This is a genomic window from Bradyrhizobium sp. USDA 4473 (genome assembly GCF_054063335.1).
The window spans coordinates 6,350,373-6,460,945 of record NZ_JBSSGE010000001.1 but is presented as its reverse complement, the minus strand read 5'-3'; the positions used below and the strand labels follow the sequence as shown (position 1 = coordinate 6,460,945).

Genomic DNA, 110,573 nt, shown 5'->3' with positions numbered 1-110,573 from the left:
TGGCGCATTCGCCGAGCTATTTCGAGCAGTACTGCCGGCTCGGCGGTGCGATCCGCCACAAGGGCGAGCTCGATCCGGTCGTGCGCGAGCTTGCGATCACGCGCACCGGCATCCTCTGCGAGGCGCCCTACGAGATCGTCGCGCACAAGCGCATCGGCAAGAATGTCGGCGTCACCGACGAGCAGAACGCCGCGCTGGAGAACTGGCAGCAGGCTGCCTGCTTCAACGAGGTGCAGCGCGCGGCGCTCACCTTCACCGACGAGATCGTCAAGCTGAAGAAGCCGACGGACGCGACCTTCAAGGCGATCGCGGCGCTGCTGACGCCCGCCGCGCTGATCGAGCTGCAACTCTCGGTCGGCTTCTACATCATGACCTCGAAGTTTCTCGAGACCTTCGAGATCGACATGCAGCCGGTGACGGAAGTGGTGAGCTGACGTCTTTGCCTCTCCCCGCGCGCGGGGAGAGGCCGGATCGCATGCAGCGAAGCGAAATGCGATCCGGGTGAGGGGGAGTCTCCCGCGAATTCGACTTGAGGTTTTTGCTGCGGAAGCCGCCCCTCACCCTTCCCCTCTCCCCGTAAGAACGGCGCAAGAACGGGGAGAGGGGAAACAGACACCTACCCCGACGTCAGCAGATCCACCTTGGCATTCGCCACGATCAGCCGCTCGGCGAGGATCTGCGCGAGGTTGCGCATGATGCGCTCGCCGGCGCGCGGGTGGTGCTCGCGGAAGCGCTCGAAGTCGGTGATCGCCACCTCATAGGCGGTCGCCGACATGTCGGCGAGCACGTCAGCCGAGCGGTTCGGCTCCAGCAGCGCCATCTCGCCGAACGCCATGCCGGCGGTCAGCGTCGCCAGCCGGATGCCGTCGGGCAGGGTGACGTGGACGACGCCGCTGCGCAGGAAGAACAGCGAGGTCGCCTCGCTGCCCGCGGCGATGATCTTCTCATTCGGCTGGTAGGTCCTGACCGTGCAGCGCGCGGCAAGATCGGCGATCTCGGCCTCGCTCAATCCGGCGAGCAGCGGCTGCTCGGACAGCTCGGTCGTCTCAAAGAAATCGATCGAGCCGCCATAGCGATAGACGATCTGGTCTTCCGCCCATTCGATCGCGGTGTCGAGCAGATAGAAATCCCTGATGTTGCCGAGCCGCTTGGTCCACTCGCTGATCGTGGCCCATTCGCGCGAGGTCCGCTTGATGCCGGACAGGATCACGGTGACGCCGAGCTCGGCCAGCTCCTGGAAAGCCTCGGAGACCAGCCGGGCGCCGGCGCGGGTCGTCGCGGTGACGCGGCGCAGGTCGAAGATCACGAACTCCGGTCGCGGGCTGCCGGCCAAGCGGCGCGACACATAGTCGACATTGGACAGCGACAGCGTGCCGACCAATTCGATGACGCGGACCTCCTGGAAATGCCTGGCCAGGATCTCCTGCTCCTGCGGCCGGCGCAGGCGGCGCGACGGATTCTTGCCGATATTGTAGTCGGCGATGATGCTGTGGCGGGCGTCGTCGCTGCGGTTGAGCATATGCAGGTCGTAATGCGCCGACAGCGTCTCGCACACCTTGATGCCGCGTACGCTGTTGCCGTGCTTGTCGAGCTTCGGCGAGTAGCTGCCGAGCCCGAGCCGGGCCGGCAGCGCCGCCAGGATGCCGCCGCCGACCCCGCTTTTGGCGGGGATGCCGACCCGGTAGATCCACTCGCCGGCAAAGTCGTACATGCCCGACGAGGTCATCACCGACAGTGTGCGCGCGATCGCGTAGGGCGTCACCACTTGCTCGCCCGTGAGCGGATTGATGCCGCGGTTGGCCAGCGTCGCCGCCATCACGGCGGTGTCGCGCGCGGTGACGAGGATGGCGCATTGCCGGAAATACACGTCGAGCACCGCAGGCACGTTCTCGGTGATCACGCTGTTGGTGCGCAGGAGATAGCCGATCGCCCGGTTGCGGTCGCCGGTCGCGCTCTCGGAGGCGTAGACCGCCTCGTCGACATCGAGCTCGCGGCCGGCGAAGCGGCCGAGCGCCTCGCGGATATAGTCGAATGCGCCATCGCGCTTGTCGGCATGGAGCAGGCCGGAGCAGGCGATCGCGCCGGCATTGACCATCGCGTTGAACGGGTGGTTGTCGGCATTGAGCCGGATCGAGTTGAAGGGATCGCCGGATGGTTCGACGCCGATCACGCTCTCCACCCGCTCGGCACCCAGCGTGTCCAGCGCCAAGGCGAACACGAATGGCTTTGACATCGACTGGATGGTGAAGGGCACCCTGGTGTCGCCGACCTCGTAGACATGGCCGTCGAGCGTCGCCAGGCTGATGCCGAAATGGGCAGGGTCGGCCTTGCCGAGTTCTGGGATGTAGTCGGCGACCGCGCCGGCGCCCTCCGGGAAGAAGTCTGCGTAACAAGTGTGCAGAAACCGGAGCAGCGGCGGCTGCGAGCGGGCCCAGTTGACGGTGCTGGCGGTGACGGGAGGAGGCGATTGTTTCATCGCCTCCTGTTGTGCAACGCAATCTGGGCGCGCGCAACTGAGCGCCCGTCGTCGTCAGCCGTGCATGGAGCCGAGCGGGCGCGAGCCGATAGCTGCCGGTTTTCGAACAGATGTTCACAAAACGAGCGATTGCTCGGCAAATGTATCGCCATGCGAAACTTTCTAACTGCGAATGTTTCGAGAGCGAAATAGCATGCGGAGCCGTGACGCTCCCAAAGGAGCCGCCGTCCATCACACGACATCTGGGAATTTGGTCCGCGCCGAGTGGCGTGCCGGTAGCGCTCAGGTCTCGACGATCGCGACAGCCTGGCCTTCGGCAATGACATCGTCGATCCTGACCAGAATAGACTTGATTTTGCCTGCTGCGGTCGATGTGACCGGTATCTCCATCTTCATCGCTTCGACGAACGCGATCTCGTCGCCATCGCCGATGCTGTTGCCGGCCTCGACGGGAAGCGCGCAAACACGCCCGGCTACTTCGGTCACGACCTTGATCTCTGGCATTCCAGTCTCCGATACCGTCTTGCGGAAATTTCATCCGGCGAACGGCTTTTTGTTGTGGCGGCAGATTGCCTGAGGTAGCTTGTTCTGCAAGTGGAATTTTATTCCGCATGACGGAATGGAGCCAAGCAAATGGGACGGCGCTCGGAACGGCTTAGCAGGCAGGGAATGCTCGCCAGCGAGACTGGCGATGACGATGTCATCCAGGTGGTGTCGCGCGCCTTCGATGTGTTGCGGTGCTTCGAAGGACACGAAGCCCGGCTCGGCAATCTCGAAATCTCGAACCGCTGCGGCCTGCCGCGTTCGACGGTGTCGCGATTGACGCACACGCTGACGCGGATGGGACAGCTGGTCTATCTGCCGCGCGACCAGAAATACCGGATCGGCCCGAGCGCGGTCGCGATGAGCACCACGATGATGAAGGGCTTGCAGCTGCGCAATCTGATCCGGCTGCGCCTGCAGGATGTCGCCGATCAATTGCCCGGCACCGTGGGCTTCGTGATCCCCGACCGCTTTCATCTGGTCTATCTGGAGTTCGCCCGCGCGGCGAACGCGCTCGGCCTGCATGAAGCCACCGGCAGCCGGATTTCGATGGCGACCACCGCCGCCGGCCATGCCTATACCGCAGCGCTCGATCCCGCGATCGGCGACGCGCTGATCGCGGAGATGGAAGGCGAATTGCCCGAGAGCGCCAAGATGCTGACGCCGCGCATCGCCGCCAACCGCCGTCATTTGCAGGAGCATGGCTACGTCGTCGCCTGCGGCCTGTGGAGCCCGCACATCAACGGCGTCGCAGTGCCGCTGTGGTCGCCGCAGTACCAGACCTATGTGGTCACCACGATCGGCCTGCTCTCGGCGATGTATGACGAGGCGCGGCTGCACCGCGAGGTCGCGCCGCAGATGGTCGAGCTCGCCGCCGCGCTCGGCAGCCTGCTCGAAGGCGCCGACGGCGACATCTTCAGCAACCGGATCGAGCGCAAGTCGCTTCCGGTGGCCAGCCATAACAACAATAAAATCATCAAGACGGGAGCAGTGAATGAACTGGAAGCCGGAACTCGACGACCTCGCCCGGCGCGAAGCGTTCGCGCGGGAGATGGGAGGCGTTGACAAGGTCAAGCGGCAACGCGACCAGGGCCGGCTCACGGTTCGTGAGCGCATCGACAAGCTGATCGACCGGAACAGCTTTCACGAGATCGGTGCCATCTCCGGCATCGCCGAATACGACGAGAACAACGAACTCAAGCAACTGACGCCGGCGAACTGCGTGTTCGGCCGCGCCAGGGTCGACGGCCGCACCGTGGTCGTGGTCGGCGACGATTTCACCGTGCGCGGCGGCTCGGCGGATGCATCGATCTCCGCCAAGCCGTTGATGGCGGAGGAGATGGCGCACGACTTCCGACTGCCGATCATCCGGGTGATCGAAGGCTCCGGCGGCGGCGGCTCGGTGAAGACGATCGAGACCAAGGGCGCGGCCAATCTGCCCGGCGGCGTCGGCGGCACGCGCTGGTACTGGTACACGACCGCCAACTTGGCGCGGGTGCCGGTGGTCGGGCTCGGGCTCGGCTCGGTCGCGGGCCTGGGCGCCGCGCGGCTCGCGGCCACGCACTACTCTGTCATGACCAAGAGCTCGGCGATGTTCGTCGCCGGTCCGCCGGTGGTGAAGCGGCTTGGTCAGGATCTGACCAAGCAGGAGCTCGGCGGCGCCGACATCCAGACCCGCGCCGGGGCGATCGACCAGGCCGTCGAGACGGAAGAAGAGGCGTTCGACTATGCGCGGCGTTTCCTGTCCTATCTGCCGTCGTCGGTCTACGATGTGCCGCCGACCATTCCCTGCACCGACGATCCCGAACGCGCCGAAGAATCGCTTCTGAAGGCGGTGCCGCGCAATCGCCGGCAGGTCTACAAGATGCGGCCGATCATCGAGGCCGTCGTCGACAAGGGCTCGTTCTTCGAGGTCGCCGCCAATTTCGGCCGGCCGGTCATCACGGGCCTTGCGCGGATCGAGGGCCGGGCGGTGCTGGTGCTCGCCAGCGATCCCTTCCATTATGGCGGCTCGTGGACCGCGGATGCCTGCCAGAAGGTGGTGCGCTGGGTCGACTTCGCCGAGACCTTCCATCTGCCGGTGGTCTACCTGATGGATTGCCCGGGCTTCATGATCGGGCTCGAGGCCGAGAAATCGGCGACCATCCGCCACGGCGTGCGGGCGATGGCGGCCGTCAACCAGAGCACGGTGCCATGGTGCACGATCATCATCCGCAACGCCTTCGGCGTCGCCGGCGTGGTGCATCAGCCGGCCAACCGCTTCTCGATGCGCTACGCCTGGCCGTCGGCCTATTGGGGCTCGCTGCCGCTCGAGGGCGGCATCGAGGCGGCCTATCGCGCCGAGATCGACGCGGCCGCCGATCCCGCCGCCAAGCTGCGCGAGATCGAGGACCGCCTCAACAAGCTGCGCTCGCCGTTCCGCTCGGCCGAGAAGTTCTGGGTCGAGGAGGTGATCGACCCGCGCAGGACGCGCTCGCTGCTCTGCGAGTTCGCGCGCCTCGCCGAGCCGATCCGCACCGCCGGGCCGCCGCGCAACATGTCGACGCGGCCGTAGGCCGATTTCCCAATCGTCATTGCGAGCGCAGCGAAGCAATCCATTCGTCCACACGCGTTGACGGATGGATTGCTTCGTCGCTTCGCTTCTCGCAATGACGGAGGATGGACGGCGCGCCGCTATTCCGCTTCCCGATGCACGTCGTGGATCACGATGCCCATGCCGTTCTCGGGCATCTTGATCCAGTCGCGGCGCTTCAGCGAGCGCTTGGTGTCCTCGTGGCCGCTCGCCCAGTGCTCGCGCATCGAGGTGCCGGAGAATTCGTGGTCCTTGGCGTCGCCCTCATAGGCCTTCTGCTGGTAGATCAGCTGCAGCAGCGTGATCCCCGGCAGCCGGCTGTTCGCCTTCTTGAGCTGGCGCTCCTCTTCCGACAGATGATCGTCGGGGATCTTCCCGAGCGCATTGTGCAGGGCGGTGCGCAGATTGTAGGTCTTGCGATAGACGTCGGTGTTGTAGCGGGTGCGCGACGAATACATGATGTCCTTGTGCCGGGCCATCACGTCCTGGATGTCGCGCGGCAGCGCGCCGCGCGCCGAGAACAGGTCGACCTGGAACACCAGCGAATTCATGTTGTCTTCCTGGTCGAGCAGATGCTGCAGCGGCGTGTTGGAAACGATGCCGCCGTCCCAGAAATGGTCGGTGCCGACCTTCACCATCGGCAGCGCCGGCGGCAGCGCGCCGCTCGCCATGATGTGCTCGGGGATGATCTCGTCATGGGCATTGTCGAAATAGATGAAGTTGCCGGAGAGCACGTTCACGGCGCCGACCGCGAAGCGCATCTTCTTGGAATTGATCCGGTCGAAATCGACCAGCTCCAACAGTGACTCACGCAGCGGCGTGGTGTCGTAATAGCTGGTGGCGGTGCGCGCGCCGGCCGGGCTGAGCCACGGATTGGTCTGATGCGGGGTGAAGAAGCCGGGCTGCCCCAGCGTCGTCGTCAGCCATGAGCTGGTGAAGTTGCGCGCCTTGCGGAAGATGTCGCCGTCCGGCGTGTAGTGCCAGATCTTGCGGCTGGTGATGCGATCCCAGAAGGTGTGCAGCCGCTCCAGCCGCCTCGAAGGCGGATTGCCGGCGATGATCGCCGAGTTGATCGCGCCGATCGAGACGCCGCAGACCCAGTCGGGCTCGATGTTGGATTCATGCAGCGCCTGGTAGACGCCGGCCTGATAGGCCCCGAGCGCGCCGCCGCCCTGCAGGACCAGGGCGACGCGATCGCATCCCTCGGGACGCCAGCCGGGCGTGGCGTGCTCGATATCGTCAGGATGAGGGGTGCGCGCGTCCATCTCAGACACTCCAAAATTTTCGGCGAGGATTCAGGGTGCCGATGACGCCGTGATGACAATTGCGGCGCCCGCGCGTGGCGCCTCCGGCATGGCTTGCCTGCATGGTTAGCATTGGCCTCCCGCAGCGTAACGCAGGTCACGCAGGCGTCACCGAGATTACGCAGCAGCCGTAACCGAGGTCACGCAGGCGTAACCGAGGTCATGCACCTGACGGAAATCCCTCACATCGCTGTCAATCTCGGCCGCTAGCGTCCGCGCAAACGTTGCCAACAGGGGTTATTGCGATGCGCAGGGAAGATCTGTTCAAGCTTCCGTCGATGCCGGCCGCCGGTCCGAGCTATCCCGCCGGTCCGTACCGCTTCATCGATCGCGAATTCCTGGTCATCACCTATGAAACCGAGCCGGAGCTGGTCCGCGCCGCACTGCCTGAGCCGCTGGACCCGGTCGAGCAGGCCATCGTGCACTACGAGTGGATCAAGATGCCCGACAGCTCCGGCTTCGGCAGCTACACCGAGTCCGGTCTCGTGATCCCCGCGCGACTGCACGGCGAGGACGTCAACTTCGTGTGCCAGATGTATCTCGACGATGATCCGCCGATCGCCGCCGGCCGCGAGATCTGGGGCTTTCCGAAGAAGTACGCCCACCCCAAGCTCGAGATCGTCAAGGACACGCTGACCGGCACGCTGGAATACGCCGGCCAGCTCGTCGCGATGGGCACGATGGGCTACAAGCACGAGAGCATGGCGGGCAATGGCGACGCCACCCGCGCCACGCTGTCGAAGACGCAAGTCAATCTGAAGATGATCCCCGGCGTCGACGGTCATCTCGAGATCTGCCAGCTGGTGGCGATCAACCTCACCGACATCAACGTCAAGGGCTCGTGGATCGGATCGGGCCGGCTGCATCTGGTGCCGCATGTCAATGCGCCGGTCGCGGACTTCCCGGTCAAGCGCGTCGTCGGTGCGCATCATTACATCGCCGACCTGACGCTGCCGTTCGGCCGCGTCGTGCACGATTACAACAAGGAAGCCGCCGAGGCGGCGACGCCGACCGGCCTTGCGGCGGAGTAGGGCTAGCACCGGCATGGACGCCGGCCTGGCCGTGGCGGGCGGCGGCCTCAGGCCGCTGCCGGCCTCGGCTCAGCCACCGGCTTCGGTTGCGGTCGCGCGATCGCGAGCGTGATCAGCGCAGCGAAGACGCACAGCGCGCCGGCGATGAAGAACGCCGGCAGGTAGCTCTGATAGATCGTGCGCGACAGGCCGGCGCCGAACGCGGCCGCGCCGGCGCCGAGCTGATGGCCGGCAAAGATCCAGCCGAACACCAGATTGGCGCGCTCGGCGCCGAAGCGCTGCGCGGTGAGGCGCACCGTCGGCGGCACGGTCGCGATCCAATCGAGGCCGTAGAACATCGCAAACAGCGACAGGCCGTAGAAAGTGAAGTCGGAGTACGGCAGATACAGCAGCGACAGGCCGCGCAGCCCGTAATACCAGAACAACAGATAGCGATTGTCGTAGCGATCCGACAGCCAGCCCGAGATGATGGTGCCGAAGAAATCGAAGATGCCCATCGCAGCGAGCAGGCTCGCGGCCTGCACTTGCGGGATGCCGAAGTCGAGGCACATCGGGATCAGATGGACCTGGACCAGGCCGTTGGTCGAGGCGCCGCAGACGAAAAAGGTCGCGAACAGGATCCAGAACACCGACGATTTCGATGAATCGCGCAGGGTGCCGAGCGCGGCCGCCATGATCGGCGCATTGGCGGGCGGCGGCGCAGGAACGGGCGCGGTGCCCGCATCGCCGAACGGGCGCAGGCCGACGTCGCTCGGGCGGTCGCGCATCAGCATCAGCACGGCAAAGGCGGCGATGCCGAGCATGACGCAGACGAATCCGAGTGCGACGCGCCAGCCATAACGCTCGGTGATCGCAGCGAGCAGCGGCAGGAAGGCGAGCTGGCCCGTCGCAACGCTCGCGGTGAGCATGCCGATCACGAGGCCGCGTCGTGCCACGAACCAGCGGGTGGCAATGGTCGCACCGAGCACCAGCGCAGTCATGCCGGTGCCGATCCCGATCACGACGCCCCACAGCGCGATCAGCTGCCAGACCTGCGTCATCGCGAGCGACGCGACAAGGCCTGACACCACGATCAGTTGCGCCGCCAGCGTCACGTTGCGCAGGCCGTAACGGTTCATCAGCGCCGCGGCGAACGGCGCCATCAGCCCGAACAGGATGAAGCGGATCGACAGCGCCGAGGAGATCTCGGCCGTGGACCAGCCGAATTCCTTCTGCAGGGGAACGATGAAGACGCCGGGCGCGCCGACCGTGCCGGCGGAGATCAGTGCGGCCAGGAAGGTGACGGCAACCATCACCCAGCCGTAATGGATGTTGCGGCGGACGAGGGCGGAAGCAAGCCAGTTCGAGATCATTGGGTTCCGGATCAATTGCGGTGAAAGCTTTGCATGACGCACAATATGGCACGGGCTAGCCATGTCTAAAACGACATAGTTCCCTCGTTTTCGGACTCAGGGCGCGGAGCTACCGTGTCATGAGCGCCTTGTCCCGAGTTTCGTCATTGCGAGGAGCGAAGCGACGAAGCAATCCATGCTTCAGCGTATGCTGAGCAATGGATTGCTTCGCTTTGCTCGCAATGACGAGAACGCTACCGCTCAGTGCGTCACCCGCTCGATCGCGATGGCGGTGGCTTCGCCGCCGCCGATGCACAACGCGGCGACGCCGCGCTTCAGATTCTGCGCTTCCAGCGCGTGCAGCAGCGTCACGATCAGCCGCGCGCCGGTGGCGCCGATGGGATGGCCGAGCGCGCAGGCGCCGCCGTTGATGTTGAGCCGGTCACGCGGAATTCCGAGGTCGCGCTGCGCCGCCATCGCGACCACCGCGAACGCCTCGTTGATCTCGAACAAATCGACATCGCCGACGTTCCAGCCGACCTTGTCGAGCAGTTTTCGGATCGCCGGGATCGGCGCGGTGGTGAACCATTGCGGCTCCTGGCTGTGGGTGGCATGGCCCTTGATCTCGGCCAGCACCGGCAGTCCGTCGCGATCGGCCAGTGAGCGCTTCGCCAGGATCAGCGCCGCGGCGCCGTCGGCGTTGGCCGAGGAGGCGGCCGGCGTGATGGTGCCGCTTGCGCGGAACGCCGGCTTCAGGCCGGGGATCTTGGCCGGATCGACCTTCAGCGGATGCTCGTCATTGGCGACGATGCGGGGACCCGCCTTCTCGGCGAGCGTGATCGGCGCGATCTCGGCCTTGAAGGCACCGCTCTCGACCGCCTTGCGGGCGCGGCTCAGCGTCTCCATCGCGAACGCATCCTGGTCGGCGCGGGTGAATTGATAGGCCTCCGCGGTGGCCTCGCCGAAATCGCCCATCGAGCGGCCGGTCTCGTAGGCGTCCTCGAGCCCGTCCATCATCATGTGATCGATGATGCGGTCGTGCCCGGCGCGATAGCCGCCGCGCGCCTTCTGCAACAGATACGGCGCGTTGCTCATGCTCTCCATGCCGCCGGACAGCACGATCTCGGCCGAGCCGGCCGTGATGATGTCGTGGGCCAGCATGGTCGCCTTCATGCCGGAGCCGCAGACCTTGTTCACGGTGGTGGCGCCGGTCGCATCCGGCAGCCCGGCGCCGCGCGCAGCCTGGCGGGCGGGGGCCTGGCCCTGGCCGGCGGGCAGCACATTGCCCATGAACACCTCGTCGATCCGCTCCGGCGCCAGTTTGGCGCGCTCCAGCGCCGCGCCGATCACATGCGCGCCGAGCTTGTGGGCCGCGAGCGGCGCGAGCTCGCCCATGAAGCGGCCGAGCGGGCTGCGGGCGGCGGAGAGGATGACGACGGGATCGGTGCTGGTTGCCATGGCGGGATTTCCTTCAATGCCGGCGATTTTTGATTGAATTACATACATCATATGATGCGATGCAAAAAATGCAACTGCGGCTCTCATGACAAAATGTCGTATTCGGATGAGTTGGGAGCGGTGCGCAGTCCACCTCAATCATGCTGTCGTCCCGGCGACCGGGCCCATAGCCACCGCATTTCATTGTGGACGAGATTGTGGCCCGGCGTCGCGCAGCAATTGCCATTTGGGGTAATGGTGGCGGCGTTGGGCGAAGTCGGAGGTGGGCAGTGCAGCACGCTGCTGCCGATCCCGCCGCGCATGGCCGCATGCGGCGGCTTCGATTGACACCGACTCCGTCGGCGCTAGGCTGCCGGAACAGCAATATTTCCCAATAGAATCAAGATCTGGAATCGAGACCCCAGAAGAACCAAGAAAAGGGCAGGACACGCCGTGACACGCGTCATCGCGTCGTGAGCGGGACCACGCGGACTTCCGCGCTCGCGCCATTCCGCATCCGCAGCTATCGCTTCCAATGGCCGTCCGACCTGCTCACCTCGTGGGCGTTCGAGGTCGAGACGCTGGTGCTCGGCTGGTACGTCATGGTCGAGACCGGCTCGGTGCTGCTCCTGACGGTGCTCGCCTCGTTGCAATATGTCGGCACGCTGGTGGCCCCGGTGGTCGGCATGATCGGCGACCGCATGGGGCATCGCGATCTGCTCGCCGTGATGCGCTTTGCCTATACCGTGCTGGCCGGGACCCTCATGACGCTGGCGCTGACAGGGCATCTGGCGCCTTTGAACGTCATGATCATCGTCGCGATCATGGGCCTGATCCGCCCGTCGGACCTCGGCGTGCGCGGCGCGCTGCTCGCCGATATCATGCCGCCGGAGCAATTGGTCGGCGCCATCAGCCTGGCGCGCACCACGCAGGACTCGGCGCGGATCGCGGGAGCGCTGACCGGCGCCGGATTGTTCGCGGCGCTCGGCATCGGCTATGTCTATGTCGGGATCGCCAGCTTCTATTTCATCGCTGCCATCCTGATGCTCTGCATGAGCCGTCCGAAGTCGCACGGCACCGTGGACCATGCGGCGATCGACCTGCCGGGATCGAAACTGCTGCGCGACCTCAAGGAGGGCATCGTCTATGCCTGGAGCGGCCCGGGCATGCGCGCCGCGCTCTGCGTCGCTTTCCTCGCCAATCTCACCGCGTTTCCGCTGACCAACGGTCTGCTGCCTTATGTGGCACGCGACATCTTCCACACCGACCAGACCGGGCTCGGCTATCTCTCGGCGAGCTTTGCGGTGGGATCGCTGATCGGCTCGATCACGCTCAGCATGGCCGGCGGCGTGCGCATCGCGCGGCTTCTGATCGGCGCGACGCTCGCCTGGTACGCGATGCTGCTGGTGTTCGTCGAGCTCCGGACCATGCCGGTGGCGATGGCCTGTCTGCTGCTGGCCGGCATCGCGCAGAGCATGTCGATGATCTCGGCCGCCGTGATGCTGATGCGCAATGCCAGCGCGCATCTGCGCGGCCGGGTGATGGGCGTGCGGATGATGGTGATCTACGGCCTGCCGCTCGGCCTGCTCGCGGCCGGCAGCCTGATCGACCTGATCGGCTACACCGCGACCGGCACGCTGCTCGCCGCCGCCGGCTTCATCGCGATGCTCGCGATCGCGCTGCACTGGCGGGCCGATTTGTGGCCGGTCCATGCGCCGGCGAACGCGCGGTGAGACCGTCGTAGCCCGGATGGAGCGCAGCGCAATCCGGGAAGCCGTATCCGCGGATGACGGCCCCCGGATTTCGCTTGCGCTCCATCCGGGCTACGAAGGCCGCTGCGCACTCTACGCCGCCCGAGCCGCTCGCCGAACATGCACCGGCACCGACTTGTACGACGGCGTGCCGCTTTCCTTGTCCTGATAGTCGAGCGGCACCAGGCCGTTGGCTTCGGGATAGTAGGCGGCGACCGAGCCGCGGGCGATGTCGTAGGCGATTGCGGTCAGGGTGAGGCGGCGCGGCTCACCCGAGGGCAGCGCGGTCTCGATCTCGACCAGGTCGCCATGGGCAAGTCCGCGTTCGGCGAGATCGGCCGCGTTGCTGAACAGCACGTCGCGCCGCCCGAACACGCCGCGATAGCGGTCGTTCAGCCCGTAGATCGTGGTGTTGTACTGATCGTGGCTGCGGATGGTGGCGAGCTTGAGCACGGTCTTGTCCGTCAGGACGGGGTCTTCCTCGAGGCCCTTGAAGATCAGGAATTCGGCCTTGCCCGACGGCGTGGTCCATTTGCGCTCGGTCGGCGGCAGCGGCAGGCGGAAGCCGCCGGGAATCCGGATCCGAGCGTTGTAATCCTTGAAGTCGGGGAAGACGCCCTCGATGGCGTCGCGGATGCGGTCATAATCGGCGATCAGCTCGGTCCACGGCACCTTGCTCGCCGGCAAGGTCGCCATCGCCATGCCGGCAACGATCGCCGATTCCGACAGCAGATTTTCCGAGGCCGGGGTGAGCTTGCCGCGCGAGGCGTGCACCATCGACATGGAATCCTCGACGGTGACGACCTGCGGCCCCGAGGCCTGGATGTCCTGCTCGGTGCGGCCCAGCACCGGCAGGATGATCGACTGCTTTCCGGTCAGAAGATGCGAGCGGTTCAGCTTGGTCCCGAGATGCACGGCAAGCTCGAGCTTGCGCATCGCGGCCGTGCAGCGTTCGGGGTCGGGCAGCGCAATGGCAAAATTGCCGCCGAGGCAGATCAGCACCTTCGAGCGTCCGTCGTCGATCGCCTCCATCGCGGCGACCGCATCGTGGCCGTGATGCCGCGGCGGCCTGAAGCCGAAGGTGCGCTCGATGCCCTCGAACATCTGGATGTTGGGCTTCTCGGTGATCCCCACGGTGCGGTTGCCCTGCACGTTGGAGTGGCCGCGCAGCGGGCAGATGCCGGCGCCGGGCTTGCCGTAATTGCCCTTCAACAGCAGCAGGTTTGCGATCTGCTGCACATTGTCGGTGCCGCGCATGTGCTGGGTGATGCCCATGCCGTAGGTGACGATGGTGGCGTTGGATTTTGCGTACGCGGCGGCGACCTCGCCGAGCTGGGCGCGGCTGAAACCGGAGACGGTCTCGATCTTGTCCCACGGCGTGGCGCGCAGGTCGGCGGCGAACGCGTCAAAGCCATTGGTGTGCTCGGCGATGAAGGCGTGGTCGAGCACGTCGTGGCTCGAATCGTCCTTCTCGATCAGCGCCTTCATGATGCCCTTCAGCACCGCAGCGTCGGCGCCGACCTTGGGCTGGTAATAGGTCGAGGCGATCCGCGTCGAGCCGAGCGTCGCCATCTCGATCGGGTCCTGCGGATCGGCGAAGCGCTCCAGCGCGCGTTCGCGCAAGGGATTGAACACGATGATCGGCACGCCGCGGCGCGACACCTCCCACAAGGTGCCCATCATGCGCGGATGGTTGGTGCCGGGATTGTGCCCCATCGCGATGATCAGCTCGCAATGGTCGAAATCGTCCAGCGACACCGTGCCCTTGCCGATGCCGATCGATTGCGGCAGCCCGACGCTGGTCGCCTCGTGGCACATGTTCGAGCAGTCGGGGAAATTGTTGCTGCCGTATTCGCGCGCGAAGATCTGGAACAGGAACGCGGCCTCGTTCGAGGCGCGGCCGGAGGTGTAGAACTCGGCCATGTTAGGATCGGGCAGGCTGCGCAGGCTCTCGCCGATCCGCGCGAAGGCGTTATCCCATGTGATCGGCTGGTAGGTGTCGCTTGCGGCATCGTAGGCGAGGGGCTCGGTCAGCCGGCCTTCGTTCTCCAGATGGAAGTCGCTCCAGCCGAGCAGCTCGGTAACGGTGTGGGCGGCAAAGAATTCCGGCGTGACGCGCTTGCTGGTCGCCTCCCAAGTCACGGCCTTCGCGCCGTTCTCGCAGAACTGGAACGTGGAGGTGTGCTCCTTGTCCGGCCAGGCGCAGCCGGGACAATCGAAGCCGTCGGGCTTGTTGGTGCGGAGCAGCGTGATCGGCGCCTCGACCAGATCCATCTGGTCGCGCACCGCGATCGCGGTGGCCTTGAGGGCGCCCCAGCCGCCGGCCGGAGCATCATAGGGTCGGATACCGGGAACGTCGCGCTTCTGGACCATATGTCCTCCTGCAACTCTTGAGTGGTGCCCCCGTGCGTCTGTCCCGAAAGTGATTGTCTTGTTGACAGCAAGCGCCGCGATCCGCGAGACCGGTGTGCTGCGATCGACGTTCTCGATCTGGAACACCTGGCTCATAATTGAGCCTAGACTAGTGGGCTAGGGTTCGCGGTCAACAGTCTGTTAGGTTGTCTGTGGCGGTTTACCAGGAATGGACGGGCAAACGATGCGGTCGGATTTGGCGGCGCTTCTACCAAGAGACAAAATGGACACCGGGAGAGCCAAGGCTATCACTGCTTTGAGCCACGCCGAGGTCGAGCCGATCCTTCCGGCTCTCCTTGAATGGATGCAGGACATCAACTGGCCGGTGGCTCAGGTGCTGCAACCGTTTCTGGCGGGCATCGGTGAGCCGCTTGCTCCTCACGTTCGCAGCGTCCTAAAGACGGATGACGACGTCTGGAAAAGGTGGGTCCTGCTCCACATCGTTGCGGCGTCTCCGGAATTGCTGGCAATGCTGGGGGACGATATCGAGCGCCTCGCCACCTATCCGACACCCGGTGAGCGAGCGGAAGAGCTCGATATTGTCGCCAAGGGATTGCTGGTTTGACGGAGAGCGCGAGGCCGGAGTTCGCCGCGCTTCGAACCGCAAAAAATCTACCGCTTCCGATTCAGAAACCCCTGCAACAGCCGCTGCGGCTCGCCGGTCTGGAAGGATTTTCCGAACACGCCGACGCTGAGGTTGACCGACTCGGTCAGCGGCAGCTCTTCCCATTGGCGCAAGAGGTCCTTCTGGATGCGTAGCGCTTCGGGGCCGCATTCGAGCAGCGCCTTCACCGTGTGCTCGACGGCATCGTCGAGGCCGCCGGGCTTTGCCACGGTGTCGACGAGACCCCAGGCGAGCGCGGTCGGGGCGTCGATGTTCTCCGCGGTCATCATCAGCCAGCGGGCGCGGCCCCAGCCGATCAGGCGTGGCAGCAGCGCCGCATGGATCACCGAGGGGATGCCGACGCGCACCTCGGGCATTCCGAACATTGCATCATGCGCGGCGACCCGGACGTCGCAGGCGGCCGCGACCTCGAGGCCGCCGCCGAGGCACCAGCCGGGCAGGCGGGCGATCACCGGCGCCGGGAATTTGCGCACGGCCTCGCAGAGATCGCGCAGGCGGCTGATGAAGGCTTCGGCGGATGTCTGGTCGAGTGTCGCCATTTCCTTGATGTCGGCGCCGCCGATCATGCTGCGCTCGCTTTCGCCGGCGAGGATCACCGCGCGGATGGTCGGATCGGCGGCGAGGTGCTCAAAGCCTTCGCGCACGCCGTTGGTGACGGCTGAACTGACGATGTTCAGCTTGCCGGCGTTGCAGATCGTGAGGCGGACGACGCCTCTGTCGTCGCGGGCGATGCCGCACTGGGGATTGAGCATGTCCATGGAAATTGTCCCGGCGCAGGAATTGACCGCGCCATGTCCCGGACAAAGCAGGCCTCTGTCAAGCATCGGCGCGGCGGTTGCGCCGGCGGACGTGGACATATAGAATTATCTTCATCATATAAATGGAGCCGTCATGACCGCCGCCGAGATCACTGATCTTCATTCGTCCGAACTGACGCGCACGCGCGTGGTGGAATGGCAGGCGCCCGGGCCGGTGGCGAAAGCGGCGCTGCCGATGTCCGGGATCGCGGCGATGCGGGCGATCCGCGACGGCGCGTTGCCGCCGCCGCCGATGGCCAAACTGATCGGCTTCAGGATGGCCGCGGTCGAGGAGGGGCGCATCGTGATGGAACTCGAGCCGCATGAGAGCCTGGAGAACACCATCGGCCTGCTGCACGGCGCGACCGCCGCCGCGTTGCTCGATACCGCGATGGGCTGTGCGATCTCGACCCTGCTGCCGGCGGGGCAGACCTCGGTGACCCTCGACCTCAAGCTGACTTATCTGCGCCCGCTCTCGGCGCGCTCCGGGACCATCGCGGCCGAGGGCAAGGTGATCAAGCTCGGCCGCCAGACCAGCTACGCCGAGGGCTTCGTCCGCGACGGCAGGGGCAATCTTGCAGTGCACGCGACCGCGACGTTTTCCATGCTCGGTGGGGAACCCCAGACACCGAATAAGACGAAATAGATGCAGCGTCGCGGCTGCAAATCTGCTATTATATGATTAGAAACATTCCATGAGAGCGGCATGCGCTATTCGAAAGAGCACAAGCAGGAGACCCACGCGCGGATCGTGAAACGGGCCGCGACGCGGCTGCGCGAGAAGGGCGCCCACGGCATCGGCGTCGCGGACCTGATGAAGGACGCCGGCCTGACCCATGGCGGCTTCTACGCTCATTTCGATTCGCGCGAGGCGCTGGTGATCGAGGCCTTCAACTACGCCATGGACCGCGCCAACGAGCGTTGGCGCAAGGTGACCGCAGAGGTGCCGCCGGAGAAGCGGCTGGCGACCATCGTCGACGGCTATCTGTCGACTGTTCATCGCGACGAGCCGGGCCAGGGCTGCGCGGTGCCGGCGCTCGGCGCCGAGATCGCCCGCGAGAGCCCGAAGACCCGCAAGGCCTTTGCCCTCAAGCTCGACCAGATGATCGACATGATCACCGACCAGATCCAGGACGTGCCGCGCAAGGCCGCGCGCAAGCAGGCGATGGGTGTGCTCGCGACCATGCTGGGCACCATCGTGATGTCGCGGATCGCGGGCAATGGCGAAATGTCCGACGAGATCCTGAGCGCAGGCCGCGAGGCCGTGCTGGGACGGGCCACGCCAGCGAAGGCGCCGACGAAGAAGGCCAAGGTGAACTGACGCTTCGAGCGGCGTGCGCCGGACGTTGTCCGTTGTCCTGAGAGGATGTGAAGCTTTGTCCATCCACCGTTGTCGTCGCCCGGCTCGCCGCCTCCGCTAAAGCTTCGGCGTGCCAGGCATCTGTGGCCTCGTCGAAGCTTTGGCGGTGACGGGACCGGGCGACCCAGTACGCCGCGGCCTATCGGCTCAAGCACGGCCGTCTCTGGAATACTGGATCACCCGCATGCGCGAGTGATGACACTGAGCAAGGGGAGTAAGCCAATTCCGTCATCCTGAGGAGCGCGCAGCGCGTCTCGAAGGATGCACGGCCCGGCTGGTGGCCGTCGACCCTTCGAGACGGCCGCTTCGCGGCCTCCTCAGGGTGACGGGTCTGACTTGCCGCCTCACGTCCCGCCAAACAGCGTGCGTTCGGCCTCCACGGTCTCGTAGATATAGTCGGCAACCGCGCGGATGCGGGCGAGGTCCTTGCTGTCGGCGTGCATCAAGAGCCAGAAGGTGCGCGAGATCCGCACCTCGTCCGGCAGCACCGCCTGCAATTCGGGGTGGGCTGATGCCATGAAGTGCGGCAGCACGGCGATGCCGAAGCCGGCGATGGTGGCGTTGAGCTGCGCGATCAGATTGGCGCTGCGGAATTTCGCCGAGATTTTTGGCGAGACCTGCGGCAGATAATCCAGCTCCGGCGTGAACAGCAACTCCTCGATGTAGCCGACGAAGCGGTGCTGCGGCAGGTCGGCGCGTGCAGCAATGGCCGGTGCCTGCGCGAGATAGGCGGGTGCGGCATAAAGCCCAAGCGCGTAGTCCAGGAGCTTGCGGCCGACGATGCGGCCTTCCTTCGGCATGGTCAGGCTGATCGCGATGTCGGCCTCGCGCTTGGAGAGCGAGAACAGCCGCGCGGTGGCGACGAGTTGCAGGTCGAGATCGGGATACCGCTCGGTGAACTTGACCAGCCGCGAGGCCAAAAAATGACTGCCGAAGCCGTCGGGCGCGCCGATCCGCACCGTGCCGGTGAGATGTGCGCGCGAGCCGCCGACCGCCTCCTGGTTGGCGACGATGGTGGATTCCATCGCCTCGGCGCTGTCGGCGACGCGCTGGCCGGCCTCGGTCAGCAGATAGCCGGTCTTGCGGCGATCAAACAGTTTTGCGGAGAGGTGGCCTTCCAGCCGGTCGACACGGCGGATCACTGTGGCATGATCGACGCCGAGCTGCTTGGCGGCAGCCGAAACTGACCCGCCGCGCACGATGGCAAGCACGAAACGGAAGTCGTCCCAGTCGATTGTGCCGCCGCCTTGATCCAGCATTTCCGCACATCTATGGTGCAATTTATCGGACTTGAATCCTATAAAATGCAGGGTCAATAGGGTTTGTAAAGCGATCTCGCCGCGCGGAGCGGCGATTCACGTCTCCAAGGGAGGATATTCATGCGCTCGATCGGACATTTCATCGGTGGCAAGGAGGTCAAGGGCACATCGGGCCGTACGGCCGACGTCTTCGAGCCGATGACCGGCGAGGTTCAGGCCAAGGTGGCGCTGGCCACCAAGGCCGAGGTCCGCGCCGCGGTCGAGAACGCCAAGGCGGCGCAACCGGAGTGGGCCGCGACCAATCCGCAGCGCCGCGCCCGCGTCATGATGAAGTTTGTCGAGCTGGTGCAGCGCGACTACGACAAGCTCGCCGAATTGCTGGCGCGCGAGCACGGCAAGACGGTTCCCGACGCCAAGGGCGACATCCAGCGCGGCCTCGAAGTCGCCGAGTTCGCCTGCGGCATCCCGCATCTGATGAAGGGCGAGTACACCGAGGGCGCCGGCCCCGGCATCGACATCTATTCGATGCGCCAACCCCTGGGGGTGGTCGCCGGCATCACGCCGTTCAACTTCCCGGCGATGATCCCGATGTGGAAGTTCGCGCCCGCGATCGCCTGCGGCAATGCCTTCATCCTCAAGCCCTCGGAGCGCGATCCCGGCGTGCCGATGAAGCTCGCCGAACTGATGATCGAGGCGGGCCTGCCGGCCGGCATCCTCAACGTCGTCAACGGCGACAAGGAAGCGGTCGACGCCATCCTCGACGATCCCGACATCAAGGCGATCGGCTTCGTCGGCTCGACGCCCATCGCACAGTATATCTATGAACGCGCCGCGCAGACCGGCAAGCGCTGCCAGTGCTTCGGCGGCGCCAAGAACCACGCCATCATCATGCCCGACGCGGACATGGATCAGACAGTCGACGCCCTGATCGGCGCCGGCTACGGCTCGGCCGGCGAGCGCTGCATGGCGGTGTCGGTTGCCGTCCCGGTCGGCAAGACCACCGCCGACCGCCTGATGGAAAAGCTGATCCCGCGCGTCGAGTCGCTCAAGATCGGCACCTCGGTCGATCCGTCGGCCGATTACGGCCCGCTGGTGACCCGCGAGGCGGTCGAGAAGGTCAAGAGCTACATCGACATCGGCATCAAGGAAGGCGCCAAGCTCGCGGTCGACGGCCGCGGCTTCAAGATGCAGGGCTACGAGAACGGCTTCTATCTCGGCGGTTCGCTGTTCGACAACGTCACCAAGGACATGCGGATCTACAAGGAAGAGATTTTTGGTCCGGTGCTGTCGGTGGTGCGCGCTCACGACTACCACGAAGCGCTGGCGTTGCCGTCGGAGCACGACTACGGCAACGGCGTCGCGATCTTCACCCGCGACGGGGATACCGCGCGCGACTTCGCGGCCAAGGTCAATGTCGGCATGGTCGGCGTCAACGTGCCGATCCCGGTGCCGATCGCCTATTACACCTTCGGCGGCTGGAAGAAGTCGGGCTTCGGCGACCTCAACCAGCACGGTCCCGACTCGATCCGCTTCTACACCAAGACCAAGACGGTGACCTCGCGTTGGCCGTCCGGCGTCAAGGACGGTGCGGAGTTCTCGATCCCGACGATGAAGTGATGGTGTAGCCCAGGCCATCATTGCGAGCGCAGCGAAGCAATCCATCCATCCCCGCGTGGAAGAATGGATTGCTTCGTCGCTTCGCTCCTCGCAATGACGACCGATAGCCTTCAAGGGTAGACCGCGCCATGCAGTTCGCTCTCAACGAGGACCAGATCGCGGTTCGCGACATGGCGCGGGCGTTTGCGGCGTCGAGGATCGCGCCGCACGCGCTCGAATGGGACGAGACAAAGCATTTTCCAGTCGACGTGATGCGCGAGGCCGCCGGCCTCGGCATCGGCGGCATCTACATCAGGGACGATGTCGGCGGCTCGGCGATGACGCGCTTCGACGCCGCGCTGATCTTCGAGGCCTTGGCGACGGGCTGCCCGACGACCTCGGCCTTCATTTCGATCCACAACATGGCGTCCTGGATGATCGATGCCTATGGCAACGACACCCAGCGCCAGCAATGGCTGCCGAAGCTCTGCACCATGGAGCTGATCGCCAGCTACTGCCTGACCGAGCCGGGCGCCGGCTCGGACGCCGCGGCGCTGCGCACCCGCGCGGTGCGCGACGGCGATCACTACGTGCTCAACGGCCAGAAGCAGTTCATCTCCGGCGCGGGGAGCACCGACCTTCTGGTGGCGATGGTGCGGACCGGTGGCGACGGTCCCGGCGGCGTCTCGACGATCGTGATCGACGGCAAGACGCCGGGCGTCTCGTTCGGCAATAACGAACGCAAGATGGGCTGGAACGCGCAGCCGACCCGCGCCGTGATATTCGAGAACGCGCGCGTGCCGGTCGCAAACCGGCTCGGCGAGGAAGGCATCGGCTTCAAGATCGCGATGGCCGGCCTCGACGGCGGCCGTCTCAATATCGCGGCGTGCTCCCTCGGCGGCGCGCAGGCGGCGCTCGACAAGGCGCTGGCCTACATGAAGGACCGCAAGGCATTTGGAAAGCGGCTCGACGAATTCCAGGCGCTGCAATTCAAGATTGCCGACATGGCGACCGAGCTGGAAGCCGCGCGTACCTTCCTGTGGCGCGCGGCAGCGGCGCTCGACCGCAAGGATCCCGACGCCTCGATGCTGTGCGCGATGGCCAAGCGCTTCGGCACCGATGTCGGCTTCGAGGTCGCCAACCAGGCGCTGCAACTGCACGGCGGTTACGGCTACCTCAGCGAATACGGCATCGAGAAGATCGTGCGCGACCTGCGCGTGCACCAGATCCTCGAAGGCACCAATGAAATCATGCGGCTGATCGTGTCGCGCAAATTGATCGAGGGTGCGCGATGAATGATGTGGTTGCGGAAGGCGATCTGATCGCGCGCAGGGAAGGGGCGGCCGGCATCATCCGGCTCAACCGGCCGAAGGCGATCAATGCCGTGACCCTGGAGATGTTCCACGACATCGACAAGGCGCTCGACGCGTTCGAGGCCGATCCCGATGTCGCCGTTATCGTGCTGGAAGGGGCCGGCGAGCGCGGCCTGTGTGCCGGCGGCGATATCCGCGCGCTCTGGGAGAGCTCAAAGGTCAAGGGCGACCTCGGCAAGATCCTGTGGCGCGACGAGTACATCCTCAACGCCCGGATCAAGACATTCCCGAAACCCTATGTTGCCTTCATGGACGGCATCGTGATGGGCGGCGGGGTGGGGCTGTCGGCGCACAGCCGCCACCGTGTCGTGACCGAACGGACAAAACTCGCGATGCCCGAAGTCGGCCTCGGCTTCTTCCCCGATGTCGGCGGCACCTATCTCTTGTCGCGTTCGCCGGGCGAGATCGGCACCTATTTCGGTCTCACCGGCACCACCATGAACGGTCCGGACGCAATTTACGCCAAATTCGCCGACGCCGTGGTGCCGAGCGCAAAGCTGCCCGCGCTGCGCGAGGCGCTGACCAAGGTCGCTCCGGGTACGAACTCGGATGCGATCGACCGGCTGATCGCCGGCTTTGCGACTAGCGAGAAGGCAGGTCCGGTGGCCGCGCTCCAGGAAAAGATCGACCGCTGGTTCGCGCATGGACGGATGGAGGACATCGTTGCGGCGCTGAACGCCAATGGCTCCGAACTGGCGCAGTCGACCTTGAAGACGCTCGGCGAAAAATCGCCGCGCGGCATGGTGGTGACGCTGAAGCTGCTGCGGCTGGCGCGGGCGACCGAGACGCTGGAGGAGTGCCTGGTGCGCGAATATCGCGCGGCGCTCGAAGTGTTCGCCAGCGACGATTTCCGCGAGGGCGTGCGCGCCGCCGTGATCGACAAGGACCGCAATCCGAAATGGCAGCCCAGCCGGATCGAGGACGTGACGCCGGGGATGCTGGCGCCGTACTTCGCCGAGATCGGCGCCGACGAACTGAAATTTCCAGACAGCAAATAGAAACGTCGCAAGCGGAGGACTTCCCATGGCAAACGTCGCATTCATCGGGCTCGGCAATATGGGCGGGCCGATGGCGGCCAATCTGGTCAAGGCCGGCCACAAGGTGACCGCGTTCGATCTGGTCGCCGCATCGCGCGATCAGGCCAAAAGCGATGGCGCCGCGATCGCCGAGAGCGGCGTGGCTGCAGTGAAGGGCGCCGACGTCGTCATCACCATGCTGCCGGCCGGCAAGCATGTGCTCGGCGTCTGGAGCGAAGTGCTGCCCGCGATGGCCAAGGGCGCGCTGATCATCGACTGCTCGACCATCGACGTCGAGAGCGCCAAGCAGGCGCATGCGCTCGCCGCCAAGTACGGCATGGCTTCAGTCGATGCGCCGGTCTCCGGCGGCACCGGCGGCGCCAAGGGCGCGACCTTGACCTTCATGTGCGGCGGCGAGGTGAAGGCGTTCGCGGCGGCGCAGCCGATGCTGGCCAATATGGGCAAGAAGATCGTGCATTGCGGTGCCGGCGGCGCGGGGCAGGCGGCCAAGATCTGCAACAACATGATCCTCGGCATTTCCATGATCGCGGTCGGCGAGGCCTTCGTGCTGGCCGAAAAGCTCGGCCTGTCGCACCAGGCATTGTTCGACGTCGCCTCGACCTCGTCAGGGCAATGCTGGTCGCTGACCACCTACTGCCCGGTTCCCGGTCCGGTGCCGACTTCGCCGGCCAACAACGACTACAGGCCGGGCTTCGCCTCCAATTTGATGGTGAAGGACCTGACGCTGGCCCAGGATGCCGCCAATGCTGCCGGCGCGGTGACGCCGCTCGGCAAGCATGCGCAGGAGCTCTACAAGACCTTCGACGCGTCGGGCCATGGCGGGGTCGACTTTTCCGGAATTATCCAGCACGTTCGCAGCCTCGCTGGGAAATAGCTGCTTCTCGCGTAGCCCGGATCGAGCGCAGCGAAATCCGGGAGCAGCTTTATCAACCGGCGCGACCGCCCCGGATTGCGCTCCGCTCCATCCGGGCTACGGTTGAAGGTGACGCTGGTTGCCAATCAACGGGCTCGGAAGAAGATGACCACATTTCAGGACGCACGCGCCTTTCTGCTCAAGCACCGCACCGACTACGACGCAGCGGTGAAGGGATTTCGCTGGCCGGATCCGGTGCCGTTCAACTGGGCGCTGGACTGGTTCGACGCCGAGCTGGCGCGCAATGTCGAGAGCCGCGACCGCGCGGCGCTGTGGATCGTCGATGCGGCCAGCGGCAGCGAGAGCAGGCTCTCCTTCGCTGAGCTGTCGCGCCGTTCCAACCAGGTGGCAAATTTCCTGCGCGCGCAGGGGCTGAAGCGCGGTGATCATCTGTTGCTGCTGCTCGGCAATGTGGTGCCGCTGTGGGAGACCATGCTGGCGGCGATGAAGCTCGGCGTCGTCGTGATCCCCGCGACCACGCTGCTCACCGCCGACGAATTGCGCGACCGGCTGGATCGCGGCAAGGCGAAGGCGGTGGTCGCGACGCAGGATCAGGTCGCGAAATTCGTGGGCCTTGGCAGCGACAAGCTGGTCCGCATCGTGGTCGGCGCGACGCAGGCCAATGAGGGCTGGCTGCCGTTCGAGGATGCAGCGAAGGCACCCGAAGCCTTCACGCCCGATGGCCCGACCAAGGCCGACGATCCGATGCTGCTCTATTTCACCTCGGGCACCACGGCAAAGCCAAAACTGGTGCGGCACAGCCAGCGCAGCTATCCGGTCGGCCATCTCTCGACCATGTACTGGATCGGGCTGCAGCCCGGCGACGTCCATCTCAACATTTCTTCGCCGGGCTGGGCCAAGCATGCCTGGAGTTGCTTCTTCGCGCCGTGGAATGCCGGCGCCACGATCTTCATCGCCAACCAGCCGCGCTTCGAGGCGAAAGGACTGCTCGCGATCATCGGCCGCTGCGGCGTCACCACGCTGTGCGCGCCTCCGACGGTGTGGCGGATGTTCATCCAGGAAGATTTGGCAAGCTTCAAGGTCTCGCTGCGCGAGGTCTGCGGCGCCGGCGAGCCGCTCAACCCCGAGATCATCGACCAGGTCAAATCGGCCTGGGGGCTGACGATCCGCGACGGCTATGGCCAGACCGAGACCACGGCGCTGGCCGGCAATTCGCCGGGACAGAAGGTGAAGGTCGGCTCGATGGGCCGGCCGCTGCCGGGCTATCGCGTGCAGGTGACCGACAATGACGGTCACCCCGCCAAGGAGGGCGAGGTGACCTTGCTGCTCGGCGCCGACCGGCCGGCGGGCCTGATGCAGGGCTATCAGGGCGACGACGGCAGGCTGCTCGGCACCGACGGCGAGATCTATCGCAGCGGTGACGTCGTGTTCACCGATGACGAGGGCTATCTCACCTTCGTCGGCCGCACCGACGACGTGTTCAAATCCTCCGACTACCGCATCTCGCCGTTCGAGCTGGAGAGCGTGCTGCTGGAGCATGACGCCGTGGCCGAAGCCGCCGTGGTGCCGAGCCCGGACCCGATCCGGCTCGCGGTCCCCAAGGCCTATGTGCTGCTGGTGTCCGGTGTGGAGCGCTCGCCGGAGACGGCGCTGTCGATCTTCAAGCATTTGCACACGCGGCTCGCACCGTTTAAACGCATCCGCAAGATCGAGCTGGTCGCCGAACTTCCCAAGACGATTTCCGGCAAAATCCGTCGCGTGCAGTTGCGCCGGCTCGAACATGACGATGTCAGAAGCGATGCGTTGCGCGGAATAGAGTTCCGCGAGGAAGAATTTCCGGAGCTGCAGAAGGTGCGGACCTCCGGTTAGCGGAGGTTAGCAATGAACGAAGTCTGGAAGAAGCCGCCAGTGTCGCTGGAAACCTACCAGGGCATGGTCGGCAAGGAGATCGGCGTCTCCTCGTGGCACCTGCTGGACCAGGGCCGCATCGATACCTATGCCGACGTGATCGAGGATCACCAGTTCATCCATGTCGATCCCGAGCGCGCCAAGAAGGAGACCGCGTTCGGCACCACGATCGCCCATGGCTTCCTGACGATGTCGCTGCTGTCGATCATGTCCTACGAGGTGATGCCGGTGCTCGAAGGCACCGCGATGGGCGTCAATTACGGTTTCGACAAGCTGCGCTTCATCTCGCCGGTGCGGTCGGGCAAGCGCGTGCGCGGCCGTTTCGTGCTGGCGGAAGCCACGCTGCGCAAGCCGAAGGAGCTGCTGTCGCGCACCAATGTCACGGTCGAGATCGAGGGCGAGGACAAGCCCGCCCTGGTCGCCGACTGGCTCGGCCTGATCTATTTCAGCTGATTGATTGCTGAGTAACTCCACCTTTCCTGCACGCGGGAGAGGTGGAGCGAGTTGATCTGATCCAAGTCGCGCATTGACGGCTGTGTTCCCCGATGTCCATGATGCTCGCTTGAGGCGGTGCGGCCCCGGGGAGTGGCAGCCATGGTGCAGAACTTCGTCGCCGGACTTGTCGTGGTCGGTTTGCTGGTGATTGGCTTGATCAGCCACGCCCAGGAACATCACGAGTGCTGGAACGGGCACCTGATCAAGAGCCTGAAACCCTGCGGGTCGATGACCCCTGACGTCTAGTGCGCCGCGCGGCCGTGCCGGCTTCTCCTAGCTGGGCTTGACCCGGCGATCCATCGCTGCTCAAAAGTCCCCAACCTTTTCATGCCGCTCGGGCAGGCTCCCTCTCTCCTCGTGGGAGAGGGTGGCGAAATCGAGCGGAGCGAGATGAAGCCGGGTGAGGGGTCTCCCTCCGCGCGCGCATCCCGTGGAGAGAACCCCTCATCCGGCGCGCTGCGCGCGCCACCTTCTCCCACAAGGGGAGAAGGGAAGTAAGCAGGACGGACAAGCATGGCAATCAGGTTTGACGGACGCGTCGCTATCGTCACCGGCGCGGGCAACGGTCTTGGGCGGGCGCATGCGCTGGGGCTTGCCAGCCGCGGCGCCAAGGTCGTGGTCAACGATTTCGGCGGCGCGCGCGACGGCACCGGCGGCTCGCTGTCGCCGGCCGAGGCCGTGGTCGAGGAGATCCGCAAGGCCGGCGGCACCGCGATGGCCGATGGCGCCGACGTCTCGAACTTCGAGCAGGTCACCGCGATGGTCGAGCGCGCCACCAATGAATGGGGCAGCGTCGATCTGCTCTGTGCCAATGCCGGCATCCTGCGCGACAAGTCGTTTGCCAAGATGGAGGTCGCCGACTGGGCCAAGGTGCTCGACGTGCATCTCACCGGCACCTTCTACTGCTGCAAGGCGGTGTGGGCCGGCATGCGCGAGCGCAACTACGGCCGCATCGTGCTGACCACCTCGTCGTCCGGCCTGTTCGGCAATTTCGGCCAGGGCAACTACGGCGCGGCGAAGGCCGGCATGGTCGGCCTGATGAACGTGCTCGCCGAAGAGGGCCGCAAGAACAACATCAAGGTCAACACCATCTCGCCGACCGCGGCGACCCGCATGACCGAGGAGCTGCTGCCGCCGCAGGCGCTGCAACTGATGAAGCCGGAGGCGATCACGCCGGCGGTCGAATTCCTGCTCTCGGAGGACGCGCCGACCCGCACCATCATGGGCGCCGGTGCCGGCTCGTTCGCGGTCATCCGGGTGCTGGAGACCGAAGGCGTCAACCTGCCGCAGTCGGAATGGACGCCCGACGGCGTTGCCGCGCACTTCGCTGACATCAGCGACATGTCGACCGCGAAAGCGTTGCAGGGCGCCTTCGAGCAGACGCAGAAATACGTCGCCCAGGCCGCCGCGCGGGCTGGGATCAAGCTGTAGGTCGAGTCGTTCCGGGGCGATACGAAGCATCGAACCCTCAGGTGCGCAATTGCGCACCGAGAACTTCGAGATTCCCCGGTGCACAATTGTGCACCTGAGGTCTGGTGCTAACGCACCATCCCGGAATGACACCTTTTGTTGTGGCGCCGAGCTGGGCCTACACTCACAGCATGCCATCACCCCCCGCCAGTCATGTCGCCGTCATCGGAGCCGGACCTGCCGGCCTGATGGCGGCGGAAACTCTTGCGGCCGGCGGTGCAAAGGTGACCGTCTACGACGCGATGCCGTCGGCCGGCCGCAAGTTGCTGATGGCCGGCCGCGGCGGGCTCAATCTCACCCATAGCGAGCCGCTACCGGATTTCCTCAATCGCTATCGCGAGGCGATGCCGCGCCTGAAGGCTGCGGTCGAGGCGTTTCCGCCGGATGCGTTGCGCGACTGGAGCGAGGCGTTGGGCCAGCCGACGTTTGTCGGCAGCAGCGGCCGCGTGTTTCCCGAGGCGTTCAAGGCATCGCCTTTGCTGCGCGCCTGGTTGCGGCGGCTCGATGCCGCGGGGGTGGCATTCGCATTCCGGCATCGCTGGATCGGATGGGATGCGAAGGGCGCACCGCTGTTTAAGGCGCCGGATGGCCCGCATGCGATCAAGGCCGATGCGACCGTCCTCGCGCTCGGCGGCGCGAGCTGGCCGCGGCTCGGTTCGGACGGTGCGTGGGCGGAGTTCGTTGCGGCGAAGGGCGTTGCCGTGGCGCCGATGCGACCGGCCAATTCCGGCTTCACCGTCGCGTGGTCGAACATCTTCCGCGACCGGTTTGAGGGGCAGCCGCTCAAGGGTGTCGCTCTCACGATCGGTCCGCATACGGTCCGCGGCGAGGCGATCATCACCCAGACCGGCATCGAGGGCGGCGCGATCTATGCACTGTCGGCCGAGTTGCGCGAGGCGGTGCTGGGTATCGGGCAGGCGACGCTGACGATCGCGCTGCGGCCGGACCTCGACGCCGCCGCGCTGACCACCCGCCTGTGCGGGACGCGCGGCAAGCAATCGCTCGCGAATTTCCTGCGCAAGGCGGCGCAAGTCTCGCCTGTTGGCATCGGCCTGATGCAGGAGGCGGCGATTGCGTCCGGCCGGCCGCTGACATCGTTCTCGCCGGCAGAGCTCGCGCAGCTGATCAACGCGCTTCCGGTGCAACTCACCGGCATCGCGCCGATCGATCGCGCGATCTCGAGCGCGGGCGGGATCGCGTTCAGCGAGCTCGACGCGCATTTCATGCTGCGGCGGTTGCCCGGTGTCTTCGCCGCCGGCGAGATGCTTGACTGGGAGGCACCGACCGGCGGCTACCTGTTGCAGGCGTCGTTCGCGACCGGCGTGGCCGCCGGGAAGGGCGCGTTGAATTGGTTGAAGTTGATGGGTGGAGCGTAGCGATACCCATCGACTTGGTCCGCGTAACGAAATGATGGGTATCGCTCCGCTCCACCCATCCTTGGGATCGGACAATTCATTCTGACCCCACCTTCGTCGCGATGTCGGTGACGAACCCGAGCACGCCGAACGCCGCGGCGACCGCGCAGACCGCTGTCCAGCCGCCAAAGCTCCACGCCGCCGATGCCGCGGCGGCGCCGACCGCGCCGCCGATGAAGAACAGTGCCACGAACAGGCCGTTGATCCGGCCGCGCGCCTCGGGCCGCAGCAAATTGACGGCGCGCCGGCCAAGCGTCTGGTCGGTCGTGATGCCGAAATCGAGCAGGATGGCGCCGACGCCCAGCAACGAGAGAGCCGCGATCCGCGACTCGATCATGCCCGCCCAGGCGCACAGGATGACCGCACCGACGATGAGAAGGTGCGAGACGATCAGCAGCGGCCGTGCAAAGCCCCGGTCGCCCCATCGCCCGGCGATCGGGGTCGCGGCCGCCCCGGCGACGCCGATCAGGGCGAACAGCGCGATCCCCCTGGCGTCGAGCTTGAACGGCGCCTCCGGCAGCCGCAGCGCGATCGCGGCCCAGAACGCGGTGAAGGACGCCATCACCAGCGCCGCGGTCCAAGACCGCACGCGCAGCACCGGCTCTTCGCGCAGCAGCCTTGGAAACGAACGCAGCAGCGCGCCGTAGCTGACCTTCGCCGCCGGCTGCAGCGTCGGCAGCGTACGCGCCAGCGCGCAGGCGAGCGCCGTCATCAGCACGGCCGATGTGAAATAGTAGCCGCGCCAGTTCCAGCTGTCCGCGATCAGGCTCGCCGCCGGCCGCGACAGCAGGATGCCGATCATCAGGCCGCTCATGACGTCGCCGATCGCTTGTCCTCGCCGTTCCGGCGGCACCATCGAGGCCACCAGCGGCACCACCATCTGGATCGCGGCGCAGGAGGCGCCGAGAATGAAGGTGGCGGCCAGCAGCATCAGCGGCGTCGGCGCCAGCGCGGTGCCGATCGCGGCGACGATGGCGCAGGCCAGCGTGCGCAGGATCAGCCGCCTGTTCTCGACCAGATCGACCAGCGGCACCAGCAACAGCAGCCCGAGCGCGTAGCCGAGCAGGGTCAGCGTCGAGATCAGGCCGGCCTCCAGCGGGGTCATGCCGAGCGAGCGGCCGATCAGGCCAACCAGGATCTGCGGCGCAAACAGGTTGGTGACGACGGTGCCGGTGGTGATGGCGCCGATCCAGATCAGCGGACGCACGGAGGTCGTGCGCGCCGGGGAGAGTTTGGAGGCTTCGGAAATGGTCATGGGACCTCGCAGGGACGTGGCGAGGCCCCCTTTAGGGGATCGGCCTAATATGCTACAATTCAAATAAGCTAATGAAGAATATGCGAGATTGTTATGAACACGCATGACCTCGTGGCGTTCGTCGCCGTGGTGGAGACCGGATCGATCGTCGCGGCGTCGTCACGGTTGAACCTCACCCAGCCCGGCGTGACGCGGCGGATCCAGAATCTCGAGGAGATGCTGGGCGCGCAGCTGCTCGACCGGTTGTCGAAGCCGCTGAAGCCGACGGCCGCCGGCATCGAGGCCTACGAGCAGGGTCGCCGCCTGCTGCGGATGCTCGACGATCTCAAGTCAGGCGTCGCCAATGACGGCGTGGTGCGCGGCGAGTTCAGGCTTGGGCTGACGCCGTATTTGTCGGAGGCGGGACTGGCCGGCCCGCTCGACGCGGTGCGCGCGGAATTTCCCGCGCTCGCGGTGCGCGTCGTGGCGGGCCTGTCGCCGCACCAGATCGACGCGGTGTCGCGCAACGAGCTGGATGCCGCGGCGATCTGCATTCCCGATGGTGCCGTGCCGCCGTCGGACCTCGCCGCTGACGATCTCGGCGCGCAGCCGGTCATCTTCGTCGTCGCGCGCGACATCAAGCTGCCGAAATCCGCCGACCTCGAATGGCTGTCGCGCATGGGATGGGTGATGAACCAGGACGGCTGCGGCTTCCGTCAGACGCTGAAGCGTCAGTTCGAAGCCGCGCATCTGCCGTTCAACGTCGCGGTCGAGGCGCTCGACAGCGAGCTCCGGCTGTCGCTGGTCGCGCGCGGGCTCGGCATCGGCGTCGTGACGCCGGTCGCGCTGAAGCGGAGCGCGCTGCGCAGCCGGCTTAAGGTGGTCAGGATCGAGGGGTTCAAGGCCGCGGTCCGGGCCTGGGTCGTGCATCGTCCGCCCGCCGGCCGCCTGGCGCGGCCGATCGAGGTGTTTCGCGCGGCGCTGGACCAGGAGCTGCAAGCGCTGATCCGGGGGTAGATTCGGATGGGTGGAGCGCAGCCCGCCGTCGCACTTCGAGGCCTCCGCTGCGCTACGGCACCTCCAGCGACAACGGCTTCGCCGTTGCGCGGGTGTGACGGCTTCGAGAGAGCGTCATCCTGAGGTGCGAGCGGAGCGAGCCTCGAAGGATGCGCGGGCGATCAGTCAGCGCAGCTTGCCCCTTGCGGTCACCGGCAACGCGCCGATGATCTGGTCGCCGCGCACCATCACGACCTCGTCCATCATGTTGACGACGACGCAGACGTGATTGGGCACGATGCGCACGACGTCGCCGACGTCAGGCCGGGTGTTGCTGCGGGAGAGGTCGAGGAAGCCGTGCTCCTCGGCGAAGCGCGCGATCTTGGCCTCGGGATGTTCCAGGATCAGGCCGTGGCCCTCGAGCCCGCCGGTGTCCGAGGTCAGCGTCTTGGAGCCGGCATCGAGGATGCCGCGCTCGGGGCCGGCGCGGCTGACCACGGTGGAATAGATATGCAGCGCGCAATCGTCCCAGCTCGCGACGCCGGCCGCGACCTGCATGCGGTCGTTGTAAATGTAAGTGCCGAAGCGATGCTCGGTGCCGCCTTTCAGCCTGCCGAGATTCTTCAGGTTCGGCGTGCCGCCGGTGGACACGATTGTTGCATCGAGGCCGTGGGCGCGCACGCCGGCCAGCGCCTCGTCGTAGAATGTCTGCGCATCGGCCCAGCCGGTCTCGGTCGGGTACAGCATGAAGCCCGCGAAAGTCAGACCCTTGGAGGCCGCGATCTCGCGCGCCAGCGAGATCGCCTCACGCGGGGTCTCGACGCCGGCGCGCTTGCGGCCGGTGTCGCATTCGACCACGACCGAGAGCGGACGCCCCGAGGCGGCTGCGGCCTTCGGCAGGTCGGCGACCACGACGGAATTATCCGCCGCGACGGTGACGTTGGCCTTGGCTTGCAGCGCGCCGAGCCGCGCCATCTTCTCGTCGCCGAGCAGATTGTAGCTGATCAGGATGTTATCGATGCCGCTATCCGCCATGATCTCGGCTTCGCCGAGCTTCTGGCAGGTGATCCCCTTGGCGCCGGCCTTGATCTGGAGCTGCGCCAGCATCGGGTTCTTGTGGGTCTTGATATGCGGCCGGTTGGCGACACCGGCCTCGTCGCAGGCTTTCTGGATGCGCGCGATGTTGCGCTCGACCCGGTCCATGTCGATCACGGCGCAGGGCGTGCCGTAGTCCTTGGCGATCTTGGCGGCGAGGGGCGTGGTCATGGGCTACTCCATTCAGTTTTCGTCATTGCGAGCGAAGCGAAGCAATCCATCGGGCCGCATATGCGGAAGGATGGATTGCTTCGTCGCTCCGCTCCTCGCAATGACGACTGGGGACATTGCGCTTACGCCTGTTCGATCTCTTCGCGCAGCACTTCGAGCTCGAGCCAGCGGTCTTCGGCGGCGGCGAGCTCTTGCTGCGCCTTGGCGATCGCGGCCGACGCGGTGTCGAATGTCTTGCGATCCTTCGCATAAAGATCGGGATCGTCGAGCAGCTTCTGCTGCTTGGCAATCTCGGCATGCAGCCTGTCGATCGTCTTCGGCAGCGTCTCCAGCGCGTGCTTCTCGTTGAAGCTCAGCCGGCGCCGTGGCGCGGCTTCAGGGGCCGCGGCCCTCGCTTCCTTCTTCTCGTCTGTCGGGGCGTCCGCCTTTACTGTCTCGCGCTTCACGTCGGCGCCGCGCTGCGCCAGCATGTCGGAATAGCCGCCGGCATATTCGATCCAGCGTCCCTGGCCTTCGGGCACCACCACCGACGTCACCACGCGGTCGAGGAAGTCGCGGTCGTGGCTGATCAGGATCACCGTGCCTTCGTAGTCGCCGAGCATGTCCTCGAGCACATCGAGGGTTTCGAGATCGAGGTCGTTGGTCGGCTCGTCCAGGATCAGGAGGTTCGACGGCTTGGCCAATGCGCGGGCCAGCATCAGCCGGCCGCGCTCGCCGCCGGACAGCGCCTCCAGCGGCGTGCCGCGCTGCTCCTGCGCGAACAGGAAGTCTTTCATGTAGCCGATCACGTGCTTCGACTTGTCACCGACCATCACATGATCGCCGCGGCCGCCCGGTCAGCGCCTCGGCCAAGGTCAGCTTCGGATCGAGGCTCTCGCGATGCTGATCGAGCGTCGCCATCTCGATATTGGCGCCCAGCCGCACCGAGCCGGAATCCGGCGGATCGTTGCCGATCAGAAGATGCACCAGCGTGGTCTTGCCGGCGCCGTTCGGACCGACGATGCCGACGCGGTCGCCGCGCTGGATCCTGGTCGAGAAGCCGTCGACGATCTTGCGCTCGCCGAAGGCCTTGGCGATGTTCTTGGCCTCGATCACCAGGCGGCCGGATTTGTCGGCCTCGGCGGCGGCGAGCGTGGCGTTGCCGGTGGCGCCGCGATAATTGCGGCGCTGGTCGCGCAGCGCATGCAGGTTGCCGAGCCGCTTGACGTTGCGCTTGCGGCGGCCGGAGACGCCGTAGCGCAGCCAGTGTTCTTCATTGACGATTTTGCGGTCGAGCTTGTGCTGCTCGCGCTCTTCCTCCGCCAGCACCTCGTCGCGCCATTCCTCGAAGGCGCCGAAGCCGCGCTCGATCTGCCGGATCCGGCCGCGGTCGAGCCAGGCGGTCGAGCGCGACAGATTGGTGAGGAAGCGGCGGTCGTGGCTGATCAGCACCAGCGCACAGCGCCGGCTCTCCAATTCGCCCTCGAGCCATTCGATGGTCGGCAGGTCGAGATGGTTGGTCGGCTCGTCCAGCAGCAAAATATCGGGCGAGGGCGCCAGCACCCGTGCCAGCGCGGCGCGGCGCGCCTCGCCGCCGGAGACATGCGCCGGGTCTTCCTCGCCGCTGAGACCAAGCTGTTCGAGCAGGTAGCGCGCCTGGTAGTGGTCGTCGCCGGGACCAAGCCCGGCCTCGACATAGGCCAGCGTCGTCTTGTGCTCCCCGAAATCAGGCTCCTGCGGCAGATAGCGGATGGTGGCGCCGGGCTGCACGAAGCGGCTGCCGGCATCGGGCTCGACCAGCCCGGCCGCGATCCGCAGCAGCGTCGATTTGCCGGAGCCGTTGCGGCCGATCAGGCAGACGCGCTCGCCCGCGGAGACCGACAGCTCGACGCCCGACAGCAGCGGCGTGCCGCCGAAGGTCAGGCTGATGTCCTTGAGCTGGATGAGAGGAGGCGGAGCCATCGCTAACCCCCGTTCGCCGACGCCTGCTCGGCGCGGCGGCGCTGGATGCGGCGGATGGTCTGGTCGAGCGCCGACAGGAATGTCGAGCGGTCGCGCGGCGAGTAGGATTTCGGCCCGCCGGTGATCTCGCCCGACGAACGCAGATCGGTCATCAGATTGCGCATCGCCAAGGTCATGCCGATCGACTGTTCCGTGAACGGTTTTCCATTTGGCGCGATCACATCGGCGCCGGCCTTGACGCAGCGGCTCGCCAGCGGAATGTCCGCGGTGATCACGACATCGCCCGCATGCGCGCGTTCCGCGATCCAGTCGTCGGCAGCGTCCATGCCCGAACCGGCGGCGATGCGCTCGATCAGCGGATCCTGCGGCACGCGGACGAAATTGCCGGCGACCACGCTGACCGGCACGCCGAGCCGGATCGCGACGCGATAGATCTCGTCCTTCACCGGACAGGCGTCGGCATCGACATAAATGCGGGTGGGAGCAGGGGTTTCAGTCATCGATTCAAGAGTTGGAGAGCGCGGCCTGCGTGTACTCCATCGGGCGGAAAATTGCGAGCAGAACGAGAGACTTGTCTCGGTGCCCGGTTCGACTACGATTGCCCGAGAAAAACCACCGAAATAAGGGGAAACCCGATGGATTCGAAGGCTTCGCTGACCTACCGCGTCGAGGCGCACAACACGTCAAAGCTCTCGGAGAATAAGATCCACGACGACACGGTTGCGAAAAAATTCGGCTTTTCCGGCGGGCTGGTGCCCGGCGTCGACGTGATGGCCTACATGATGCACCTGCCGGTCGAGAGATGGGGCCGCGATTTCCTCGAACGCGGCCTGATCGAGGCGCGCTTCGTCAAGCCGGTCTATGACGGCGAGATCGCCGAATTGACCGGCCGGGAGACCGGCAACGGGCTCACGATCGAGCTCCATAGCCGCGCCGAGCTCTGCGCCACCGGCACCGCATCGCTGCCGGCGTCAGCGCCGAAATTTGCGCTCGACGATTATAAGCAGGTCGCCGCGGTCGCCGAACGCAAGCCGGTCAGCGCGTCGTCCTATGAAGAGGGCAAATGGCTCGGCACCATCCCACGCGACTGGTCCGGCGATGCCGCGAAGGACTATCTTGCCGATATCAGGGAGACCGACCCGATCTATCTGCGCGAAGGCCTCGGCCATCCCGGCCTGTTGCCGCGGGTGATGAACAAGGTACTGGTCGACAATGCGATCCTCGGGCCGTGGATCCATGTCGGCACAAGGATGCAGCTGCTCTCAGCCGGCAAGATCGGCGACGAGCTGACGGCGCGCGCCAAGGTGATCGGCAATTACGACAAGAAGGGCCATCGCTTCGTCGAGCTCGACGCGCTGGTGCTCGGCAACGGCGTGCCGCTGGCGCATTGCTGGCACATCGCGATCACCCAGCCGCGCGAGCAGGCCGCGGCGTAGCAGGAAGGGGCAAGGCCCCTCCGCACCAACGGTGTCATACCCCGCGCAGGCGGGGGTTCCAGTACGCCGCGGCCTCTCGGCTCAACAGCTGCTGTCTCCGGAATACTGGACCACCCGCCTTCGCGGGTGGTGACAGCGGAGGATAGTGGCGACAGCAACGCGCCCTTACGCCGCCTTCGCCTTGGCGTCCTGGATCGCGCGCCAGACCCGCTCCGGCGTCAGCGGCATGTTGATGTGCTTGATGCCGTACTCCGACAGCGCGTCGACCACCGCGTTGACGATGCAGACCAGGCTGCCGGCGCAGCCGGCTTCGCCGCAGCCCTTGGTGCCGAGCGGATTGGATTTCGCCGGCGAGGGGTGATCGCCGACCTGCATCGACGGCACGTCGCCGGCGCGCGGCAGCGCGTAGTCCATGAACGAGCCGGTGATCGGCTGGCCGGAGGCGTCGTAGCTGACTTCCTCCATCAGCGCCTGGCCGATGCCTTGCGCGACGCCGCCATGCAATTGGCCGGCGACGATCATCGGATTGACCACGACGCCGAAATCGTTGACCGCGGAGTAGCGCACGATCCGCGTCACCCCAGTCTCGGGATCGATCTCGACCTCCGCGACATGGCAGCCGTTCGGGAAGGTCGACGCGGTCTCTTTGGTGGCGTGATCGACGTCGAGCGTGTCCGGCGTGCCCTCGGGCATGTTGCCGGCGCGCATCCGCTCGGCGAGCTCCATGATGCCGATCGAGCGGTCGGTGCCGGCGATGGTGAAGCGGCCGGCGCCGAATTCGATGTCGGCCTCGGAGGCCTCCAGGATGTGCGCGGCGGCCTTCTTGCCCTTCTCGACCACGAGTGCCGCGGCCTCGACGATCGCCTGTCCGGTCGCGGTGATCGAGCGCGAGCCGCCGGTGCCGTTGCCGAACCGCACGAGATCGCTGTCGCCCTGTTCGAGCGTGATCTTCTCGAAGGGCACGCCGAGCTGGTCGGACAGCACCTGCGCGAACGGCGTGGCGTGGCCCTGGCCGTAATCGAGCGTGCCGGTGGTGAGCTTCACCGAACCGTCGGGCTCGAAGGTGATCTTGCCGAGCTCGCCGGACGGCGGCGCGGTGACCTCGAGATACGAGCCCACCGCGATGCCGCGCAGTCTGCCGCTCTTCCTGCTCTCCTTCTTGCGCTTGGCGAAATTCTCGTAATCGGAGATCTCCAGCGCCTTCTGGAACACGCCGGCGAAGTCGCCGCTGTCATAGGTGACGCCGGAGGCGGCTGGGAACGGCAGTTGCGAGGGCTTGATGAAATTGCGCTTGCGCAAGGTGAAGCGGTTGATGCCCATCTCGTCGGCAGCGGCGTCGATCAGCCGCTCCATGTAGTAATTGGCCTCGGGCCGGCCGGCGCCGCGATAGGCGCCCATCAGCGTGGTGTTGGTCAAGACCGTCTTGATGTCGACGCCGAGCAGCGGCGTGCGGTAGACGCTGGCGAGGTTCTTGCCGGTGTTGAGCGACAGCGGGCCCGGCGCGACGCCGGTGATGTAGGCGCCGAGATTGCCGTAGCCGGAGAGCCGCACCGCGAGGAACTTGCCGTCGGCGTCGAGCGCGAGCTCGGCATGGATCAGCTGCGCGCGGCCCTGGCTGTCGGACAGGAAGCTGGTGGAGCGCTCGTCGAGCCACTTCACCGGGCGACCCAGCTCGCGCGCGGCATGCGCGATGCAGGTGTATTCGGGATAGTTGAGGTTCTTCATCCCGAACGAGCCGCCGACATTGCCGGTGAGGATGCGGACCTTGTCGGCGGGCACGTTGAGCAGGCGGGCCAGGATCGCCTTGTTGCCGGAGACGCCCTGGGTCGGCACCTGCAACGTGAAGCGTTCGGTCTTCTTGTCGTAATGCGCGAGTGCGACGCGCGGCTCCATCGAGACCACGGCGACGCGGGTGTTGACGATGTCGAGTTTTGTGACGTGCGCGGCGGCGGCGAACGCGGCTTCGATCTTGGCCGTGTCGCCATAGTGGTAGTCGAGCGCGACGTTGTTGGGGATGTCGTCATAGAGCTGCGGCGCGCCGGATTTAGCGGCTTCGGCCGCATCGGTCACCGCCGGCAGCGGCTCGATATCGACCTCGACAGCCTCGGCCGCGTCACGCGCCTGCGCGGCGGTCTCGGCCACCACGAAGGCCACGGGATCGCCGACGAAGCGCACCTTGTCGGTCGCCAGCGCCGGGCGGTTGGTTTGCTTGAGCGGAGAGCCGTCGCGGTTCTTCAGCGGCAGGCCGCAGGTGAAGGGGTTGTAGCCGGCGGCCGCGAGGTCGGCGCCGGTCCACACCCCGAGCACGCCCGGCATCGCCCTGGCGGCCTCGGTGGCGATCCCCTTGATGATCCCATGGGCATGGGAGGAGCGGACCATCCAGCAAATGGCCTGGCCGGGCAGGGAGAAATCGTCGGTGTATTTGCCCTTGCCGCGCACCAGGGTGTCGTCCTCCTTTCGTCGAACAGGCTGTCCGACACCGTATTTTTGCAGTGCGATAGCGTTTTCGAGGGAGGCTGGCGGCGTATGATCTTGCATCGAAAATGACCTGAAATGCCCGGATTTGGTGGCGTTTGGGGGCGCAGACGGGATAACGCACACCCCCCTTAACGACAACGCCCGATTGGGCATGGAGCCAATGTGAACGGAGTTTGCGCAGGGCTTTGACGCTGCTAAAGTTTCCGTGAACGACAATTATTCGGCGGGCCCACGGATTGCTCCCGGTGGATTGCTCCGGGGGTCCTGCGGAAAGACAGTTTTGATGAACGACCATGTGCGGCTTTGCGACGGCCCCCCGGCCGGCGAAGCCCCGTCAGGGTTGGTTGCGGCCGCCGCGGATAATGGCGTCTACGCCGCGCTCGATCTTGGCACCAACAATTGCCGGCTCCTGATTGCCTGTCCCACTGGCGACGGGTTCCGCGTGGTCGACTCGTTCTCGCGGATCATCCGGCTTGGCGAGGGTATCGCTGCGACCGGCTCGATCAGCGAGGCGGCGATCGAGCGGGCGATTGCCGCGCTCGCCATCTGCAGCGACAAGATCCGCTACCGCAAGGCGCGCCGGCTGCGGCTGATCGCCACCGAGGCCTGCCGCGCCGCCGGCAATGCCGAGAGTTTTCGCGCGCGCGTCGCGGCCGCGACGGGCATCGAGCTCGAGGTGATCGATCGCGAGACCGAGGCGACGCTGGCCGTGATCGGATGCTCGCCGCTGCTCGACCCGAAGGGGCGGGGCGCTATCCTGTTCGACATCGGCGGCGGCTCGACCGAGCTGGTGCGGATCGAGCGCGATCCCAACGCGCCCGATGCGCCGCCGCGCATCAAGGCGTGGATGTCGATCCCGCTCGGGGTCGTCACGCTGGCCGAACATTTCGGCGGCAGGAACGTGACCCGCGATCTCTACGCGCAGATGATCGACGAGGTCGCCCGCCACGTCGCGCCGTTCGCGGCCGAGCACGGCCGGGACCTGCGCGACATGCACATGCTCGGCACCTCGGGCACCGTGACCACGCTCGCCGGCGTCTTCCTCAATCTGTCGCGCTACGATCGCCGCCGCATCGACGGCATCTGGATGGAGGATGCCGACGTCACCGCCACGATCCAGAAATTGCTCGGCATGAGCTATGAGGCGCGCGTCAGCAACAGCTGCATCAGCGTCGAGCGGGCCGACCTGGTGCTCGCCGGCTGCGCGATCCTCGATGCGATCCGCAACGCGTTCCCGATGCCGCGGCTCCGCGTCGCCGATCGCGGCCTGCGCGAGGGCATGCTGGTCGAGATGATGCGCGAGGACGGCGCGCTGCGGGCGTGCTAGGGCTTCTCTTGCCTCGCCCCGCTTGCGGGGAGAGGCCTAGGCCGCCTACGGCGGCCGTCCCCTAAGTGGACGCCGAAGCGAAGCTTCGGCTACGTTGCATGTCAATGCAATCCGGGTGAGGGGGACTCTCCACGAGCGCATCTCTCACCTTCATTGCGGAAGCAGCCCCTCACCCCAACCCTCTCCCCGCAAGAGCGGGGCGAGGGAGAAGAGAAAATGAAATGGCGAAAGACACCACCGGGCGGCTGCACGTCACGGTCAAGAGCGGCGGCAAGCGCAAATTGTCGTCAAAACTCTGGCTGGAGCGCCAGCTTAACGATCCCTATGTCGCCAAGGCCAAGGCGATGGGCTATCGCTCGCGCGCGGCCTTCAAGCTGCTCGAGATCGACGACAAATATCGCCTGCTCAAGCCCGGCATGACGGTGGTCGACCTCGGCGCCGCGCCCGGCGGCTGGAGCCAGATCGCGGCGAAACGCACCGGCGCCGCCGACGGCAAGGGCAAGGTGGTCGCGATCGATCTGCTGGAGATGGGCGAGATCCCCGGCGTCACCTTCGCGCAGCTCGATTTCCTCGACCATGACGCGCCCGAGAAGCTGATCGCGATGATGGGCGGCCGCGCCGATTTCGTGATGTCCGACATGGCGGCCAACACCACCGGCCATCGCAAGACCGATCAGCTCCGCATCATCGGCCTGGTCGAGACCGCGGCGCATTTCGCCGGCGAGGTGCTCAACCCCGGCGGCACGTTCCTGGCAAAAGTGTTTCAGAGCGGCGCCGACGCCGAGCTGGTGGCGCAGCTGAAGCGCGATTTCGCCACCGTCCGCCACGTCAAGCCGGCGGCCAGCCGTCAGGATTCGTCCGAGCGCTACGTGCTGGCGACCGGGTTTCGCGCCGCGAGACGTTGACCTGTCCCCTGGTCACGCCGCCGTGCTGGCCGGCGCCGGGTGCGATCCGGCGCGCTGCGGCAGCACCAGCACACAGACGATGATGAAGATCGCGAGAACCGCGGAGGCGATCGGGCGGCTCAGCGCGAGGCCGCCGTCGCTGACCGGCTTGTCGAGGAAGTCGCCGACCGTGGCGCCGAGCGGCCGCGACAGGATGAAGGCCAGCCAGAACAGCGTCACCCGCGAGATCGCGGTCCAGTAATAGGCTGCCGCGATCGCGGCCAGCGCGACGCCGAACACCAGTGCGCCGCCCTCGTAGCCGAGCCCGGTGGAATCGGCGATCCAGTCGCCGAGCGCGGTGCCGAGCGTCTGCGAGAACGTGATCGCGGTCCAGTACAGCGCCTCGACCCGCGGCGTGCTCACGGTGTTGACCGAGATCGAGCCGAGCGACCAGTACCAGAGGCCGAGCGTGAGCAGCAGCAGGCAGAGCAGCAGCGTCGATCCGCCGGCATAGCCGATGCCGAGCGAGCGATCGGCGAAATCGGCCATGGTGGTGCCGAACGTCGTCGACGCGACGATCGTGGCCCAGTACAGCATCGGCTGAAACGCCTTTGCGGCGATCTGCGCCGCGACCAGCGCCACGAGTACGAACAGGAACAGCATCGTCCCCGCCAGGTAACCCCAGTTCAGCGTCATCGTGACGGTATCGCCGCCGGTCTCGCCGAGCGTGGTCGCGGCGATCTTGATGATCCAGAACACCAGCGTGACTTCGGGAACCTTGCTCTTGGTGTATTCGATTGAGTTCATCGGGCGCGCTCCTGAGGGACCACGCGGCACTACCCCGCAAAGCCGGCATGGTTTCGACGGCCCGTTCAACAATGCTTGAGCGAGGCCGGCTGGAGTCTTGCGAATGCGAAGTGGTGGCGACCGGGTTTCGCAGGCAACAGCCGTCATCGATAGGAACGTCGTGACCGTCACCCTGGGGAGCGCGAAGCGCATCTCGAAGGGTGCGCGGCCCGGCTGTTGGCCGTGCATCCTTCGAGACGGCGCTACGCGGCTCCTCAGGATGACGGTGATAGATCGAGCGCGCACCTCGTCATTGCAATGACGGAGCTAACCGTCCTCACCCCAGCCGCTGATCCCTGGCGTTCTGGGTGTCCTCGGTCGCGGCCTTGACTGCGTCGGCGGCGGCGCGCTTCTCGGCGCCCTTGCGGCTCGAGATATCGATCGCCTTGCGGCCGGCGATCTCGTTGCCGGCGTCGGCCGGCATCTGCCAGAAGAACCAGGCCGAGGCCGCCGAGATCAGCGACACCACGATGAAGGCCGGCGCGAACACGTCGGCGGACAGCTCGGTCGCGTGGTGCAGCGCCAGCGTGGTCTCGACCGAGAACGCGCCGACCGCGACGCCGGCGGACACCGCGAGCTGCTGGTTGACACTGACCAGCGTCGTGGCCCGGCTCATCTGCGGCGCCTCGACTTCTGCATAAGCGACGGTGTTGATCGCGGTGAATTGCAGCGAGCGGAAGAAGCCGCCGACCACCAGGATGGTGAAGATCAGCATCAGCGGCGTCGAGATCGTGAACAGGGCGCAGGCGGCGAGGAAGGCCGAACTCACCACCGCGTTGACCGTCATCATGTTGCGGAAGCCGAAGGCCTTGATGATGCGCGCCGCCAGCGTCTTCATGCCCATGGCGCCGACCGCCGACGCAAAGGTGACGAGGCCGGACTGGAACGGCGACAGGCCGAAGCCGACCTGCATCAACAGCGGCAGCAGGAACGGCAGCGCGCCGATGCCGAGCCGGAACATGAAGCCGCCGACGATCGACGCACGCATGGTCGGCAGCCGCAGCAGCCCGAAATCGAGCACCGGCGAGCCGGTGCGCCGCGCGTGCAGGACATAGAGCGTCATCGAGATCGTGCCGACCCCGACCAGCGCGGCGACGATCGGCCACGGCAGCAGGTTGAGCCCCGCGACCGACAGTCCGAAGGCGATGCCGGCAAGGCCGATGCCGGCCAGCACCAGTCCCATCAGATCGAAGCGCTCGGGGTCCTCGCTTTTGATCGGGTCGATGTATTTCAGCGCCAGGAAGATGCCGAGCAGCCCGATCGGGATGTTGATCAGGAAGATCCAGTGCCAGGAGAAATAGGTGGTGATGAAGCCGCCGAGCGGCGGCCCGATCACCGGGCCGATCAGCGCCGGCACCGTCACCCAGGCCATCGCGTTGACCAGCGCGCTCTTGTCGACCGAGCGCAGCAGCACCAGCCGCCCGACCGGCGTCATCATCGCTCCGCCGAGGCCCTGCAGGATGCGGGCGAACACGAAATCGGTCACCGAGCCCGACAGCGCGCAGCCGATCGAGCCCAGCATGAAGACGGCGACCGCGCCGGCAAACACGATGCGGGCGCCGAAGCGGTCGGCGGTCCAGCCGCTTGCCGGGATGAACACCGCAAGCGACAGCAGATAGGAGGTGATCGCAAGCTTCAGCGTCAGGGGGCTGGTGCCGATATCGGCGGCGATCGCCGGCAGCGAGGTCGCAATCACCGTGGAGTCCATGTTTTCCATGAACAGGGCGGTGGCCACGATGAGCGGGATCAGGCGTTGCTTGTTCATCAAAATAGGACAGCCGTGCTGAAAAAGGCGGGCGAGGGGGCCATATCATCCTGTCCGCGGGCACGCTATTGCGGAACCGGCCAAACGCCCTAAATCCTGCGTGACGCTGGTATGCATCCGCCCGCGTTGGAGGTGTCCGCCGTGATTTACGTCCTAGCCGCTCTCTTGCCGCCGATCGGGCTGCTCCTGAACGGACAGCCGTTTTCGGCCATCTTCAATCTGGTCCTGATCGTGTTTTGCGCGATTTTCGGGCTGTTTTTCCACGTCTTGCTGCTGGTGCCGTCGGTCCATGCGGTGATCGCGGTCCACATGAAGCGAGAGGACCGGCGCCACCGCGAGATGGTCGAGGCGATCCGCCGCCACGGGCCGCCGCCCGGTTACAGGGTCCCCTGAATCGGCCTGCAAAAAGGCCTGTGCATGGCTGGCAAACGCTTTGATTCGTCATGCCGCCATGCTATCGACCAGCGTCAACCCCACCGATGGGCGCCGATTCGACGGTGACGCAGTGAGCGTCGCCGCAGGCGGCGTTCATCCGTAAGACCATCGCGGCTGGGCCGCAGATAAGGAGTTGGCAATGGCCACGGGATTTCCGGCTATCCGAGAAGCCTTCACGTTCGACGATGTGCTTCTGAAGCCCGGTCTGTCCGACGTCCTTCCCTCGGAAGTCGATATCCGCTCGCGCGTCACCCGCGCGATCCAGCTCAACATCCCGATCATGGCGTCCGCGATGGACACCGTCACCGAAGCGCGTATGGCGATCGCGATGGCGCAGGCCGGCGGCCTCGGCGTCATCCATCGCAACTTCGATCCCGAGGGCCAGGCCGCGCAGGTCCGGCAGGTCAAGAAGTTCGAATCCGGCATGGTGGTCAACCCGCTGACCATCGGCCCCGACGCCACCTTGGCCGACGCGCTGGCGCTGATGAAGGAGAACGGCATCTCCGGCATTCCGGTCGTCACCGGCGCCGCCAAGAATGTGCCCGGCAAGCTGGTCGGCATCCTGACCAACCGCGACGTGCGTTTCGCCAGCGACCCCAGGCAGAAGGTCTCGGAGCTGATGACGCATGAGAACCTCGTCACGGTGCGCGAGGGCGTCGGTCAGGACGAGGCGAAGCGGATGCTGCACAAGCATCGCATCGAGAAGCTCCTGGTCGTCGACGACCAATATCGCTGCGTCGGCCTGATCACGGTGAAGGACATCGAGAAGGCGGTGGCGCATCCGCTCGCCTGCAAGGATGAGCACGGCCGGCTGCGCGTCGCTGCCGCCACCACGGTCGGCGAGACCGGCTATGAACGCACCGAACGGCTGATCGATGCCGGCGTCGACGTTGTCGTGGTCGACACCGCGCACGGCCACTCGCGGCATGTGCTTAATGCCGTCAACCGCATCAAGCGGCTCTCCAATGCCGTGCAGGTCGTGGCCGGCAATGTCGCGACCGAAGGCGGCGCGCAAGCCTTGATCGATGCCGGCGCCGACTGCATCAAGGTCGGCATCGGCCCGGGCTCGATCTGCACCACGCGGATCGTCGCCGGCGTCGGCGTGCCGCAGCTCACCGCGATCATGGATGCGGTCGCGGCCGCGAAGAAGGCCGACGTGCCTGTCATCGCCGACGGCGGCATCAAATATTCCGGCGACCTCGCCAAGGCGCTCGCCGCCGGCGCCGACATCGCGATGGTCGGCTCGCTGCTCGCCGGCACCGACGAGACGCCGGGCGAGGTCTTCCTTTGGCAGGGTCGTTCCTACAAGGCCTATCGCGGCATGGGCTCGGTCGGCGCGATGGCGCGCGGCTCGGCCGACCGCTACTTCCAGCAGGACATCAAGGACACGCTGAAGCTCGTCCCCGAAGGCATCGAGGGCCAGGTGCCGTACAAGGGCCCGGTCGGCAACGTGATGCACCAGCTCGCCGGCGGCCTCCGCGCGGCGATGGGCTATGTCGGTGCCAAGGACATCACGGATTTCCACGGCAAGGCCGAGTTCGTCCGCATCACCGGCGCCGGCCTGCGCGAAAGCCACGTCCACGACGTGACCATCACGCGCGAAGCCCCGAACTATCCGGGCGGGGTGTAAGTCTATCACCGTCATTCCGGGGCGGTCCGTAGGACCGAGCCCGGAATCCATCGGCACGCAGCGTTGGTGGATAAATGGATTCCGGGCTCGTGCTTCGCACGCCCCGGAATGACGGCCGTCATTTCAAACAGAATTTCAAACACCGCGCGCATCAGAACAAAATCCATCTCCCTTGCGGGGAGGCGGATTGCATGCCTACGTGTGCGCCACGAACCAATCATCTCAAGAGGAAATCATGTCCCAAGGTAAGCGCATCGTTCTGGCTTCGCGCCCGCATGGCGAGCCCACGCCGGCCAATTTCAGGCTCGAGGACTACACGCCGCCGACACCAGGCGCGGGCGAGGTGCTGCTGCGCACCATCTGGCTATCGCTCGATCCCTATATGCGCGGCCGCATGGCCGACGGTCCGTCCTATGCCGCACCGGTGCCGGTCGGCGGCGTGATGGAAGGCGGCACGGTGAGCGAAGTGATCGCGTCGAACAATCCCGGCTTTGCCAAGGGCGACATCGTGCTGTCGCGCGCCGGCTGGCAGACCCATGCGATCTCGGACGGCAAGGGCCTTGCCAAGATCGATCCCAAGCTCGCGCCGATCTCGACCGCGGTCGGTGTGCTCGGGATGCCCGGCATGACCGCCTATACCGGCCTGCTCGAGATCGGCAAGCCGCAGGCCGGCGAGACGGTGGTGGTCGCGGCCGCGTCCGGCGCGGTCGGCTCGGCGGTCGGCCAGATCGCCAAGATCAAGGGCGCGCGGGCGATCGGCATTGCCGGCGGCAAGGACAAGTGCGCCTACGTTAAGAACGAGCTCGGCTTCGACGAGTGCCTCGACCATCGCGATCCCAATCTGGCGGCCAAGCTCAAGGAAGCCTGCCCGAAGGGCATCGACGTCTATTTCGAGAATGTCGGCGGCGCGGTGTTCGATGCGGTGTTTCCGCTGCTCAATGCGTTCGCGCGCATCCCGGTCTGCGGCCTGATCGCGCATTACAACGACACCGAAGCGCATGCGCCGAAATGGGCCGGCGCGATGATGCGCAACATCCTGACCAAGCGGCTGACCTTCCGCGGCTTCATCGTCAGCGACTTCGCCGCGATGCATGGCGACTTCCTGCGCGACATGTCGCAGTGGGTGCGCGAGGGCAAGGTCAAGTACAAGGAGTTCGTGACCGAGGGGCTGGACAGCGCGCCGGAGGCCTTCATGGGCCTGCTCAAGGGCGCCAATTTCGGCAAGCAGCTGGTGCGGGTCGGGCCGGACAAGGCGTGAGCCGGGCGCGTTTGGGCTCCCATTCCGCGCAACAAAGTATCAAAAACGCCACATTGGCGGGGTTTTGGGGGCCTTTTGGCCCCCATTTGCTTGACGGAGACCCGCAGCAGTTGATTCAATATGGCTATATTTCAGGTGTAGCCATGGTTTTTGAAGTCATTGTTTCCGGGGTCATTGTCCTCGCCGTCGGCTATTGGGCGACGATGTTCGTCATGGGCCGCCGCGACGACGTCCTGCATGGAAAATTCGTCGAGGAGGAGGAGCCGGCCGTTGAGCCGGTTCGCTTCACGCGACAGATGCCGCGCGCGCGGCCCGCGCCGGCGGCGCCGCAACCGAACAAGGACTCGCTGCAGGCGCTGCTCACCGTCATCAAGCGGGACCTGAACGACGCGGCGCGGAGCTGACGCCCTCAATCGGAACTGGTGCGCTCCGCTCTCTCCACGTCATTGCGAGGAGCGATAGCGACGAAGCAATTCATCTTTCCGCTTGCCGAGCGATGGATTGCGTCGCAGAGCCTGTCATCCGGCGGCGCTTCGCGCCGACCGGGTGGCTCGCAATGACGGTGGTGCCTGCCGTCACCGCTTACGCCGGCTCTTTGCCGAGCAGCGTATCCAGATCGACATCGACCTGGCCTTTCGCCCTGACGTGACGGACCTCGAAACTGTCGGGCTGGAAGCGGTACTCGACGAGGCCGACTTCCTTGACGCCGATCGGTTCCTGCCGTGCGTCGGAGATGACGAAGCCGGTCGAGGGCGCCCAGACGTGCCTGACATGCTCGAACGTGTAGTCGCGGCGCTGGTGCACATGGCCGCTGCCGACCAGCCGCCAATCGACCTTGCCGAACATCTCGATCAGGCGCCGCCGCGCCGGCTGCGGCACGTAGCGGAACGAGGTCTCGACGCGTTCGGCATCGTAGGGCAGGTCGAGATAGAGCGGCTTGTGCACGAACAGCGCCACCGGCCTGCCGACCGCCTTGTCGAGCGCGCTCGCCAGCCAGTCGAACTGCTCGGCCTCGCTGTCGAGGCCGGTGTTCATGATCAGCGAATTGAGCCCGATGAAGCACCAGCCGGCGGCGTCGAAATGCCAGCGGTCCTCGCCGAGCACCGAGGTGAAGGCGCCGCAGGTCGCTTCGGTCGGCAGCTGTGCCGGCGCGGGGCCGACCGCGGTCGGGTTGTCGCCGATGTCGTGATTGCCCGGCAGATACAGGCAATCGACCGGCAGCGCGTTGTGCAATTGCTTGGCGAACGCCAGATCGTCGCGGCTGGTCGGCCCGTCGAACGAGACGTCGCCGGAGTTGAGCACGAGATCGGGCCGCGTCGCGTCGATGTGTTCGCCGACGCGATGAAAATTGTCGATCAGCGGCGTGAAGCGGCGCGCAAGGTGGGTGTCGGAGATTTGCGTTAGGCGGAACTGGGCCATGGATCGATCCTTTCGCCCGGAGCATAGGTCGGCGCGAAGTCGGAACGATGACGTTTTCGACGACTTGTTCGCTGCTCTGTTTGATGCGTTGTTTGATGTCTTGTTTGAACGAGGTTCGGGCGTGGCGCTAGATCGCGAACGTCTTGATCGCGCGCGTGGGGGCGGCCGGCGGGCTCCTGCGGCTTCCGAACAGGCCGGTGTTGGGCAGATTGGTTCGCGCGTCCGAGGGCGCCGCGCTCGGTCCGAAATAATCGCGCATGTCGTGCCGCATATCGTAGACGGCAAAGCCGAGCAGGCCGAGCACCAGCGCCGTGGCGAAGGAGTGCCTGACGATGTCGCGCGTCGAGCGATAGCCGGTGCGGAAATAGACCGAGAGCAGGATCGCGACCAGGAGCGCCGCGGCGATGCCGGCCAGCCCCGACATCACCATGCCGAGCCCGCCATCCGCCGCGTCGTCGAACCAGCCGGCTGCGGGATCGACCGTCTGGAGCAGGGAGCCGGCGAGATCGCCGAGAGTTGCGGCCGCCAGCGCCGCGCCGTCGAAGATCGGGGTGACGATGCTCATTGCGTCATCCGTCAAGTACTGAAACCGCCATTGGTCCTGGGAGTTGGTCACCTGGGCTCGGGTGATGGTTCAATGGGTTACCGCGTACGCTTCATTGTATTGGGCCGCTCCGGCGGCTAAGAGGGCTGAGGAGATTCTGATGTCTGTTCAAATGGTTCTGTTGCCGGTCTTGATCCAGATTGGGCTCACCTTCGCGCTCTTGTTCGGGATGGCGACGTTGCGCACGCGGACGCTGGCGAGCGGCGAGACCAAAATGGCCGATATCGCGCTGCGCGAGCCGAACTGGCCGGTGCGGGCGACCCAGCTCGGCAACTGCTTTGCCAACCAGTTCGAGCTGCCGGTGCTGTTCTACGTCCTGATCGCCATTGCGCTGCCGCTGCGCCGCGCCGATCTGTTCATCGTGCTGATGTCCTGGGTGTTCGTGGTGACGCGGTTCGCCCATGCCGGCGTGTTCGTCACCTCCAACGACGTGCGGCCGCGCTCGCTCGCCTGGTTCGCCGGCGTGCTGGTGCTGGCGGCGATGTGGCTGTATTTCGCGCTCAGGCTGCTGCTGCTGATCTGATGCGCCCAACCGGAAGAGTTCTATGACCCCCGCTGCCCGGCTTTCCGCCGCGATCGAGCTGATCGCCACCATCGATGCACAGCGCATTCCTGCGGCGAAAGCGCTGAAGGAATGGGGCACCGCGCACCGCTATGCCGGCTCCGGCGATCGCGCCGCGATTTCCGGCCTGATCTGGGACGTGCTGCGCCGGCAATCCTCCGCGGCCTGGCTGATGGACGACGACAGCGCCCGCTCGCGCGTGCTCGGCATGCTCAAGCTCGAGCGCGGCATGGATGTCCCGACCATTTCCGCGCTGTGCGACGGCGGCCGGTTCGCGCCGGAGCCGCTGACTGCGACGGAGGAGGCCGCGCTGACCTCGCGCTCGCTGGCCGATGCGCCGGCGCATGTCGCGGGCGACTATCCCGATTGGCTCGATCCGCATCTGGCAAACGTGTTCGGCGACGACCGCGCGGCGGAGGCGACCGCGATGGCGAGCCGCGCGCCGCTCGACCTGCGCGTCAACACGCTGCGCGGCAAGCGCGAGAAGGTGCTGCCGCGGCTGGCGCATCTCGGTGCCCGGGAGACGCCCTGGTCGCCGCTCGGCCTGCGCATCGCGCTCGGCGCCGATGCGCGCAATCCCGGCATCCATGCCGAGGAGGATTTCATCAAGGGCGCCATCGAGGTGCAGGACGAGGGCTCGCAGCTCGCCGCGCTGTTCTCGGCGGCAAAGCCCGGCGAGCAGGTGATCGATCTCTGTGCCGGTGCCGGCGGCAAGACGCTGGCGATCGCGGCGATGATGCAAGGCAAGGGAAGGCTGATCGCGACCGACAGCGACAAGCGCCAGCTCGCGCCGATCCACGAGCGGCTGTCGCGCGCCGGCGTGCACAATTGCGACGTCCGCACGCCGCGCGGCGAGGAGGAGGTGCTGTCTGACATCAAGGCCTCCGCCGATCTCGTGCTGATCGACGCGCCCTGCACCGGCACCGGCACCTGGCGTCGCAATCCCGACGCCAAATGGCGGATGCGCCCCGGTGCGCTCGAGGTGCGGCTGAAGGACCAGGCCGAGGTGCTGGCGCGCGCCGCGCCGCTGGTGAAGGCCGGCGGCCGGATCGCCTACATCACCTGTTCGGTGCTGTCGGAGGAGAACGGCAAGCAGGTCAGGGCGTTCGTCGCAGGGCATCCGGAGTTTTCGGTGCAGCCGCCGGAGCAGACCGCATCGGTGCTGTGGGACAAGGCCGAGGCGTTTGCCGAGGCTGTGCTGCCGTCGCCGGAGGGCCTGCTGATGACGCCGCGCCGCACCGGCACCGACGGATTCTTCGTCTCGGTGTTGAAGAAGGCGTGAGCCTTTCTCCGCCGTCATTGCGAGAAGCGCAGCGACGAAGCAATCCATCGTCCTGCACATGCGGGCAGGTGGATTGCTTCGCGGAGCCTGTCATCCGGCGGCGCTATGCGCCGACCGGGTGGCTCGCAATGACGGATGAACTCGCTACGCCTTGGAGCACACCCCCGCGGGCACCTTCGTCCTGCTCACCACGATCACCCAGAACAGCAGCGCAATCGCGCTGATCGAAGCCCCCAGCATGCAGACGCCGAGCCAGCCGGCGGCCGCGTACGCCAGCGTCGAAGAGATCGCGCCGAATCCCGTTCCGATCGAATAGAACACCATGTAGCCGCCGACCAGGCGGCTTGCGGCGTCGGGCCGGGCGGCGACGATCAGGCTCTGGTTGGTGACGTGGATCGCCTGCACCGCGAAGTCGATCATCACGACGCCGGCCAGCACCAGCCATAGCGAGGTGTCGAGGCAGGCGATCGGCACCCAGCCGGCCAGCATCAGCAGCAGCGACAGTCCGGTGGTGCGCTGGCCCCAGCCGCGATCGGCGAGGCGGCCGGAATTGCGCGCCGCCAGCGCGCCGGCAAGGCCGGCGATCCCGAGCAGGCCGATCGCGGTGTGCGACAGGGACAGCGGAGGGGCTGCGAGCGGCAGCACGACCGAGCTCCAGAACACGCTGAAGCTTGCGAAGATCAACAGCGCGAACACCGCGCGCTCGCGCAAGACCGGCTCCTCGACGAACAGCGCAGCCGTCGAGCGCAGCAGTTTCGCGTAGGACGATCCGGCCATCGGCTGCGGTGCGTGCCGCGGCAGCGCGCGGGCCAGCAGCGCCGCCAGCACCAGCGTCAGCGCGGCCGAGGTCAGATAGACGACGCGCCAGCCGGCGAGATCGGCCAGCGCGCCGGCGGCAAAGCGCGCCAGCAGAATGCCCGACACCACACCGCTGGTGACGGTGCCGATGGTGCGGCCGCGATCGGCGGGCGCGGCCAACGTTGCGGCGTAGGCGACCAGCACCTGGATCACGACGGCAAGCAGCCCGACCAGCACCATGCCGATGAGCAGCACAACGGCATTCGGCGCGGTGCCGACGATGGCAAGCGCCATCGCCGACAGCACGGTCTGGCCGACGATCAGCCTGCGGCGGTCCCAGAGATCGCCGAGCGGCACGATGAGCATCAGCCCGAAGGCGTAGCCGATCTGGGTCAGCGTCACGACGCCGCCGATCACCGCGGGCGTGATGGCCAGATCCCGCGCCATGGTGTCGAGCAGCGGCTGGGCGAAATAGATGTTGGCGACGCTGAGCCCGCAGGCGACGGCGAACAGCAGCACGACGGCCGGCGAGAGGGCGCTCGCGTTGCCGCGCTGGTCGTCGGCGGCGGTGTCTTCGTGCCTGGCCGGCCGGGCCTCTGCCATCGATCGGTTCGTCATCTTGCCTCCGCTGCAATTCGCAATCTGGACTTATCATGAGACCAGTTGCATCGCGCGCTGTCTAGTCCTATTTTAAGACCAGTTCGGAATCGTGATCGAGGGAGGCGGAGCGCGATGAAACGGACCGGCTTTGCAAAAGCGGACTGCCCGGTGGCGCGCGCGCTGGATGCGATCGGCGACTGGTGGTCGCTGCTGATCGTGCGCGACGCGTTCGACGGCCTGCGCCGGTTCGGCGACTTCCAGAAGAATCTCGGCATCGCCAGGGGCATGCTGACGGCGCGGCTGCGAACGCTGGTCGAACTGGGCGTGCTCGAGCAGGTGGCGGCGTCGGACGGCAGCGCCTATCAGGAATATGTGCTCACCAGGCGCGGCCGCGACCTGTTCCCGATCGTCGTTGCCTTGCGGCAGTGGGGCGAGGCGCATCTCTATGCCCGCGGCGAGCCGCATTCGGTGCTGCTGGACCAGGCCGGCCAGGCGGTCGGCCAACTCGTGCTGCCGTCGAAGAGCGGCAAGCCGCTGGTCTGGTCGGACACCAAGGTAAAGAAGGTTGCGGCGCGGAGAAGGTGAGTGCGCGAACCAGGCTCAACCCGCCGTCATTGCGAGGAGCGAAGCGACGAAGCAATCCATTCTTGCTCTCCGCGTGCGTGGAGAGGTGGATTGCTTCGCGGAGCCTGTCATCCGGCGGCGCTTCGCGCCGACCGGGTGGCTCGCAATGACGAAGGCGTCAGCTCAATCCACGATAAACAACGTCGCGCCCGTCTTCGTCGACGAGCGATGCGCGGCGTCGCCGAAATCGGAGACCTGGTAGCTCATGCCGGGCTTCAGCGTGAATTGGCGGCCGTCGCGCAGCTCGGTGTCGAGCTCGCCGGTGACGACATAGAGCACATGGCCGCGATCGCACCAGTGATCGGCGAGGTAGCCGGGCGAATATTCGACCATCCGCACCCGCAGCTCGCCGATATTGAGCGTGCGCCACAGCGCTTGCCCGGTTTCGCCGGGATGCACTGAAGGTTCGACGTTACTCCAGTCGGTGACGGTGAACGGCAGGGGCGGGATTTTCATGGCAGGGTCCTGGTTATTCGTTCGTCATATGTTTTTGCATCCCCATACGCCGACGTCATCCTGAGGTGCGCGTCGAGTGCTGCGCAAGCAGCGCTCGGCGGGCCTCGAAGGATGGGGATGGAGCCGGGCTGTCGCCCTTCGAGGGCCGCTGAAGAAGCGGCCACCTCAGGGTGACGGGAGAGAAGGAGTGGCGCAGCAGCTCAATGCACCAGATGGTTCGCCGAGCCCTGCCGGATCTTGCCCTCGGCATCGAGCCGCAGATATTCGCAGATCCTGTTGCCGCGTTCGTTCCGGTAGAACACGACGACGCTGTCGGGCGAGACGTAGAGGTCGATCAGCTCGAAATGCAGCTCGGGCAGTTTGGCGAGCGCAGCGCTCCAATAGGCCCGCAGTTGCGCCTTGCCGCGCACCGTGCCGGAGGAGCCGAAGCCGAATGCCGGGATCCGGTCCGAGGTCATCTCGGTATCCTCGGCATACAGTGCGAGCACCCGCTCGAGGTCGCGCGCGTTCCAGGCGGCGATCCAGGCGTGGCCGAGCGCGGTGAGGCGCGAGGGCTCATGAAAATCCGCCATTGGTTTCCTCCTTTTGTTATGGCCAAATTAGGTCAATAATACTGACCTATATCGATTTGTCCATGCCCAAAGAAGAATGTGGGCGCCCCGTCGAGCGCGGTTGCGGGGGCGGGCCGTGTCGCGTATCTGCTTGCCATGACAGCCCAGCACACAGCCCGCGACTCGTCGACGCCTTCCGTGGCCTCGGCGCATGACAAGATTCTGATTGTCGATTTCGGCAGCCAGGTGACGCAACTGATCGCCCGCCGCGTCCGCGAGATGGGCGTCTATTCCGAGATCGTGCCGTTCCAGAAGGCGGAGGCCGCCTTCAAGGAGATGAAGCCGAAGGCGGTGATCCTCTCCGGCGGGCCTGAATCGGTGCACGAGACCGGCTCGCCGCGCGCCCCGCAGCTGATCTTCGAGTCAGGCGTTCCCGTGCTCGGCATCTGCTACGGCCAGATGACCTTGGCGGCCCAGCTCGGGGGCGAGGTCGAGGGCGGGCATCACCGCGAATTCGGCCGCGCCGATGTCGAGGTCAAGACCGACAGCCAGCTGTTCGACGGCATCTGGAACCACGGCGAGAAGCACCAGGTGTGGATGAGCCACGGCGATCGCATCACCAAGATGCCGCCCGGCTTCTCGGTGGCCGGCACCTCGCCGAACGCGCCGTTCGCTATCATCCAGGACGAGAAACGCAAATATTACGGCCTGATGTTCCACCCCGAGGTGGTGCACACGCCCGACGGCGCAAAACTCTTGCGCAACTTCGTGCGCAAGGTCGCAGGGCTGACCGGCGACTGGACCATGCGCGCCTTCCGCGAGGAGGCGATCGAGAAGATCCGCGCCCAGGTAGACCGAGGCAAGGTGATCTGCGGCCTCTCGGGCGGCGTCGATTCCGCGGTCGCGGCGGTCCTGATCCATGAGGCGATCGGCGACCAGCTCACCTGCGTGTTCGTCGATCACGGCCTGCTGCGGCTCGACGAGGCCAAGACCGTCGTCGACCTGTTCCGCAACCACTACAACATCCCGCTGGTCCATGTGGACGCGTCGAAAGAGTTTCTGGGCGAGCTCCACGGCGTCACCGATCCGGAAGTGAAGCGCAAGACCATCGGGCGGCTCTTCATCGACGTGTTCGAGGCCGAGGCCAAAAAGATCGGCGGCGCCGAATTCCTGGCGCAGGGCACGCTCTATCCTGATGTGATCGAGAGCGTCTCCTTCACCGGCGGCCCGTCGGTGACCATCAAGTCGCACCACAATGTCGGCGGCCTTCCGGCGCGCATGAACATGAAGCTGGTCGAGCCGCTGCGCGAGCTGTTCAAGGACGAGGTGCGCGTGCTCGGCCGCGAGCTCGGCCTGCCCGAAGTGTTCGTCGGCCGCCACCCGTTCCCGGGCCCCGGCCTTGCGATCCGCTGTCCCGGCGACATCACCAAGGACAAGCTCGACATCCTGCGCAACGCCGATGCCGTCTATATCGACCAGATCCGCAAGCACGGCCTCTACGATGCGATCTGGCAGGCCTTCGCCGTGCTGCTGCCGGTGAAGACCGTCGGCGTGATGGGCGACGGCAGAACCTACGAATACGTCGTCGGCCTCCGCGCCGTCACCTCGACCGACGGCATGACCGCCGACTTCTACCAGTTCGACATGAAGTTTCTGGCCGAGACCGCGACGCGCATCATCAACGAGGTGAAGGGTGTCAACCGCGTGGTGTACGACGTGACGAGCAAGCCGCCGGGGACGATTGAGTGGGAGTAGGGGGCTGAATTTGCACGGCTGTCAGTGCTAGAAGTTAAGATCTTTTCCACGTAAATATTGTAACAGCGAGGGAAGTGCGCCTTCTGACGCGTAAGAAGTTCCTACTGGCGGGGATGACATCTTGAGAGGATCCCAGCGGCCGACCATCAGGACGGGGCCGACCGAGCCCCGCGCTATTCTGGCTGAACGCCGGAAGATTGGCGCCTACTATACACCACAAACTGTCACCGACATTCTATCAGAGTGGGCTATCCGTAGCGCCGATGAGATCGTGCTTGAGCCTGGCTTTGGCGGATGCGGCTTCTTGGAGAGCGCGGCCAACCGTCTCTCGGATCTAGGTTGCGTTACGCCGAGCGCAAATCTGCACGGCTGCGATATCGATGATCACGCCTTTCACGTCCTCTACACTCGCCTTGGTTTGACCCAACTAAGCGGGCACTTCGTACTCGGCGACTTCTTGTCGCTTGGACGTGAGGCTTTTGGTAATAAGGCGTTCGACGTTGCCATCGGCAAGCCGTAAGCCATCGCGCAGGGAAGGCCGGGTTGTTTCCGGTTACACCTGTGGTCCTACCCCCGTGCTTTCTACCCATTGCACGGGGCCCATGGGTGCGATCGGCACCCGGTCTTCCCTGCGCCCTCTGCTTTCAGAGCGGCGAAACGACACGCAAGGCTCGGACGTTTCAGTCGCGAGAATGCCGCTGCATGCCCTTGCGCCGGTTGAAGTGCGAGGGGCGGAGAGGGTGGATCGGCCGGAGGCGCGATGCACCATATCAGCTGGATTGAACCATGGACGACCTACTTCGGCAGCAGACCCGCGGCGCGATAATTGTCGATCGCCGCGTCGTACAGCGAGACATCGGAGCGGCTTCTGGCGACGAGCTGCGCGCCGGCGATGGCCGCGAAGACGGCGCGGGCGCGCTGTTCGCTCTTTCTCGCACTGACCAGGCCCGCCGCCACCAGCAGCTTGCTCAGCCACGCCACGTTGACGTCGGCAAAGGTCTGGACCTCCGTCTTCACAGCGTCGGGCAGGTCGTCGACCTCAGCGGACATGAAGCTGCACAGGCACATGCGATTGTCGTTCTCGAGCGCCTTGCGAAACATTTCGGGATAGCGGCGCAGGCAGCGGACCGGATCGGCGGTTTCCGCCAGCATCGCCTCGAGCTGGGCGGCGGTGTCCTCCCAGTAACGACGCGCCACGGCGGCGCCGAGCTCGGCCTTGCTCGGGAAATGGTGGTAGATGCTGGCGGCCTTGATCCCGACATCGTCCGCGAGATCGCGGAAATTCAGGCCGCCATAGCCGCGCGCCTGCGCGGTCCGCTTTGCTGCCGCCAAGATGGCCTCCCGCGCGCTTGAACTCACGTGGTCCTCTCACTGCTTCGTTATCTACCAAGTGACAGGTAGGGCTTGACCAGCCAAATTGAAAGACTTCATATCGGGCCTACCAAGTGACAGGTAGACAAAAAAGGAGTCATGATGAAGATTTACGATTTTCCGACCGGTCCATATCCGGCCCGCGTTCGCATCGCCTTGGCCGAAAAGAACCTGCGGCCGCGCGTGCAGTTCGTCCTGGTCGATCTCTACAAGGGCGAGCACAAGCAGCCCGAATTCCTCGCCAAGAACTACTCCGGCACCCTGCCGGTGCTCGAACTCGACGACGGCACCTACATTGGCGAGTGCACGGCGATCACCGAGTACCTCGACGCGCTCGACGGCGCGCCGACGCTGACCGGCAGGACGCCGCGCGAAAAGGGCGTGATCCACATGATGAGCAAGCGTGCCGAACTGGAGGTGCTCGACGCCATCAGCGTCTATTTCCACCACGCCACGCCGGGGCTGGGGCCGCATGTCGAGATCTATCAGAACCCCGAATGGGGATTCCGTCAGCGCGACAAGGCGCTCAGGGGGATGCACTACTTCGACGGCATTTTGCAACGACAGCCCTTCGTCGCCGGCGAGGCGTTCACGATGGCCGACATCACGCTGATCGGCGGCTTGATCTTCGCAGGACTCGTGAAGGTGCCGGTGCCGGCAGAGTGCGAGGCGCTTTCGGCATGGTATGCACGGATGCAGGAGCGTCCGAGCGTCAAGAACCGGATCACGATGTCCGAGCCGGCCAAGGCATCTTGATTGAGCAGGCGTGATCCGCAGTGAGCGAAGCGATATCCGGGGACTTCGTGCGCGTCCCGCATGTCGCTACGCTCACGCGGGCTACTCGCTGCTCATGCGGGCCACTCGCACCCGGAGTCAATTACACCATCGTGGGTCACTGCTCCCTCTTGAACAGATCCTGGAAGATCAGCGGGCCCCAGACCCGGCCGCGTGCGTGCACCAGCGCGCCACCCTCGTTGAGCTTTCCGAGCTTCACCGGTGCGAACCCGAGTTGCTTGGCCAGGGCCGCAACCGGAGCGATCGCGTCATCGTCGTCACCGGACAGGAAGACCACCCGGTGGCCGCCCTCGACGACCGGATCGGCAGCCAGTTTGGCCGCAACCAGATGATTGAAGCCTTTGACATACCGGGCGCCGGTGAACGCCTTCGCGGCGAAGGCGGAGGACGGAAGATCGTCGATCTCCTCGGGCGGAAGCAACGCGTTCATCGCGTCGATCACGGTCTTGCCTTGCCAGTTCGGCAGCGCCTTTGCGACGTCGCGATGCTCCCCGAACGGGACCGCCAGGATGATGGTGTCGGCCGCGAGTGCATCTCGCAGCGATTTGGCGACGACCGTGGGCCCGATCGCCCGGGCCTGCGGCGCCAGCTCCGCGGGCGGCCGGCGGCTCGCGACGGCCACCTCGATGGTCCTGCGGGCGAAGGCCGTGGCAAGCGCCTGACCGACCTTGCCGAAGCCGATAATTGCGTAACTCATATGCTTCTCCTCTGGTTTGCCGCGCCGTGCGGGTTGCGAAGATCGAATGGAGTGACCGGCCGGCGTTGCCCGTCAGATTTGCGCCAGGCCGCCGTCGACGGCGACTTCGCTGGCGGTCATGAAGCTGCTGTCCGGCGAGGCGAGGAAGGCGGCCACCGCACCGATCTCCGCCGGATCGGCCATGCGCTTGAGCGGATTGAGCGAGGCGAACACCTTCATGCCTTCCTCGCCCAGCGCTTCCACCGCGAGTTCAGTCGCCGTCGGCCCGGGCGACAGCACGTTGACGCGGATGCCGGTGCCCTTCAGGTCCTCCGCCCAGGTCCGCGCCAGGTTGCGCACGGCGGCCTTGCTCGCGCCGTAGGCGCTGAATGCCGGAGCGCCGGTGGTGCCGGCGCTCGATCCCGTCAGGATGATCGAACCGCCCTCGGACATCAGCGGCAGCGCCTTCTGGACCGTGAAGATCGAACCCTTCACGTTGGTATCGAAGATTTCGTCGATGTGCTCGGCGGTGATCTTGCCGAGCGGAAGCTGGCTTCCTGCACCGGCATTGGCGAAGACGACGTCGAGGGTTCCGCGCTCGGCTTTGATCGCCGCGTAGAGCCGGTCGAGGTCGGCCTGATCGGAGACCGAGCCCTGCACCGCGCGAGCCTTGAGCCCGAGCTCGGCGATGGCGGCGTCGAGCGCCTGCTGCCGGCGGCCGAAGATGAAGACGAAGGCGCCTTCCTCGATGAAGCGCTTTGCTGCCGCGCGGCCGATGCCGGTCGCGCCACCCGTGATCACTGCAACCTTACCCTCAAGCTTTCCCATGATTGTCCTTCAGGCTCCATCTTCGACGCGTTTGGGGGAGGGCCCCCGAGAGCCTCGACATAGGCCCGCCGGCCTCACGCGTAGAGTGCGCAAGCGCGCACATCGGTGGTGCGAAATCGATCCGCCTGGACGGCTGACGCCAGCGGCGGGGCATCGGTGTCCGCCGTTCGCGAATTGAGCTGCGCGCTTACCGGCATAGGCTTTGATCACCGCCAATGTCTCCCCACATACGAGCTTCTGATGTGTCGGATACGAGCTTCGGAAGGGGCGCCGCGGTGGTGCCGGATTGCACCATGATCGACTGGGATGACGTTCGCTACTTTCTGGCGGTTGCGCGCGGAGGCTCGGTGCGGGCCGCCGCCGAGCGCCTCGGGGTCAATCACTCAACCGTGCTCCGGCGCATCGCCCAGCTCGAGGAACGCCTCGGGGCGCAGATGTTCGAACGGCTGCCTTCGGGCTACCGCCTGACGGCTGCGGGGGAGGAGGTGCTCGAATTCGCCGACCAGATGGAAGCGTCGTCGCACCAGCTGGAGACGCGCGTGTTCGGGCGCGACCAGAGCGTGCGCGGGCGTCTGCGGGTCACGCTGGCGCCGACCCTTGCGACACACCTGCTGATGCCGGACTTCGCCGAGTTCGCGCGTCTGTATCCGGACATCGAGATGGACATCCTGTCGTCCGGCGAACTGGCAAACCTGACCAACCGGGAGGCCGACGTCGCGATCCGCGTCGTCTACGACCGCAAGACCCTGCCGCTCAATCTGCACGGCCAGAAGGGACCGGAGCTGTTCGGCGGCATCTACATGTCGCGCGATCGACTGGCCGCGTGGCGCGCCGGCGCGCCTGAGCCGATGCGCTGGATCGTCATCAGCCTTCACGGAATCCCGGACTGGGCCCACGAGGGCGAGGTGCGCGCCGCGGGGGTTCCGTTCAGGATCACGGACGCCGAGGCGCAGCTCGTTGCCGTCCGGCAAGGGCTCGGGATGACGACCCTGCCGTGCTTCGTTGGCGATGCCGACCCACTCCTGGTGAGGGTGCCTGGCACCCACCTGCACATGTACGGAACGCTCTGGCTTCTCACCCAGGGGGAGACGCGCAAGACCAAGCGCGTGCGGTTCTTCACCGAGTTCGTCTCCCGCCGGCTCGCCGCCTACGCGCCGCTGCTCGCGGGGCTGTCCGTGTCGCGCGACTGATGCGCGGACGTAGCGAGCGTAGCGGTGACATAGCGCGCCGATCAAGCGGCCAGCGGCCGCTCGATGCGTCCGGCGCGATCAATACGGACCGGGTTCGCAGGGGACATTGTCGCCGGTCCAGGGCGCGGTGGCGAACGATCCGACGCGCGGGGCCGGAATGCAGGCGCGGCCGTTGACGTAGACCGGCTCGGCCGGCACGGCGGCGCTGGCCTCTGCGACGTGGCGGGACACTGCATGGCTTTCACGCGCCATTGCCGGCGACGCGATCATGGCAACCGCGATCAAAGCAGCCGACAGCAGTTTGACGTTCGTCATTGCGTTTCTCCGTTTGTTGATGAGGCCAAGCAGTCTGGCCTCGTCGGATAAGTGCGCGCAGCAACGGCGGAGTTAAATGCAATCCTCGCTCACGCCGGCTCAACGCTGCGTGAGTCATGCGGCCGTCGCGGTTGGGTTACAGCGATGTGTATCGTCGCTGAAAGACCGGATGAATGAAACGTGATCCATCGCGTCTTCGCGTGATGAACGTGAGGCGGGCTGCGTCCGCCGCTAGCGCGTGTTGACCGCAAGCTGCGCCGCGAACGCCCGCCGGTAAGCCGGCCGCGCTTCGCCGCGCGCGACATAGGCGGCGACGTTCGGGTATTCGTCGAGGAGGCCCGATGCTCTCAGTCTGAGCAGCACCGAGACCATCATCAGGTCGCCCGCGCTGAATCGGCCGTCGAGCCAGTCGGCCTCGCCGAGACGCGCGGAGAGCTGTTTCAGCCGCTCGCGGATGCGATCCATCACCAGCGGCAGACGCGCTTTGCTCCAGGGCTTGTCGCCCTCCAGGATCCTCGTGGTGACGAGTTCGAGGATCGCCGGTTCCACGGTGTTGACCGCGGCAAACATCCAGCTGATTGCGCGGGCGCGGGCGTTGGCATTGTCGGGTAGCAGGCCCGCATGGCGCTCGGCGATGTGGAGCACGATCGACCCCGTCTCGAACAGCGCGAGATCGCCGTCCTCATAGGTCGGAATCTGACCGAACGGATGCAGCGTGAGATGTGCGGGCTGCTTCATCGCCTCGAATGAAACCAGGCGGACTTCGTAAGGCTGCCCCACTTCCTCCAGCGCCCAGCGGACGCGCGTGTCGCGCGCCAACCCCTTGCCGCCGTCGGGGGATCGCTCGAAGGCGGTGATGATAGGTGGCATCGTGTCTCTCCGTGTCCTTGCCAGGCGTCCCGAGGACGAATGCGCGGCGCGTGCCCCGACAGCCGATGTTGGGTTTCTTTTGACCGCAATCGTAGCCCGGATGGAGCGAAGCGTAATCCGGGTCCTTGCGAATGGCAGACCCGGTCCCGGGATTGCGCTGCGCTCCATCCGGGCTACGGACTACAGTGGAGACGTCGCGCGGCTGAGTTGCCTCGATGCAAATCAAATTGCTTCGCGCGACCTGCAACATATCACCCCGACGGGCAACTCAGCAAACCCTGTCAATCACCTCGCGTGAAAATATTTCGCTTTATCAGAAGGAAAATTCAGTATACAAATGCGCCGTCTCGCCCGACACGAGGGCGCTTCGCGGTCGTCACGAACGCGGGTCGAGATGCGGTGGACGCCGAATGCGCAGTTGACGAACGTGCATGAGGCGGACGGCGAAGTCGTGCAGGCCTGACGCCCTAGTAGTGGCAGGTGTCTTTTCGGATTGCGCAAATGCGCGTTGCGAAGACGGTGACAACAAAGCCAAGTCTCGCCGGGGAGAGCACGTATAAGCCGCACAACCATCGCGCAGGGAAGGCCGGGTTGTTTCCGGTTACACCTGTGGTCCTACCCCCGAGCTTTCTACCCATTGCTCGGGGCCCATGGGTGCGATCGGCACCCGGTCTTCCCTGCGCCCTCTGTTTCGAAAGCGGGCGAAACCAGACGCAAAGGCCCGGGCGGTTCCCGTCGCGGCAATGCGGACGTATGGCTCGCGGTATCGCAACAGGTTCGACGTGGTCCTGGCTTTTCGCCAGGGCGACAGTGGTGTGTTTGGAGGCGGTGGTGTTCCGCGAATTATTTTCATCAGCCTGTCGGCCGGCGTCGTCGTCAACCGTCCTTTGCCCACACAAGGAGGACTGCACATGACCGATCTCGTCACATGCCTTTGGTTCGATCAGGGCCAGGCGCGCGCAGCGGCGGAGTTCTACGCCGCGACGTTTCCCGACAGCCATGTCGATGCGGGGCATATATCGCCGATACCGGGCATCGGGCAGGGCGAGGAACTGACGGTCGAATTCACCGTGCTCGGCCGCCGCTTCGTCGGGCTGAACGGCGGCTCCAACTTCACGCCGAACGAGGCGGTCAGCTTCATGGTGTTGACCGACAGCCAGGAGGAGACCGATCGCTACTGGAATGCCGTCACGTCGCACGGTGGCAAGGAATTGCCGTGCGGGTGGTGCCGGGATCGCTGGGGCTTTACCTGGCAGATCACGCCGCGGCGGCTGCTCGAACTCGTCAACGGCGCCGATCGCGCCGCCGGCAAGCGCGCGATGGAAGCGATGATGACGATGAAGAACATCGACATTGCCACGATCGAGCGGGCGGCGGCAAACGCGTAGGGCGGATCTGCGGCAAGCAGCAATCCGCGATGTCGTTGGTATGTGGATCGCGGACCTCGCCGGGATCAGAGCCGGAACTCGTTTGCCTCGGCAATCGGCATGATCGGCACGTCCAGAAGCTCATTGAGCAATTCCTGCCGGAAACTTTGCGACGTGTCCGTGGTCGGGGCGTGGAATGCATATCGCGTCTTCAGATAGAGCGGCGTTCCCTCGGCGATGTCGTTCGTTCGCACGATGATCTGGTATTTGGTGCTCTCCGGCGGAAGACTGGCGATGTCTCCCTGAATGATCATTGTCTCCCAGCCGACGCCGCCAAGGCGCCCATCCGCCTTCTGCTTGTAGGCTTCATCGCATACGACAATCACCTTTTTGGCCATCGCGAGTTCGTTGCACATCCACTGCGGCAGATCCATGCCACGCCGCAGATGAAACTTGTCAAGCCTTGCCTGGATGCCGTGCTCGATCAGGTAAAGCGCGAGGCTTTTCACCCACGCGACGGCTTCGTCCGATTTTGACGTGTGGCTGATGAAGACACGCGGCGACTCCGTTGATGGGGTTGTCGCCGTCTCGGTGGGGCGATCGTTTCTCAGACGCTCATAAACGTCGCGGTGAAGCACATGGATGGTCAGCGATGCATGAGACGCCGCCGTTGCGCAAAAGCCGGCCTTCAGGGCGGCCACGACCTTCTCGCTCCGCAGGCCGCCGGCGCCGGCTCCCAGGAGCGGAGCCGAGACGGCCCTCACCGAGGGGTGATCGCGGGTGAACTGGCCCAGCTTTTGGCCGATCGACTCGATGGCGGGGACGGTTGAATACCTGCCGCGAACCGACGCAGCAAAACCGACGTATTGCGCAATGTTGTCCGCACCTTCAAACGGCACGATCTCGACGGTGCCGAGCTCCATTCGCTCGCTCGGATGTGGAATTGAGTGATGAACCAGCGAACGAGCGACAAATCCGGTGATGGTGCCCGCCGTCGAGCACGGCAGCGCGATGAGATCGGAAGGCCCATCGAACAGGTCACCAAGACGCAGTCTTACGGTCGGTTCCATACCGAGCTCCAACGGAAAATGTCTTGCGAACGCGAAAAGGTCTGCGGCGGAAAGGTTGCAAGCTACATGATTTCGCCTGTGCCTAGAAGTCCTCCTTTGGCCGGCACACATGCCGGGTGTGCCGGGTGTCTGACTATGTTACGAATCCCGTATCGTCCCTCCCGGAGCCGTCATTGATGTCCGTCGCAGCCGCCGCCAATCAACAACAAAATCTCACCGCCGCCGAGAGCGATCCGCAAGTGCTCGGCTGGATGCAGGGCTTTCCGCCGCCGCAGGACAAGACCATCACGTTCCAGGACGGCTCGTTCCGCAGCTTCCCCGAGCTGCGCTGGGCCTGGAGCAACATCCGCCAGCTGGTGCCGACGGTGAATGTCTGGCGCGGGGCAGGGCCGGCATCGGAGCTGCCGCGCGAGGATCACGATATCGGCGCATCCGCGTCGGTGACGATGGACGGCCGGCCGCAGACTTTTGCGCGCATGCTCGAGGACAGCTACGCCGACGGCATCGCCGTGCTGCATCGGGGCAAACTGATCTACGAGCGCTATTTCGGCGCGTTGAAACCGCACAAGCCGCATATCGCGATGTCTGTGACGAAATCGTTCACCGGCACGCTCGCCGGCATCCTGATCGCCGAGGGCAAGATCGATCCGCGGGCGCCGATCACGGACTACGTGCCGGAGCTGAAGGCCAGCGCATTCGGCGACGCGCGCGTGCACGAGGCAATGGATATGACCACGGGGCTGAAATACACCGAGGTCTATACCGACCGGAATTCCGACGTGTGGGGGCTGCGGCGCGCCAACGGCATGGCGCCGATCCCGCCCGGCTACGACGGCGCGACCAACATCTTCGATTTCCTCTGCGGACAGCAGAAGCAGGGTGAGCACGGCAAGGCCTTCGCCTACAAGACCGTCAATTCCGACGTGCTGGCCTTCATCATCAGGCGGGCCAGCGGCATGACCTTGTCCGACCTGCTGTCCGAGCGGATCTGGGCGCCGATGGGCGCGGAGGAGGATGCGCATTACCACGTCGATCGGATCGGCACCGAGAGCGGTGGCGGCGGTCTCTCGACCACGCTGCGCGATCTCGCCCGCTTCGGCGAGACCATCCGCAACCACGGCCGCTTCAATGGCCGCCAGATCGTGCCGTCCACGGTGGTCGAGGACATCGCGCGCGGCGGCGATCCCGAGAAATTCAAGCCGGCCGGCTACGCCACGCTGCCCGGCGCATCCTACCGCAATCAATGGTGGGTGACGCACAATGCGCATGGCGCCTACATGGCGCGCGGCGTGCATGGCCAGGGCATCTATATCGATCCCAAGGCCGAGATGGTGATCGCGCGCTACGCCTCGCACCCGATGGCGGGCAACGCTGCCAACGACCCGGTGACGCTTCCGGCCTACATGACGCTGGCGAAGGATTTGATGGCGGGAGGCTAGCAACGCAGGCGGACTCGCACGGTGCCGTAGGGTGGATTAGCCGGAGGCCTAATCCACCGACCAATCTCACCAGTGATGCTGGTTTCGGCGGGTTGCGTTTCGCAAACCCGCCTTACGAATCTCGCTTAACCGCGCGACAGCTTCTCATACCGCTTGATCAATCGCTCCCGCTTCAGGCGGGACAAACGCCTGATCCAGAACACGCCGTCGAGCTGATCGATCTCGTGCTGATGGCACACCGCACGCAGCCCATCGGACTCCTCGGTCTGCATGTTGCCATCGAGATCCTGATAACGGATGCGGACCCGCGCATGGCGCTCGACCTCGTCGGTGACGCCGGGCATCGAGACGCTGCCTTCCTTGTGCAGGATCATCTCGGGCGAGGTCCGGATGATCTCCGGATTGACGTAGGTGCGCGGGCCTTCACTGGCGTCGAGCTCGAGCACCACGACGCGCAGCGGCACGCCGATATGCGGTGCGGTGATGCCGATGCCGGGCGCGGCGCGCATGGTCTCGAGCAGGTCGGCCGCCAGCTCGCGCAGCGCGTCGTCGAACACGGCCACCGGCTCAGCCGGCAGAGCGAGGCGCGGATCGGGATAGCGGACGATGGGGCGAACGGTCATGACGCTGTCTTAGGCCAGCGCAACGTGCCGGACAACACGGGCATGCAGCGGCCGCGCGCGCTACGCCGCTCAGAGCCGCTTTTCGAAGAACAGGTCGGGGTAGGGATCGTCGTTGAAGCGCGGGATCTCGGTCCAGCCCGTCCTGCGGTAGAGCTGACCGGCTTCCGCCAGCGCGCTGTTGGTGTCGAGCCTCAGCACCGCGATGCCGAGCTCGCGCGCGGCTTTCTCCGCGGCGTCCATCAGGCGGCGGCCGAGGCCGAGCCCGCGCGCGGCCGGCGCGACCCACAGCCGCTTGATCTCCGCGAACTCGCCGCCCGTGCCTTTCAGCCCGACGCAGCCGAGCGGCAGGCCGTCCGACATCGCCACGATGAAGCTGCCGCGCGGGCGCACCATGTCCTTGGCCTCGGGATCGCGCGACAGTTTGACGTCAAAGCCCTGCTTGAAGCGTCGGGCGAGCTCGGCGTAGTACTCGCCGAGGCAATAGCGCGCCTCGTCGCTGCGCGGGTCCATCTCATCCAGCGAGGTGCCGTCGCGCCCGAGTGCCGAGGCGATCAGATCCATCGCCGCCAGCAGCGCCTCGCGCTGGCTGTGGTGGCCAAGAAAGTCCTTGGCCTGCCGATTCGAGATCGCCTCATAGGCGTTGAACTCGCGCTTGCCTGTCGGCGTCAGCCTGGCGATGCGGCGGCGGGCGTCGTCGCCATGTGCGGTGGTCTCGATCAGCCCTTCGTCCTCGAGGCTGCGCAGCAGGCGGCTCATCAGGCCGGAATCGAGCCCGAGATAATCCCTGATGTCGCCGACATCGGCACGTCCGTGGCCGATCGCGTTCAGCACCCGCGCCGCCCCCAGCGGCCGGCCGCGGCCGAGGAACGAGGTGTCGAGCGCGCCGACCGCAGAGGTGACGGCACGGTTGAAGCGGCGAACGCGGGAAACGGGGTCGAGCATATCTGACTTTAGTCAGATATTGTCCGGGCGTCAATTGCGTTGGTTGCCCGGCGCGGCAGCCGATCGAAACCTAAGCCCGTGCCAGCACCAGCACATTGCCGGCAAGGATCGCGGCGGCGCCGGCGAGTACCGGCCAGCCCAGCGCGAGGTGCTCGAACAGCGCCGACAGCACGAGGGCGACGAGCGGCACGAGCGCGAGCGTGTAGGCGGCGCGGCCGGGACCGAGCCGGCGTACCAGCTCGAAATACAGCATGAAGGTGATGCAGGACGCTGCGACGGCGAGATAGAGGAAGCTCGTGACATAGGACAGCGACAAATCGACCGCAAACCGCGTGCCGGTCGCGACCGCCCACAGCGCGCTCGCGGCTGCGCCGACGAAGGCGCCCCAGGCCAGCACAGAAGAAACCGGCAATCCGGCACGCTGGTTGCGCGCGCCGACGGTGGTGCCGGCGCCGGTCGCGATCGCCGCCGTGAGCGCCCAGGCGAAACCTGCGAGCGATGCGGTGCCATGCGCGCCGGCGCCGGGCAGGAAGATGATCGCGAGCCCGGCGATCCCGCACAGCGCGCCCCACACGAAGCCGGAGGAGATCGGCACACCGAGCGCGGCGCGTGCGATCACGGCGGCGAACAGCGACGAGGTCGAGAGCACCAGCGCCGCAACGCCGCTCGGCATCCGCGCGGTGGCTTCATAGAAGGCGATGAAAGCGATGGCGAAGAACAGCAGGCCCTGCAACGCGACGGCCGAGCGGTCCTTGCGCGGGATCGCAAGCGGCACGCCGCGCAGCCGCCCGTAGCCGAGCAGGATGAGACCTGCGAGCACCATGCGCAGCGCCACCGACCATGGCGCGGGCGTGACGCCGGCCTGCATCGCGGTGGCCAGCGCGCCGCCGCCCCAGAGCAGTGCGGTCAGCGCGAACAGCGCGGCGGTCATGGCGCGCCAATGTCGTCGCGCAGCGCGCGCCAGCCGCCCACGTCGATCCGCGCGCTCTCCGCCTCGAGCCGGGTGAGGGCGGTATCGAGCGTGGTTTGCTCGCTGTCGGAGAGGCGCGCCAGCAGCCGCGCCTCGATCGCGCTGCCGAGTGCGGCGATCCGGTTGAACGCGGCCCGGCCGCTGCGGGTGATGCTGACCGCAGCGTAACGGCGGTCGGTCTTGCCGGGACGCCGCACCGCGAAGCCGAGCTCGGTGAGCTGGCCGATGCCGCGGCTGACCGCGAACGGATCGAGCGCGCAGGCGCGGCCGATCTCGGCGGCATTGGCCGCATCGCGCTCGGCGATGACGGCGAGGATGCGCCAGCCGGCCTGGCTCAGCCCGAATGTCTCGCTGTAGAAGCTCTCCAGCGGGCGCGCGATCTGGGCTGCGACCAGGAACAGGCGATAGGGCAGCCAGGCGCTGAGCTTCAGGCCGTCGTCGGAGGCACGGTCGGTCTGTTTCATGGCGAAAGGCTCGCATAAATGCTTGCAAAGTGCAAGCATTATGCAAGGAGCCCGCGGGGCGCCAATGCGCGCAAATCCCGACACACTTGTCACTCCCGTTCATCACGGCCGCCGCGCCAGATTGCGGCATGGCCAATGACGAACGGCCGCCGGCGCTGGAACTGCGCAGGGGTCCCGGAGTTCGTCCAATTCGAAAGATGGAGAGCATCATGACCAAATCAGCAGAAAACGACCGCGGCGAACTGTCGGCGATGCAGACCCCGCCGGTGGTGTCGCGCGAGGCGTGGGAGGCGGCGCGCCTGGAGATGCTGGTGAAGGAGAAGGCGCATGTGCGCGCGCGCGACGCGCTGGCGGCGGAGCGGCGGCGGATGCCCTGGATGGCGGTCGAGAAGCCGTATGTCTTCGAAGGACCGAACGGCAAGATGAGCCTGCTCGATCTGTTCGAGGGCCGCCGGCAGTTGATCATCTACCGCGCGTTCTTCGAGCCCGGCGTGTTCGGCTGGCCGGATCACGCCTGCCGCGGCTGCTCGCTCGGCGCCGATCAGGTCAGCCACCTCTCGCACCTGAACCAGCGCGACACCACGCTGGCCTACGCCTCGCGCGCACCGCAGGCCGACATCGCGCGGCTGAAGGCGCGGATGGAATGGGAGATGCCGTGGTACACCATCACCGATAGTTTTGACGCCGACTTCGGCGTCGCCGAGTGGCACGGCCACAACGTGTTCATCCGTGATGGCGAGCGGATCTTCCGCACCTACTTCGTCAACAGCCGCGGCGATGAATCAATGGGCACGGTGTGGAGCTATCTCGACATCACGCCGTTCGGTCGGCAGGAGCTCTGGGAGGATTCGCCGAAGGGCTACCCACAGGGCCCGACCTACAAATGGTGGAACTGGCACGACAACTACGAGGCCGAGACCACGCCGAACGCGAAGTGGGCGGCAGTGACCGATGCCGGCGAGGCCGCGTTCCGCAAGATCGCCGAGCAGGAACGCAAGGCGACTTGAGCGGTGGAGCAGGGAGGACGCGCGGCGTCCTCCCTAGCGCTCGTTGTCCTTCGCGGCCGAGAGCGCCTTCAGCGCCGACAGCATCTCGCGCAGCCCGCGGTCGAGGCGCTTGTCGCGGCGGATCACGACCGCGAGCCGGCGGTGGAGTTTGGGCGACAGCGACCGGACGATCAGGTCGTGTTGCTTGGTCCTGGCAGGGACGGCCATGCCGGGCAGGATTGCGCAGCCAAGGCCGGCGCGCACCATCTCCTTGATCGCCTCGACGCTGCCGAGTGACATCAACGGCTTCAGCGACACGCCGCCGCGCGCCAGCCACTCGTCGGCAGTGCGCCGGGTGTTGCCGCCGGGCTCGAACAGCAGCACCGGCCGGGTCGCCAGCACCTCCGGCGTGACCCGCGCCGGCAGCTTCATGTCGCGCGGCGCGATCAGCACGAACTCGTCGCTCATGACCGGAGTGATCTCGAAGCTGCGTCCCGACACCGGCAACGTCACCAGCGCGATGTCGATCGTGTTGTCCTCGACCGCCCGCGCGATCTCCGCGGTGTTGCCGGTCGTGACCGTGATCTCCAGCGACGGCAATGCAGTCCGCAACTCCCTGAGAATCGGCGGCAGCAGGAAGATGCAGGCCGTCGCGCCGGTGCCGAGCCGCACACGGCCGGCGGTTCCCGTGGTTTGCTGGGCGACGGCGTCGACCGCCGAGGTCACGGCGGCGTTGATCTGGTGCGCATGCGAGAGCAGGGCGGCGCCGGCGGCGGTCGGCCTGGCGCGTCGTCCGACCCTCTCGATCAAGGTCGCATTCAGGCTGCGCTCGAGCTGGCGCACCTGCAGGCTCACCGCAGGCTGCGTCAGCTGCAATCGCTCGGCCGCGGCCGAGAAGCTGCCGCTGTCAATCACGACGGCGAAGCTCTCGAGATAGTCGAGGTTGAGGCTCTTCATCAAAGTATCTTTTATGCTGCGCATAAGATGCAAAAGCTTCCCTTATATAAGGCCGGGGCGCATAGTCCGGCAAGCGATGACTTCGACAGATCGGGAAACAGGCATTGTCCGGCCTCAAGTTCATTGGCGGCGTCATCGTCGAGCTGGGGCGCTATCTTGTGGTCTCGCCGCATTCGCGGATTCGCCGCTGGCAGGCGCTGCGCGAGCTTGACGATCGCCTGCTGGCGGATGTCGGACTGTCGCGCAGCGACGTCGAGATGGGTCTATGGTGCGCGCAGCGTGCACCGACGCGAGACGAGAATGGAAAGATGAGCAACAGCGAGAACACCGTGATCCGCGACGCCACCGAGGTCGACATGGCGGAGGTGCAGCGCATCTACGCGCACCATGTGCTCAGCGGGCTGGCGACGTTCGAGGAGGTACCGCCGACGCTCGACGAGATGCTTGGGCGTCGCGCCGCCGTGCTGGCCGCCGGGCTGCCATATCTCGTGGCCGATATTGACGGACGCGTGGCCGGCTACTCCTACGCGACGGCGTACCGGCCGCGGCCCGCCTATCGCAACACCATCGAGGATTCGGTCTACGTGTCGGAAGCCCTGCGCGGCCGCCGCGTTGGCGCGGCGCTGCTGCAGGCGCTGATCGAACGATCGGAGGAGGGGCCCTGGCGGCAAATGATCGCCGTGATCGGCAATAGCGGCAACGCCGGATCGATCGCGCTGCACCGTCGCATGGGTTTCGAGATGGTGGGAACGCTGAGATCGGTCGGCTTCAAGCTCGGGCAATGGGTCGACACCGTCCTGATGCAACGGCCGCTCGGGCTGGGCGCCTCCACGCTCCCCTCGGACAGGGAAGCAACCCGGTGATCGCACGCCGGATCGTGGCCGCCCTCGGGCTGGCGCAACTGATCTCGTGGGGCGCGACCTATTATCTGATCGGCGGGTTCGGCGAGCAGATATCAGCGGATCTCGGCTGGAGCCGCGACATCGTCTATGGCGGGTTTGCCGTAGCGCTGTTGGTGATGGGGGTGACGTCGCCGCTTGCGGGAAAATGGGTCGACGGTCGCGGTGGCCGCGAGGTGATGGTTGCAGGTGCCGTCATCAACGCGCTCGGCTGCGCCGGTCTCGCGGTCTCGCATCAGATCGGCACTTACTTCGCATCGTGGATCGTTCTCGGGCTCGGCATGCGGCTGACGCTGTACGATGCGGCATTTGCGGCGCTGGCCCGGATCGGCGGACCGGAGGCGCGCCGCGCGATGTCCGGCATCACCTTGCTCGGCGGCCTGGCCGCCACCGTGTTCTGGCCGCTCGGCCACGCGCTCTCGGAACATTTCGGCTGGCGCATCGCGGTGCTGGCCTATGCCGGCTTTGCGCTGCTGACGATTCCGCTGCATCTGCTGATTCCCAACCGGCGTTTTGCCGGCGTGCCGACCGCTGCCGCGACGGCAGCCCGGAAGCCGCTCGCGGTCGGCCGGCGGCAATTGGCGGCGGCCGGCGGGCTTTATGCCGTGATCACGACCGGCGCGAACTTCCTCAACGCCGGCATGTCGGCGCACATGATCGCGGTGCTGTCAGGCCTCGGGCTCACGATCACCGTGGCGGTATGGATCGCGACGCTGCGCGGCATCGGGCAATCCGCCGCGCGTCTCTGTGAAATCCTGTTCGGCGCACGGCTCGATCCGCTCGCACTCAACCTGATAGCTTGCCTGATCATGCCGCTGTCCTTCATCGCGGGCCTGTTCAGCGGATGGTCGAAGGAGATGGGAATCGCGTTTGCGCTGCTCTACGGCGCCTGCAACGGCATTCTGACCATCACCCGGGGAAACGCTGCCGCTGATCCTGTTCGATCAGCGCAGCTACGGCACGCTGGTCGGCCGGCTCATCGTTCCGAGCTTCATCCTGCCGGCAGCGGCGCCGTTGGTCTACGCGGTCGTGATCGACCGCCTCGGCGATGCGAGCGCGCTCTATCTTTCCATAGGCCTTGCCCTGACAACGCTGGTCGCAGCTGCCATGCTGAAACTGCTGTTTCCGAGGGCTGCCTGAAGGCTGTCCCGCGGCATATGCTTTAGAAAACGGGAGGAACGAGAACGTGACGTCAAAGATCAAGAACAATTTCGCTTCCTTGATGCTCGCCGCGGGCATCGTCTTCTCCGGAACCGGCTTCGGTACCGCCGAGCCTTATGGCGACCGCACGGTGGCGTTGCTCAAGAAGCTGATCGCCTTCGACACCTCGAATGGCCCGGGCGACACCCGGGCGCTCGCCGAATATCTGAAGTCGCAATTCGCGCCGCTCGGCGCCGAGGTGGACATCTTCGTCGCCCCGAACGGCAAGGCCGCGCATTTCATCGCGCGGCTGCGCGGTGACGGCTCGAAGAAACCGGTGCTGCTGGCCGCGCATGCCGACGTCGTTCCGGTCGAGCACGAGAAATGGACCGTCGAGCCGTTTGCCGGCGTCGAGAAGGACGGTTTCGTCTATGGCCGCGGCGCGATGGACTTCAAGGGCGGGCTCGCCGTCTTCGCCAGCGCGGTGATGCGGCTGGCCGAGGAGAAGACGCCGCTGTCGCGCGACGTGATCTTCCTCGCCGAGGCCGACGAGGAGCAGGGCCAGTACAGCACGGTGTGGCTGGCGAAGAACCACTGGGACAAGATCGACGCGGAATTCGCCCTGAACGAAGGCGGCTATGTGCTGCAGGAGCGCGACGGCACGGTGCGCCAGATCAACGTCACGACGGCGGAGAAACTCTCGGCAACGTTTGCGTTGAAGGCGACCGGTCCCTCCGGCCATTCCTCGCGGCCGTTCCCGGCCGGCGCGATGGCCAATGACCGCCTGATCGCGGCGCTGGCCAAGCTCGCGGTGCATGATCCGGCGGTCAAGCTGGTGCCGGCGACCGAGGCCTATTTCAAGGCGCTGCTGCCGATCAGTTCGGAGCAGACGGCTGCCGATATCAAGCAGCTGCTGGCTGCAAGGGACCAGGCCGATCTCGATAAGGCCGGACAGAAGCTGGTCGCCGACAATCCGAAGGACAGCCTGCTGCTGCACGCGCTGCTGCGCGACACCATGGTGATCACGATGATCGATGCCGGCATCAAGCCCAACGTCATTCCCGGCGACGCCAAGGCGGTCGTGAATACGCGGCTGCTGCCGGGAACGACGACAGACCAGATGATTGCCGAGATCAAGCGCGTGATCGGCGATCCCGGCATCGAGGTCAGCATCGTCACCGCGTTGACGCAGCAGGAGGCGCGGGACGCCTATCTGATGCGGAGCAAGATGCCGGGGTCGCCGGTCGAGACCGAGCTTTATGCGGCGCTGGAGCGCAACGCGAAGCGGGTCTGGACCAACGCCGTGCTGGTGCCGACGATGTTCGAGGCTGGGACCGACGCCACCGCCTGGCGCGAGCGCAACGTGCCGGTCTATGGCATCTATCCCTATCCGCTCGACGACGACATCCTGAGCCGGATGCATGGCAATGACGAAAGGATCGGCGTCGAGGCCATCAAGCAGGGCGAGGAGTGGATCTACAACACGCTGCGCGAGGTCGCGAAGAAATAGGATTGCCTCCGGCCAATTCACGCGGCGGGCTCTCGCGGCAGCCACAGCGACAGCCAGCCGCCGAGCGCCAGCAGCGCGACGTTGCAGCCGAGTGCGATCGTGAAGGCATGCGCGTAGTCGTCGGCCTGCGGATGCGGGCCGAGCAGGCTGTAGAACACGCCGCCGATGACCGCGACGCCGAGTGCGGCGCCGATCTGGAATGTCGAGATCATCATGCCCGACGCCAGCCCGGCATGACGCGGATCGATGCTGCCGATCACGGCCTTGATCACCGACGGCATCACGGTGCCGAAGCCGAGCCCGCCGCAGATCAGGCCGAACTCGAGGCTTTGCGGCAGCGCGCCGCCGACCGACAGCATCACGACGCCGAAGCCGATCACCTGGAGCGCGAAGCCCAGCGTCAGCGTGCGCGCGCCGAGCCATTGCATCACCAGCGACGACACCAGTGAGCTGACGAAGAAGCCGGTGGCAAAGGGCAGGGTGGCAAGGCCGGCCGCGAGCGGCGAAAAATGCAGTCCGCTTTGCAGGTAGACCGCAAAGGTCAGATAGAACGACGACAGCATGTAGAAGGCGAGCGCCATCACCAGCCCGATCACGAAATCGCTGTTGCGCAGGAGATGCAGTGCGACTAGCGGATCGCCGCCGCGCGCGGACAGGCGGCCCTCGAAACGGACGAAGGCGGCGAGCAACAGCGGCGACCCCAGCAGCATTGCGACGATCCAGATCGGCCAGCCGGATTCGCGGCCCTCGATCAGCGGATAGACCAGGAGACCGAGCGTGAGCGACAGCAGGAAGACGCCGCCGATGTCGAGCCGCTGGGCATGCTCGGCGCGCGAGTCGGTCAGGAACAGCAGCCCGCCGATGAGGGCGATGAGGCCGATCGGCAGATTGATCAGGAAGATCGCCTGCCAGGCCAGTCCGAACGGATGGGCCGAGACCAGGACGCCGCCGAGCACCTGGCCGCAGATGTTGGCGAGGCCGAACGTCGCGCCGTAGAAGCCGAGCGCGCGGCCCTGCTCGGCCGCGGGGAACAGCACGCGGATCGACGCGAGCACTTGCGGCGCCATCACGGTTGCGGTGAGGCCCTGAAGAATTCGTCCAGCGACGAGCACGGTGGGCGACCAGGCAATGCCGCACATCACCGACGCAATCGTGAAGCCGGCGACGCCGGTCAGGAACATGCGCCGTCGCCCCAAGAGGTCGCCGAGCCGGCCGCCGGTGATCAGGAAGACCGCGTAGGTCGCGGCATAGGCCGAGATCACGAACTGCACCTCGCCCGGGCTCGCGCCGAGACTGTCGCGAATGGCTGGCAGCGCCAGGTTGACGACGTTGAAGTCGAGGATCGGCAGGAAGGCGCCGGTCAGCAGCACCGGCAGCGCCAGCCATCGCCCCGGATCGGCTGCCGCCGGCCGCGTGTCGTGCAATCGGAATGTCTCGGTGGTCTCGCTGGTCACCTTGCAGCTCCTCTGGACAACCGGCGGCGTGTCGCGCCGGTCGATCGAATTCCCGGAAGATGGCCTGTCTGTTTGTGATAAGGTATTACCGAAGAATGCGAAGCGAGTTTGCAAAAATGCACAGTGCTCTCGACTGGAATGACCTCCGCCTCGTGCTCGCGGTTGCACGCGAAGGCAGCCTGTCGGGCGCGGCGCGCAGGTTGGGCGTCACGCATTCGACGGTGTTTCGTCGCCTCGGCGCGATCGAGACCGTGATCGGGACGCGGCTGTTCGAGCGCTTTCGCGATGGTTACGCGCCGACGCCGGCCGGCGAGACCGCGGCGGCGTCGGCGGCCCGGCTCGAGGACGAGGTGCTCGCGCTCGAGCGCAAGCTCGAGGGGCAGGACCTCAGGCCATCGGGCACGGTCCGGATCACGACGACCGATACGCTCGGCACGGTGCTGATGCGGCATCTGCCCGCGATGCGCGCCGCGCATCCGGAGATCCAGCCGGAGATCATCATCTCCAACGCGATGGCGAACCTGACGCGCCGCGAGGCCGAGATCGCGATCCGGCCGACGCCGGCGCCGTCCGAGTTACTGGTCGGGCGGCGGATCGCCGATATTGCCCATGCGGTCTACGGATCGCGCAGCTATCTGGCCCGGCGCGGCGACAAGGATCTGTCGGCGCATGACTGGATCGGGCTCGACGACGCGCTGGCGGGGACCGTCATCGCGGGATGGATGCGCGAGAAGCTTCATGCGGCGCCGATCGCCTGCCGCGTCGATGCGCTGCCGGCGCTGTGTGACGCCGCGGCGGCGGGAATGGGGCTGGCCTTGCTGCCGTGTTACGTCGGCGATGTCGCGCCCGCGCTGCGGCGGGTCACGCCGAAGGCGCTCGTCGAGCCGCGCTCCGCGCTGTGGCTACTGACCCATGACGATCTCAAGCGCACCGCGCGCATTCGCGCGACGCTCGATTTCCTCGCCAAGGCGCTGGCGGCGGAGCGCGCGCTGTTCGAGGGCAAGCGCGCCGGCCGCCCGCGGCGCTAGCCGGTCTTGCAGATGTTCACATCTGAAGGACCTTTGCCGGGGTGCTGCTTGCTGTCCGATCAACTGGCGGCCGATGATGGTCGCGAAAGGCGTTGACGATCGTCTTCAGGATCGCGCGGGATCCGGCGTCGGACAATGCCGACAGCAGCACGATCTCGGACGGGGCCAGCGCAGGGAGGCCGAATTTTTCGCCAACCTCGATCGTGCCGGGAGGCGCCATCCGGCGCGAGAATACCGAAATCGCAAGGCCGGCTGAAACGGCCTCGGCAACGGCAAAGGCGCCGCAACCAAGGAAGGTCTCTGTCCACGGAAGTCCCGCAGCGTCGAGTGCATGCGTCGCGGTGTTGAGGATGCCGCAGGACGGTGAGGAGGCTGCAAGTCGAAACGGCTCGCCGGAGCGATGGACAAAGCCGGGCGTGGCAAACCAGCCGAAATGATCAGGTCCGAGCACGTCGCCGTCGCGGCGGTCGTCCTCGCGAAACACGATCACCGCGTCGATCGTCGCGCGATCGAAGGCATCGATCAGGTCACGGGCATCATCGAGCCGGACCTCGATCGTGAGTGCTGGGTCATGCGCGCTCAGCCGCGCCAGCACCGTGGGGAGCTCGGGCGCTCCGACATGGGTGGCTATTCCGAGCGAGAAACGGCGGCGCGCCGACGACAGGCCGGCGACGGCGCGGTCGTGCGCGGCAAGGAAGGCGCGCGCGGGTTCGAGAAACACCGCGCCCTGTGCCGACAGGCGCACCGATCGCGGCGTCCGCTCGACCAGCCTCTGTCCGACCTGGCGCTCCAGTCGCTTCAGCTTCACGCTGATCGCGCCTTGCGTGGTGCCGAGCGCATCGGCGGCACGGGTGAAGCTGTTGAGATCGGCGATCGTCACGAACGCCTTGACGGCATCGACATCGAGGGTGGTCATGTCATTCATCCGGAATTGTTGTCTCTGAAATATCTAGTCATCGAATTCACCAATGCTCAAGCGGTGACTAGCTTTGCGTTGTGAAGCGCCGCGGCCACCCGATTCCTGCCGCTGCTGCCTCAAGACATCGTGAGTCGATCGACCGACGCTGCTGCCAGCACCCTGGCACCAGCGCGCGGTATGCCGTTGGCTCGTCACAACAAAAGGCCCGATCATGTCAACTGAACTGAGCCGCCGCGGCGCTGTCGTGCTGTCTGCCGTATGCCTTGCCTGCCTGATGTTTGGATTGGAGATCTCCAGCATTCCCGCGATCCTGCCGACGCTGGAGCGGGTGCTGCATGCCGACTTCAAGGCGCTGCAATGGATCATGAACGCCTACACCATCGCGGTGACCACGGTGCTGATGGCGATCGGGACGGTGGCGGACCGCTACGGGCGCAAGCGCGTCTTCCTGGTCGCGATCGCCGCCTTCGGCATCACCTCGCTGATCTGCGGCGTCGCCTCGAGCGTCGAGATGCTGATCGTCGCCCGGTTCCTGCAAGGGCTGAGCGGCGGCGCGCTGCTGATCTGCCAGATCGCCGTGCTGTCGCACGAATTCCAGGGCGGCCGGCTGCGCGCCGTCGCCTGGGGCTGGTGGGGCGTGATCTTCGGCATCGGCCTCGGCTTCGGGCCGGTCATCGGCGGCGCCGTGGTCGCGGTGTCGAGTTGGGAATGGGTGTTCCTGGTCCACGTGCTGTTCGCTGCGATCGCCTTCGTGCTGACCATCGGCGGCGTTCACGAATCGAAAGACCCCAAGGCCAGCAGCCTCGACGTCGCCGGCATCGTGACGATGTCGCTCGCGGTGTTCTGCCTCGCGTTCTACATCACGCAGGGGCCTGATCTCGGCTTCGTCAGTCCGAAGGGGCTTGCAATCTTCGCCGTCTCCGTCGTGAGCTTCATCGCGTTCCTGGTTGCCGAGAAGGTCAGCCGTCGACCGATGTTCGACTTCTCGGTGTTTCGGATACCCGCATTCTCCGGTTCGATCGTCGGCTCGGCGGCGATGAACCTGAGCTACTGGCCGTTCATGATCTATCTGCCGATCTGGTTTCATGCCGGCCTCGGCTATGACAGCGTGTCCGCGGGGCTTGCATTGCTCGCCTACACACTGCCGACCTTGGTGATGCCGCCGTTCGCCGAGCGGCTGTCGCTGCGCTATCAGCCGGGCCTGATCATTCCGGCGGGGCTGTTCACCATCGGCGCCGGATTCATGCTGATGAAGTTCGGCAGTGCCGCCGCACAGCCGGACTGGCTGACGATGCTGCCGGGCTGCCTGCTTGCCGGAATTGGCCTCGGCATCACCAATACGCCGGTGACCAACACGACGACAGGCTCGGTCTCGAGCGACCGCGCCGGCATGGCGTCCGGCATCGACATGAGCGCGCGCATGGTCTCGCTGTCGATCAACATCGCGCTGATGGGGTTCATCCTGGCGAGCGGCGTGCTGGCGCATCTGAAGGCCGTGCTGCCGTCGATGGACGGCGCGCAGCTTCGCGCAATCGCCGAGCGGATCGCCGCCGGCGACGCCGCTTCGGCGCCGGAGCTGACCGGCTCGATCGTGCATCAGGCACTCGCGAGCGGGTTCGGTTGGGTGATGCTCTATGGCGGCATCGGCGTCTGGATCATGGCCGCGATCAGCTTCCTGATCTTCAATGCGCGGCAGGTCGTGCAGGCCGAAGCTCAGGGCACGAAGTGAATTGATGCCGCCGCGCCCGCCCTGAAGGAAAGGGCGGGCAGGCGGGATCGGTCACCTCACGAGGGTCAGCAGCGGCTTGTCCTTTTCGACGATATAGGTCGCAAGCTCGCTGGCCGTGACGTCGCCGACGTTCTTCGCCGCGTGGATCGCGCCTGCGGGGATGAACAGCACGTCACCGGCCCTCAGCGTTGCCGGCGGTCTGCCGTCGACATCGTATTCGAGCGTGCCGGCGAGCACATAGATGATCTCCTCGCCGGGATGGGTGTGCCGGCCGAACGCCTTGCCGGGTGCGATGTCGACGCGCACTTGCACGGCTTCACGTCCGGCCGCGCTGAGGTCGTGGCGCTGCAGGTCGGTTCGGGCGATGCCGGCCGGCTGCTCCGCCTGCGCGCTCGGGATCGTCAGGAGACTCGCCGCGAACAAGGCCGTCCTCGCGAGGAGGCGCGTCGCCGTCAACAGCTTACTGGTCATCTTGAACTCCGGATTTTCGTCTGGATCGGTCCAACCGCGAACCGGCAAGCGGCCGGTCCGCGTCGGAGGTCGTCATGTGCTGGTCTCAAACGAGGGTGGTCGTGACGTCGATGTTGCCGTGCACCGCCTTGGAGTAGGGGCAGATGCCGTGCGCGGCTTCGATCAGCTGTTGCGCGACGTCGCGCTCCACGCCGGGAACGTGGACGTTGAGGCGCGCGCTCAGGAAGAAGGCGCTGCCGGCCTGGTTCAGATCGATCTCGGCGTCGACCTCGGGCTCGCTCGCGAGCTTGACCTTGCGCTGTCCGGCCGCGAGCTGGATCGCGCCGATGTAGCAGGCCGACCAGGCGGCGGCGAACAGGTTTTCGGCGGCCGGGTGCGGCTGCGGCAGCTTGACGTCGAGGAAGCCGTCGCGCGAGCGGGCGGCACCGTTCGAGCCGGCGGTGACGTGGGTCTGTCCGGTGACGAGAACCTTGGCATTGGTGGTCATGGCAAATTCCTCTGGTTGAATTTAGATCGCATCCGATCTAATCGGACGCGTGTCGAAATAAGCCGCGTGCCCGGGCGTGTCAAGCACTTCCGATTTAATCGGATACGATTTATATTGACCCGGACTTCACAAACTCCGGAGCCGCCCGTGACCCGCCTCGCCAAGGCCGAAAGCAAAGGCCGAAAACTGTCGAATTTTCTGTGCTTTGCGGTCTATTCGGCCAATCTGGCCTTCGGCCGCGCCTACAAGCCGATCCTGGACGCGGTCGGCCTGACCTATACCCAGTACATTGCCATGATCGCGCTGTCGGAGGCGGACGACCAGACCGTCAGCGCGCTCGGCGAGAAGCTGTTCCTGGAATCCAACACGCTGACGCCGATCCTCAAGAAGCTCGAGCAGAGCGGCTATATCAGCCGCACCCGCGATCCCGCCGACGAGCGGCAGGTGCGGGTGAGCCTGACGGCCGCCGGCCGGCGCCTGCTCGACAAGGAGATCAACGCGTCGCTGGTCGAGGCCACCGGGCTCGGGGACGAGTTTCCGATCGTGCAGAAGAGCGTGGTCAGGCTGCGCGACAATCTGCTGCATCACACGCGCGGCGATACGAAGAAGGGCTGAGCCTCCGGCGGCGACTGCTGTGTCACGCCGGACGAGCTGAAACCGCGTTCTCAGAAGCTCACTTGAGTTAGCCCGACACGAGCTCGCGCAGCGCGGGGCGAGATGGGCTCGCTTCGGCGCGATCCGATCCAAGATGCACGGCCCCCGGCAGCGCGATGCGGACCAGAAGGCCGTGCGGCTCGTTGTCGTGCAGGGACAGCTCGCCGCCGTGCCCACGCACCAAGGCCTGCGCGATCGAAAGACCAAGCCCGAAGCCGCTCTTCTCGTCCATGGTGCGGGCCTCGTTGCCGCGGACGAAGGGCTTCAGCATATCGGCCCGGAGGTGCTCCGGAATCCCCGGACCGTCGTCGGAGACGTCGATGACGGTCCGATCGGCGGATGCGGAGAGCCGGATATCGACCTCGCTGCCGAACCGCAGCGCGTTTTCCACCAGATTGGTCACGGTGCGGCTGATCTCGCTGGGGCGAATCAGCAGCGATCCCCTGGTCGGGCCGTGGTAGCGCACGACGTGGCCGCAATCGGAGAATTGCTCGCAGACCGTCTGCAGCAGCGCGGCCACGTTGACCAGCGTCGGCTTCGCCGCGCTGCCGCCGCTCAGGAACGACAGCACGGATTCCAGCATGGCCTGCATCTGGTCGAGATCGTGCAGGGTCTCCGCGCGCTGGGCGTCGTTCTCGATATATTCGGACCGCAGCCGCAGCCGGGTGATCGGCGTCCGCAGATCATGACTGATGGCAGCCAGCATCCGCGTGCGATCGTTCATCAGGGTGGTGATGCGTTCGCGCATGCGATTGAGTGCGACCGCGGCAGCGCGGATTTCCTGCGGACCGGTTTCCGGAAGCGGAGCGGCCGCCTGGCTGATGCTGAAATTCTCGGCGGCGCGGGCAAAGGCGGAGAGCGGCGCGCTCAGCGCGCGACCGGCCCAGACGCCGAGCAGCGTGACGCTGACGAACAGGAACAGGAACGTGCTGACCCAGAATGCGCCGAAGAAAGGCGGCATTTTCGTCGGGCCGATCGTCGCTTCGATCAGGGCTCCGTCCGGTAACCGAACCGCCGCCGCCGCGGCCTTCGCGGAAAACTCATCGATATCGTCGACGCCGGGCGTATCGGACGAAGCCCTGTCAGACAAGCCTGGAGCGGCGTCGCGCAAGGTGAAGTGCAAGCGGGGAAAGGCCCGGTCGGCCGCCTGCAACAGCGCTGGGCGATTGGCCTGAGGCGCCTCGGCCAGAAGCTTGGCAACCAGCTGGAACTGATGGATCGGCCGGTCGGCGAACGATTTCGGTTTCTGGCTGGTGAAGTAAAGCCCGATCAGCGCGTGGATCAGCACCAGCGACAGCAGGATCAGGGCTGCGATCTGGCCGCTGATCCGGTGGAAGCTGAACAGCGCGGCAATCCTGCGGGTCCAGCTCATGCGTCCTCCACATGCGGCGTGAAGATGTATCCGCCGGTGCGCACCGTCCTGATGACAGACGATCCTTCGGTGATATCGAGCTTGCGGCGAAGCCGGCTGACCAGCACGTCGATGCTGCGCCCGAACGGGCTGGCCGGCCGGCTGCGCGTCATGGTCAACAGACCATCGCGCGTCAGGATCCGGCCGGGCCGCTCGCAGAACACCTGCAGCAGATCGAACTCGGCGCTGGTCAGCGTGACCTGGGCGCCGTCGGGATCGCGCAGTTCGCGCAAGCGCAGATCGATGGTCCAATCGTGGAAGCGCAGGCGGGCGGCGCTCTGGCCGGAGCGCCCGGCAAGGTCGGCCTGCGCCTGGCGGCGCAGCACGGCATTGATCCGCGCCAGCAGCTCGCGCGGATTGAACGGCTTGGCGAGATAGTCGTCCGCGCCCATCTCGAGCCCGAGGATCCGGTCGAGGTCCTCGCCCTTCGCGGTCAGCATGATGATCGGGATCGTCGAATCGCCGCGGAGGCGGCGGCACAGGGTCAGTCCGTCCTCTCCCGGCAGCATCAGATCGAGCACGACGAGATCGAGCGAGTGCCCGGCAAGGTAACGATCCATTTCCCGGCCGTTCGAGGCCGTGGCGACCAGACAGGATTGGTCGCGCAGGTAGCGGGCGATCAGGTCTCTGGTTGGCAGATCGTCCTCGACGACGAGGATCTTTGGCGTATGTGCAAGCATGGTCCGTCACGAGCCTCATGATAAGGGCATTTCACGCGCGTTGCGGCGCGCTCAGCCACCAATCGACCAGCATAGGCGTCGCTTGTGGGCGGCATTACGCCTTTTCGTAAGCATAGTGTTTCTGAACTGTGAGCGGCGCACGCAGGCGGAAACAATCCGGGCGGGCGTCACGCCTCGTTGCGCTCACAGTCCCAAATCACTGGAAATAATCCCGCAATCCTGCAGCCACACCGCAGCCATCACCATCCCGTCACAACGGGTGACTTGTTCGCGAGGTGTGGAATGAAGACGTGGCGGAGCCTTGTCGCGGCGATCGTGCTTACGGGCTTTTCGATGCCGGGGACGTCGGGGACATCGCTGATGACTTGGCTATTGGTGGCACCGGTGGCGGCTCAATCGGTTGATGCGATCACGATCGAAGGCAATCGCAGGGTCGAGGCGGAGACCGTCCGCTCCTATTTCAGGCCCGGGCCCGGCGGCCATTTCGATCAGGCGGCCATCGACGACGCGCTCAAGGAGCTGGTCGGGACCGGCCTGTTCCAGGACGTCAAGATCAATCGCGTCGGCGGCCGGATCGTGGTTTCGGTGATCGAGAACCCGGTGATCGACCGCGTCGCGTTCGAGGGCAACAAGAAGGTCAAGGACGAGCAGCTCTCGGCCGAGATACAGTCGAAGCCGCGGGGCACGCTGTCGCGGCCGATGGTTCAGTCGGACGCGCTGCGGATCGCGGAGATCTATCGGCACTCCGGCCGCTACGACGTGCGTGTCACGCCCGAGATCATCGAGCGCTCGAACAACCGCGTCGATCTCGTCTTCACCGTCGACGAGGGCGCCAAGACCGGCATCAAGACCATCGAGTTCATGGGCAACAACAGCTTCTCGGCATCGCGCCTCAAGGACGTGATCAAGACCCATGAGACCAACTTCCTGAGCTTCCTCGGCAACGCCAACATCTACGACCCCGACCGTGTCGAGGCCGACCGCGACCTGATTCGCCGTTTCTATCTGAAGCACGGCTACGCGGACGTGCAGGTGGTGGCCGCGCTCGCCGAGTATGACCCGGAGCACAAGGGCTTTCAGGTGACCTTCAAGATCGAGGAAGGGCAGCTGTACCGCGTCGCGACCGTGAGCTTCCAGTCCGGCATTGCCGGCTTCGATCCGAACAGCCTGCGCTCGCTGTCGCGCGTCAGCGTAGGTTCGCTCTACAACGCAGAGGCAATCGAGAAGTCGGTCGAGGAGATGCAGATCGAGGCATCGCGCCGTGGCTACTCCTTCGCAGTGGTCCGTCCGGACGGCAACCGGAATTTCGAGTCCCATACGGTAGGGATCGTGTTCCATGTGGACGAAGGGCCACGCACCTATATCGAGCGGATCGACATTCGCGGCAACGGCCGCACCCGCGACTACGTGATCCGTCGCGAGTTCGACATCTCCGAGGGCGATGCGTACAACCGCGCGCTGGTCGACCGTGCCGAGCGGCGATTGAAAAATCTCGACTACTTCAAGACGGTGAAGATCACCACCGAACCCGGCTCATCGAGCGATCGCGTCATCCTGGTTGTCGATCTGGAGGAGAAGTCGACTGGCGACTTCTCGGTCTCGGGCGGCTATTCGACCACCGACGGCGCGCTCGCCGAGGTCAGCATCTCCGAACGCAATCTGCTCGGCCGCGGCCTGTATGCGAAAGCATCGGTCAGCTACGGCCAGTACTCGCGCGGCCTGACGTTGTCCTTTGTCGAACCCTATCTGCTCGACTATCGCATCGCGCTCGGGCTCGATGCCTATTACAAGGAGCAGCTGCCGACGGCCTACACGACCTATGGCGTCAAGACGATCGGGTTCTCGCCGCGGCTCGGCCTTGCCCTGCGCGAGGACCTGACCCTCCAGCTGCGCTATTCGCTCTATCAGCAGGAAATCTCGCTCGATAGCGCCTATAATAATTGCAACAACAACGCGGCCAACACCTCGCTCGCGTTCAATCCGACGCCCGCCTACATCCAGAGTGTGCTCCACGGCGTCGACCCCACCAATTCGGTCTCGTCGGGGCTTTATGGATATGGTTGCTATGGCGACGGCGAATCGACGCTGCCCGTGCGTGAAGAACTGGCGCAGGGCGCGACCTGGACCTCGGCGGTCGGCTATACGCTGACCTACAACACGCTCGACAACAACAAGAACCCGACCGACGGCTTGCTGATCGACTTCAAGCAGGATTTTGCCGGCGTCGGCGGCGACGTGACCTATCTGAAGAGCGCGGTCGACGCCAAATACTACACGCCGTTGGTGTCCGATCTCGTCGGCCTGATCCATCTGCAGGGTGGCCTGCTCAGCAAGGTCGGAAACAATGATCTGCGCATGCTCGATAATTTCCAGATGGGGCCGAATCTGGTGCGCGGCTTTGCCTCCGGCGGCATCGGGCCGCGTGACATCACCTATGCGAGCTTGGGGGCGACCGGGGATGCGCTCGGCGGCACCAAATATTGGGGCGCGTCGATGGAGCTGCAGATGCCGTTCTGGTTCCTGCCCTCCGAGGTCGGGTTGAAGGGCGCGGTCTATGCCGACGCCGGCTCGCTGTGGGATTACCAGGGCCCGACCTCGTGGGCTGCGACCGGTGAGGTGAATACGGCTGCCTGCAAATGCGGCCTGCAATACGACGACGAGAACGTGGTGCGGACCTCGGTCGGCGTCGGCCTGATCTGGGCGTCGCCATTCGGCCCGCTGCGCTTCGACTACGCAGTGCCGATCACGAAGGGCAAATACGACATCGTGCAGGAGTTCAGGTTCGGCGGCGGCACCTCGTTCTAGGCAGGGCGACGCCTTTGCCGGCACTGCGCGCGCGGCACCGATCCGGCGTGATATTTGCCATGCCGCCGGGCGGCTTGCGGTATCGGACGAAGCGGGGCAGGTTGCATCGGTTCAATTCCGATCCGAGGCAATATCCATGTCACGCGTGTCCATCAAGACCAGGAACGACCTGCCGGCCGAGCTCAAACCGCTGTGGGACAAGATGACCACTTATGGCGCGTTCGAGAACCAGGCCGGGGTCATGGCGCTGCGTCCGCCGATCTTCAAACACATGTGGTCCCTGCTGGTCGATCTCGCCGACGAGGCGGTGATCTCGAAACGGCATCTCGAGCTCGCGCTGGTGACGGTCTCGCTGTTGAACAAGTGCGACTATTGCGTGTCGCACCACGCGCCGAAGCTTGCGATCCAGGGCGTCTCGGAGGCGGGCGCCGACCGATTGCTCGACTATCAGGATCACCCCGAGCTCGATTCGCTCGACAAGCTGGTGGTCGAATATGCGATCGCCGTCACCAACAACTGGAATAGGACCCGCGACGAGGTCTTCGTGCGCCTGCGCGAGCATTTCTCGGAAGCGCAGATCGTCGAGCTGACCTGGCGGATCGCGCTGTGCGGCGCCTTCAATCGCTTCAACGACATTTTGCAGCTCGACGTCGAGCAGGGCGTCCCGCAGCGCGAAGCCGCGGAGTGATGGTCTGATCGCGTCTCCTTGCAACACCTATTCCTGCTGGGCGCCGACCGGGTCTGGCCGCATCAGATGGTCGGCACCGCGCGCGGCTCGGCGGCAAGGTGGTCGGGACCAAATGCATGCTGGCGACCGAGGCGGATTTCTCGCCCTGATCAGGGAGATCGCCGCGAACAAGACCAAGGTGCCGCTGTACGTGGTGAGGGCGGGATGGATTCATCTGGCAGGCCGACGAGGCCGGGTCGCTCAAGGACATCATCGCCGAAGCGGACGGCACTGGTGCAGGTCCGAGCCGCTTGGCCAGATTGCGCCGCAGCCGGGATGCAGTCTGGCCGGTCGCTGAGACTGGCGTGCGACCATTCAATTCAGCCATCCGAGCGCAGGGCCGCCTCGACGCGCTGGATCAGCCGCTCCCGCATGTCGGGCTTGGCCCCGCCGAGCAGAAGGAAGACGCGGACGATCGGCAAATAGGGCTGCATCGCCGCCGTCAGCGCCGCAGGGGTGATGGCGGCCAGCCGCGCATACTCCGCCTGCAGAACCGAATTGACCGTGGCCCGCTCCGGATCATCGGCGTATTCCAGGTCAAGCTCGGCCATCAGGACATGGCACTGCGCAATCTCGTAGGCGGCGGGCGCACGGGCCGCGCCGAGCCAGTCGATCAATCTCGGACCCTGCGCCGTCATGATCACGTTGCCGGGGTGAAGATCGGAATGGCACAGCACATCATCGGGCGCGAGGTGCTCGATCAGCGCGAGGACGCCGGTGGTGATGCGCTCCGGAAGCACGCTGCCGGCAAACCGCAATCGGGCGTCCATCGCCTCGCGCAGCGAGAATGCGACCGGCGGCGGTCGCGTCTTGTGAACGGCAAGGCAGAGCGTCGCAAGAATTGCGCCGGCTTGTTCACGCGTGATGGCGCCGGTGCGCATCGCCTGCAACAGGGTCGGCCCATCGAACCGCGGCAGTACGATGCCGAAGCGGCCGTCGAGAGTGACTTCGCCGAACACCTCCGGCGCCGGGCCGCCGGCGGCGAAGACCGCGCGGGTTATTTGCGTCTCGTGCTGGACGACCCAGCGCGGGATGCCTGGCTTGGATAGCTTGACGACCTGACCGGGCGCCCAGGCGTGGACATCCGCGAAAAGCCCACTGCCGATCTTCTCTCCCAGCGACCCCTGCATGCCCATTCTCCGCCGTGATAGAGGAAACACCGGCGGCGAGAGAAAAGGAACCCCTCCCGTCGCAGGGCGGACCGACACGATGATCGCCTCTCAGCGTGCAGAGGCCTTCGTCCGCTCCGCTCGACGCCAGGCTCGAAAAAAATGAGCTGGCGCGGCCCTTCGTTGTCGGTTCCAGTCCGCTCCGTTCGTCTTCCAGCCAGAACGGACGGCATGGGAGTTCCGGAATGAGCAATTCGACCTATCGTTGGGTGATCGTCGCGGCCGGCGGCCTGCTTGGCTGCGTCGCGATCGGCGGCATGTTCTCGCTGCCGGTGTTCCTGCAGCCGATGGCGCGTGAGACCGGCTGGTCGGTGACCGGGATCTCTAGCGCGATGACCATCGGTTTCCTTGCGATGGCCTTCACCAGCATGATCTGGGGCACGCTGTCGGACCGGTTCGGGCCGCTCCCGGTGGTGCTGACCGGATCGATCGTGCTGGCGGCAAGCCTGGCGCTGGCAAGCCGGGCGACCTCGCTGCTGGCCTTTCAGTTCATGTTCGGCGCGCTGGTCGGCGCGGCCACGGCGGCGATCTTCGCCCCGATGATGGCCTGCGTCACCGGCTGGTTCGACACCCATCGTAGTCTCGCCGTGTCGCTGGTGTCGGCCGGCATGGGCATGGCGCCGATGACGATGTCGCCGCTCGCGGCCTGGCTGATCTCCCACCACGACTGGCGGACCGCGATGCTGATCGTCGCGGGCGTCGTCGGCGCGATCATGATCCCGGTGTCGTTGCTGGTGCGGCGTCCGCCGGCACTGCAAGGCGACGCCCCTGAAGCGGCGGTTTCCGCCAACGGAGAGCCGCCGCTGTCGCTGGCGCAGGCCCTGCGCTCGCCGCAATTCCTGATCCTGATCACGACCAATTTCTTCTGCTGTGCCACCCATTCGGGACCGATCATCCACACGGTGAGTTACGCGGTTACCTGCGGCATTCCGCTGGTTGCCGCGGTCACGATCTACAGCGTGGAGGGGCTCGCCGGCATGGGCGGTCGCATCGCCTTCGGCCTGCTCGGCGACCGCTTCGGCGCCAAGCGCGTGCTGGTGCTCGGCCTGCTGGCACAGGCATTCGGCGCGCTCGGCTATGTCTTCGTGCGCGAGCTTGCCGCGTTCTACGCGGTCGCGGCGATCTTCGGCTTCATCTATGCCGGCACCATGCCGCTGTACTCGGTGCTGATCCGCGAGAATTTTCCGCTGCGCATGTTGGGCACCGTGATCGGCGGCACCGCGATGGCCGGCAGCCTCGGCATGGCGACGGGGCCGTTGGCCGGCGGCCTGATCTACGACACCTTTGCGAGCTACACGTGGCTCTATGTCGGCTCCTGGGCCACGGGCCTCGGCGCGTTCCTGATCATGATGACCTTCCGGCCGATGGCATCGGCGCGGCCCACCGCGGTGCCCGCACCGGCGTGAGCAGGCTCAGCGCGTGGAGCGGTTGGTCGCTTCACGCGCCGCTGAGCTTCGGCCGGCGGATCGCGCGCACCTTGTTGTTGGTCGAGCCGCTGCCGCAGAAGAACCGGTCCTTGCCGTCGGATTCGAGTCCGGAGACGAACGTGCCCTTCGGCATCTCCAGCCGCTCCATGACTTCGCCGGTTTGCGGATCGATGCGCCGGACGTCGCTCTGGTCCTCTTCCCAAGTGCCGTGCCAGAGCTCGCCATCGACCCAGGAGACGCCGGTGACGAAGCGGTTGCTTGCAATGGTGCGAATGACCTTGCCGGTGTCCGGATCGACCTGAACGATGGTGCGGTCGCGATACTGGCCGACCCACAGCGAACCTTCCGCCCACGCGAGGCCGGAGTCGCGGCCGCCGCCGGGCGCGGGGATCGTGGACAGCACGCGTCCGCTGCTCGGCTCGATCTTCAGGATGCGGTCCTCGGCGATCTGGTAGAGGTGCTTGCCGTCGAAGGCGGTGCCGGCATGGGCCGCGATGTCGAGGGTACGGGTGGTGTTGCCGCTGTCGGGATCGAACGCGACCAGCCGGCCGCCGGCCGCGAACCAGACCTGCTCGCCGTCGAAGCTGACGCCGCCGACGCTCTCGACGCCCTCGAAGGCATATTCCCGGATGATCTCGGCTTCGGACTTCTTCATGCTCGACTCCTGTAGTCTCGGCCCGATGCTAGCCGTTCGGCAGCGGGGCAGGGAGTAACAACGTCGTCGTGAATCCCGGCACCGGGGGCGTCATCCAGCGCCGGGCGCGGGCGCGGCCGACCGGCTGCACCTTGCCGCTGGCTGCCAGCGCATCGAGCGCGCGCTGCACGGTGCGCTGGCTGGCGCCGAGCGCGACCGACAGCGCCGAGCTCGACCACGCCTCGCCGTCGGCGAGGAACGCCAGCACCGCCGCATGCTCCTCCTCGACCGGCAGCGCCAGCACGCTGACCTCGCGCCGGCCGTGCGGCTCCAGCACGAAGCCGTCGGGCGTGGCGTTGAGATCGGCGAGCGGCCGCAAGGCCCGGCGCAGCCGTCCGATCTCGACCCGCAGCCGCGCCCGGTGCGATTCATCGGCGTGCTTGCCGCGAAACGCGCGCGCGATCAGCGTGCTGCGCGACACGTCCTGCGGCCAGGCTTCGCCCAGCGCGCGGGCGAGCGCGAACAGCACCGGACGCCGATTCAGAGAAATAGTTGTCCGGGCATCGCGCACGGCATAGCGGCAGGCATCGACGACAAGCGCCTTCGACACCATCAGGGCCTCGACCTCCTCGAGCAGCAGCGGACGCTCGCCGCCGCGCGCAATCAAGCGTGCCGCCGGCGTGGCGAGCAGGCGCGCCGTGCTTTCGACCTCGGCCGCAAGCTCGGCGATGCCGGCGCGGTGCGCGGCGTCCCTGGCTCGTGCCAGCGCTTCGCGCGCCGGCTTGGTGCGCAGCCGGCGCATTGCGATCCCGGCGACGACCAGTTCATGGCCGACGCGCAGAGCCGGCGGGAAGGGCGCCGGATCGAGGTCCTCGAGCATGCGCTCGGCCGCATCGAGGCTCCCGATCAACAGCAGGCGACGGATCTCGAGATAGCCGGCATGGGCGGCGTTGAGCGCATCGCCCCGCGCCGCGAGCGTCGCGCGCGCCGCGGCGAGGCTCTTGCCGGGAAAGGACAGATCGCGCGACACCAGCGCGATCTCGGCCTCGGCCACCACGCAGCGCGCCCGCGCGATCGCTTCGCGTGGACCGAAGGCGCGGCCGGCACGCCGCAACAGCTCCTTGGCACGCGCGAAATCGCCGAGCCGTGCCATCGCGATGCCGCGCAGCGCCAGCGCGCGGCGCATCGTCGCGCAGGGCCACCCGTTTCAGTGCGCCGAGGGGATCACCCGCCGCGAGCGCGCGCGCCGCAGCTGTAATCAGCGAGTCCATTCGAATCCCGACACACTTGTCACTCTCGCCCTCCGAGGCCCGGTCCTAACCTAGCACATGACGACATGGATCATCTCCAGAGAGATCGAACGATGAGCGGTATCGAAACACGTGACGATTGGTTGAAGGGCAGGCTCGGCGGGCGCGGTTCGACGGCGGCGCGCTGGCTGTCGCTTGCGGCGGCGCCGACCTTCGCGGTCATGGCGCTGCTGGCCGCGATGGCGCCGGCCGACATGATCTGCGGCGCCATGCAGGGGCCGTTGTCATTGCAGGGGATGGTCCCGATGTATGCGCTGATGAGCGCGTTCCACCTGGCGCCGTGGCTGCGGCTGTTCCGATGACCGGCTCACGCCTCCGGCAGCGTGAAGACCGCGCAGGGCCGCACGATGCCGCGCAGCGCATGGGTGCCGAGGGCAACCAGCGGCGTCTCGGCCTCGGCGGCAACGGCCTCCGAGACCAGTACGCTCTGCTCAAGCGGCTTGCACAGGCCTTCGAGCCGGCTGACCAGATTGACCGCGGCGCCGATCGCGGTGAAGTCGAGCCGGTCGGCGGCGCCGATATTGCCCCAGTGCACCTCGCCGAGATGCAGCGCCGCGCCGAACGACAATGGCGGCAAGCCCCGCTTGCGGCGCTCGGTGTCGAGATGCGCCATGCCGACGCGCGCCGCCGAGACCGCGCGCAACGCCGCCTCGCATGCGCTGCGCGCGCTGGTGGTGACCGGAAAGATCGCGAGCAGCCCGTCGCCGATGAACTTCAGCACCTCGCCGCCGAAGGCGTGGATCGCGCCGGCGATGCGGTCGAACCAGGCATCGAGCGCCGCGATCACCTCGGCAGGCGGATGGCTTTCGGAGAGCGCCGTGAAGCCGCGCAGGTCGGCAAACAGCAACGCTGCGCGGATGGTTTCGCCGGTGTTGCGTCGCAACGGCGATGCCAGCACACGCGCCGCGCTGCGCCGGCCGAGATAGGCCTCCAGCGCCGCCGTCAATGTCGCGCGCGCCGCAAGCGCGGCAAGCGGTGCCGCCATGAAGCGCGCTGCCTCGCGCAATCGATCCGCCTCGGCAGGCGTGAAGGGATCGGTCCCGATCCAGCTCAGGGTCGGGCCATCCGGTCGCGTTCCGATGGTGTCCTGGTGGATCGGGCCGCGCGCGAGGGCGCCGAGCCAGCGCCGGCCGGCATCGCCGGATCCGATCATATCGGGCATCGCAAAGGGTTGTTCCGGCGCGAAGCCGAGCGCTTCGATCACCTCGCCGGTCTCGGCACGCTACAGCCAGGTTCGTCGTGCGATCAGCGGGTGCGGAACTTCGAGCGTCAGCGTACCGCCGGCAAGCGGCAGGCCATCCGTGATAAGGTGGCTCCCAAGATCCGCCAGCAACCGGTTGGCGCCCGCGGTCTCGGCGGCGGCGTCGACCAGCCAGCTCAGTGTCGAGGACATCTGCATCACCCCATCATGGGGTTGACGCGCCATCCTTGTCACGAATTATCCCGAAACCTGACTGCCCATGGAGGATAGACCGATGACCGAAGCCTTCATCGTCCAACGCGAGATGCAGATCGCAGCCCCGCCCGCGACCGTGTTCGCGTTCCTGACCGATCCGCAGAAGATCGTCAGCTGGATGGGATTAGAGGCCGAGACCGAGCTGCATCCAGGCGGGCTCTATCTGCTCAAGGGCGTCTCCGGCGATCTGTCGCGGGCGGCACGCGGCGCGTTTCGTGAGGTCGTGCCGGTGCATCGTCTTGCCTACAGCTTCGGCTGGGAGGGCGGCGCCGAAGTGCCGCCGGGATCCAGCCTGATCGAGATCGACCTGATCGACAAGGACAGCGGCACGCTGCTTCGGATGACCCATAGCGGCCTGCCGAACGCGGCGCAGTGCGCGGCCCATGACAAGGGCTGGGCGCACTATCTGGGTCGGCTCTCACTCGCGGCGGCCGGTCGGGATCCCGGACCGGAACGCGGTCCGCACGCTTGAGGTCCCCTGACCTCATGTCGGCCATTTCGAGCCGAGGATGATCGAGCAGAAGTTCGTCCTTCTGTAGTTCATGTCCTTTAGCGCCAGCACGTCGGCCTTGACGTTGCCAAAGGTGGTATGCGGCTTCTTGATGGTGCCGCCTGCGAAATGATCGATAATGTTCTCCTTGAAGTTCGCCTCGCGCGGATGATGCGCGCAGACATGGTCGCGGTGCGCGTCGGAGAAATCGTCATAGGCGATGCCGAGTACGTCCATCTCGACCCCGGCGGTGACCAGCGCGACGGTCGGACGCATATGCTCGGGAATGCCGGGCGTGGTGTGCAGCGCGATCGAAGCCCAGACGTCCTCGATGTCGCGTTCGGCGACGCCGTAGCCTTTGAGGAAGTCGCGCGCGGCGTTGGCGCCGTCGACCTCGAAGCGCAGGTCGGGGCTCGCATGCGCCGGCGTGAGACCCATGTCGTGGAACATGGCGCCGATATAGAGCAGCTCGGGATCGAAGTTCAGCTTGCGGCGGTTGCCGGTCAGCGCGCCCCAGAAGAACACGCGGCGGCTGTGATTGTAGAGCAAATCGTCCTCGGAATCGCGCACCAGCTGGGTCGCGGCGCGGGCCATGGCGCTGTCGGGTACGCGGATGCCCGCGATGATCTCGGTCATTTCAAGACGCTCCTCGATGTGGCAAGACGGGACCGTGGCGTGGGATCACGCGGGCGGCGTTCGTCTCTGCGGTGTGTTCTGGATCGCCTTCCGGCGTGGTCCGTGGTGGCGCTGTTGTCGCTTGTTCTGGGCCGATCCCGCAACGATCGCGCGCCGCCGGATCGGGCCAACGAGACGTCGTTTCGCGCCAGCGGGCAGGGAGAAGGCATGGCGGTTCAGAAGGTCGCGGTCGCGATTCACGAAGGGGTTCAGGCGCTCGACGTCGCCGGTCCCGTCGACGTGTTCGCGGAAACGAACGGCTTTGTGCCTGCCGGGAATGGCTATGAGACGGTGCTGGTCGGCGTCAGCCGCGAACCGCTGCGCGCATCGAACGGCATGAAGATCGCGGCCGACCTCAGCTTCGACGAGGCGAGCGAGAAGTTTGACATCCTGCTTGTTGCCGGCGGGCCCGCGCTGCCCGAGGCCGCGCCGGATCCCGAAATGACGCGGTGGCTGCGCGGGGCGCCGCAGCGCGCTGAGCTCTACGGCTCGATCTGCACCGGCGCCTTCGCGCTTGGACACGCCGGGCTGCTCGATGGCCACAAGGTGACGACGCATTGGCAGAACGCGCAGCGGCTCGCGGCGCGCTTTCCGGCCGCGGACGTGATCCCCGATCGGATCCACATCCGCGACGGGAGGCTGATGACGTCGGCCGGCGTGACTGCGGGGATCGATCTCGGGCTCGCGCTGGTCGCCGAGCGTCATGGGCCGGAGGTCGCGGTCGCGGTCGCAAAGCGGCTGGTCGTGGTGGCGCAGCGCCAGGGCGGGCAGTCGCAGTTCAGCCCCTATCTCACCGCGCCCATCGACGAGGCCTCGCCGGTTGCGCGGGCGCAGGCGCACGTCATGCAGCATGTCGGCGCGCGCCACACGCTGCAATCGCTGGCGGAGGCCGTCGGCATGAGCGTGCGCAATTTCGGCCGCGCCTTTGCGCAGGAGACCGGCATCACGCCGCACGAATTCGTCGAGCGGGCGCGGGTCGATGCCGCGCGCCGGCTGCTCGAGGGCTCGGACCGGCCACTGAAAGCGGTTGCGTTCGACTGCGGCTTCGGTTCGGCCGATCGAATGCGCATCGTGTTCACCGAGCGGCTCGGCGTCTCGCCGGCGCAGTACCGGTCGAGTTTTCGCAAATTGTGATGCGGTTCATCAACCGCAGGCTGTATCGAGGCTAGGATCGTTCCGCCCCATATCTGCTCCGGAGAGGCCGCCATGGACGCGCTCACGCTCTTCATCATCCGCCATGCCGAGAAGCCTGATGACGGCTGGCCGGGGCCCGGCTTCACCGCGGACGGCGTGTCCGATACCGAGTCGCTGGTGCTTCGCGGCTGGCAGCGCGCCGGCGCATGGGCGGCGTTGTTCGGCACCGATCTCACCGGCGGCGACTATGCCAAGCCCGATGCGATCTATGCGGCGACGCCGGGCACCACGCCCAATCAGCCGCCGTCGAGCCGTCCCGCCGAGACGATCTCGGCGCTCTCCGCGCGCCGCCACCTGAAACCGAACGAAGGCTTTGCCAAGGGGCAAGAGCCGGCGCTGATGAAGGCCGTGCTGGCGTCGAAGGGCGTCGCGCTGCTGTGCTGGGAGCACAAGACGATCATCTCCGACATCCTGCCGCTGATCCCGGTCAGCAAGGGCACGCCGCCGACCAAATGGGAAGGCGACCGCTTTGACGTCGTGCTGCGCTTCGAGCGCGCCAAGGGCGACGACAAGTTCGCCTTCAAGGAGCTGTTTCCGAAATTGCTGTCGGGCGATTCCGACAAGCCGCTGGGGAGCAGCTGAGCCGCGCGGCGGCCGCGCCGGTTAGAGCGTTTTCGAGCGAAGTGGACGCCGGTTCGCGTGAAGAAAACGCGTCAAAACAAAAAGCTAGAGCTTCGGTTCTGATTCAATCAGAACCGAAAAAGCTCTGGTCGAAGCCGAGTGTCTTGCGCAATTTCCGCGTCAGCTTGGCGGCGATCAGCGCATGCGCCTGATTGAGATAGGCCTTCAGCTCGGGATCGGGCAGGGCGTCGTTCCGCACCAGCTGCACCCAAGTGGCGCGCGCCAGATACGGCGCCGGCCGCGCCAGACCTTGCTCGATCAGCAGCTGGTAGGCCATGGTCGAGGTCTTGAACATGAAGCCGCCGGTGCTCTCGATGGTGCCGCCGGCGAGCGCGAACATCTTGCCACCGACCTTGAACACCGACGTGCCCTCCCATTGCACCACCTTGGTGGTGGCGGGCAGGCGCAGGCAATGGGCTTCGAAGGTTTTGGGGCGCATGAGTCGGACGGACCGGAAGAATATCAAAGCCATAAGCCAGCGGCGCGAACGTCGGCAAGCCCGGGGTGGCGGTGGCGACCTTGGCTGCCTGGTTGCGGCTTCAGCCCCGAGACCTTCACGGAAACGTGGGTTGTGGATGGCCATCTGTAGATATATCGTAAGATATGTTTTCAGTAAGGAAAAGACCAATGAGAAAATCAAGGTTTCATGATCGGGACGGCGACGGCTTCCGGTTCGGGTTCTTCGCCATGGGCCGGCACGGCCGGGGCGGTCATCGCTTTGGCCGCGGCGGCCATGGCTTCTTCGGGCGGGGAGGCGGCGGCGACTTTCCGGGATCGCGGCGGCTCTCGTCGCAGGACCTGCAACTCGTGATCCTGGCGCTGCTCGGTGAGCAGCCGGCGCACGGCTATGAGCTGATCAAGACGATCGAGGAGCGGTCGGACGGCTTCTATAGCCCGAGCCCGGGCGTGATCTATCCGGCGCTGACCTTCCTCGAGGAGATCGGCCATGCCAGCGTCACCCAGGACGCGGCGCGCAAGCTCTACAGCATCACCGAGCAGGGCAAGGCGCATCTCGCCGAGAACCGCGCCACTGCCGACACCATTCTCGAGGCGCTGTCGCGGATCGGCCGCCGCATGGAGGAGGTGCGCGAAGCCTTCGCCGGCGTCAGCGATCTCGATGGCGAAGCGTCCGACGATATTCACCGCGCCCGTCATGCGCTGAAGAGCGCGCTGCGCCAGAAGCGCGGCTGCGATGCCGCCGAGGCGCGACGGATCGCGAAAATTCTCGACCGCGCGGCTGCCGAAATCCTGCAGCAATGACGCAATCGCAAAGGAGGCCCTTCATGTACAATGCTGAACCGCACAGCGCGATTGCCGACGCCCGCGTCACCGCCGTCATCGAGCGCCTGCAGGCCACGCGCCGGGCCCCGGTGCGAGGCAACCCGATGCAGAGCGGCAGCCGCGATCCGCACGATTATGCCGAGCAGGGATTCTCGATCCACCCGGAGCAGGGCGAGCTGATCTACCTGCTGTGCCGCGGCCTGCGTGCCAAGCGCGTCGCCGAGTTCGCGACGTCGGTCGGAATGTCGACGCTCTATTTCGCGGCCGCAATGCGCGACAATGGCGGCGGCACCGTGATCGGCTCGGAGATCGTGCCGGCCAAGGTGGCTGCCGCGAAGCGCAACCTTGCCGACGCCGGCCTGGCCGCTTACGCCGAGGTCCGCGAGGGCGATGCACGCAAGACGCTGCGCGATCTCGGCGGCCCTGTCGACTTCATCCTGATCGACGGCTGGCCGGGCGAGAAGGGCCCGACGCTGGCGCGCCAGGTGATCGAGATCGTCGCCCCGCAGCTTCGCGTCGGGGGCTATGTCATGAACGACAATGCCGAGGCGGATTTCCTGGAGTTCGTGCGCGATCCCAGAAATGGCTTCGTGTCAATCACGCTGCCGCTGAAGGGCGGCACCGAGCTCTGCCTCAAGGTGGCGTAGCGGAGGTTTTCCTGCTGGCGTGATTGTGAGCCGCAACGGCATCACGCCATGCTGGATTTCATCGGCGCTTCTTGCTCTTCTCTGGAAAAATCAGGAGCGAAGCGCCGCATGTCCGAAGTCCCGCCAACCCATCCGCTTGATCGCCCGATCTGGAGCGCGCTGACCACGCGGCAGCGCGATCTCGCGGAAGGCTCCGCCGCTGCAAGGCGCTTCCCGCTCGCGATTGCGCCCTTCGCCGACATGGTCGACATGTCGCCCGAGAGCTTCGCCGCGCTCGGTGCGCTGCTGTCGGGGCCTGACATCGCGGTGCTGTTCACGCCCGATCCGGTCAGCGTGCCGCCGCAGTTCAAGGTGCTGCTGGCCGAGACCGGCGAACAGATGATCGGCGCGCCGGCGGCCTTTTCTCTGTCCGGCGTCGAGATCATCAGGCTCGGTGCGGCCGATGTTTCCGAGATGATGGCGTTGACGACGCTGACAAAGCCCGGTCCGTTCAGCGCGCGGACGCATGAGCTCGGCAACTTTTTCGGGATCCGCGTCGGCGGCGAGCTGGTCGCGATGACCGGGGAGCGGATGAAGCCCGGGAACTATACCGAGATGACCGCGGTCTGCGTGCATCCGGAGCATCGCGGCCGCGGCTATGCGCAGGCGCTGCTGTCGGCGGTCGGCCGCCAGATCGTGGCCCGCGGCGAGATTCCGTTCCTGCACGTTTTCACCAGCAATGTCTCGGCGATCGCGCTCTACCGCCGCCAGGGCATGGCGATCCGCCGCCGCCTGCACATCACGGTGTTGCAGAAGCAGGAGTAGCGCGGGCCGCGAGCTCTCATAAAGACCGAAAGTTCGGCTCACGGATGCAGGCGCCCCATGCCGCGGCGATCCTCACCGGGTCTCGCGGCGTGGATGCTGGCGCCCGCCGGTCAAAAGCGCGTAGGCGCTAGGATCCGGCTTGACGCCGCGGGCCCGGCGGCCGAAGGAGGGATCAGTCTCTCACGCCAACGACAACAGGAAAGTTTCATGACACGCGTGCGCTGTATCACCGAAATGGGCATGGGCGTCGACGTTCACGGCCGCGACGCCACCAAGGCTGCCAAGCGGGCGGTCTCGGACGCGATCCGCCATTCCAGCCTCGGCTTCTTCCGCATGCTCGGCAAGACCGCCAACGACATGTTCGTCGATGTCACGATCGCGGTGCCGAATCCCGAAGCGGTCGATACCGATGCTGTCGCCAGGGAATTGCCCTACGGGACCAAGGCCGTAAAGGCGATCGCGGGCGGGCTCGAGATTCCGTCCGATCTCGGCAACGACCCGATCCTGATCGCGAATGCCGCCGTCATCGTCAGCTTCGACGACGGCAAATGACGAACGGGCGGCGGCGACGCGTTTACTCGCCGCCCCTGAAGTAGTCGGGCTTGCCGGTGGTCCAGGTCTCGCCCCAATGCTGGCCGCCGCCGTCGACGGTCAGCATCTCACCGGTGATGAACTTGCCGGACGGCGCGGCGAGATAGACCGCGGCTTCCGCGATGTCCCAGGGGGTGCCCGGACGCATCATCGGGTTGGAGCGCGGATAGGTGGCGCGCGCCGCCTCGCTGTAGACGTTCCAGCCCTCGGTCTCGATCGCGCCGGGCGCGATGCAATTGATGCGGATGTTCAGCGGCGCCCATTCGACCGCCAGCGCACGCGACAGCCCGATCACGCCGGAGCGCGCCGCGATCGAGTGCGCGATGCCGTAGAGGCCGTGCGTCGTGACCACGACGATATTGACGATGTTGCCGGGATGTGTGCGGTCGCGCCAGCGCTGCGCTGCGGCCTGCATCATGTACCAGTTGCCGTTGAGGTTGGTGTTGATGACCGCGTTCCAGCCCTTGATCGAGACGTCGATCGCGGCCTGCGGGAACTGGCCGCCGGCACTGTTGACGAGATGATCGATGCGGCCATGCTCGGCCCATAGCGCATCGAACATCGCGTTGACCGCGTCCGCATCCCTGATGTCGGCGACATGCGCGGACGCCTTCAGGCCGCGATGGCCGAGATGATCGACCAGCGCATCGAGCTTGTCGGCATTGCGCCCCGTGACAACGACGTGGGCGCCGAGCCGGGCGAACAGCCAGGCGATGGCGCGGCCGATGCCGCCGGCGCCGCCGGACACGACGACCACCTGACCGGCCAGCGCATCGGCCGCGAACACCGTCGGGTGCGTCGCGAGTTCGTCGTCGGAGAGGCTTGGAGGCATTCGTCGTCCGTGCCGGCTGGAGCTGTCCCGAGCCAAATCTGTCCTATCGGCCGCCGAGCGGCAAGGCCGCGCGGACCGCCAATACATTCGCGCGATCTGTGAATCAGTTCACAGCTTTCGGTAGCAAATCCATCCACTATCTCGTGGAGCGCGGCACTGGCGATTGTGCGGATCGCAAGCGCAGCGTCATCGTCGCGCGATCTGATTTGGGTATTCATTGATACGGCCCCGGCAGACCTGCTGCGGGCTTCGATGTGCTTGATTCTCACAAACCGGATTTGAGGAGGCGTTATGAAAGCCGTTGCGTTCTCCAACAACGACATGGCCGTGGTCGCCTGGACCTTCGGCGGCAAGCTCAAGGATTGCCTCGGCTTCGCCGTGCACCGGATCGACGTCAAGGCGGGAACCGAAACCGTGCTGCCGGCGCTGGCCACGTTCAAGGGCGAGCAGGCGACCGAAGGCCGGACCACCGCCGACGATCCCGTCCAGAAGTTCTTCTGGAAGGATGTCTTCGCCAAACGCGGGGGCACCTACAAATACAAGATCGTGCCGATGACGGGCGTCCCCGGCAAGCTGACGCCGATGCCGTTCGGTCCGCTGATCTCGAATCAGGTGCAGCTCAACCCGAACTACGGAACGCTGTCGGCATATTTCAATCGCGGCATCCTCGCGACGCAGGCCACCGCCCACAAGCTGACCGACGGATCGCCGGCGGGCGCGATGGTCGACGTTCTGAAGGAGCGGATCGTCAAGATCGGCGATCAGCTGCGCGTCGACCTTGCCGGAGACATGATCAAGGCGCTCACCACGTTGCCGGACGAAGCGTTGACCTCAAACGGGGAGTTGCTGCTCGCACTCTACGAATTCCAGGATCCCGAGCTGATCCAGCATTTTGCGGCGGTGCACAGCCGCGGCAGCCTGATCCTGTCCAACATGCCCAGCGGCAGCAAGAAGACCGGCGATCTCACCAACGACGCCTATGCCGAGGAGCGCCAGCAGATCAAGGCGGCCGGATTGACCGTCATCGACCGGTTCATGCCGAGCAACAGCATCGGCCACAACAAGTTCCAGGTGCTGGTCAACGGCACGCCGCAGGCCGTGCTGTTCGGATCGACCAATTGCACGTCGAATGCGCTGTGCGCGCAGACCAACAACACGATCATCGCGCGCTCGCCGGCGATGGCTCAGGCCTATGCCGACTACTGGCAGCGGCTGAAGCAGGACACCGTGCCATCAGGCAATAACGGCAAGGCGCAGCAGGGGGCGGCGCTGCGCGGCACCGACGGCACCAAGCTGCCGACCATCACGCTGGAAGACAACAGCGGCACGGTCGATCTCTGGTTCTCGCCGAACACGCCGCAGCGTCGTGCCAGCAAACCCGGACCAAACGAGCCGACGCCGCCCGACATGCAGATGGTGTTCGACGCGATCGCCGGCGCCAAGCAGGCGATCGTGTTTCTGGTGTTCGAGCCGGGCTCGCCGAGCATCATCGACAAGATCGTCGACGCGTTGAAGGCGAAGCCGTCGCTGTTCGTGCGTGGCGCGGTCACCGCGCCCCAGGCATCGGGCGATTTCGCCGTCGGCATCACCGGCGGCGGCGCGGGGACCAAGCCGGCCAAGCGGCAGAAGGGCGACCCGCCATTGCCCGAGGATTACCGCGTGATCCATACCCGCGGCGTGACCAAGTCGGACGCGTTCGGGCAGTGGGAGGCCGAGCTGAACCAGGCAGGCCACGCCGTGATCCACGACAAGATCGTCGTGATCGACCCGTTCGCTGATGATTGCGTCGTCATCACCGGCAGCCACAATCTCGGTTACAAGGCCTCCTACAACAACGACGAGAACATGGCGATCATCCGCGGCCACCGTGCGATCGCGGAAGCCTATGCGGCACATTGCCTCGACGTCTACGATCACTACGCCTGGCGCTACTGGCTGCAAACCAGCCCCAACACGGCCTGGCATTTCCTCGCAACCGACGACAGCTGGCAGAACAGCTACTTCTCGGCCGACAACCAGGTCAAATCCGCCGAGCTGTCGTTCTGGCTGTCGGCGACGCCGGCCGCTGAGGCGTTGCCGACGCCGGTCGATCAGACCAGCACGCGTGTCCGCCCAGGCCTTCAGGCCGCGGTCGGTGGCGTCGCGCCGGCGATCGGCCCGCATGCCCGCGCGCCGCGCCGCCAGGGTGGCGCGACGAAGCACAATCCGGCAGCCGGCCGGCCGAGGGCGGCCGCCGCCGCGCGGAAGAAGGTCGCGAAGACCCGGACGTCGACCGCCAGGTCGGCGAAATCCAAATCGGCAAAGGCCAAATCAGCAAAAGCCAAGACCAAGAAGGTGTCGAAGACCAAGAAGCGGCGTGTGGCGGCTCGTCCTGCCAAGCGCGTCAAGACGAAACGCGCGAAGACGTGATCGGGTGTTCCGTCGGAGCGAGTATCGGACAGGCGATGCGGATCGCGCCGGAACGCTGAATAATCGCGGAGGGGGCGGGCTTCAATCGGCGCGCCGGATCACCTAGATTGGTTCGGCCCTCCAAACGCCCGCCCTCCGACGAGTTCATCCATGCCCGACCTGTCTGCCTTTCCGATCACCAAGCGCTGGCCCGCGCAGCATCCCGACCGCCTGCAGCTCTATTCGCTGCCGACGCCGAACGGCGTGAAGGTCTCGATCATGCTGGAGGAGATCGGGCTGCCCTACGAGGTGCATCTCGTCGACTTCAACAAGGACGACCAGAAGACGCCGGAGTTCCTGTCGCTGAATCCGAACGGCAAGATCCCGGCGATCCTCGATCCCAACGGTCCCGGCGGCAAGCCGCTGCCGCTGTTCGAATCCGGCGCGATCCTGCAATATCTCGCCGACAAGACCGGCAAGCTGCTGCCTGAGGATGCCGCGCGCCGCTACCAGGCGATCCAGTGGGTGCATTTCCAGATGGGCGGCATCGGGCCGATGTTCGGCCAGGTCGGCTTCTTCCACAAATTCGCCGGCAAGGATTATGAGGACAAGCGGCCGTTGCAGCGCTACGTCGCCGAGTCCGCGCGCCTGCTCGGCGTGATGCAGGCGCATCTCGCGGGGCGGCAATGGTTCATGGACGATGAATACAGCATCGCCGACATCTCGATGCTCGGCTGGGTGCGCAATCTGATCGGCTTCTACGGTGCGCGCGAACTCGTCGAGTTCGACCGCTTCACCCACGTTGCGGCCTGGCTGGAGCGTGGTCTGAAGCGGCCGGCGGTGGAGCGCGGCTTGAATATTCCGAAGCGCACCTAAGTGCGCTTCAGCAGCTCGTAGACGATCGGATTGTCGGCGCAGGCACTGAGGCCGCATTCGAGCAGGGTGGAAAGCACATTCAGCGCCGTCAGCCCGACCACCAGCCACACGGCGCCTTGCGCGAACTTGCCGGGCGCGGTGCCTTGTCCTGTGCGGTGATCGAACTGGCGGTCGAACAGCAGCATCGCCGCGAGCAGGACGATCGCTGCGATGAAGCCGATCAGCGCCCACGTATAGTAATGATAGCCGAGCAATGCCGACCCGTAGCCGGCGTCGCCGGGCAGGATGTGCAGCAGCACCTGCCGGGTCGAGACCGATGCGCCGACCACCGCCGTCAGCAGCGACAAGGCATAATGGCTCGGCCGCGGTCCGAAGCGGATGTTCAGGATCGGTCCGATCGCCAGAAGCGCGAACAGAGTGCGTTGCAACAGGCACAGCGGGCAGGGCAGCTCGTGCAGCACGAGTTGCGCCGCAAAGGCCGCGGCCAGCAGCAGCGCGAGACCATAGAGCGCCAGCGCATTCAGGCTCACGGCCCGGGTGTCGGTCATGGCCGGCCTCAGAACGACAGCGTGAGGTGGTCGGTGGCGTGATGCAGCAAGGTTGCGATGCACGCAACCAGGATCACCGCGAACAATCCGATCGCGACCGGACGCGGGCCACGCCAGGCCACCAGCATGGCGATGGTGATGGCGAGAAACAATGCGGTGAATTCCATCGTCAGCCTCCGGATGCGAGCCGGCCGCAGTCTATGACAGATTCGTGTGCGTGCGCGGCGACCCGAATGGCCATTGTCGCTTGCGTGCGGCTCCGCCAAGATGGCATCACGAGTTCGAGTTCACTTCCAGCCCGGGGCACCTCATGACGACAGACGCGATCAAGCCCGCAGCCCATCACAAGCATCAGCCCTGGTACAAGATCCTCTACATCCAGGTGTTGATCGCGATTGTCGCGGGCGTCTTGATCGGCCACGTCTATCCCGGCCTCGGCAAGCAATTGAAGCCGCTCGGCGACGGCTTCATCGCGCTGATCAAGATGATGATTGCGCCTGTCATCTTCTGCACCGTGGTGCACGGCATCTCCTCGATGGGCGACCTCAAGCGGGTCGGCCGGGTCGGGTTGAAGACCCTGATCTATTTCGAGGTGGTGTCGACGGTGGCGCTCGCGGTCGGGCTTTTGGTCGGCGAGCTGCTGCAGCCGGGCCACGGCTTCAACATCGATCCCGCCACCATCGATCCGAAGTCGGTCTCCACCTACGTCACGCAGGCAAAAGAGCAGGGCATCGTCGCCCATCTGATGGCGATCATTCCGGACAGCTATTTCGGCGCCGTGGCGCGTGGTGATCTGCTGCAGGTGCTGCTGATCTCGATCCTGTCGGGTTTCGCCATTGCGCTGATGGGCAAGGCCGGCGAGCCGATCGCCGAGGCGATCGACAAGGCCGCCAAGATGTTCTTCGGCATCATCCGGCTCATCGTCCGCGTCGCGCCGCTCGGCGCGTTCGGGGCGATGGCGTTCACGGTCGGCGCCTACGGCCTCGGCTCGCTGGTCAATCTGGCAGCGCTGATCGGCACATTCTATCTCACCAGCGTGCTGTTCGTGCTGATCGTGCTGGGTGCGATCGCGCGGCTGGCCGGCTTCTCCATCATCCGCTTCATCGCCTATATCAAGGACGAGCTCCTGATCGTGCTCGGCACCTCGTCGTCGGAGACGGTGCTGCCGCAGATGATCCAGAAGATGGAGCATCTCGGCGCCTCGCGCTCGGTGGTCGGCCTCGTGGTGCCGACCGGCTACAGCTTCAATCTCGACGGCACCAACATCTACATGACGCTGGCGACGCTGTTCCTGGCGCAGGCCACCAACACCCATCTGACGATCTGGCAGGAGCTCGGCATTCTCGGCATCGCCATGATCACCTCGAAGGGCGCCTCCGGCGTCACCGGCGCCGGCTTCATCACGCTCGCCGCGACGCTGTCGATCGTGCCCGACATTCCGATCCAGTCGATCGCGATCCTGGTCGGCATCGACAAGTTCATGAGCGAGTGCCGTGCGCTCACCAATCTGATCGGCAATGGCGTCGCCTGCGTCGTGATCAGCCTGTCCGAGGGCGAGCTCGACAAGGACGCGCTGCATGAGACCATGGCGCATCCGCTCGAACTCGGCGAGGCGCTGGAGCCGGGCGGGACCGGCGGAGCAACATGAAGGAAAGGGGCCGTCGCAGGGAGGCAACCAAAATACCGAGGAACAACCCCATGCAAAGGAGCCGGCGGCGCCCGGCTTCGGCCGAACGGCTTGACACGTCGGGCAACTCAGGGGTATTTTTCTAAAATACCGAAATTGCACGAGCTTCTGCATATGGTCCATCAGTCGCGGGCGGAGCGGGAAACGTGCCATGTTCGCCGCCGCGGCTGAGGTCGTGAACCCCTGACGTGGGAAGGGCCTCCACTGCAGGGTGACGAATATCCGCGGAGCTATGAGCGCATCATGCGCCCTCGATAGCGACGCTTCCATACCGCCGCCTTTGTGCAACCGCAGCAAATCACGCCACGGTTTGGTAGCGCTCGCTCGGATCGGAAAAATCTGATAGCGTGCATGGCGGCGTAGTTGCGAGGTAGCACATGAAAACGATTTTCAGTGTGATCTTGGTCGCGGCCGCTCTCGTGAACAATTCGGCCGACGCGCAATATACCGATGACGTCGTCAAGATCGGCGTATTGACCGATATGTCGAGCATCTATTCGGACATCGGCGGTCCTGGCGCGGTCGTGGCTGCTAAGCTCGCGGTCGAAGATTTTGGTGCAACTGCCAAGGGCATGAAAATCGAAATCGTCAGCGCCGACATGCAAAACAAGCCTGACGTGGGCGCCAGCATTGCCAACAGGTGGTTCGACGTCGAAAAAGTCGACGTGATCGTTGACGGCATGAATTCCGGCGTTTCACTGGCCGTGAGCGAGATCGCCCGCCAAAAGAACAAGCTGTTCCTGGTGACGGGCGCGGCAACGTCGGACCTCACCGGTCCGAAGTGCAACACCAATACCATTCACTGGGTCTACGATACCTGGGCGCTCGCCAATAGTACCGGCAAGGCGACGGTACAGACGGGTGGCGATACCTGGTTCTTCGTCACCGCCGACTATGCGTTTGGGTATGCTCTTGAACGTGACGCAGGGGCGGTCGTTGAAGCCAATGGCGGAAAAGTGCTGGGCAAGGTCCGGGTGCCGATCAACACCAGTGACTTTTCGTCGTTTCTGCTCCAAGCACAAGCCTCCAAGGCCAAGGTGATCGGTCTCGCTAACGCCGGCGGAGACGCTACAAATGCGATCAAGCAGGCTGCCGAGTTTGGAGTTGTCAGAGGAGGGCAGAATATCGCAGGTCTGCTGTTGTGGGTGAGCGATATCGCAGCCCTTGGTCTGCCGATAACGCAGGGCGTCGTTTTGACCGAGGCCTGGTATTGGGACATGAACGACAACAACCGCATCTGGACGAAACGCTGGCAGGTTGAGCGTCCGGGCAAGGTCCCCACTTCGGCCCAAGCAGGTGTCTATTCGGCCGTGACTCACTATCTCAAGACGGTCGAAGCGCTAAAGTCTGACGCGGATGGCCGCGCCGTCGCCGCCAAAATGAAGGAGATTCCGACCGACGACCGTCTTTACGGCAAAGGAATCATCCGGGCGGACGGACGCAAAATCCACAACATGTATCTCTTTGAGGTAAAAGCACCCGCCGAATCGAGATACTTCGGCGACTTCTACAAAGTGCGCGCCACCATCCCGGCAGCAGAAGCCTTCCGACCGTTGCAAGATGGCGGGTGTCCCCTCGTGAAGGGCTGATCACCAGCGCATCTGCGGCGACGAGCCGCCTTCTGAGGTCGCATCATAGATGCACTTGCCGCCGCGCACGATACCGCTGTCCCGATGATCGACCCTCCATCGTCCGCGCGCGGTTTCGTCTGGATCCGGGCCAATGCTGCTTGCGGGCCTTGGTTACGACGCCGATTAGATCAGAGAGCTTGCCATAAAGATGACGTGGCAGTGGATGTCGTGCCGACAAGATGCTGGTGTTTCATGCCGCGTTCGTGCTGTACGGACCGAGACATTAAGAGCCGCGTTCTCTGAGCGGCTTTCCGCCGCCGTGCGCAGGTCTCTCACCGAGCTGTTCATTGCGAGCGGCCCGGCCGATGATTCCGGACGACCTCGCATCCAGTACCGCCCGCGAAACGTCTATTGCTGCTTTCGCGCGCAGCACCTGTTCTCGCGCAAGGTGATTGGATCGATCCAGATGTATCATTCAAAGGTAGAGCCACTGTCGAGCAAGTTCGAGGGGCGACGCCGAGCCTTGCATCGTGAGTGCTTCGGAGATGGACGATTCACGAATCCCATTGCTTTGCAGTATTCGGCGCATTTCGTCGCGCCGGCTGCTGCCTTGCTGATCGGGCGAGTTTGTAAATCGTTGCTCAGCGCTGCAGTACCGGACGCTGATGGTCCGCTTCGCTGCGGTTCGTGGACGCGACCGGAGACCTTTCTCAATGGCTGAAGCGCAGCTTGATCGCTGCCTCCGATCGCCCGAGTTCGAGCGCTATCAGCCGGATACTCAAATTCGAAGCGCGCAATTTGAGGAGCTTTTCATCCTCCTCCTGCGACCAGAGCCGACGTTCGTTGCGGGGCATCCGAGGCAATCCCTTAACCGATTTGGCGGTCTCGATAGACGGATCAATTTCAGCCTAATGCGGCGGGGTACGGTGACACCCTTCATTGCCGCTGCCACCTTCCTCCGGCGGGAAGGGTTCCTGCGTTTTGCGGCCGATGAAGGTGTCGGGAGGTGAGGTCTCCTTGAGCAACCTGATCGAGCGCTGGATCGCTTCGCGTGACTGTGCAGCGAGGTCTAACCAGGCTTGTTCTAATCGATTGACGCTGTGCCGACCGGCCATGCGCGCGCTCCATCGCATATGCAGGCGGGAGCGCTGGCGGGTCTCTCAGCCACCGACGCCTACGGGCAGAGCCTCGGCCGGTGATGAGTGACAGTACATCCAAATGCAGTTTGCTACCAGTTCTTCTTATCACCACAAAGGCCAGGACACCTTGAACGGTATTCCCACGGCACGCGTCAGATAATCCGAATGGCAGAAAGCGCGATGTGCTGTTTTGCGACCTGAAGCGATGCCCCTGCAACGTGAGCCGCCTCGTATCTGAGGCTTCCGAATGGAGCGGGCGTCGTCGTGCATCTCTATCGATGCATTTGATGCTGGGAGTTGATCTGGGACGACTAGGAAAGCTTCGCCACGCGCTTGGCCCGTGGCGTCCTCTTGGCGAGCCGTGCAGCTGGCGCCGCATTGGCCGCAGCCTCGACGTCGCGGGCTTCGCGAAGCGCACGCAGCCGTTCCATGTTCTTGCGGATGGCCTGCGCCTCGCGCTGTACGTCGGCGATCGCACGCGCGCCTTCTTCGGCCGCAATACGCTTGCGCTCGGCGAGCGCAAGGCTTGCGGGCGAGGACTCTGGCGGGTTCCTGGCCATCGCTGATCTTAAATTCCCTTCCCATAAAGGCGCCAAAGCCCGCCCAATCCTCAGCCGAGAGGGATCGAGCGGGCTGCGACGTCATCCCAGTACATCCGTGAGAATGACGCCACCGGCTTGCGACGTTGTGCTGGGCCGATGTTGGCCCATCTCAGGAAAACGCGTCAGGCGCGACATCCCGAACTGTTTCAAGCCAGCTGGAGATTCTCTGCGCTCGTCTTGCCGCGCATCTTGTCGGTCTTCAGCTCGAAAGAGAGCTTCTGGCCCTCAGCCAGGCCGGACAAACCGGCGCGCTCGACGGCGCTGATGTGAACGAACACATCCTTGCTGCCATCGCTCGGCTGAATGAAACCAAAGCCCTTCTGACCGTTGAACCACTTCACTGTACCTGTCGTCATCTTGTCGTCTCCAATGCGCATATGCGCCATCGTGCGCAGGATCGCGCGTTATCCATTCAACTGGCGATGTCTTTGGAGGAGGGCCGCTTTGACCATTCAACAAGGCGCAACGGCTAATCGAATAATCCGAGTATATGCACTTCTCGCGCGAATACAAGCTCGCCGTGAGCCGGTTCCATTCCTGCTGTCGTATGGTCGCATCAACGACCTCGGCGATGGCGTCGCCTGGGCCGTGATCAGCCTCCCAGAAGGCGGACGTTCGACCAGGCAACTTGACACGTGAGGCATCAAGGTATTCTTCTAGTATTCCGAAATTGCCCAAGCGTTCGCTCCTGCGGAAAAGCCGCCATCTTCCGAAGTCGCCGAGGGCGAGAGCGGACTCGGCAGCAACTTGGTTCAAGTCCAGCGAAGCCGCGCCAGGATTGCGCGACCCATGATCCAGTTCTTGTCGCTCTCGCTGAGGAACGGAAGCTCCTCCGTGAATTGCGTTACGCGCTGCCGGTAGGTGGCTCTCGCGAATGAATTGGTTATGTCGGTCCCCCAGTGGCATCGCTCCGGCCCGTAGGCGTCGAACAGGCGGTGGATATGCGGGATCACGTCACGGAATGGATAGGGTTCAGTCGAAATCAGCGGGACCGACGACAATTTCACCGACACATTCGGATATTTTGCGAGCGCGGCAGCCTGGACGATGGCTTCCGCCACCACGTTGTTGCTTGCGGATCCCGATGAATCGGCATGCGGGCGAAGACCCGCGCCGACGCCCATGTGGTCGATGATGAGCGTAAGTTGCGGGTGTCGCTCGGCGATACCGGCGAACAGCGATGTCTGGCCCGATGTGAGAAACATCACAGGCAGGCGGGCCTTCTCCGCCGCCGGCCAGAACCAGTCCGCGGTCCCGTCGGTCAGCCATGCCGCTTCGCCGGGGCCGAAGTTCAGCCTCACGCCGAGCACGCCGGGCTGGTCGCGCCAGCTCGCAAGCCGTGCCGCGCGGTCGGGCTTGTCGAGGGCGACACGCGCCATGATGGCGAAGCGGCCGGGGTACCGTTTGACCGCCTCCTGGGCATAGTCGATGCGCTCGCCTTCGAGCGACGCCGGCGGAACGATCACGACGCGATCGACGCCGGCTTCGTCCATCAGCGGAATTATTCGCTCGATGGTGAAGGGCTCCGGAAGCTGCGGTTTGGCACCGGGGAGCCAGGGTCTTTGCGGGGTGCTCGCCGGCCACAGGTGAACCTGCGAATCAACGATCACCCGTTTTTGCTGCGCGACCGTTGTCACGGCGTGCTGCATTGACAGCGCGACGCCGGTCGCGACGGTGCCGGTCAGAAAACTACGGCGCGAAGGCATACGGTGTACTTCCTGCTCTGTGGTTTTAATCACCCGCGAATGTCGATCGGTATGGCGCCCCCAGGCAGATCACAGCAGGTTGGCTCGCAAGATTGAGGATCACACCAGGAATTGCGCCATGGATAACGCAACGGACAGCAGCGGAATCGCCCGAGCCATTCACTTTGCTCGCTTCCAAATCACGTCGACAACGTCCCTACCGGGAGGACGGACAGTCAGCGACAGTTGATCCTCCACAATTCTAACGAGGCGCTTCTGATCGGTGCCATTCCAGTTTGGAAAGGAACTTCCCTCGACGTGAATTGCGATGCTACTATCTGCCTCGTTGGTCGAATACGTTCCGAAATAGGTTATCGTTCCGTCGGCCGTTTCCTTGTTCTCTTCGGGCGTACCTTGCCACAAGGCGTTGCTCGTATACTTGGGGCGGTCTGATTTCATCACCGTTATGATGTATCGCCCATCCGTATCAAAGAACGCAATGCCCTTCGGGTCGGTCCCGTAGCGCCTGACGATCGTACCGTCAGGCTTCTTCTGCTCCCAGGCGATCAGGGTCCATGTACCGACCAGCCGCTGCTTGAGCGACTGCATCTGACCTCTCGCGTCGGACGTCATAGCGAAAGCGCCAAAGGCCACGATCGAGCATGCGGCAAAAATTGCGCGCAAGATTTTCATCAGTCTTGCTCCTGTTAGCATGGCAGTGCTGAGCGAACTGAGCAGCCGCCATGATCGGCACGTGGTCGCGGGTCATACAGTCAATTCTTAGCAACGTTCACGCCCTTGAGGCCTGTCGCGTCGATCGCCCTCTGCACTACACCCGTCCGTTTTGCTTCATCGACGAGCGCCGCAAGTGCAGCCTGCACCTCTGCCGAGCGATCTTTCGGAAGCGCGGCCGCCACACGAACCATCGCAAATGCGCCGGGTACGATTTTGGCACC

The 110,573-nt window shown here is 65.6% G+C and carries 107 protein-coding genes and 3 pseudogenes (2 of these 110 cut by a window edge); 57 read left to right on the top strand and 53 right to left on the bottom strand.

Annotated elements, in window-relative coordinates; all coding sequences use genetic code 11:
* Positions 1-434, top strand: partial view of a carboxymuconolactone decarboxylase family protein gene (locus tag ACVW17_RS30670; RefSeq protein ID WP_456755341.1) — the 3' portion only. It extends 94 nt beyond the left edge of the window; only the last 434 of its 528 coding nucleotides appear in the window; its start codon lies off the left edge, out of view; it ends in the stop codon at positions 432-434.
* 182 nt (positions 435-616) lie between these two features.
* On the opposite strand, the gene glsA is transcribed toward ACVW17_RS30670, so the two are convergent.
* On the bottom strand, positions 617-2,476 hold the full coding sequence (glsA, locus tag ACVW17_RS30665; RefSeq protein ID WP_456755340.1) for a glutaminase A: 1,860 nt from the start codon (positions 2,474-2,476) through the stop codon (positions 617-619).
* 282 nt (positions 2,477-2,758) lie between these two features.
* Positions 2,759-2,980, bottom strand: a complete 222-nt coding sequence (locus tag ACVW17_RS30660) for an acetyl-CoA carboxylase biotin carboxyl carrier protein subunit (RefSeq protein ID WP_456755339.1) — start codon at positions 2,978-2,980, stop codon at positions 2,759-2,761.
* Between the two features lie 129 nt (positions 2,981-3,109).
* Here ACVW17_RS30660 and ACVW17_RS30655 point away from each other — a divergent pair, with 129 nt between their 5' ends.
* Both ACVW17_RS30655 and ACVW17_RS30650 read left to right on the top strand, forming a co-directional pair.
* A complete protein-coding gene (locus tag ACVW17_RS30655) occupies positions 3,110-4,084 on the top strand; it encodes an IclR family transcriptional regulator (RefSeq protein ID WP_456755338.1) in 975 nt (324 codons plus the stop codon).
* Positions 4,014-5,573, top strand: a complete 1,560-nt coding sequence (locus ACVW17_RS30650; protein WP_456798219.1) for an acyl-CoA carboxylase subunit beta — start codon at positions 4,014-4,016, stop codon at positions 5,571-5,573. Before ACVW17_RS30655 ends, ACVW17_RS30650 begins: the two co-directional genes overlap by 71 nt.
* 119 nt (positions 5,574-5,692) lie before the next feature.
* Here ACVW17_RS30650 and ACVW17_RS30645 read toward each other — a convergent pair whose 3' ends face one another.
* Positions 5,693-6,856 (bottom strand): patatin-like phospholipase family protein, encoded by a 1,164-nt coding sequence (locus tag ACVW17_RS30645; RefSeq protein ID WP_456798218.1) that lies wholly within the window; start codon positions 6,854-6,856, stop codon positions 5,693-5,695.
* Positions 6,857-7,140: 284 nt separating this feature from the next.
* Here ACVW17_RS30645 and ACVW17_RS30640 point away from each other — a divergent pair, with 284 nt between their 5' ends.
* A complete protein-coding gene (locus tag ACVW17_RS30640) occupies positions 7,141-7,926 on the top strand; it encodes an acetoacetate decarboxylase (RefSeq protein ID WP_456755335.1) in 786 nt (261 codons plus the stop codon).
* Positions 7,927-7,973: 47 nt separating this feature from the next.
* On the opposite strand, the gene ACVW17_RS30635 is transcribed toward ACVW17_RS30640, so the two are convergent.
* Together ACVW17_RS30635 and ACVW17_RS30630 are read right to left on the bottom strand one after the other, a co-directional pair.
* On the bottom strand, positions 7,974-9,278 hold the full coding sequence (locus ACVW17_RS30635) for an MFS transporter (protein WP_456755334.1): 1,305 nt from the start codon (positions 9,276-9,278) through the stop codon (positions 7,974-7,976).
* 240 nt (positions 9,279-9,518) lie between these two features.
* Entirely contained in the window at positions 9,519-10,715 is a 1,197-nt protein-coding gene (locus ACVW17_RS30630; RefSeq protein WP_456755333.1) for an acetyl-CoA C-acyltransferase, read from the bottom strand.
* A 452-nt stretch (positions 10,716-11,167) separates the two neighbouring features.
* On the opposite strand from ACVW17_RS30630, the gene ACVW17_RS30625 reads away from it, so the two are divergent.
* Positions 11,168-12,427 carry an MFS transporter gene (locus tag ACVW17_RS30625; RefSeq protein ID WP_456755332.1) on the top strand — a complete coding sequence of 420 codons (1,260 nt, stop codon included), beginning with the start codon at positions 11,168-11,170 and terminating at the stop codon, positions 12,425-12,427.
* Positions 12,428-12,538: 111 nt separating this feature from the next.
* On the opposite strand, the gene ACVW17_RS30620 is transcribed toward ACVW17_RS30625, so the two are convergent.
* Entirely contained in the window at positions 12,539-14,818 is a 2,280-nt protein-coding gene (locus ACVW17_RS30620) for an FdhF/YdeP family oxidoreductase (RefSeq protein ID WP_456755331.1), read from the bottom strand.
* Positions 14,819-15,026: 208 nt separating this feature from the next.
* Between ACVW17_RS30620 and ACVW17_RS30615 the strand changes: the two genes are divergently transcribed.
* The gene (locus ACVW17_RS30615; RefSeq protein WP_456755330.1) at positions 15,027-15,422 is read left to right on the top strand and encodes a DUF5071 domain-containing protein; all 396 of its coding nucleotides are present in this window, start codon (positions 15,027-15,029) and stop codon (positions 15,420-15,422) included.
* A gap of 47 nt (positions 15,423-15,469) precedes the next feature.
* Here the strand turns inward: ACVW17_RS30615 and ACVW17_RS30610 are convergent, their stop codons facing one another.
* Positions 15,470-16,240, bottom strand: a complete 771-nt coding sequence (locus ACVW17_RS30610) for an enoyl-CoA hydratase (RefSeq protein WP_456755329.1) — start codon at positions 16,238-16,240, stop codon at positions 15,470-15,472.
* Between the two features lie 133 nt (positions 16,241-16,373).
* On the opposite strand from ACVW17_RS30610, the gene ACVW17_RS30605 reads away from it, so the two are divergent.
* Together ACVW17_RS30605 and ACVW17_RS30600 are read left to right on the top strand one after the other, a co-directional pair.
* A complete protein-coding gene (locus ACVW17_RS30605) occupies positions 16,374-16,925 on the top strand; it encodes a PaaI family thioesterase (RefSeq protein WP_456755328.1) in 552 nt (183 codons plus the stop codon).
* A gap of 60 nt (positions 16,926-16,985) precedes the next feature.
* Positions 16,986-17,600, top strand: a complete 615-nt coding sequence (locus tag ACVW17_RS30600) for a TetR/AcrR family transcriptional regulator (protein ID WP_456755327.1) — start codon at positions 16,986-16,988, stop codon at positions 17,598-17,600.
* Between the two features lie 383 nt (positions 17,601-17,983).
* On the opposite strand, the gene ACVW17_RS30595 is transcribed toward ACVW17_RS30600, so the two are convergent.
* Complete coding sequence (locus ACVW17_RS30595) at positions 17,984-18,898, bottom strand: LysR family transcriptional regulator (protein WP_456755326.1); 915 nt, start codon at positions 18,896-18,898, stop codon at positions 17,984-17,986.
* 120 nt (positions 18,899-19,018) lie between these two features.
* On the opposite strand from ACVW17_RS30595, the gene ACVW17_RS30590 reads away from it, so the two are divergent.
* From ACVW17_RS30590 to ACVW17_RS30550, 9 genes are all read left to right on the top strand, one after another.
* Positions 19,019-20,515 carry a CoA-acylating methylmalonate-semialdehyde dehydrogenase gene (locus tag ACVW17_RS30590; protein ID WP_456755325.1) on the top strand — a complete coding sequence of 499 codons (1,497 nt, stop codon included), beginning with the start codon at positions 19,019-19,021 and terminating at the stop codon, positions 20,513-20,515.
* 128 nt (positions 20,516-20,643) lie between these two features.
* Entirely contained in the window at positions 20,644-21,789 is a 1,146-nt protein-coding gene (locus ACVW17_RS30585) for an isobutyryl-CoA dehydrogenase (RefSeq protein WP_456755324.1), read from the top strand.
* A complete protein-coding gene (locus tag ACVW17_RS30580) occupies positions 21,786-22,865 on the top strand; it encodes an enoyl-CoA hydratase/isomerase family protein (protein WP_456755323.1) in 1,080 nt (359 codons plus the stop codon). Before ACVW17_RS30585 ends, ACVW17_RS30580 begins: the two co-directional genes overlap by 4 nt.
* A 25-nt stretch (positions 22,866-22,890) precedes the next feature.
* The gene (gene mmsB, locus ACVW17_RS30575) at positions 22,891-23,778 is read left to right on the top strand and encodes a 3-hydroxyisobutyrate dehydrogenase (RefSeq protein ID WP_456755322.1); all 888 of its coding nucleotides are present in this window, start codon (positions 22,891-22,893) and stop codon (positions 23,776-23,778) included.
* A 144-nt stretch (positions 23,779-23,922) separates the two neighbouring features.
* Positions 23,923-25,647, top strand: a complete 1,725-nt coding sequence (locus ACVW17_RS30570; protein WP_456755321.1) for an AMP-binding protein — start codon at positions 23,923-23,925, stop codon at positions 25,645-25,647.
* Positions 25,648-25,659: 12 nt separating this feature from the next.
* Entirely contained in the window at positions 25,660-26,139 is a 480-nt protein-coding gene (locus ACVW17_RS30565) for a MaoC family dehydratase (protein ID WP_050418862.1), read from the top strand.
* A 141-nt stretch (positions 26,140-26,280) separates the two neighbouring features.
* On the top strand, positions 26,281-26,427 hold the full coding sequence (locus tag ACVW17_RS30560; protein ID WP_249136630.1) for a hypothetical protein: 147 nt from the start codon (positions 26,281-26,283) through the stop codon (positions 26,425-26,427).
* 267 nt (positions 26,428-26,694) lie between these two features.
* Positions 26,695-27,612 (top strand): SDR family NAD(P)-dependent oxidoreductase, encoded by a 918-nt coding sequence (locus ACVW17_RS30555; protein WP_456755320.1) that lies wholly within the window; start codon positions 26,695-26,697, stop codon positions 27,610-27,612.
* Between the two features lie 170 nt (positions 27,613-27,782).
* Positions 27,783-29,027, top strand: coding sequence for an NAD(P)/FAD-dependent oxidoreductase (locus ACVW17_RS30550; RefSeq protein WP_456756562.1), 1,245 nt, complete (start codon positions 27,783-27,785; stop codon positions 29,025-29,027).
* 76 nt (positions 29,028-29,103) lie between these two features.
* Here the strand turns inward: ACVW17_RS30550 and ACVW17_RS30545 are convergent, their stop codons facing one another.
* Positions 29,104-30,321: an MFS transporter gene (locus ACVW17_RS30545; protein WP_456755319.1), complete on the bottom strand. Its 1,218-nt coding sequence runs from the start codon at positions 30,319-30,321 to the stop codon at positions 29,104-29,106.
* Positions 30,322-30,414: 93 nt separating this feature from the next.
* Here ACVW17_RS30545 and ACVW17_RS30540 point away from each other — a divergent pair, with 93 nt between their 5' ends.
* Positions 30,415-31,317 (top strand): LysR family transcriptional regulator, encoded by a 903-nt coding sequence (locus tag ACVW17_RS30540; RefSeq protein ID WP_456755318.1) that lies wholly within the window; start codon positions 30,415-30,417, stop codon positions 31,315-31,317.
* 165 nt (positions 31,318-31,482) lie between these two features.
* Here ACVW17_RS30540 and ACVW17_RS30535 read toward each other — a convergent pair whose 3' ends face one another.
* The 3 genes and pseudogenes from ACVW17_RS30535 to ACVW17_RS30525 form a co-directional block, all read right to left on the bottom strand.
* A complete protein-coding gene (locus ACVW17_RS30535; RefSeq protein ID WP_456755317.1) occupies positions 31,483-32,562 on the bottom strand; it encodes a D-TA family PLP-dependent enzyme in 1,080 nt (359 codons plus the stop codon).
* 122 nt (positions 32,563-32,684) lie between these two features.
* Positions 32,685-34,503, bottom strand: a pseudogene (locus ACVW17_RS30530) (ABC-F family ATP-binding cassette domain-containing protein).
* Between the two features lie 2 nt (positions 34,504-34,505).
* Positions 34,506-35,003: a YaiI/YqxD family protein gene (locus ACVW17_RS30525; RefSeq protein WP_456755315.1), complete on the bottom strand. Its 498-nt coding sequence runs from the start codon at positions 35,001-35,003 to the stop codon at positions 34,506-34,508.
* A 135-nt stretch (positions 35,004-35,138) separates the two neighbouring features.
* Here ACVW17_RS30525 and ACVW17_RS30520 point away from each other — a divergent pair, with 135 nt between their 5' ends.
* Positions 35,139-35,939: a hypothetical protein gene (locus tag ACVW17_RS30520; RefSeq protein ID WP_456755314.1), complete on the top strand. Its 801-nt coding sequence runs from the start codon at positions 35,139-35,141 to the stop codon at positions 35,937-35,939.
* Positions 35,940-36,104: 165 nt separating this feature from the next.
* Here ACVW17_RS30520 and ACVW17_RS30515 read toward each other — a convergent pair whose 3' ends face one another.
* Positions 36,105-38,477, bottom strand: a complete 2,373-nt coding sequence (locus ACVW17_RS30515; RefSeq protein ID WP_456798217.1) for a xanthine dehydrogenase family protein molybdopterin-binding subunit — start codon at positions 38,475-38,477, stop codon at positions 36,105-36,107.
* Between the two features lie 223 nt (positions 38,478-38,700).
* On the opposite strand from ACVW17_RS30515, the gene ACVW17_RS30510 reads away from it, so the two are divergent.
* Both ACVW17_RS30510 and ACVW17_RS30505 read left to right on the top strand, forming a co-directional pair.
* Positions 38,701-39,744 (top strand): Ppx/GppA phosphatase family protein, encoded by a 1,044-nt coding sequence (locus tag ACVW17_RS30510; protein ID WP_456755312.1) that lies wholly within the window; start codon positions 38,701-38,703, stop codon positions 39,742-39,744.
* Between the two features lie 221 nt (positions 39,745-39,965).
* A complete protein-coding gene (locus tag ACVW17_RS30505; protein WP_456755311.1) occupies positions 39,966-40,649 on the top strand; it encodes an RlmE family RNA methyltransferase in 684 nt (227 codons plus the stop codon).
* Positions 40,650-40,661: 12 nt separating this feature from the next.
* On the opposite strand, the gene ACVW17_RS30500 is transcribed toward ACVW17_RS30505, so the two are convergent.
* Together ACVW17_RS30500 and ACVW17_RS30495 are read right to left on the bottom strand one after the other, a co-directional pair.
* The gene (locus ACVW17_RS30500) at positions 40,662-41,435 is read right to left on the bottom strand and encodes a COG4705 family protein (RefSeq protein WP_456798216.1); all 774 of its coding nucleotides are present in this window, start codon (positions 41,433-41,435) and stop codon (positions 40,662-40,664) included.
* Positions 41,436-41,751: 316 nt separating this feature from the next.
* Positions 41,752-43,239, bottom strand: a complete 1,488-nt coding sequence (locus tag ACVW17_RS30495; protein WP_456755309.1) for an MFS transporter — start codon at positions 43,237-43,239, stop codon at positions 41,752-41,754.
* Between the two features lie 141 nt (positions 43,240-43,380).
* Here ACVW17_RS30495 and ACVW17_RS30490 point away from each other — a divergent pair, with 141 nt between their 5' ends.
* The 4 genes from ACVW17_RS30490 (at position 43,381) to ACVW17_RS30475 (ending at position 46,966) form a co-directional block, all read left to right on the top strand.
* Positions 43,381-43,632: a hypothetical protein gene (locus ACVW17_RS30490; RefSeq protein ID WP_456756561.1), complete on the top strand. Its 252-nt coding sequence runs from the start codon at positions 43,381-43,383 to the stop codon at positions 43,630-43,632.
* A 181-nt stretch (positions 43,633-43,813) separates the two neighbouring features.
* Positions 43,814-45,304: an IMP dehydrogenase gene (gene guaB, locus ACVW17_RS30485; RefSeq protein ID WP_456755308.1), complete on the top strand. Its 1,491-nt coding sequence runs from the start codon at positions 43,814-43,816 to the stop codon at positions 45,302-45,304.
* Between the two features lie 235 nt (positions 45,305-45,539).
* Entirely contained in the window at positions 45,540-46,562 is a 1,023-nt protein-coding gene (locus tag ACVW17_RS30480) for an NADP-dependent oxidoreductase (RefSeq protein WP_456755307.1), read from the top strand.
* Between the two features lie 143 nt (positions 46,563-46,705).
* On the top strand, positions 46,706-46,966 hold the full coding sequence (locus ACVW17_RS30475) for a hypothetical protein (protein WP_456755306.1): 261 nt from the start codon (positions 46,706-46,708) through the stop codon (positions 46,964-46,966).
* A gap of 178 nt (positions 46,967-47,144) precedes the next feature.
* On the opposite strand, the gene ACVW17_RS30470 is transcribed toward ACVW17_RS30475, so the two are convergent.
* Together ACVW17_RS30470 and ACVW17_RS30465 are read right to left on the bottom strand one after the other, a co-directional pair.
* Complete coding sequence (locus tag ACVW17_RS30470; RefSeq protein ID WP_456755305.1) at positions 47,145-47,981, bottom strand: metallophosphoesterase family protein; 837 nt, start codon at positions 47,979-47,981, stop codon at positions 47,145-47,147.
* 127 nt (positions 47,982-48,108) lie between these two features.
* Positions 48,109-48,546, bottom strand: a complete 438-nt coding sequence (locus tag ACVW17_RS30465; RefSeq protein ID WP_456755304.1) for a hypothetical protein — start codon at positions 48,544-48,546, stop codon at positions 48,109-48,111.
* 139 nt (positions 48,547-48,685) lie between these two features.
* Here ACVW17_RS30465 and ACVW17_RS30460 point away from each other — a divergent pair, with 139 nt between their 5' ends.
* On the top strand, positions 48,686-49,108 hold the full coding sequence (locus ACVW17_RS30460) for an MAPEG family protein (protein ID WP_456755303.1): 423 nt from the start codon (positions 48,686-48,688) through the stop codon (positions 49,106-49,108).
* A 22-nt stretch (positions 49,109-49,130) separates the two neighbouring features.
* Positions 49,131-50,429: an RsmB/NOP family class I SAM-dependent RNA methyltransferase gene (locus ACVW17_RS30455; protein ID WP_456755302.1), complete on the top strand. Its 1,299-nt coding sequence runs from the start codon at positions 49,131-49,133 to the stop codon at positions 50,427-50,429.
* A 144-nt stretch (positions 50,430-50,573) separates the two neighbouring features.
* On the opposite strand, the gene ACVW17_RS30450 is transcribed toward ACVW17_RS30455, so the two are convergent.
* Positions 50,574-51,845: an MFS transporter gene (locus tag ACVW17_RS30450; RefSeq protein WP_456798215.1), complete on the bottom strand. Its 1,272-nt coding sequence runs from the start codon at positions 51,843-51,845 to the stop codon at positions 50,574-50,576.
* Positions 51,846-51,959: 114 nt separating this feature from the next.
* Between ACVW17_RS30450 and ACVW17_RS30445 the strand changes: the two genes are divergently transcribed.
* Entirely contained in the window at positions 51,960-52,412 is a 453-nt protein-coding gene (locus ACVW17_RS30445; protein ID WP_456755300.1) for a winged helix-turn-helix transcriptional regulator, read from the top strand.
* 162 nt (positions 52,413-52,574) lie between these two features.
* Here the strand turns inward: ACVW17_RS30445 and ACVW17_RS30440 are convergent, their stop codons facing one another.
* Both ACVW17_RS30440 and ACVW17_RS30435 read right to left on the bottom strand, forming a co-directional pair.
* Positions 52,575-52,907 (bottom strand): DHCW motif cupin fold protein, encoded by a 333-nt coding sequence (locus ACVW17_RS30440; protein ID WP_456755299.1) that lies wholly within the window; start codon positions 52,905-52,907, stop codon positions 52,575-52,577.
* Positions 52,908-53,107: 200 nt separating this feature from the next.
* Entirely contained in the window at positions 53,108-53,479 is a 372-nt protein-coding gene (locus tag ACVW17_RS30435) for a nuclear transport factor 2 family protein (RefSeq protein ID WP_456798214.1), read from the bottom strand.
* Between the two features lie 135 nt (positions 53,480-53,614).
* Between ACVW17_RS30435 and guaA the strand changes: the two genes are divergently transcribed.
* Both guaA and ACVW17_RS30425 read left to right on the top strand, forming a co-directional pair.
* A complete protein-coding gene (gene guaA, locus ACVW17_RS30430; protein ID WP_456798213.1) occupies positions 53,615-55,213 on the top strand; it encodes a glutamine-hydrolyzing GMP synthase in 1,599 nt (532 codons plus the stop codon).
* A gap of 121 nt (positions 55,214-55,334) precedes the next feature.
* Complete coding sequence (locus ACVW17_RS30425) at positions 55,335-55,733, top strand: N-6 DNA methylase (protein ID WP_456798212.1); 399 nt, start codon at positions 55,335-55,337, stop codon at positions 55,731-55,733.
* A gap of 275 nt (positions 55,734-56,008) precedes the next feature.
* Here ACVW17_RS30425 and ACVW17_RS30420 read toward each other — a convergent pair whose 3' ends face one another.
* Positions 56,009-56,572 carry a TetR/AcrR family transcriptional regulator gene (locus ACVW17_RS30420; RefSeq protein ID WP_456798211.1) on the bottom strand — a complete coding sequence of 188 codons (564 nt, stop codon included), beginning with the start codon at positions 56,570-56,572 and terminating at the stop codon, positions 56,009-56,011.
* Positions 56,573-56,686: 114 nt separating this feature from the next.
* Here ACVW17_RS30420 and ACVW17_RS30415 point away from each other — a divergent pair, with 114 nt between their 5' ends.
* Positions 56,687-57,340, top strand: coding sequence for a glutathione S-transferase (locus ACVW17_RS30415; protein ID WP_456798210.1), 654 nt, complete (start codon positions 56,687-56,689; stop codon positions 57,338-57,340).
* Between the two features lie 136 nt (positions 57,341-57,476).
* Here ACVW17_RS30415 and ACVW17_RS30410 read toward each other — a convergent pair whose 3' ends face one another.
* A complete protein-coding gene (locus ACVW17_RS30410; protein ID WP_456798209.1) occupies positions 57,477-58,076 on the bottom strand; it encodes an NADPH-dependent F420 reductase in 600 nt (199 codons plus the stop codon).
* A gap of 72 nt (positions 58,077-58,148) precedes the next feature.
* Entirely contained in the window at positions 58,149-58,883 is a 735-nt protein-coding gene (locus tag ACVW17_RS30405) for an SDR family NAD(P)-dependent oxidoreductase (protein WP_456798208.1), read from the bottom strand.
* 293 nt (positions 58,884-59,176) lie between these two features.
* Between ACVW17_RS30405 and ACVW17_RS30400 the strand changes: the two genes are divergently transcribed.
* Positions 59,177-60,073 (top strand): LysR family transcriptional regulator, encoded by an 897-nt coding sequence (locus tag ACVW17_RS30400; protein ID WP_456798207.1) that lies wholly within the window; start codon positions 59,177-59,179, stop codon positions 60,071-60,073.
* A 78-nt stretch (positions 60,074-60,151) separates the two neighbouring features.
* Here the strand turns inward: ACVW17_RS30400 and ACVW17_RS30395 are convergent, their stop codons facing one another.
* Both ACVW17_RS30395 and ACVW17_RS30390 read right to left on the bottom strand, forming a co-directional pair.
* Entirely contained in the window at positions 60,152-60,388 is a 237-nt protein-coding gene (locus tag ACVW17_RS30395) for a hypothetical protein (protein ID WP_456798206.1), read from the bottom strand.
* 231 nt (positions 60,389-60,619) lie between these two features.
* Entirely contained in the window at positions 60,620-61,258 is a 639-nt protein-coding gene (locus ACVW17_RS30390; RefSeq protein WP_456755289.1) for a glutathione S-transferase family protein, read from the bottom strand.
* A 911-nt stretch (positions 61,259-62,169) separates the two neighbouring features.
* Between ACVW17_RS30390 and ACVW17_RS30385 the strand changes: the two genes are divergently transcribed.
* Positions 62,170-62,646, top strand: a complete 477-nt coding sequence (locus ACVW17_RS30385; RefSeq protein ID WP_456756559.1) for a VOC family protein — start codon at positions 62,170-62,172, stop codon at positions 62,644-62,646.
* Positions 62,647-62,711: 65 nt separating this feature from the next.
* Here the strand turns inward: ACVW17_RS30385 and ACVW17_RS30380 are convergent, their stop codons facing one another.
* A complete protein-coding gene (locus tag ACVW17_RS30380) occupies positions 62,712-63,695 on the bottom strand; it encodes a toll/interleukin-1 receptor domain-containing protein (protein ID WP_456755288.1) in 984 nt (327 codons plus the stop codon).
* 176 nt (positions 63,696-63,871) lie between these two features.
* Between ACVW17_RS30380 and ACVW17_RS30375 the strand changes: the two genes are divergently transcribed.
* Positions 63,872-65,134 carry a serine hydrolase domain-containing protein gene (locus tag ACVW17_RS30375; RefSeq protein WP_456755287.1) on the top strand — a complete coding sequence of 421 codons (1,263 nt, stop codon included), beginning with the start codon at positions 63,872-63,874 and terminating at the stop codon, positions 65,132-65,134.
* A gap of 125 nt (positions 65,135-65,259) precedes the next feature.
* Here the strand turns inward: ACVW17_RS30375 and ACVW17_RS30370 are convergent, their stop codons facing one another.
* The 4 genes from ACVW17_RS30370 to ACVW17_RS30355 form a co-directional block, all read right to left on the bottom strand.
* Positions 65,260-65,757 (bottom strand): peptide deformylase, encoded by a 498-nt coding sequence (locus ACVW17_RS30370; protein WP_456755286.1) that lies wholly within the window; start codon positions 65,755-65,757, stop codon positions 65,260-65,262.
* 69 nt (positions 65,758-65,826) lie between these two features.
* Positions 65,827-66,699 carry a bifunctional helix-turn-helix transcriptional regulator/GNAT family N-acetyltransferase gene (locus ACVW17_RS30365; protein WP_456755285.1) on the bottom strand — a complete coding sequence of 291 codons (873 nt, stop codon included), beginning with the start codon at positions 66,697-66,699 and terminating at the stop codon, positions 65,827-65,829.
* 70 nt (positions 66,700-66,769) lie between these two features.
* Positions 66,770-67,630: a DMT family transporter gene (locus ACVW17_RS30360; RefSeq protein WP_456755284.1), complete on the bottom strand. Its 861-nt coding sequence runs from the start codon at positions 67,628-67,630 to the stop codon at positions 66,770-66,772.
* Positions 67,627-68,133, bottom strand: coding sequence for a MarR family winged helix-turn-helix transcriptional regulator (locus tag ACVW17_RS30355; protein WP_456755283.1), 507 nt, complete (start codon positions 68,131-68,133; stop codon positions 67,627-67,629). Before ACVW17_RS30355 ends, ACVW17_RS30360 begins: the two co-directional genes overlap by 4 nt.
* 209 nt (positions 68,134-68,342) lie before the next feature.
* Between ACVW17_RS30355 and ACVW17_RS30350 the strand changes: the two genes are divergently transcribed.
* A complete protein-coding gene (locus ACVW17_RS30350) occupies positions 68,343-69,140 on the top strand; it encodes a DUF899 domain-containing protein (RefSeq protein ID WP_456798205.1) in 798 nt (265 codons plus the stop codon).
* Between the two features lie 33 nt (positions 69,141-69,173).
* Here ACVW17_RS30350 and ACVW17_RS30345 read toward each other — a convergent pair whose 3' ends face one another.
* Positions 69,174-70,076, bottom strand: coding sequence for a LysR family transcriptional regulator (locus ACVW17_RS30345; protein WP_456755281.1), 903 nt, complete (start codon positions 70,074-70,076; stop codon positions 69,174-69,176).
* A gap of 104 nt (positions 70,077-70,180) precedes the next feature.
* Here ACVW17_RS30345 and ACVW17_RS30340 point away from each other — a divergent pair, with 104 nt between their 5' ends.
* Genes ACVW17_RS30340 through ACVW17_RS30330 form a run of 3 tightly spaced genes read left to right on the top strand, consistent with a single transcriptional unit; the run spans position 70,181 to position 73,625 of the window.
* Positions 70,181-70,939, top strand: a complete 759-nt coding sequence (locus ACVW17_RS30340; protein ID WP_456755280.1) for a GNAT family N-acetyltransferase — start codon at positions 70,181-70,183, stop codon at positions 70,937-70,939.
* Positions 70,936-72,141: an MFS transporter gene (locus tag ACVW17_RS30335; RefSeq protein WP_456798204.1), complete on the top strand. Its 1,206-nt coding sequence runs from the start codon at positions 70,936-70,938 to the stop codon at positions 72,139-72,141. Before ACVW17_RS30340 ends, ACVW17_RS30335 begins: the two co-directional genes overlap by 4 nt.
* Before the next feature lie 20 nt (positions 72,142-72,161).
* Positions 72,162-73,625, top strand: a complete 1,464-nt coding sequence (locus ACVW17_RS30330) for a M20/M25/M40 family metallo-hydrolase (protein WP_456755278.1) — start codon at positions 72,162-72,164, stop codon at positions 73,623-73,625.
* 17 nt (positions 73,626-73,642) lie between these two features.
* Here ACVW17_RS30330 and ACVW17_RS30325 read toward each other — a convergent pair whose 3' ends face one another.
* Positions 73,643-75,079: an MFS transporter gene (locus ACVW17_RS30325; protein WP_456755277.1), complete on the bottom strand. Its 1,437-nt coding sequence runs from the start codon at positions 75,077-75,079 to the stop codon at positions 73,643-73,645.
* Between the two features lie 116 nt (positions 75,080-75,195).
* Between ACVW17_RS30325 and ACVW17_RS30320 the strand changes: the two genes are divergently transcribed.
* Complete coding sequence (locus ACVW17_RS30320; RefSeq protein ID WP_456755276.1) at positions 75,196-76,107, top strand: LysR family transcriptional regulator; 912 nt, start codon at positions 75,196-75,198, stop codon at positions 76,105-76,107.
* Between the two features lie 16 nt (positions 76,108-76,123).
* Here ACVW17_RS30320 and ACVW17_RS30315 read toward each other — a convergent pair whose 3' ends face one another.
* The gene (locus ACVW17_RS30315) at positions 76,124-77,023 is read right to left on the bottom strand and encodes a LysR family transcriptional regulator (RefSeq protein WP_456755275.1); all 900 of its coding nucleotides are present in this window, start codon (positions 77,021-77,023) and stop codon (positions 76,124-76,126) included.
* 214 nt (positions 77,024-77,237) lie between these two features.
* Here ACVW17_RS30315 and ACVW17_RS30310 point away from each other — a divergent pair, with 214 nt between their 5' ends.
* Positions 77,238-78,755 carry an MFS transporter gene (locus ACVW17_RS30310; RefSeq protein WP_456755274.1) on the top strand — a complete coding sequence of 506 codons (1,518 nt, stop codon included), beginning with the start codon at positions 77,238-77,240 and terminating at the stop codon, positions 78,753-78,755.
* Positions 78,756-78,806: 51 nt separating this feature from the next.
* Here ACVW17_RS30310 and ACVW17_RS30305 read toward each other — a convergent pair whose 3' ends face one another.
* Both ACVW17_RS30305 and ACVW17_RS30300 read right to left on the bottom strand, forming a co-directional pair.
* Positions 78,807-79,226, bottom strand: coding sequence for a cupin domain-containing protein (locus tag ACVW17_RS30305; protein WP_456755273.1), 420 nt, complete (start codon positions 79,224-79,226; stop codon positions 78,807-78,809).
* 85 nt (positions 79,227-79,311) lie between these two features.
* Positions 79,312-79,713 carry an Ohr family peroxiredoxin gene (locus tag ACVW17_RS30300; RefSeq protein WP_456755272.1) on the bottom strand — a complete coding sequence of 134 codons (402 nt, stop codon included), beginning with the start codon at positions 79,711-79,713 and terminating at the stop codon, positions 79,312-79,314.
* Positions 79,714-79,860: 147 nt separating this feature from the next.
* Here ACVW17_RS30300 and ACVW17_RS30295 point away from each other — a divergent pair, with 147 nt between their 5' ends.
* Complete coding sequence (locus ACVW17_RS30295; RefSeq protein WP_456755271.1) at positions 79,861-80,328, top strand: MarR family winged helix-turn-helix transcriptional regulator; 468 nt, start codon at positions 79,861-79,863, stop codon at positions 80,326-80,328.
* Positions 80,329-80,395: 67 nt separating this feature from the next.
* Here ACVW17_RS30295 and ACVW17_RS30290 read toward each other — a convergent pair whose 3' ends face one another.
* On the bottom strand, positions 80,396-81,739 hold the full coding sequence (locus tag ACVW17_RS30290) for an ATP-binding protein (protein WP_456755270.1): 1,344 nt from the start codon (positions 81,737-81,739) through the stop codon (positions 80,396-80,398).
* The gene (locus ACVW17_RS30285) at positions 81,736-82,458 is read right to left on the bottom strand and encodes a response regulator (RefSeq protein WP_456755269.1); all 723 of its coding nucleotides are present in this window, start codon (positions 82,456-82,458) and stop codon (positions 81,736-81,738) included. The genes ACVW17_RS30290 and ACVW17_RS30285 overlap by 4 nt, the downstream gene beginning before the upstream one ends.
* A gap of 333 nt (positions 82,459-82,791) precedes the next feature.
* Between ACVW17_RS30285 and bamA the strand changes: the two genes are divergently transcribed.
* Positions 82,792-85,263, top strand: a complete 2,472-nt coding sequence (gene bamA / locus ACVW17_RS30280) for an outer membrane protein assembly factor BamA (RefSeq protein WP_456756558.1) — start codon at positions 82,792-82,794, stop codon at positions 85,261-85,263.
* 136 nt (positions 85,264-85,399) lie between these two features.
* Complete coding sequence (locus ACVW17_RS30275) at positions 85,400-85,951, top strand: carboxymuconolactone decarboxylase family protein (protein ID WP_456755268.1); 552 nt, start codon at positions 85,400-85,402, stop codon at positions 85,949-85,951.
* Positions 85,952-86,310: 359 nt separating this feature from the next.
* On the opposite strand, the gene ACVW17_RS30270 is transcribed toward ACVW17_RS30275, so the two are convergent.
* Complete coding sequence (locus ACVW17_RS30270; protein WP_456755267.1) at positions 86,311-87,120, bottom strand: phosphotransferase; 810 nt, start codon at positions 87,118-87,120, stop codon at positions 86,311-86,313.
* Positions 87,121-87,344: 224 nt separating this feature from the next.
* Here ACVW17_RS30270 and ACVW17_RS30265 point away from each other — a divergent pair, with 224 nt between their 5' ends.
* The gene (locus ACVW17_RS30265) at positions 87,345-88,565 is read left to right on the top strand and encodes an MFS transporter (protein WP_456755266.1); all 1,221 of its coding nucleotides are present in this window, start codon (positions 87,345-87,347) and stop codon (positions 88,563-88,565) included.
* 31 nt (positions 88,566-88,596) lie between these two features.
* Here ACVW17_RS30265 and ACVW17_RS30260 read toward each other — a convergent pair whose 3' ends face one another.
* Both ACVW17_RS30260 and ACVW17_RS30255 read right to left on the bottom strand, forming a co-directional pair.
* Positions 88,597-89,241, bottom strand: a complete 645-nt coding sequence (locus tag ACVW17_RS30260; RefSeq protein WP_456755265.1) for a Vgb family protein — start codon at positions 89,239-89,241, stop codon at positions 88,597-88,599.
* A gap of 28 nt (positions 89,242-89,269) precedes the next feature.
* Positions 89,270-90,491, bottom strand: a pseudogene (locus ACVW17_RS30255) (helix-turn-helix domain-containing protein).
* A 92-nt stretch (positions 90,492-90,583) separates the two neighbouring features.
* Here ACVW17_RS30255 and ACVW17_RS30250 point away from each other — a divergent pair.
* Positions 90,584-90,832: a hypothetical protein gene (locus ACVW17_RS30250; RefSeq protein ID WP_456755263.1), complete on the top strand. Its 249-nt coding sequence runs from the start codon at positions 90,584-90,586 to the stop codon at positions 90,830-90,832.
* Between the two features lie 5 nt (positions 90,833-90,837).
* Here the strand turns inward: ACVW17_RS30250 and ACVW17_RS30245 are convergent.
* Positions 90,838-91,929: pseudogene (locus ACVW17_RS30245) on the bottom strand (adenylate/guanylate cyclase domain-containing protein).
* A 76-nt stretch (positions 91,930-92,005) separates the two neighbouring features.
* Here ACVW17_RS30245 and ACVW17_RS30240 point away from each other — a divergent pair.
* Positions 92,006-92,458 (top strand): SRPBCC family protein, encoded by a 453-nt coding sequence (locus ACVW17_RS30240; protein ID WP_456755261.1) that lies wholly within the window; start codon positions 92,006-92,008, stop codon positions 92,456-92,458.
* A 12-nt stretch (positions 92,459-92,470) separates the two neighbouring features.
* On the opposite strand, the gene ACVW17_RS30235 is transcribed toward ACVW17_RS30240, so the two are convergent.
* On the bottom strand, positions 92,471-93,112 hold the full coding sequence (locus ACVW17_RS30235; RefSeq protein ID WP_456755260.1) for an HD domain-containing protein: 642 nt from the start codon (positions 93,110-93,112) through the stop codon (positions 92,471-92,473).
* Between the two features lie 207 nt (positions 93,113-93,319).
* On the opposite strand from ACVW17_RS30235, the gene ACVW17_RS30230 reads away from it, so the two are divergent.
* Positions 93,320-94,285: a GlxA family transcriptional regulator gene (locus ACVW17_RS30230; protein ID WP_456755259.1), complete on the top strand. Its 966-nt coding sequence runs from the start codon at positions 93,320-93,322 to the stop codon at positions 94,283-94,285.
* A gap of 72 nt (positions 94,286-94,357) precedes the next feature.
* The gene (locus ACVW17_RS30225; protein WP_456755258.1) at positions 94,358-94,927 is read left to right on the top strand and encodes a histidine phosphatase family protein; all 570 of its coding nucleotides are present in this window, start codon (positions 94,358-94,360) and stop codon (positions 94,925-94,927) included.
* Between the two features lie 103 nt (positions 94,928-95,030).
* On the opposite strand, the gene ACVW17_RS30220 is transcribed toward ACVW17_RS30225, so the two are convergent.
* On the bottom strand, positions 95,031-95,405 hold the full coding sequence (locus ACVW17_RS30220; protein ID WP_456755257.1) for an MmcQ/YjbR family DNA-binding protein: 375 nt from the start codon (positions 95,403-95,405) through the stop codon (positions 95,031-95,033).
* Between the two features lie 188 nt (positions 95,406-95,593).
* Between ACVW17_RS30220 and ACVW17_RS30215 the strand changes: the two genes are divergently transcribed.
* The 4 genes from ACVW17_RS30215 (at position 95,594) to ACVW17_RS30200 (ending at position 98,250) form a co-directional block, all read left to right on the top strand.
* Positions 95,594-96,226: a PadR family transcriptional regulator gene (locus ACVW17_RS30215; protein WP_456755256.1), complete on the top strand. Its 633-nt coding sequence runs from the start codon at positions 95,594-95,596 to the stop codon at positions 96,224-96,226.
* Positions 96,227-96,249: 23 nt separating this feature from the next.
* Entirely contained in the window at positions 96,250-96,894 is a 645-nt protein-coding gene (locus ACVW17_RS30210; RefSeq protein ID WP_456798203.1) for an O-methyltransferase, read from the top strand.
* Between the two features lie 108 nt (positions 96,895-97,002).
* Positions 97,003-97,698 (top strand): GNAT family N-acetyltransferase, encoded by a 696-nt coding sequence (locus ACVW17_RS30205; RefSeq protein WP_456755254.1) that lies wholly within the window; start codon positions 97,003-97,005, stop codon positions 97,696-97,698.
* A 207-nt stretch (positions 97,699-97,905) separates the two neighbouring features.
* Entirely contained in the window at positions 97,906-98,250 is a 345-nt protein-coding gene (locus ACVW17_RS30200) for a Lin0512 family protein (RefSeq protein ID WP_456755253.1), read from the top strand.
* A 22-nt stretch (positions 98,251-98,272) separates the two neighbouring features.
* Here ACVW17_RS30200 and ACVW17_RS30195 read toward each other — a convergent pair whose 3' ends face one another.
* Entirely contained in the window at positions 98,273-99,121 is an 849-nt protein-coding gene (locus tag ACVW17_RS30195; RefSeq protein ID WP_456755252.1) for an SDR family oxidoreductase, read from the bottom strand.
* On the opposite strand from ACVW17_RS30195, the gene ACVW17_RS30190 reads away from it, so the two are divergent.
* The 3 genes from ACVW17_RS30190 to ACVW17_RS30180 all read left to right on the top strand — a co-directional run bounded on the left by ACVW17_RS30190 (position 99,112) and on the right by ACVW17_RS30180 (position 102,385).
* Positions 99,112-99,342 (top strand): hypothetical protein, encoded by a 231-nt coding sequence (locus tag ACVW17_RS30190; protein WP_456755251.1) that lies wholly within the window; start codon positions 99,112-99,114, stop codon positions 99,340-99,342. The two genes, ACVW17_RS30195 and ACVW17_RS30190, sit on opposite strands and share 10 nt — an antisense overlap.
* Positions 99,343-99,412: 70 nt before the next feature.
* Positions 99,413-101,530: a phospholipase D-like domain-containing protein gene (locus ACVW17_RS30185; RefSeq protein WP_456755250.1), complete on the top strand. Its 2,118-nt coding sequence runs from the start codon at positions 99,413-99,415 to the stop codon at positions 101,528-101,530.
* 150 nt (positions 101,531-101,680) lie between these two features.
* Positions 101,681-102,385, top strand: coding sequence for a glutathione S-transferase family protein (locus ACVW17_RS30180; RefSeq protein ID WP_456755249.1), 705 nt, complete (start codon positions 101,681-101,683; stop codon positions 102,383-102,385).
* On the opposite strand, the gene ACVW17_RS30175 is transcribed toward ACVW17_RS30180, so the two are convergent.
* Positions 102,382-102,933, bottom strand: coding sequence for a disulfide bond formation protein B (locus tag ACVW17_RS30175; protein WP_456755248.1), 552 nt, complete (start codon positions 102,931-102,933; stop codon positions 102,382-102,384). The genes ACVW17_RS30180 and ACVW17_RS30175 overlap by 4 nt on opposite strands.
* Positions 102,934-102,941: 8 nt before the next feature.
* On the bottom strand, positions 102,942-103,100 hold the full coding sequence (locus ACVW17_RS30170; protein ID WP_456755247.1) for a DUF5993 family protein: 159 nt from the start codon (positions 103,098-103,100) through the stop codon (positions 102,942-102,944).
* A 143-nt stretch (positions 103,101-103,243) separates the two neighbouring features.
* Between ACVW17_RS30170 and ACVW17_RS30165 the strand changes: the two genes are divergently transcribed.
* Both ACVW17_RS30165 and ACVW17_RS30160 read left to right on the top strand, forming a co-directional pair.
* Positions 103,244-104,581 carry a dicarboxylate/amino acid:cation symporter gene (locus ACVW17_RS30165; protein WP_456755246.1) on the top strand — a complete coding sequence of 446 codons (1,338 nt, stop codon included), beginning with the start codon at positions 103,244-103,246 and terminating at the stop codon, positions 104,579-104,581.
* A gap of 416 nt (positions 104,582-104,997) precedes the next feature.
* Positions 104,998-106,209, top strand: coding sequence for an ABC transporter substrate-binding protein (locus ACVW17_RS30160; RefSeq protein ID WP_456755245.1), 1,212 nt, complete (start codon positions 104,998-105,000; stop codon positions 106,207-106,209).
* A gap of 692 nt (positions 106,210-106,901) precedes the next feature.
* Here the strand turns inward: ACVW17_RS30160 and ACVW17_RS30155 are convergent.
* From ACVW17_RS30155 to ACVW17_RS30125, 7 genes are all read right to left on the bottom strand, one after another.
* A complete protein-coding gene (locus tag ACVW17_RS30155) occupies positions 106,902-107,045 on the bottom strand; it encodes a hypothetical protein (protein ID WP_456755244.1) in 144 nt (47 codons plus the stop codon).
* Positions 107,046-107,099: 54 nt separating this feature from the next.
* A complete protein-coding gene (locus tag ACVW17_RS30150) occupies positions 107,100-107,306 on the bottom strand; it encodes a hypothetical protein (protein WP_456755243.1) in 207 nt (68 codons plus the stop codon).
* 335 nt (positions 107,307-107,641) lie between these two features.
* Positions 107,642-107,890 (bottom strand): hypothetical protein, encoded by a 249-nt coding sequence (locus ACVW17_RS30145; RefSeq protein WP_456755242.1) that lies wholly within the window; start codon positions 107,888-107,890, stop codon positions 107,642-107,644.
* A gap of 188 nt (positions 107,891-108,078) precedes the next feature.
* Positions 108,079-108,288 (bottom strand): cold-shock protein, encoded by a 210-nt coding sequence (locus ACVW17_RS30140; RefSeq protein WP_456755241.1) that lies wholly within the window; start codon positions 108,286-108,288, stop codon positions 108,079-108,081.
* Between the two features lie 396 nt (positions 108,289-108,684).
* Positions 108,685-109,638 (bottom strand): amidohydrolase family protein, encoded by a 954-nt coding sequence (locus tag ACVW17_RS30135; protein ID WP_456755240.1) that lies wholly within the window; start codon positions 109,636-109,638, stop codon positions 108,685-108,687.
* 159 nt (positions 109,639-109,797) lie between these two features.
* The gene (locus ACVW17_RS30130) at positions 109,798-110,310 is read right to left on the bottom strand and encodes a lipocalin-like domain-containing protein (RefSeq protein WP_456755239.1); all 513 of its coding nucleotides are present in this window, start codon (positions 110,308-110,310) and stop codon (positions 109,798-109,800) included.
* A gap of 80 nt (positions 110,311-110,390) precedes the next feature.
* Positions 110,391-110,573, bottom strand: the final stretch of a protein-coding gene (locus ACVW17_RS30125; RefSeq protein WP_456755238.1) for a hypothetical protein. It continues 579 nt past the right edge of the window; the window shows 183 of its 762 coding nt (coding positions 580-762); its start codon lies off the right edge, out of view — the gene reads right to left on this strand; its stop codon occupies positions 110,391-110,393.

What these genes read in the sequence shown, in the direction of transcription:
- glsA (WP_456755340.1), bottom strand. Translation starts at nt 2,476, where the DNA reads ATGAAACAATCGCCTCCTCCCGTCACCGCCAGCACCGTCAACTGGGCC.
- ACVW17_RS30660 (WP_456755339.1), bottom strand. Translation starts at nt 2,980, where the DNA reads ATGCCAGAGATCAAGGTCGTGACCGAAGTAGCCGGGCGTGTTTGCGCG.
- ACVW17_RS30655 (WP_456755338.1), top strand. Translation starts at nt 3,110, where the DNA reads ATGGGACGGCGCTCGGAACGGCTTAGCAGGCAGGGAATGCTCGCCAGC.
- ACVW17_RS30650 (WP_456798219.1), top strand. Translation starts at nt 4,014, where the DNA reads ATGAACTGGAAGCCGGAACTCGACGACCTCGCCCGGCGCGAAGCGTTC.
- ACVW17_RS30645 (WP_456798218.1), bottom strand. Translation starts at nt 6,856, where the DNA reads ATGGACGCGCGCACCCCTCATCCTGACGATATCGAGCACGCCACGCCC.
- ACVW17_RS30640 (WP_456755335.1), top strand. Translation starts at nt 7,141, where the DNA reads ATGCGCAGGGAAGATCTGTTCAAGCTTCCGTCGATGCCGGCCGCCGGT.
- ACVW17_RS30635 (WP_456755334.1), bottom strand. Translation starts at nt 9,278, where the DNA reads ATGATCTCGAACTGGCTTGCTTCCGCCCTCGTCCGCCGCAACATCCAT.
- ACVW17_RS30630 (WP_456755333.1), bottom strand. Translation starts at nt 10,715, where the DNA reads ATGGCAACCAGCACCGATCCCGTCGTCATCCTCTCCGCCGCCCGCAGC.
- ACVW17_RS30620 (WP_456755331.1), bottom strand. Translation starts at nt 14,818, where the DNA reads ATGGTCCAGAAGCGCGACGTTCCCGGTATCCGACCCTATGATGCTCCG.
- ACVW17_RS30615 (WP_456755330.1), top strand. Translation starts at nt 15,027, where the DNA reads ATGGACGGGCAAACGATGCGGTCGGATTTGGCGGCGCTTCTACCAAGA.
- ACVW17_RS30610 (WP_456755329.1), bottom strand. Translation starts at nt 16,240, where the DNA reads ATGGACATGCTCAATCCCCAGTGCGGCATCGCCCGCGACGACAGAGGC.
- ACVW17_RS30605 (WP_456755328.1), top strand. Translation starts at nt 16,374, where the DNA reads ATGACCGCCGCCGAGATCACTGATCTTCATTCGTCCGAACTGACGCGC.
- ACVW17_RS30600 (WP_456755327.1), top strand. Translation starts at nt 16,986, where the DNA reads ATGCGCTATTCGAAAGAGCACAAGCAGGAGACCCACGCGCGGATCGTG.
- ACVW17_RS30595 (WP_456755326.1), bottom strand. Translation starts at nt 18,898, where the DNA reads ATGCTGGATCAAGGCGGCGGCACAATCGACTGGGACGACTTCCGTTTC.
- ACVW17_RS30590 (WP_456755325.1), top strand. Translation starts at nt 19,019, where the DNA reads ATGCGCTCGATCGGACATTTCATCGGTGGCAAGGAGGTCAAGGGCACA.
- ACVW17_RS30585 (WP_456755324.1), top strand. Translation starts at nt 20,644, where the DNA reads ATGCAGTTCGCTCTCAACGAGGACCAGATCGCGGTTCGCGACATGGCG.
- ACVW17_RS30580 (WP_456755323.1), top strand. Translation starts at nt 21,786, where the DNA reads ATGAATGATGTGGTTGCGGAAGGCGATCTGATCGCGCGCAGGGAAGGG.
- mmsB (WP_456755322.1), top strand. Translation starts at nt 22,891, where the DNA reads ATGGCAAACGTCGCATTCATCGGGCTCGGCAATATGGGCGGGCCGATG.
- ACVW17_RS30570 (WP_456755321.1), top strand. Translation starts at nt 23,923, where the DNA reads ATGACCACATTTCAGGACGCACGCGCCTTTCTGCTCAAGCACCGCACC.
- ACVW17_RS30565 (WP_050418862.1), top strand. Translation starts at nt 25,660, where the DNA reads ATGAACGAAGTCTGGAAGAAGCCGCCAGTGTCGCTGGAAACCTACCAG.
- ACVW17_RS30560 (WP_249136630.1), top strand. Translation starts at nt 26,281, where the DNA reads ATGGTGCAGAACTTCGTCGCCGGACTTGTCGTGGTCGGTTTGCTGGTG.
- ACVW17_RS30555 (WP_456755320.1), top strand. Translation starts at nt 26,695, where the DNA reads ATGGCAATCAGGTTTGACGGACGCGTCGCTATCGTCACCGGCGCGGGC.
- ACVW17_RS30550 (WP_456756562.1), top strand. Translation starts at nt 27,783, where the DNA reads ATGCCATCACCCCCCGCCAGTCATGTCGCCGTCATCGGAGCCGGACCT.
- ACVW17_RS30545 (WP_456755319.1), bottom strand. Translation starts at nt 30,321, where the DNA reads ATGACCATTTCCGAAGCCTCCAAACTCTCCCCGGCGCGCACGACCTCC.
- ACVW17_RS30540 (WP_456755318.1), top strand. Translation starts at nt 30,415, where the DNA reads ATGAACACGCATGACCTCGTGGCGTTCGTCGCCGTGGTGGAGACCGGA.
- ACVW17_RS30535 (WP_456755317.1), bottom strand. Translation starts at nt 32,562, where the DNA reads ATGACCACGCCCCTCGCCGCCAAGATCGCCAAGGACTACGGCACGCCC.
- ACVW17_RS30525 (WP_456755315.1), bottom strand. Translation starts at nt 35,003, where the DNA reads ATGACTGAAACCCCTGCTCCCACCCGCATTTATGTCGATGCCGACGCC.
- ACVW17_RS30520 (WP_456755314.1), top strand. Translation starts at nt 35,139, where the DNA reads ATGGATTCGAAGGCTTCGCTGACCTACCGCGTCGAGGCGCACAACACG.
- ACVW17_RS30515 (WP_456798217.1), bottom strand. Translation starts at nt 38,477, where the DNA reads ATGCAAGATCATACGCCGCCAGCCTCCCTCGAAAACGCTATCGCACTG.
- ACVW17_RS30510 (WP_456755312.1), top strand. Translation starts at nt 38,701, where the DNA reads ATGAACGACCATGTGCGGCTTTGCGACGGCCCCCCGGCCGGCGAAGCC.
- ACVW17_RS30505 (WP_456755311.1), top strand. Translation starts at nt 39,966, where the DNA reads ATGGCGAAAGACACCACCGGGCGGCTGCACGTCACGGTCAAGAGCGGC.
- ACVW17_RS30500 (WP_456798216.1), bottom strand. Translation starts at nt 41,435, where the DNA reads ATGAACTCAATCGAATACACCAAGAGCAAGGTTCCCGAAGTCACGCTG.
- ACVW17_RS30495 (WP_456755309.1), bottom strand. Translation starts at nt 43,239, where the DNA reads ATGAACAAGCAACGCCTGATCCCGCTCATCGTGGCCACCGCCCTGTTC.
- guaB (WP_456755308.1), top strand. Translation starts at nt 43,814, where the DNA reads ATGGCCACGGGATTTCCGGCTATCCGAGAAGCCTTCACGTTCGACGAT.
- ACVW17_RS30480 (WP_456755307.1), top strand. Translation starts at nt 45,540, where the DNA reads ATGTCCCAAGGTAAGCGCATCGTTCTGGCTTCGCGCCCGCATGGCGAG.
- ACVW17_RS30475 (WP_456755306.1), top strand. Translation starts at nt 46,706, where the DNA reads ATGGTTTTTGAAGTCATTGTTTCCGGGGTCATTGTCCTCGCCGTCGGC.
- ACVW17_RS30470 (WP_456755305.1), bottom strand. Translation starts at nt 47,981, where the DNA reads ATGGCCCAGTTCCGCCTAACGCAAATCTCCGACACCCACCTTGCGCGC.
- ACVW17_RS30465 (WP_456755304.1), bottom strand. Translation starts at nt 48,546, where the DNA reads ATGAGCATCGTCACCCCGATCTTCGACGGCGCGGCGCTGGCGGCCGCA.
- ACVW17_RS30460 (WP_456755303.1), top strand. Translation starts at nt 48,686, where the DNA reads ATGTCTGTTCAAATGGTTCTGTTGCCGGTCTTGATCCAGATTGGGCTC.
- ACVW17_RS30455 (WP_456755302.1), top strand. Translation starts at nt 49,131, where the DNA reads ATGACCCCCGCTGCCCGGCTTTCCGCCGCGATCGAGCTGATCGCCACC.
- ACVW17_RS30450 (WP_456798215.1), bottom strand. Translation starts at nt 51,845, where the DNA reads ATGACGAACCGATCGATGGCAGAGGCCCGGCCGGCCAGGCACGAAGAC.
- ACVW17_RS30445 (WP_456755300.1), top strand. Translation starts at nt 51,960, where the DNA reads ATGAAACGGACCGGCTTTGCAAAAGCGGACTGCCCGGTGGCGCGCGCG.
- ACVW17_RS30440 (WP_456755299.1), bottom strand. Translation starts at nt 52,907, where the DNA reads ATGAAAATCCCGCCCCTGCCGTTCACCGTCACCGACTGGAGTAACGTC.
- ACVW17_RS30435 (WP_456798214.1), bottom strand. Translation starts at nt 53,479, where the DNA reads ATGGCGGATTTTCATGAGCCCTCGCGCCTCACCGCGCTCGGCCACGCC.
- guaA (WP_456798213.1), top strand. Translation starts at nt 53,615, where the DNA reads ATGACAGCCCAGCACACAGCCCGCGACTCGTCGACGCCTTCCGTGGCC.
- ACVW17_RS30415 (WP_456798210.1), top strand. Translation starts at nt 56,687, where the DNA reads ATGAAGATTTACGATTTTCCGACCGGTCCATATCCGGCCCGCGTTCGC.
- ACVW17_RS30410 (WP_456798209.1), bottom strand. Translation starts at nt 58,076, where the DNA reads ATGAGTTACGCAATTATCGGCTTCGGCAAGGTCGGTCAGGCGCTTGCC.
- ACVW17_RS30405 (WP_456798208.1), bottom strand. Translation starts at nt 58,883, where the DNA reads ATGGGAAAGCTTGAGGGTAAGGTTGCAGTGATCACGGGTGGCGCGACC.
- ACVW17_RS30400 (WP_456798207.1), top strand. Translation starts at nt 59,177, where the DNA reads ATGATCGACTGGGATGACGTTCGCTACTTTCTGGCGGTTGCGCGCGGA.
- ACVW17_RS30395 (WP_456798206.1), bottom strand. Translation starts at nt 60,388, where the DNA reads ATGACGAACGTCAAACTGCTGTCGGCTGCTTTGATCGCGGTTGCCATG.
- ACVW17_RS30390 (WP_456755289.1), bottom strand. Translation starts at nt 61,258, where the DNA reads ATGCCACCTATCATCACCGCCTTCGAGCGATCCCCCGACGGCGGCAAG.
- ACVW17_RS30385 (WP_456756559.1), top strand. Translation starts at nt 62,170, where the DNA reads ATGACCGATCTCGTCACATGCCTTTGGTTCGATCAGGGCCAGGCGCGC.
- ACVW17_RS30380 (WP_456755288.1), bottom strand. Translation starts at nt 63,695, where the DNA reads ATGGAACCGACCGTAAGACTGCGTCTTGGTGACCTGTTCGATGGGCCT.
- ACVW17_RS30375 (WP_456755287.1), top strand. Translation starts at nt 63,872, where the DNA reads ATGTCCGTCGCAGCCGCCGCCAATCAACAACAAAATCTCACCGCCGCC.
- ACVW17_RS30370 (WP_456755286.1), bottom strand. Translation starts at nt 65,757, where the DNA reads ATGACCGTTCGCCCCATCGTCCGCTATCCCGATCCGCGCCTCGCTCTG.
- ACVW17_RS30365 (WP_456755285.1), bottom strand. Translation starts at nt 66,699, where the DNA reads ATGCTCGACCCCGTTTCCCGCGTTCGCCGCTTCAACCGTGCCGTCACC.
- ACVW17_RS30360 (WP_456755284.1), bottom strand. Translation starts at nt 67,630, where the DNA reads ATGACCGCCGCGCTGTTCGCGCTGACCGCACTGCTCTGGGGCGGCGGC.
- ACVW17_RS30355 (WP_456755283.1), bottom strand. Translation starts at nt 68,133, where the DNA reads ATGAAACAGACCGACCGTGCCTCCGACGACGGCCTGAAGCTCAGCGCC.
- ACVW17_RS30350 (WP_456798205.1), top strand. Translation starts at nt 68,343, where the DNA reads ATGACCAAATCAGCAGAAAACGACCGCGGCGAACTGTCGGCGATGCAG.
- ACVW17_RS30345 (WP_456755281.1), bottom strand. Translation starts at nt 70,076, where the DNA reads ATGAAGAGCCTCAACCTCGACTATCTCGAGAGCTTCGCCGTCGTGATT.
- ACVW17_RS30320 (WP_456755276.1), top strand. Translation starts at nt 75,196, where the DNA reads ATGCACAGTGCTCTCGACTGGAATGACCTCCGCCTCGTGCTCGCGGTT.
- ACVW17_RS30315 (WP_456755275.1), bottom strand. Translation starts at nt 77,023, where the DNA reads ATGACCACCCTCGATGTCGATGCCGTCAAGGCGTTCGTGACGATCGCC.
- ACVW17_RS30310 (WP_456755274.1), top strand. Translation starts at nt 77,238, where the DNA reads ATGTCAACTGAACTGAGCCGCCGCGGCGCTGTCGTGCTGTCTGCCGTA.
- ACVW17_RS30305 (WP_456755273.1), bottom strand. Translation starts at nt 79,226, where the DNA reads ATGACCAGTAAGCTGTTGACGGCGACGCGCCTCCTCGCGAGGACGGCC.
- ACVW17_RS30300 (WP_456755272.1), bottom strand. Translation starts at nt 79,713, where the DNA reads ATGACCACCAATGCCAAGGTTCTCGTCACCGGACAGACCCACGTCACC.
- ACVW17_RS30290 (WP_456755270.1), bottom strand. Translation starts at nt 81,739, where the DNA reads ATGAGCTGGACCCGCAGGATTGCCGCGCTGTTCAGCTTCCACCGGATC.
- ACVW17_RS30285 (WP_456755269.1), bottom strand. Translation starts at nt 82,458, where the DNA reads ATGCTTGCACATACGCCAAAGATCCTCGTCGTCGAGGACGATCTGCCA.
- bamA (WP_456756558.1), top strand. Translation starts at nt 82,792, where the DNA reads ATGCCGGGGACGTCGGGGACATCGCTGATGACTTGGCTATTGGTGGCA.
- ACVW17_RS30275 (WP_456755268.1), top strand. Translation starts at nt 85,400, where the DNA reads ATGTCACGCGTGTCCATCAAGACCAGGAACGACCTGCCGGCCGAGCTC.
- ACVW17_RS30270 (WP_456755267.1), bottom strand. Translation starts at nt 87,120, where the DNA reads ATGCAGGGGTCGCTGGGAGAGAAGATCGGCAGTGGGCTTTTCGCGGAT.
- ACVW17_RS30265 (WP_456755266.1), top strand. Translation starts at nt 87,345, where the DNA reads ATGAGCAATTCGACCTATCGTTGGGTGATCGTCGCGGCCGGCGGCCTG.
- ACVW17_RS30260 (WP_456755265.1), bottom strand. Translation starts at nt 89,241, where the DNA reads ATGAAGAAGTCCGAAGCCGAGATCATCCGGGAATATGCCTTCGAGGGC.
- ACVW17_RS30250 (WP_456755263.1), top strand. Translation starts at nt 90,584, where the DNA reads ATGAGCGGTATCGAAACACGTGACGATTGGTTGAAGGGCAGGCTCGGC.
- ACVW17_RS30240 (WP_456755261.1), top strand. Translation starts at nt 92,006, where the DNA reads ATGACCGAAGCCTTCATCGTCCAACGCGAGATGCAGATCGCAGCCCCG.
- ACVW17_RS30235 (WP_456755260.1), bottom strand. Translation starts at nt 93,112, where the DNA reads ATGACCGAGATCATCGCGGGCATCCGCGTACCCGACAGCGCCATGGCC.
- ACVW17_RS30230 (WP_456755259.1), top strand. Translation starts at nt 93,320, where the DNA reads ATGGCGGTTCAGAAGGTCGCGGTCGCGATTCACGAAGGGGTTCAGGCG.
- ACVW17_RS30225 (WP_456755258.1), top strand. Translation starts at nt 94,358, where the DNA reads ATGGACGCGCTCACGCTCTTCATCATCCGCCATGCCGAGAAGCCTGAT.
- ACVW17_RS30220 (WP_456755257.1), bottom strand. Translation starts at nt 95,405, where the DNA reads ATGCGCCCCAAAACCTTCGAAGCCCATTGCCTGCGCCTGCCCGCCACC.
- ACVW17_RS30215 (WP_456755256.1), top strand. Translation starts at nt 95,594, where the DNA reads ATGAGAAAATCAAGGTTTCATGATCGGGACGGCGACGGCTTCCGGTTC.
- ACVW17_RS30210 (WP_456798203.1), top strand. Translation starts at nt 96,250, where the DNA reads ATGTACAATGCTGAACCGCACAGCGCGATTGCCGACGCCCGCGTCACC.
- ACVW17_RS30205 (WP_456755254.1), top strand. Translation starts at nt 97,003, where the DNA reads ATGTCCGAAGTCCCGCCAACCCATCCGCTTGATCGCCCGATCTGGAGC.
- ACVW17_RS30200 (WP_456755253.1), top strand. Translation starts at nt 97,906, where the DNA reads ATGACACGCGTGCGCTGTATCACCGAAATGGGCATGGGCGTCGACGTT.
- ACVW17_RS30195 (WP_456755252.1), bottom strand. Translation starts at nt 99,121, where the DNA reads ATGCCTCCAAGCCTCTCCGACGACGAACTCGCGACGCACCCGACGGTG.
- ACVW17_RS30185 (WP_456755250.1), top strand. Translation starts at nt 99,413, where the DNA reads ATGAAAGCCGTTGCGTTCTCCAACAACGACATGGCCGTGGTCGCCTGG.
- ACVW17_RS30180 (WP_456755249.1), top strand. Translation starts at nt 101,681, where the DNA reads ATGCCCGACCTGTCTGCCTTTCCGATCACCAAGCGCTGGCCCGCGCAG.
- ACVW17_RS30175 (WP_456755248.1), bottom strand. Translation starts at nt 102,933, where the DNA reads ATGACCGACACCCGGGCCGTGAGCCTGAATGCGCTGGCGCTCTATGGT.
- ACVW17_RS30170 (WP_456755247.1), bottom strand. Translation starts at nt 103,100, where the DNA reads ATGGAATTCACCGCATTGTTTCTCGCCATCACCATCGCCATGCTGGTG.
- ACVW17_RS30165 (WP_456755246.1), top strand. Translation starts at nt 103,244, where the DNA reads ATGACGACAGACGCGATCAAGCCCGCAGCCCATCACAAGCATCAGCCC.
- ACVW17_RS30160 (WP_456755245.1), top strand. Translation starts at nt 104,998, where the DNA reads ATGAAAACGATTTTCAGTGTGATCTTGGTCGCGGCCGCTCTCGTGAAC.
- ACVW17_RS30155 (WP_456755244.1), bottom strand. Translation starts at nt 107,045, where the DNA reads ATGCCCCGCAACGAACGTCGGCTCTGGTCGCAGGAGGAGGATGAAAAG.
- ACVW17_RS30150 (WP_456755243.1), bottom strand. Translation starts at nt 107,306, where the DNA reads ATGGCCGGTCGGCACAGCGTCAATCGATTAGAACAAGCCTGGTTAGAC.
- ACVW17_RS30145 (WP_456755242.1), bottom strand. Translation starts at nt 107,890, where the DNA reads ATGGCCAGGAACCCGCCAGAGTCCTCGCCCGCAAGCCTTGCGCTCGCC.
- ACVW17_RS30140 (WP_456755241.1), bottom strand. Translation starts at nt 108,288, where the DNA reads ATGACGACAGGTACAGTGAAGTGGTTCAACGGTCAGAAGGGCTTTGGT.
- ACVW17_RS30135 (WP_456755240.1), bottom strand. Translation starts at nt 109,638, where the DNA reads ATGCCTTCGCGCCGTAGTTTTCTGACCGGCACCGTCGCGACCGGCGTC.
- ACVW17_RS30130 (WP_456755239.1), bottom strand. Translation starts at nt 110,310, where the DNA reads ATGAAAATCTTGCGCGCAATTTTTGCCGCATGCTCGATCGTGGCCTTT.